This is a genomic window from Haloferax chudinovii, assembly GCF_042663345.1.
Classification (GTDB): domain Archaea; phylum Halobacteriota; class Halobacteria; order Halobacteriales; family Haloferacaceae; genus Haloferax; species Haloferax chudinovii.
Genome location: NZ_JBHTAB010000002.1, coordinates 54,216 through 164,428 on the forward strand (window position 1 = coordinate 54,216; position 110,213 = coordinate 164,428).

Here is a 110,213-nt window from a genome sequence, read left to right on the forward strand (position 1 = left end):
GGAAGCCGATGACGGATTTGTTCTCGAACAGCAGGCGCGTCGGGTCCGCCGCGGCCGCGTCGCCGGAGGCCGCGCCGTAGGTGACGAGTCGGCCGAAGTCGGCGAGGGCGTCCAGACTGCGCTCGAACGTCTCGCCGCCGACGCCGTCGAGGACGAGGTCGACGCCCGCGCCGTCGGTCTCGTCGGCGACGACCTCGCGGAAGTCCGCCTCGGTGTACTGGATGCCGTGGTCGAGTCCGAGGTCGGCCGCGAGGTCGAGTTTCTCCTCGGTGCTGGCCGTGCCGAACGTCTCGACGCCGGCGTGGGAGGCCAGTTGGACCGCCGCGGTGCCGACGCCGCCGGCGGCCGCCTGAATCAGCACGCGCTCGTCGTCGGCGAGGTCGCCCCACCCGTGGAGGCAGTTGTAGGCGGTGAGGAACTGGACGGGGAAGCCGGCGGCCTCGGCGAACGACATCGACTCGGGCACGTCGAACAGCGTCGGGGCCGGCGTGGTGACGTACTCGGCGTACGCCCCGCCGCCGGTCATGGCGACGACGCGCTCGCCGACCTCGCGGTCGACGCCCTCGCCCACCGCGTCGATGGTGCCGGCGGCCTCCATTCCCGGCGTGTACGGCGGTTCCGGACCGTCTCGGTAGGTCCCGCGCCGCTGCATGATGTCGGCGAAGTTGATGCCGGCGGCCTCGACGGCGATGCGGACCTCGCCCGGCCCCGGCTCCGGCGTCTCGGTCTCCCGCAGTTCGAGGGTGTCGGAACTCCCGTACTCGGTGACGGCGATAGATTTCACACCGGCCGTAGCCGCGGCGGCCTCAAAAGGGGAGAGAACGCGGAAGTTCGCGCGGGTTGCCGGTTCCGAGCGGTCTCGAATGGTCTGGGCGCGCTTACGCGAGCGCCAGCGGGATGCCGAACGTGACGACGAGGCCGACGACGAAGACGAGGAGTCCGGTCGTGACCTGACTCATCGAGAAGTCCTGCATCGGGGAGGTGACGCGCCCTTCTTGTTCGCCTTCGTGGTGGTCGTCGTGTCCGTGGTCGTGGTCGTTGCTCATACGCGGGGCGACGGGTTCGCGGTACAAAAACGCACCTAACCGTCGTCCGCGAGCCCCACGACTGCATCGCCGGCGCGGACGACGAATCGGCGGTCAGCCGCCGGGGAACGTCGCGCCGGACGGGTCAGGACCGGGCCAGATACAGCACGACGAGGAACGCGAGCGCGACCGCGAGCGGCAAGAACGGAATCGCGGCGTCGAGCGGGACCAAAAGCGCCACTATCGCGGCCATCACCACGAACTCGACGACCACGTGCAGGCTGAGGAGTTCGGCTGAATCGGGCATCGTTCGAACTGGGACCTGCGTCGGGATTCTCGCCGACGAGTCATCAAACCCTCCCCCTCTGCGCGAGGGGCCGAATCGGTGGGACTCTCGTCGCCGGGCGACTCGGCGAGGTGGTCGGACTTCGGCCACCACCTGCCGTAGTCGAAACGGTGAAACGGCTCTTTCGCCAACGATTCGGTAGCGAATGCTCACGAAGCGCATCATCCCCTGTATCGACGTCGACCTCGACGAGGACGGAAACCCCGCCGTCTACACCGGCGTCAACTTCGAGGACCTGAAGTACACGGGCGACCCGGTCGAGATGGCCAAACTGTACAACGAGGCGGGCGCGGACGAGTTCGTCTTCCTCGACATCACCGCCTCCGCCGAGGGGCGCGAGACGATGCTCGACACCGTCTCGAAGGTCGCAGACGAGGTGTTCATCCCGCTGACGGTCGGTGGCGGCATCCGCACCCGCGACGACATCAAAGAGACGCTCCGCGCCGGCGCGGACAAGGTCTCTATCAACACCGCGGCGCTCCAGAACCCCGACCTCATCGAGGAGGGCGCGCGCTCTTTCGGGAGCCAATGTATCGTCATCTCGGTGGACGCCCGCCGGCGCTACGACGAGGCGGGCGAGCACTACGCCGCGGTCGACGGCGAGTCCTGCTGGTTCGAGTGCACCGTCAAGGGCGGCCGCGAGGGAACCGGCGTCGACGTGGTCGAGTGGGCCCGCGAGGCCGAATCCCGCGGCGCGGGCGAGCTGTTCATCAACTCCATCGACGCCGACGGGACGAAAGACGGCTACGACATCCCGCTGACGAAGGCCGTCTGCGACAGCGTCTCGACGCCCGTCATCGCGTCGTCCGGCTGTGGCGGCCCCGAGGACATGTACGAGGTATTCACCGAGGCCGGCGCGGACGCCGGTCTCGCCGCCTCTATCTTCCACTTCGACGAGTACACGATTCGGGACGTCAAGGAGTACCTCGACGACCGCGACGTGCCGGTTCGACTGTAAGCCCAGCGCCTTCACAGCCGTTCTTCTCCGCCGCTCTGTCTCCCGCTTTTCGCGCCCCGTCGCCGAGCCGTCCGCCGGTCGTGCGTCCCCCGCGCAGTCGAAACCAATCTTAACCCGCCGGCACGCCGTATCTCCACCCGAGATGACAGACGACGCGTGGCTCGACGCCCTCCGCACGCACCGCGAACAGAAGGACCGCTATCTCGCCGCAGACCGCAACTCGCCGATTCCGCCGGACCAGCGGGAGTTCTTCGACGGTCTCGACTACTTCGACCCGGCCGCGGACCTCCGATTCGAACTCGAACTCCGCGCGTACGACGACCCGGAGCGCATCACCATCGGCACCTCGACCGACGGGGAGCGCGAGTACCTCGCGTGGGGTCACTTCGAGTTCGAGGTCGACGGCGAGTCGTGCGCGCTCGACGCCTACCGCGCCGACCCCGACGAGGACCGCCTGTGGGTGCCGTTCCGCGACGAGACGAACACCGAGGAGACGTACGGAGCGGGTCGCTACCTCGACCTCGAAGCCGCGGACCGGACCGACGACGGGCGGTGGGTGGTCGATTTCAACTACGCGTACAACCCGTTTTGCGCCTACTCGCCGCGCTACGAGTGCCCGCTCGTCCCGATGGAAAACTGGCTCGAAGTCCGCGTTGAGGCCGGCGAGAAGGACTACGAGGGACCGGCTGGCGCGGGCGAGTAACGGAGAAACGCGCCGCTCGCGGGCGCGCGGAAACGAGAAGAGAACCCGCAGATTACGCGTCGATACCGGCGCGGTAGGCGTCGGTGAAGTCGTCGGCGGTGCGCTGGACGCCGCGGGCGGCCTCCCCGAGCGCGTCGAGGGGGTCGACCCCGGGCTCCGTCTTGATAGAGAGGACGGGGTCCGTCTGTCCGCCGGACTGCTCGGGGTTCACGTCGTAGGTCGCCGCCGTGACGGTGTCGGTCTGGAGGAGTTCGCCCTTCAGGACGTTCATGAAGGTGTGGTCCTCGCCGCCGATTTCGATGCGGAGTTCCTCGTCGGTCTTGTCGATGACCCGCAGTTCCATGGCTCTCCGTTCCCTCCAGCGGCGTTTTAACGTTTCGTCTCGGGAACCGCGACCAGTTCGTCGAAATCGGGGTTCGCATCGAGGAGTTCGTATCGTCCCTCGTCGTCCGGGGCCGCGACGACGCCCTCGGCGACGAGGTGGTCGAGGTGGGCGAACGCCTCGCCGGGGCCGTGGAGGATGTGGATGCCCGAGAGGTCGCCGAACAGGTGCGCGCTCACGGTCCACGCGTCCGTGGGGCCGTGTTCGCCGAGGACGGAGACGACGCGCTCGGTGCGCTCGCGGTGGTGTTCGGCGATGACGCGCGCCCGCCCGGCGGGGTCGGAAATGGGGTCGCGGTGGCCGGGCCACGCTCGCTCGAAGTCGAGGGCCGCGAGGCGCGCGAGGCTGTCGAGATAGGTTTCGAGCGGGCGGTCGACCCGGAGGTCAGCGCCGCCGACGTTCGGAGTGTACTTCGGGAGGATGACGTCGCCGACGAACGCCTCGCGACCCGCCCCGCGCTCGCCGTCGAACGCGAGGGCGCTCAGTCCGGCGGCGTGGCCGGGGAGGTGGACGACTTCGAGTTCGCCGTCGCCGGCGGCGATGCGGTCGCCGTCCTCGACGGGCGTCACGTCGACGCGACCGCCGCGGAGTTCCTCGTGACCGTCGAGGTATTCGGTCACTTCGGCGCGCGGTTCGCCGGGGATGCGCCACTCGTCGAAGCGGCGCTCGCGAATCGAGCGCTCGGCCGCAATCGCGTCGGGGTCGCCCGCGACGATGCCCGCGTCGGCGGCGTGGACGTAGACCGGCGCGCCGCTTTCGGCCTGTAGTTCGGCCGCGAGTCCGGCGTGGTCGGCGTGCCAGTGGGTGAGGACGACGGCTTCGAGGTCGGCGATCTCGTGGCCGGCCGCCGCGAGTCCCTCGCGGAGGTCCCGCCGCACCGAGTCGGTTGCCACGCCGGCGTCGACGAGCGTCGGCCGGTCGCCGGGGAGGAAATAGGCGTTGTTCCGTCCCTCGAAGACGGTGTTCCCGAGCCGTATTCGTTCCATGCGACCACCTGGCCGTCGAGGTGCATGATTATTCCGACTCCACGGGCGGCGACGTCCCGCGAGGCGTCCGAGCGTCGCCCGGCAATCGGCGAGTCGGCGGCCCGAACGCCGTCCCGACGCCCGACACATTCAAAAGCCGGCCGCGCATCGAATCGCACGTCGAATGCCGGTGGACTTCTACAAACTCCTCGGGGTCGAACGCGACGCCGAGACGGCGGAGATAAAACAGGCCTTTCGTCAGCGGGCGCGGGAGTACCATCCCGACGTCAACGACGACGAGCGAGCGACCGCGCAGTTCACCGTCGTCCGGAAGGCCTACGAAGTCCTCACAGACGACGCCGAGCGCGCCGACTACGACCGGATGGGTCACGGCGCGTACGTCGAGAAACGCCTCGACGGCCTGACGAAGTTCAAGTACCCCGGAAAAGCCAGCGAGAACGCCGGGCGCGGCGAGTCTGACACCGGCGGTCGGTCGGCTTCGGGACGGTCGTCGGCCGAGCGGTCAGCTTCGGGACGGTCGTCGACCGGGCGGTCGGCCTCGTCGTCGTCCTCGTCTTCCCGGTCGTCCTCCCAGCGCGCGTCGTCCTCTCGGCGGTCGTCGTCCGCGTCGAGTTCGTCTCGGTCGAGTCGGTCGCGCGCCTCCGGGTCGTCGCGAACCGCGAGCGCATCGCAGTCGTCGGCCGCGGGCGGGTCGTCGCGCGGCCGCACCCGAACCTCGGAGTCCGGTCGCTCTGGTCGGACCGGGACGACCGGCCGGTTCGAACGCGGACGCGACGGTTCCGAGTCGTCGGCCGCGACCGCGTCCCCGTCGGGCGCGACGAACCCGCTTTGGTACGGCTGGAGCGTCTCGGTCGTCGCGCTGGTCGCGTATCTCGGCGGCTTCGCGTGGCACCTCGCGGGCGACGGCGCGGGGTTCGCGGCCGCGCTCGCGTCGCTCGACACCGCCGCGCCCGCCGCGGGACTCCTCGCGTCGTCGCCGCTGTCCCTGCCGTCTCTCGCGGCTCTGCAGGCCGCGGCGACGCCGGCGGTGCTCTCCCTCCCGGTCGCGGCGACGCTCCTCGCCGTCTCGCTCGCGGGAGTCATCTCCCGGTTCGGCCACGCGTGGACCACGTGGGTCTACGCGCTCGCGGCGGCCGTCCCGCTGGCGCTCGTGGCGGCCGGCGCGGTCGGCGTCGGGCGACCCGTCGCGGTCGACCTCCTCGGCTTCGTCGTCTGCCCGCTCCTCGGGGCCGGCGGCTTCGTCGTCGACGCCGGCTGGTACCTCTTCGCCTCGCGGTAGTCGCCGCGGCGCGGGACCGCCCTCGCCCACGATTTTTGTCGCTCGCGCCCGACGGACTGATATGACCATTCCGACCGCCTCGGTCCGGCGGTTCCGACTCCGCGGCGTGAACGCGTACCTCGTCTCCGACGGGTCGGAGACAGTGCTCGTCGACGCCGGGACGCCGTGGGACCGCGACCGACTGCTTCGGGGCCTCGCCCGCGTCAACCTCGACCCCGGCGCTATCGACCGGGTGCTCGTGACGCACTTCGACCTCGACCACGTCGGGACGCTCGCCTCGCTCAGCCTCCGCGACGACGTTCCGATTCATCTCGCCGAGCCCGACGCCTCGCATCTGACCGGCGCGTCGAAGCCGTCGCTCAGCTCGCTGAAAAGCGCCGCACAGCGCGCGCTCGCGTCGTTCGTCGAGCGACCGACGAACCCCGTGGAGGTCGTCCGCGACAGCGACGAACTCGGCGGTTTCGTCGCGTACCGGACGCCGGGACACACCCCCGGTCACACCGCGTTCGTCCACGAGGGCCACGGCGTCGCGTTCGTCGGCGACATGGTCCGCGAGTCGAACGGGCGTCTCGGGCTACTGCCGGGGTTCATCGCGACCGACGCCGCGGAGAACAGGCGGAGCGTCCGCGAGTTCGCGGCGCGGTGCCCGCCGGTCGACGTCGTCGCGGTGGGCCACGGCGAGCCGGTCACGGAGCACGGATACGGCGCGCTCAAGCGACTCGCGGATAAGCTCTAATCGGAGGCGGAGAGACGACGCGCTCGGAGCGTGGGTACGCGGTCACGTGACGGCGAGACACCGAGCTGTCGCTCGCGTCTGAGTTAAGAGCGGGGACCGCGGCCGAGCGCAGGTCCCCGGACTGACCAAGCCACTGTGAGGAGCACCAGTCTCACAGCTGCCTGACGCGCCCGGCGGAAGTGAATCGAACCACGCGCGTCAACACCACGTTGGACACTAGTTGTAAAAAGTCCTTTGTTATCGCCAATTAGAACCACGGCCTCCAGAACGACTGGATAAATATGCTCTTATGTGAGTCATTTAGCCCTACCAACTGTACATATGGTAACCTTCATGTTTGTTACTGGACGAACGAACGGCAGAATCGTGAAGAATCTATCGAATCCGCGGACGAGGGTCGAATACGGCCGAAAACAGGCTATCTGACCAGATACGGGTCGGCACCGGGCATGAAACGGCCGAGATCGGATTCGCGGCGGAAGTCGGTCGACTGCAGTTCTAGCAGGCCGGCGACGAGTTCGTCGTGGTCGCCGTCGTCCCACTCGGCGGGGTCCTTGATGGGTAACACGAGGAAGCCGCTCCCGCGGAGTTCCTCGCCGTGGAGCGTCTCCATGTCGACGTCGGTCTTCCAGCCGACGGACGTGTAGTTGTTCAGGACGTGCTTCGTCGCCACCGCGCCGACCGGCAGGAGGACGTGGGCGGCGATAGCGCGGAGCTCCGCGTCGAAAAACCGCTCCATGTCGGTGTAGTCGGCCGCCGACGGCGTCCCGTCCGGGACGCACATGTGGAGATACGAGAGGAACGTGCTGTTCACCGTCGGTTCGTCGCCCGTCTCGGCCAGCAACTCGCCGTCTTCGAGCGCCGGGAACAGCCGCTCGCCCGCCTCCCCCGAAAAGGGGATGCCGGTCTCGACGCCCCCGTGGACGCCGGGGTGGTCGCCGATGACGTGGAAGTCGGCGTTGGCGTCGCCGTAGCCGGGGACGTACCGGTCACACGACGGTCGCATGTCGAACGGGTTTCTCGTGCGGTCGGTTACGTTTCTCACGGTACTCTCTGTGGGAGCGGTCGGTAAAGAAGACGTGGTTCGGCCCGATATCGTACACGAACGAGCGTGAGGAACGTATCGAGAGAGAGCGTCGTCCGCGCCGTCGACTCGGCGAGCCCCCTCAGAGTTCGACGCCCGAAGGGATGAGGCTCTGGCTCCGCAGGAGCGTCCCGTCGCCGTCGTAGACGAGGAACGTCGATTTCTCGAAGGTCTCGAAGTGGTCCCCCTCGATGGCCACGTCGACGCGGTAGCGCCCCTCGTCGTCGCCCGCGACGCGCCCGTACTCGCGGGCCGCGCGGATGAAGTCCAGTACGTCCTCAGCCCGAGCGTTGAGTTCGAGGACGTAGTCGCCGGTCAGTCGGTCCGTCACGCTCACGACGCCGCGGGCGTCGTCGTCGTCGACGGAGTCTTGCAACCGAAAGGAGACGTCCAGTTCCTCCGCGGCGAGCACGTCGCCGCTGGTCGAGAGGAACCGAGACCGAAGCTCCTCGGCCGGGCCGTAGAAGTCGATAGATACTGTCGGTTGGCGGGGGTCGCCGTCGTCCTCGTACCAATCGACGTCGCGGACATCGAGTTCGAAGTAATCACGCCGCATTCCGTACCCTCTGTTGGACTGCGCGGCCTATTAACGTGACGCCACCCGAACCGTGGTTCCGGGGTCGAAACCGACCGAATGCGCCGATTCGACGCGGAAACGCCGCTGTCGTCGGGTCCGGCCGCCGCGCTCGGGACGCGTCGAGCGAACGCCGGCCGCCCCCGCGTCGGTCACAACGGTTATCCGCCGTCGCCGCGAGCGAACCGCGTATGGAACCCGTCAACCTCGACGAGAGCTTCGCGTCGTTCGACGAGACGTGGGCCCCGAGAATCGCCGCGGAGCTGAACGATTACGCGGTGAAGGTCGCGAAGCTCGACGGCGAGTTCGTCTGGCACGCTCACGACGAGACCGACGAGCTGTTTCTCGTCCGCGAGGGGCGGCTCCGAATCGAGTTCCGCGACCGCGACGACGCGGACCTCGGGCCGGGCGACCTGCTCGTGGTCCCCCGCGGCGTCGAACACCGCCCCGTGGCGCTCGAACCGACTGAGGTGCTCCTCGTCGAGCCGACCGAGACTCGAAACACCGGCGACGCCGCGGAGAGCGACCTGACCCACGACCCCGAACGACTCTCCTGAGGGGTCGACCGGTCCGGGGGTCGCCTGCGGCCGCGCCGCCTCGCCGACGTGCCCGCGCCGTCGGTAGTTTTTACCTATCAGACCGTGCGATTGTCCTATGGTCTGGGTCCGCTCCGAACACGCGGGTGCGCTGGCCGTCGTCTCGACGTGGCTCTGCGCGCTCCTCCCGTGGAACGTCACGTACACGCCGAGCGTCTCGGGCGTGAGCCTGCTTTTCGTCCGGTTCCCCTTCGCCGAGATTCAGTTCGCGTGGGGGCTCTCCAGCGGAGTCGCAATCAGAAGCCCGCTTTCCGCGCTGTCGCTCCAGTCGGGGCAGACCGTCGCCGTCGCCTACCAGACGTGGCTCGTCGGCGCGGCCGTCCTCGCGCTCGCGGTGCTGTTCTCGCTCGTCTACTACCTGCGCGACGAGCGGGTCGAGGCCGGCCCGGTCGACCCCGTTCGGGTCCTCGGGGGCCTCCTCGGCGTCGTCGGCGTCGTCTTCGCCGCGGCGACGTACCTCCTCGTGACGCGCGGACTCCCGGGCATTCCGCTCCCACTCGGTATCGTCATCTCGCTCGTCCTCGCCGGCGTCCTCTTGACCGTCGACCGGACCTGAGCCGAGGCCGCGAGTCGGTCGTTCTCCCCGAGTGACAGTCTCCCGCGCGGACCTTTTAAGTACTGACCCGCCATACGTCTCGAGCAACTGACCGGGTGACGATGCCACGAGATACGACCACTGAGACGAAGGCGATACGCGACTCGCCGGCCGACAGAGGAGTGTTGAGACTCCTCGCCGGCGGGGAGTTCGACGCCGCGACCGCCGAGGCTCGGCGGCTCCTGCGCCGGACCGCGGAGATGTTGCGGGGGTCTGACCTCGACGTGCACCCTCTTTCGCCCGACGACACGCCGCTCGGAACCTACGAGCTTCCCGAGCGCCACGAGGAGGTCGACCGCTACTGGGTCAACGCCCCCTTCGCCTACGTCGTCGTCACCTACGACACGGACGCGACCGCCCACCAGTACCACACCGTCGAGCCCGACCTCGACGCGTTCGAAGCGGCGCTACTCGAACGCGTCCGCACCGACATCCGCGACCCGCTTTTGTACCGCCCCGAGACGGACCCGCGGACCGAGGCGGCGCTCGTCGAGGAGCTCCAGTCGATTCTCGAACAGTACGGGCTGGAACTCGACATGAACACCTTCTACACGCTGTTGTACTACCTCCGGCGCGACTTCCACGGCTACGGCCCGCTGGACCCGCTGATGAAGGACCCGCACATCGAGGACATCTCGTGTGACGGCTACGACCTGCCGCTTTTCGTCTACCACGACGGCTACACCGACATCGCCACCAACGTCTCGTTCGAGGCCGAGGAACTCGACAACTACGTCATCCGACTCGCCCAGCGCTCGGGCCAGCACATCAGCGTCGGCGACCCCGTCCTCGGGACGACGCTCCCGAACGGCGCGCGCGCCGAGTTGGCCCTCGGCGAGGAGGTCACGCCGCGGGGGTCGGCGTTCACCATCCGCCTCTACGCCGAAGAGCCGTTCACGCCCATCGACCTCGTGCGCTACGGCACGTTCTCCATCGAGCAGATGGCCTACCTGTGGCTCTGTATCGAACACAACAAGAGTCTCATCTTCGCGGGCGGGACGGCCTCGGGCAAGACCACTTCGATGAACGCGGTGTCGATGTTCGTCCCGCCGCGGTCGAAGGTGCTGTCCATCGAGGACACCCGCGAACTCGCGCTCTACCACGACAACTGGCTGTCGTCTGTCACCCGCGAGCGACTCCACGAGGGGACCGACATCTCGATGTACGACCTGCTTCGCTCCGCGCTCCGGCACCGCCCCGAGTACATCATCGTCGGCGAGGTGCGCGGTGACGAGGCCGTGACGCTGTTTCAGGCGATGAACACCGGCCACACGACGTTCTCGACGATGCACGCCGACAGCGTCGAGACGGTCATCAACCGCCTCGAAAACGAGCCCATCAACGTCCCGCGTGCGATGGTGCAGTCGCTCGACCTGCTTTGCGTCCAGACGCTCACCCGCCACGGCGGCGAGCGCGTCCGCCGCTCGCAGACCATCGGCGAAATCGGCGACATCGACCAGCGGACCGGCGAACTCGACTACTCGTCGGCGTTCGCGTGGGAGCCCGAGACCGACACGTTCAGCCAGAACGACAGCTCGCTTCTCACCGAGATTCAGCGCGAGAACGGCTGGTCGCGGACCGAGCTCCGGCGCGAACTCCGGCGACGCGAGACGTTCCTCCGGTACCTCCTCGACAAGGGCGTCTCCGACTACCGGCGCTTTACCGCGCTCATCAACGAGTACTACGCGGACGCCGACGACGTGATGCGGCGCGTCGAGGCCGACGAGGACATCGTCGACGCCGGCCCGGAGGCCTGAGATGCCCGCCGCGCAGTCTCTGTTCCTGCTTCCCCTCGCCCTCGCCGTCCTCCTCGTTCTCCCGGTCGTGCTGTCGCCGGTAAGCCGCTCTGCCGACCTCCTCGTCTCGCGGGTCGCGCTCTCCGTCTTCGGGTTCTACGTCGCCAACGAGAACCCCCGGCGCAAGGGACAGCGAAACCAACTGCGGGCGGCGCACGTGAGCGTCACACACCGGGTGTACGCCTCGCGGACGCTCCTCATGGCAGGCGTCTCAGGCGTCGCCGGGAGCGTCTTCGGCGTCTATCTCGCCGCCGCGACGCTCGACACCCTCGCCGTTCAGTCCGAGACGATTCGAGCGGCCCTCCCCGCCCCGCTCGGCTTCCTCGGCGGCCTCACCAGCATTCAGGCGCTCCCCCTCCGCGACCTGTTTCTCGCGCTTCTACTTTCGAGCGCGACGCTCGGGACGCTCCTCGCGCTCGGCGTCTACTGGGGTCGGTGGTACGTCCTCACCGAGCGGGCGCGGACCCGCTCGTCGGAAATCGAGGCGACGCTCCCGCGGACGGTCGCGTTCGTCTTCGCGCTGTCGCGGTCGGGAATGCCGTTCCCGAAGGTGCTGGAGACGCTGGCCCGAAACGAGGCCATCTACGGTGAGGGGGCGCGCGAGGTCGGCATCGTCGTCCGCGACATGGACGCCTTCGGCACCGACGTACTCACGGCTCTCCAGTCGATGGCCACGCGGACGCCGAGTCCGGGCCTCGAAGAGTTCGCCGAGAACCTCGCGAGCGTCCTCGGGAGCGGCCGCAACCTCTCGTCGTTCCTCCAAGAGCAGTACGAGCGGTTTCAGGCGGAGGCGGAAGCCCAACAACAGCAGTACCTCGACCTGCTTTCGACGTTCGCGGAGGTGTACGTCACCGTCCTCGTCGCCGGCCCGTTGTTTTTCATCACCGTCCTCGTCGTCATCGGCCTCGTCCTCACGGACACGCTGGCGCTCATCCGCATCGTCGGCTACGTCGGCATCCCGCTGGCGAGTTTCGGGTTCGTCGTCTACATCGACAGCATCACCGAGTCGCTCCGGGGCGCGACGGTCGCGGACGACGGCGCGGATACCGCGAGCGACTCGGCTCACCGCACCGGCGCACCCGCTGGCGGCGGGGGGCCACCCGCAACTGACGGCGGCGAGACCGACGTCCGGGGCGACCCGTGGGGCGCGAACCGCGAGCGACTCGCCGCCTACGACCGCTTCCGTGCGGTTCGCGACTGGTTCGACCGCCCGCTCGATAGCCTCGGACGCAAGCCGCTCGCCGCGCTGGCGCTCACCGTCCCGCTGGGGTTGGTCTGGGTCGCGCTACGGACCACGCTCCCCGCGGACCCCACGATATTCGACGTCGCCGGCGCGGCGGACCAACACGTCGTCGAGGCCGCAATCGGCGCGCTCGCCGTCGTCGCGGCGTTCTACGAGGTTCGAAAGCGCCGGATTCGCACCATCGAGAAGAGCATGCCCGATTTCCTCGACCGCCTCGCCAGCGTCAACGAGGCCGGCCTGACGGTCGTCCAGAGTCTCCGCCGGGTGTCGGCGTCGGACCTCGGGCCGCTCGGCGACGAGGTCGAACGCGTCGTCCGCGACATCGACTGGGGGGCCGACGCCCAGACCGCGCTCCGGCGGATGGACCGCCGGACGGCGAGTCCGATGGTGTCGCGGTCGGTGACGCTCATCGCCAACGCGATGAGCGCCAGCGGCGACCTCGCGCCCGTGCTCCGCATCGCGGCCAACGAGGCCCAAGACAGCCGCCGCCTCGCCCGCGAGCGGAACCAAGAGATGGTCACCTACCTCCTCGTCATCTACATCTCGTTTTTCGTCTTCCTCGGTATCGTCGCCGCGCTGACGGTGTCGTTCATCCCCGCGGTCGAGCAGGCCAGCGCCGGTGCCGTCGGCTCCAGCGAGGTCGCGGGCGTCAGTTCGGGGACGTTCTCCGGGCTCCGGGACGTGAACACGGCCTCGTACACGCTGTTGTTCTTCCACGTCACGTCGATTCAGGGGCTTTGTTCGGGGCTCGTCGCCGGACAGCTCGGTGAGGGACAGGTCGCCGACGGCGTCAAGCACGCCGCCGTCCTGCTCGTCATCACCTACGTGACGTTCATGTTCATCTGACGCCGCGGCTCCCGCCGCCACCGGGGCGGAGACGCCCGCGGATGCGGTCGCCCGCGACCCGTACGGCCTTTGTCCCGCCACCCCGACCGACCGGCATGGACGGAGACGAACCCCGAGACGAGGTCCGCGAGACGTACGACCGCATCGCGTCGCACTTCGCGTCGACCCGCGAGTACCCGTGGCCCGAAGTCGAGTCGTTCGTCGCCGACGCGACCGAGTCGGGGCCGGCCGAACGCGCGCTCGACCTCGGCTGTGGAAACGGTCGGCACGTGGAACTGCTCTCCGCGCACGCCGAGGAAGTCGTCGGCCTCGATGTGAGCCGCGGCCTCCTCGACGAGGCGGTCGCGCGGGCGGCGGAACGCGGTTTCGACGCCGAGCTCGTGCAGGGCGACGCCTCGCGGCTCCCCTTCGCCGCCGACGCGTTCGACCTCGCGGTGTACGTGGCGACGATTCACCACCTTGCGCCGCGAGCGGCGCGCGTGGCCAGCCTGAACGAACTCGCGCGCGTGCTCGACGCCGACGGCCGCGCGGTCGTCAGCGCGTGGAGCACCGCCCACGACGCGTTCGACCGCGAGGCGGGGTTCGACACGACGGTCGACTGGACGCTCCCCGGCGGCGAGACGGTCCCCCGATTTTACCACATCTACGCGCCCGACGAGTTCGACGCCGACCTCGACGCGAGCGACCTCTCGGTGGTCGAATCGACGGTCTCAAGCGGGAACTGCTACGCCGTCGTCACCGGCCGCTGAGGGGTGCGGGCGGGTCCGGTCGCCGCGAACCGCGTCACTTGCTAACGCGGTTCGGGTGGATGCCGGCCGCGCACAGGTGATGTGGGCTTAAGAGCGCCGCGACGAATGCCCGTGTATGACCGAGACCGACGAACCACGGGAGTACGAGGTTGTCGTCGTGGGCGGCGGCCCCGCGGGACTGCAGACCGCGCTCTACACGACGCGACTGGGCCACGACACCGCGCTCGTGGACCGCGGCGGCGGCCGCGCGGCCATGATGCTCGACACGCACAACGTCATCGGCGTCACCGAGGACGTCTCCGGCAACGAGTTCCTCGAAACCGCGCGCGGGCAACTCGAAGACTACGGGACCGACATCCACCGCGACTTCGTGACCGACGCCGAGCGGTTGGACGACGGTCGGTTCCGCCTCGTCGGCAACGAGGGCGCGTTCGTCGCCGAGCGCGTCGTCCTCGGCGTCGGCTTCAACGACGAGCGACCCGACCCGCCGCTTCCCCGCACCGGCAAGGGCCTGCACTACTGCCTGCACTGCGACGCCTACATGTTCGTCGACGAGTCGGTGTACGTGATGGGCCACTCGGATTCCGCGGCCTACGTCGCCATGATTATGCTCAACTTCACCGACGAGGTGGACCTGCTACTTCGCGGCGACGAGCCGACGTGGTCCGACGAGACGGACGAACTCGTCCGCGCGCACCCCGTCGACATCGTCGAAGCGGAGATTTCGGGCATGGCGAAGCGGGACGACGGCTGGCTGGAGAGCTTCGAGTTCGAAGACGGCACCGTCCGCGAGTACAAAGGCGGCTTCGCCATGTACGGCTCGAACTACAACACGACGCTGTTCGAGGCGCTCGACGTGGACCTCGACGACGACGGGACGGTCCCCGTCGACGACCACGGCCGGACCAGCGTCGACGGCGTGTTCGCGGTCGGCGACATCACCCCCGGTCACAACCAGATTCCGGTGGCGATGGGCACGGGCGCGAAGGCCGGCATCGCCATCCACATGGAGCTCCGCGAGTTCCCCAAGAGCCTCGACGAGATTCGCGCCGAGGGCGCGGTGAGCGTCGACGACGTGCCCGGTATCTCGCCCGGCCTGCTCGACAAGGCAAAGCAGTTCAAGGAGTCGCACGCGGACGACTGAGACCGTAATTCGGCGAAATTCGGTGAGAACCGACGCGTACGAACACCCCTCTAAAGTTCTCTCGGCCAGTACGGTCTCCCACGATGAAACGTACTGGACTTGCGACTGTCCTGCTCGCGCTCATGGTCGTACTGGCCGGCTGCGCGGGCGGGGCCGGCACGATGACCGAGACGCAGACAGACGGGAGCGCCGACGCGACGACGACCGCGTCGTCCGACGGCGGCGACGCGGCCCGGACCGGGACCGTGAACTTCTACGTGAGCGACGAGCAGAACGCCATCGCTGACTTCGAACACCTCAACGTCACCATCGAGCGCGTGACGCTCGTCCGCGCGGACGGTGACGCGGAGGCCGAGGGCGAGGCTGAAGCCGACGCCGGCGACGCGGAAACTGAGACTGAAACCGACACGGAAACTGAGACTGAAACCGACACGGAAACTGAGACTGAAACCGACACGGAAACTGAGACTGAAACCGACGCCGACGCCGAGACGAACGCGAGCGTCGAGGTGGAAATCGAAGCCAACGCGACGGCGAACGCGACGAACGGGTCCGCCTCGACCAACGGGTCGGTCGACGCTGACGCCGATGCCGACGCCGACGCTGATGCCGACGCGAACATCGAATCGGCCGACGTGAACGACACCGACGCGGCCGAAGGCGAGTCGAGCGTCACCTACGAGGTCGACAACGCGACCGTCGACCTGACCGAACTGCAGGGCGAGAACGCAAGTCTCGTCGGCGAGTACGATGTGCCGGAAGGCAACTACACGAAGGTCTTCGTGCACGTGAGCGACGTGAACGGGACGCTGAAGACCGGCGAACAGGTCAACGTGAAGCTCCCGAGCAACAAGCTTCAGCTCACCACGGACTTCGAAGTCGGCAACGGCGAGTCCGTGGAGTTCGTCTTCGACATCACCGCGTTCAAAGCGGGCAACAGCGGGAAGTACATCCTCAAGCCCGTCGTGAGCGAGTCGGGGACGGACGTGCCGATTACGACGGTCGGCGCGGAGCAGAAGCCAGAGGCGGAAGCCGAAGCTGAGGCCGAGGCCGAGTTCGAGTTCGACGTGGTCGGGAGCGCCCCCGACAACCCCGGAGCGGGCGGCGAATCGACCTCCCTCGCCGCCTGACCGAAAAGGTAACATCCTTATTGGGGCGTCGAGAATGAGGAAATAGATACCACACGCGGGCACCGGTGTCTTGGACGAGTGAAACGAGTCCAAGGCTCGGTGCACGAGTGAGGGACGAACGAGTGCACCGGTGTTGAGACGGCCGAAGTCCGTCGATGCACGGTGCGAATGAAATGAGCACCGGTGGTCTAATGGTAAGACATTGGCCTTCCAAGCCAATTATCTGGGTTCGATTCCCAGCCGGTGCATCTTCTCCGGACCGCTATTCATCGAGCCTCGACTCCGGTGGCTCTCACCCCGTCGGAATCGGCGACTATCCTTAACTATCGTTCCGACCATATTCGTGTGAGGTGCATTACACATGAGTCTGCTCGACGGCCGCGTCGCGGTCGTCACCGGCGGTAGCTCGGGAATCGGACGGGGAATCGCGCTGGCCTACGCCGAGGAGGGCGCGGACGTGGTGGTCTGCGACATCCGCGAAGAGCCGAAGGAGGGCGGCGCGCCCACCCACGAGAAAATCGAGTCGGACACCGACTCGTCGGCGACGTACGTCGAACTCGACGTGACCGACCCGGCCGCGTTCGAGGCGGCGATGGACGCCGCCGAGGCGTTCGGCGGCGTGGACGTGATGGTGAACAACGCCGGCATCTGGCGGCCCGAGGAGTTCCTCGATGTCACCGAAGCCGAGTTCCAACAGATGATAGATATCAACCTGAAGGGCGTGTACTTCGGGGCGCAGGCGGCGGCAACGCGGATGGTCGAGTCCGGCGGGGGAAGCATCATCAACGTCTCCAGCGTCAACGGCATCTTCGGCAACGGCAACTACCCGTCGTACAGCGCGTCGAAGGGGGCCGTCCGGACGCTCTCGTACTCGCTCGCCCACGGGCTCGGCGAGGACGGCGTCCGGGTGAACGTGATTCACCCCGGCGCTATCAAGACGAAAATCGGCCCGGAAGGGGCCGAGGAGACGAGCGAGGAGCAGACGGCGCAGTTGAACGCGATGATTCCGCTCGGTCGGCAGGGCGAACCGGACGACGTGGCCGGCGTGGCGGTGTTCCTCGCCAGCGACCTCTCGAAGTACGTCACCGGCGAGTCCATCGTCGTCGACGGCGGCTGGACCAGTTGGCGGTGATGCGGGCGTACCATCGGGGTGGCCCGATGACGTCGGGGTGATGTCGGGTGACGGGCGACCGGTGCCGTCGACCACGACCTTCTCCTCGCCGCGGGTGTGAACACCCACAAGTCCCGAAACACGCGGACTGCGACGGATTCGACGCACCACCACGGACCGTCTGTCTTATCTTCCTCCCGAACGTAACCGGACGTAATGCTGGATTCCATTCCGCTGTTCCCCGGACTCCCGGGCGGCCCAGAACTCCTCATCGTCCTGCTCATCGTCGTCCTCCTGTTCGGCGCGAACAAACTCCCCCAACTGGCCCGGTCGTCGGGGCAGGCGATGGGCGAGTTCCGCCGCGGCCGCGAGGAAATCGAAGAGGAACTGGAGAAGGGCGCAGAGGCGGACGACGACGAGGACGAAGACGAGGACGAAGACGAGGCCGAGGCGGACGAAGTCGAAGCGACCGAGACGGAAGCCGAGAACAAACAGTAAGCGTCGGTCCGGGGACACAGCCCCCTTTGTACGTCTTTTCACGCCCGGCGAGTACCGACCGTCAGCGGCCGCTCACGCGGTAGGTGACGGCGCCAGAACGCGGTTTCGAGGGCTGGTGCGCGGGTTTACGACCGAGAGACCAGTTGGTCGGCGGGTGACTGAATGAGGTATGAATGGGTGGACAACGAGGTTGCCCGGCGTTCCGACGTGGGGAATCCCGGTTGCCTCCTCCACCCCGCGATCCCTCGAGCGACGCACGTCCGATGGTCCGCTGCTCGCTTCCGCGCCTGGCGGGGTACCGCCGATGAACCGCGCGAACCCTTCCCTGCGGAAGGGGTACGCGGAGCCGCTGTCCCCGAAGGACGAGGTTTCTACGTTGGCTTCCGGGGCCCGCGCCGGTCTGACCGGACGCGCCCGTGTTCGGTCCCCGCTGAAGACCTATTTCGCGGGTAGAGAGCAGGGCCTAACTGCCCGACCTAGTCCACTCCCTCATTGTCCACCGACTGTTAAGGGCCTTTCGACTCGGAGGCGGGAAAATCGGGGGACACCGTCGGGGTGGTTCGACGCGACGCGCCCGCGAGAAGTCGGCTTTCGTTCCGTCCGGTCGGCTTACAGCACGCCGCGGGCGTACCACGCGCCACCGACGAACGTGACGAACGCGGCGGCCACCACGGACCAGCGGTGGTAGGTGAGCCACGAGTACTGCTGGTCGAAGCTAAACAGGAGCGTCGGGTCGATGGAGAACGACCACAGCGCGGCGACGCCGAGCATCGAAAGCGAGAGCACGAAGGCGAGTCCGGCGGCCGTCGCCGGGTCGGTCCGCTCCTGTCTGCCCGAGAGGAAGACGACGGTTTCGAGGAGCGCGAGCATCCCGACGAACGAGATACCGACCGGGCCCGCGGCGTAGTAGGCGGCCACCTGTCCGTCCCCGGCCTCGACGGTGACGGCGGGAATCGCGATGGTGAGTGCGAGCAGCAGCGCGCCGACGATTCCGACCGTCGGCGCGAGGCGTTCGGCGTCCATGGCCGGTCGTTCGGGCGAGCGCCTGATAAACGGTTTGAGACGCGTCGGCGAGGGATTGCCCGGTTTTAAATCGCGGTGCGACGACGTGCGCGTATGGACCGCGTAGCGATTATCGGTGCATCGATGACCCAGTTCGGCCAGCGGGACGCGTGGATTCGCGAACTGCTCGCGGAGGCGGGGCAGGCCGCGCTCGCGGACGCCGACGTCTCGCCCGACGAAATCGAGCACCTCTACGTCTCGAACATGGCCAGCGGCGAGTTCGAGGGCCAGACGGGCGTGCCGAACGCCCTCGCCCACGACCTCGCGGCGATGCCCGCCTACACCGCCCGAATCGACCAGACCTCCTCGTCCGGCGGCGCGGGCGTCTACGCCGCGTGGCAGTCGGTCGCCTCCGGCGCGTCCGACATGACGATGCTCGTCGGCGGCGAGAAGATGACCCACCGCTCGACGGCCGAGGCGACGGACGTCATCGCCTCGCTGACCCACCCGGTGGAGTACAAACACGGCGTGACGCTCCCCTCCTTCGCGGGGCTGACCGCCCGCCTCTACCTCGACACCTACGACGCCCCCCGGGAGTCGCTCGGAAAGGTCGCCGTCAAGAACCACAAAAACGGCGTGGACAACCCCCACGCCCAGTTCCGCAAGGAGGTCGACCTCGACACCGTCCTCGACTCGCCGGTCGTCGCCGACCCGCTTCGCCTCTACGACTTCTGTCCCATCACCGACGGCTCGGCGGCGCTCGTCTTCTGCCCCGAGTCGGTCGCCCGCGAGTACACCGACGACTACGCCGTCATCTCCGGCATCGGCGGCGCGACGGACACACACGTCGTCCACGAGCGCGCCGACCCGACCACGATGGGCGGCGTCGTCAACTCCTCGGACATCGCCTACGAGATGGCCGACCTCGAACCCGACGACGTCGAGGTGGCCGAACTCCACGACATGTTCACTATCCTCGAGTTCCTCCAGTCGGAGGACCTCGGCTTCTTCGAGAAGGGCGAGGGCTGGAAGGCGGTCGACGAGGGCGTCACCGACCGCGACGGCGACCTCCCAATCAACACGTCCGGCGGCCTGAAGTCGAAGGGCCACCCCCTCGGCGCTTCGGGCGTCGCGCAGGTGTACGAGATTTACAAACAGCTCATCGGTGACGCAGGCGAGCGGCAGGTCGACGCCGACGTGGGCCTCGCGTGCAACGTCGGCGGCTTCGGCAACTGCGTGACCACGACCATCATGGAGTCCCGATAATGTCCGACGACGAACCCGCGATGGAGGCGTACCGCTACCCCGACGGGAGCATCACCTACCCCGGCCACCCGGTCGGCCCCGGCGGCGAGGAGCCGGTCGGCACGGTCGACCTCAGCGACTACACGGCGACGGTGCTGACGTGGACGAAATCGACGGCGACGCCGCCGGGCGTCCGACAGCCCAACACGCTCGCCATCGTCGAGTTCGACGTGGACGACGAGCCTGTCCGCGCAATCGGGCAGGTCACGGGAGCGGACGAAGTCGACATCGGCGACGAGGTCCGCCCGGTCTACTGCGAAGAACTCCGCGAGCCCGGTGCGGGCATCCGCGAGCCCGCGAGTCAAGAGTGGGACGGCTACCGCTTCGAACCGCTCTGAGCGGGCGAGTGTTGATATAACTACACCTCCTCTCTCGCGTATGAACCGCACCAGCGGCGTCTCCGTCGCGCGCGACGCGGCGGTCGCCACGGCGGTACTGGCCGGGCTGTACGGCCTCGGCTACGGCGTCCAGTTCCAACCGCTCCAACTGCCGACCTACCTGCTCATCGTCGGCTTCGACGCCATCGAAGCCGCAGTCGGCCCCGCGGGCGCGGGCTCCGACGTGCTGTTCGCCGCCTATCTCGTCGGCCTCGGCGTCGTCGCCGCGGGCGTGGCCCGAGTCGTCCGCGAGAGCTCGGAGGCGACCGACCTCGCGTGGTGGCGGCTCGGGGCGGCGTCGGCGGTGGCGCTCGTGGGCGTCATCTCCCTTCTGTTCGCGCTTTTCGTCCTCGTCAACGGCGTGCAGTTCACGCCCGTGCTCGTGGCCGGCGGGGCGGGGGTCGCGCTCCTCGCGCTTTCGGCGTGGGTCGGCGACGTGGTCCGCGTGGACGTGCGACTGGCGCGCTGAGTCGAAATCAAAACTCCGAGGGTATCGCTCTCAGCGGTCGCTCGGTTCGTCGCCCGCGTCCGCGTCGGCCCCGTCGTCTTCGTCCTCGCCTTTCACTTCGCGCTTGATCGACTCCAGTTCGGCGTCGACGTCGACGGTCGGCTCGTCACTCTCGTCGTCCCCGCCGTCCGGGCCGGCTTCCTCGGTCACGTCGATTCGGACCGGTCCCGTCCCGACCGGCTCTGGGTCGCGGGAGACCCGGTTCTCGTCGCCGGACCGCCGAGCGTCGTCGCGCCGTTGCCACTCGGATTCGAACGTGCGCTCGTCCTCGCGCCAGCGGCGCTCTCGGGTGGTTCGCTCGCGCTCGGCCTCGGTGATTCGGGCGTCGAGTTCGTCGGCCAGCGAGCGGGCGCGGTCCATCACGTCGCGCGCCTCGGGGTTCGTCGGCAGGTCGGCCTCCGAGAGCGCCGTTCTGAGTTCGTCGAGGGCGCGGTCGACGCCGGAGACGGCGCTCTTCGGGACGGTTCGCATTCGTGACTCCGTCTCGCTCCGCGCGTCTTCCATCGCGCGGCCGGGGTCGGAAAGCCGCATGAGGCGGCGTAGCAGTTCGAGAGAGGCGATAGTCGCTTCGAGGACGGCGATGACCGTCGGGATGGTGTACGACTCGGTGAACCGCAGAACCTCGCCGAACCTCGGCGGGCGCGGGGGCCGAAATCGGTCGTCGCCGGAGACACCCCGGTCGCGGTCGCGGCCCCGGTTGCGGCCCCGGTTGCGCTCCTCGCGGAGTTCCGCGCCGAGCTCGTCGAGCGTGTCCCCGAGTTCGTCGAGTACGTCGAGGATGTCGTCGTCGCGTCGTCGGTCGCTCATGCGCCACGATTGGGTCGCCGCGGGGATAAGCGTTCGAGGGAGTGGAGACTCAGTGCGGTTCGAGCGTCCCTCCCTTACCGACGCGGGACGGCGCGCTGATACTGCGACGGCCACTCCACGTCTGCGCCGAGCTCGTCTGCGGCGTGGAGCGCGAAGTACGGGTCGTAGAGATGCTCGCGGCCGACGATGGCGAGGTCGGACCGGCCGTTTCGAACGACCTCGTCGGCGTGGCGCGCGGTTCGGATGCCGCCGACCGCGCCGACCATCGCGTCGGTCTCCTCGCGGATGACCTCCGCGAAGGGGACCTGATAGCCGGGGCCGGTGTTCGGAATCCGCTGGTCGGGGTGGATGCCGCCGGCGCTCACGTCGACGAGGTCGACGCCGAGGTCGTCGAGGTCGGCCGCGAGGCGGACCGACTGCTCGATGTCCCACGACTCGCGGTCGTCCAGCCAGTCGGTCGCCGAGATGCGGACGAAGACGGGCTTGTCGTCGGGCCAGACCTCGCGGACCGCGTCCGTGACCTCGCGGACGAGCCGCGTCCGGTTCTCGAACGAGCCGCCGTACTCGTCGTCGCGGCGGTTCGTGACCGGCGAGAGGAACTCGTGGAGGAGATAGCCGTGGGCCGCGTGGACCTCGGCGATTTCGAAGCCGGCGTCGAGGGCGCGCTCGGCCGCGGCGCGGAAGTCGTCGACAACGCCCGCGATGCCGTCGGTCGACAGCTTTCGGGTCGGCGGGGCCTCGCCCTCGTAGGGCCACGGCGCGTCGCTCGGGGCGACGGTGGTCCACCCGCCGTCGTCGGGCGCGACCGGCTCGCCTCCCTCCCACGGCCGGGACGTGCTCGCCTTCCGGCCCGCGTGGGCGAGTTGGATGGCCGGCGTGCTTCCCATCGACGAGACGAACGAGGTTATCTGGCGGAGCTTCTCGACGTGGTCGTCCGACCAGATGCCGAGGTCGTTCGGCGTGATGCGCCCCTCGGGCGAGACGGCCGTCGCCTCGGACATCACGATGCCCGCGCCGCCGACGGCCCGACTGCCGAGGTGGACGAGATGCCAGTCGTCGGCGAACCCGTCGGTCGAGGAGTACTGGCACATCGGCGAGACCATGATTCGGTTTGGGACCTCCGTCTCGCGGAGCGAAAGCGGCGTGAAGAGCGTGTCCGTCATCGACCCCGATTGGGCGGGGGCGGGAAAACCCCCCTCGGTTCCGGTGATGCAGTCCGGTTTCGGCTCCTCGACTGCGACCCAGCGCCCGACCGCGCTCTCGCGACGGCGGCCACCGGTCGGTCCCGCCGGGAGACGCGGAGCGAAGGGAAACGCTCTTTTTACAGTCGAACGGAGTTTCGGCATATGAGTGACGGGGACGACGATACGACAGAACTCTCGCCCGAGAGCTTCGACGAGCGCCTGACCGAGGCCGAGGAGGCTCTCGACGCGGCCGAGACCGAAGCCGACCTCGACGAGGTCGAGGCCACGCTCGACGACATCGACGCCGACGTGGAGGCCGCGGACCTGCCCGAACCGGACGACGAAGACGAAGAAGACCCCGCTGAGGAGCTCGAATCGCGCCTGTCCGACCTGCGCGGCGACCTCGAATCCCAGCGCGGTCCCTACGCCGAAGACGCCGTCGAGACGCTCGACGAAGCCACGTCCACCATCACGGACACTCGGTGGACCGAGCAGGGCGAAGGCGAAATCGTCGCCGCGGTCGAGACGTTCGCCGACGAGTTCAACGGCGTGCTCGACGCGAGCGTCTCGGTCGACGGCGACGACGAGGACGCGCTCACCGCCGCCGTCGACGCCGCCGTCTCGGCCGTCGAAGCCGCCGCCCTCGACGCCGACGAGAACGCAGAAACCATCGCGGACCTCATCGAGGTCGCCGACGGCCTTGCGGACGGCCTCGACGACGCCCAGGAGTGGGACGACCTCGAAACGCGCGAGAAGCTCCAAGTGCAGGGCTTCTACGACGTGCTCGGCCACTACAAGGACTACCCGCCGGAGCTGTCGGCGCTGAAGGAACACGAGAAGCGCGGCAACGTCGAGATGATCGCGCTCGCCTTCGAGAGCTTCCAGTCCGACTTCATGCAGGAGTACTGCATCGAGGCGTTCACGCGGATGAACGACGACCGCGCCTACGAGACCATCGAGGGGCAGGCCAAGCGCCGCGACAAGGACGTCATCAAGGCCATCGGCAAGATGGCCGCCGAGGAGGGCGTGGAGATGCTCGTCGACTACGTCGACACCGACAGCGACCCCGCGCTCCAGAAGGTCGTGTTCAAGGCGCTCGGCGAAATCGGCTCCGAGGAGGCGACCCAGCCCGTCGCGAACAAGCTCGTCACCGAGAACGACAACGTCCGCTCGGCCGCCGCGCGCGCGCTCGGCCTCATCGGCGACACCCGCGCCGTCGAACCGCTGTCGGACGTCGTCGCCGACGACGACGTGGACTCCGTCCGCGCCAGCGCCGCGTGGGCGCTCCGGCAGATCGGCACGAAGGACGCGCTCGACGCGGCCGCCGGCTACGCAGACGACCGCTCGTTCCTCGTCCAACGCGAGTCCGAGCTCGCCGCCGAGTTCCTCGGCGACGACGTCGAGGCCGAAGCGACCGTCTGAGGCCGCACGACCGACGCGCCACCCCGGCGGTTCTGCGGTCCCCCGGTCGTTCTATTTCTCCCGCAGTCACCCGCGCTGAGTCCCCGGTCGCGAACGTTTTTGTAGGCGAACGGGCCCAGCGCGGGGTGTGTCCCGCTGGCCACTCACCGCCGCGTTCGCCGCCTCGCTCGTCGTCCTGCTCGCGGCCGCGGCCGTCGTCCCCGCGCCGATAGCGGCCGCGCCGGGGTCGGAGAACGCGACCGAATCGGCCACTCCCGACGACCCATCGGCATCGGGCGAACCGCGCATCGTCTCCGCGCTCCCCGATCCGGCGACGCCCGACGACCGCGGCGAGTTCGTCGCCGTCGCCGCGCCCGCGGGAACCGACCTCTCGCTGTCCGACGGGGAGCAGACCGTCTCGTTCGTCGCGCCGGGCGGCACGGTCGCCGTCGCCACCGACCCGTCCGCGGCGTCGAACCTGACCGCCCACCCCGTCGTCGGGTCCGGTCTCGACCTCGCGAACGGCGGCGAGACGGTCACGCTCCGCGTCGTCGGTGACGACGGCGAGCGCGGAAACGGCGTCGTCGCCGACCGCCTCAGCTACGACCGGAGCCGCGAGGGCGCGCTCCTCGAACGGCGAGACGGCGCGTGGTCGTGGTGGCCGCGGGCGCTCCCGCGGCGCAACGTCACGACCCACGGCCCCGCGAACGCGACCCTGTTCGTGCTCCCCGACTCGCCGGACCGCCCGATAACGACGCTCCGGTCGGCCGACGAGCGGATTCTGCTCGCCGGCTACGTCGTCTCCTCCGCGCGCGTCGCGGACGAACTCGTCGCCGCGCGCGAGCGCGGCGTGCGGGTCGAGGTACTGGTCGAGGACAGCCCGGTCGGCGGCTTCCCGCGACGGTCCGCGCGCGTCCTCGACCGCCTCGTCGACGCCGGCGTCTCGGTCCGCGTCGTCGGCGACCCCCACTCGTTTCACCACCCGAAGTACGCCGTCGTCGACGACGCGGCGCTCGTGATGACCGAAAACTGGAAGCCCGCGGGGACGGGCGGCCGAAAGAGCCGCGGCTGGGGCGTCGTCGTGCGCTCGCCGGGCGTCGCGGCCGACCTCGCGGCCACGTTCGAAGACGACGCCAGCCTCCCCGAGACCGCTCCGTGGGAGACGTACCGCGTCGGTCGGTCGTTCGTCCGCACCGAGTCGGCGAACGGCTCGTACCCCTCGCGCGTCGCGCCCGAATCGGTTCGCGTCGACCGCGTGTCCGTCCTCCGCGCGCCCGACAACGCGGAGTCCGCAGTTGTCTCTCGACTTGACGCCGCCGAGCGCCGAATCGACGTGCTACAGCCGACCGTCGAGGCCGACGGCCCGTTCGTCCGCGCGCTCAAGCGCGCCGCCGGCCGCGGCGTCCGCGTCCGACTCCTCCTCGGGAGCGCGTGGTACGACGAGGAGGAGAACCGCGCGCTCGCCGAGCGGCTGAACGAGTGGGCCGACAGAACCGGGAGTCCGCTCTCGGTTCGGCTCGCGCGACCCGGCGGACGGTACGGCGCGATTCACGCGAAGGGCGTCGTCGCCGACGATACCGCGCTCGTCGGCAGTCTCAACTGGAATCGGCACTCAGCCCGCGAGAACCGCGAAGTCGTCCTCGCGCTGTCGGACCCGGCCGCCGCGGCGTACTTCCGCGAGGCGTTCGCGGCGGACTGGCGGGCCAGCGGGCGCGGGAGCGAGTCGAACCCGGGACTCGTCGCCGCGGCCGCCCTCGCGGTCGTCGCCGGACTCGCGGCGCTCAGGCGACTGGAGTTCGAAAAATGAGCGGCCGCAGTCCGTGCGTCGAACGCCGGCTTACGCCGTCGTCGACAGCTCTTCGTCGATGTCGGCTTCGGCCATCTTCTCGACGAGGCTGTCGATGACCTCCTGACGCATGCCGCTGACGAACTTGATGGAGCCGACGACGAGGTGGCCGCCGCCGGAGACGCCGCCGCCGACGACCTCCTCGTTCAGTTCGGCGACCATCCGCGGGATGTCGAGGCGGACGCCGTCGGAGCGGAGGACGGCGAAGTCGGGCCCGTAGCCGATGGTGATGACCGGCTCGCCCGTCTCCTGGACCTTGCGGTCGTGGAGCTTGCCCGTGGTCTTGCCCGGCGCGGGGTAGGTAAAGCGGTGGGCCCACTTGTCGAGGTCGATGCGGTAGAGGTTGGCCCCGCTGTCGAGGCGCTCGTGTTCGAGGTGCGGCTCGGCCGCTTCGAGCTGGCGGTCGACGTCGCGCTCGGCGCGCGTCGAGAGGAACTCGACGAGTTCGCGGTGGCGCTTCTCGTCGTCACAGCCGACGTTGAGCACGTCGTTGACGATAGACGCGCCGTCGTTGTAGCGAAGCCAGTGGGCGGCGTAGTCGAGCGCCTCGCCCACGTCGAGGAGCTGTTCGCGGTCGTAGCCCTCGTCTTCGGCGAGCGCGATGTAGTTGTCCATGACCTCCGCCTTCGAGCGGTCAGACAGCCCGGCGACGGCGGGGACGTGACGCAGTTCGTCGGTCACGTCGGGGTGAATCATCCGCGCGAGTTCGACGCACATCATGCCGGTCGTGATGCGGTAGTCCTCGTCGTGGAGGTACGGGTTGACGTGCGCGTCGAGGAGGTGGTTGACCGCCTCCGGGTCGGGGTGGTGGTGGTCGACGACCGCGATGGGCACGTCGTAGTGCGCGAGGTTCTCGTAGGCAGGCACGTCCTCCTCGGTCGACCCGTTGTCGAGCATGAGCAGGAAGGGAAGCCGCTGGCCGTGGCGGGCGCGCCCTTCGAGCGCGAAGTTCAGGTCGCGGGTCACGTCCTCCATCTCGTAGAACGGGGCCTTGCTCGGGAGGCGCTTGAACAGGTGTCGCGGCGCGTCGGGGTCGTCGTGGGTCTCCGTGATAAGCCGTTCGAGGGCCAGTTGGACCGGGACGGACGCGCACATGCCGTCGCCGTCGGCGTGGTGGCGGACGCGAATCGGGCGGCCTTCGAGGACCGTCCGGCGGAGCAGGCGCGCCACGTCTTCGAGGTCGTCGCGGAGCTTCTCGAACGCCGCCCACTCCACGAGCGGCTCGACCGGCTCCGGCTCGGCGCGCTCGTCGAGCGCGGCGTCGATGCGCTGGCGGGCGTCGGCCGCGGTCTCGTCGTCGAGGACGGTGAGGCCGTCGACTTCGAGCTGGCGGGTGCCTTCGTGGTCTTCGACGGTGCCGGCCATGCGGACCACGTCGTCGAGGTCGACTTCGGGGAACGCGCGGACGCCGGCCTCTTCGAAGGCGGCGGCGGCGACGATGCCGGAGTCGTCGGCGATGCGGAAGACGGTCGGGCCGCCGGTCTGTTTGATCTGCGTGACGACGCCCTCGACGGTGACCGACTCGCCGACCGAGAGACTGGAGATAGGCGTGATGGTCGGCTCGTGGTCGACGGTCAGGGTGCGGTAGTCGTCCGGCGTGTCCTCGGCGAACGCGATGTCGCCGTTCTCGCGGACGGATTCGAGGCGGACGACCAGTCGGTCGCCGACCTCGTAGTCCGCCGAGAGGTTGGACTCGTGGATGAGACCGGAGACGGAGTCGGAGATGTCAACGAAGATGCCGTACTCCACGACGCCGTTGACGACGGCGTGGTAGTACGCGTCGGTCTCGACGTCGTCGGCGGTACAGTTCGGTGCGAGATCATAGACGATAGGTCGCGCGTCCGAATTCGGACGCGAGTCGTCGCCGGAATCCCCGGCGTGCTCGTCGCTCATAGTCCCGCTAGGTCAGGGGGTAGTGTTAAGCTTTACAAAAGCATCTCGCGTACGCGGCGGGTTCGCACGACTCGATTCGACTCGGTTCGGCCCGAAAATCACCTTCGCGGGCGGTCAGTAGCCGAGTTCCTCCAGCGCGTCTTCGACCGACGAGACGTACTCAGCCCCGAAGACGCGGACGTGTTCGAGGAGCGGGAACAGCGCGTAGACGGGCGACCGGTCCTCGAAGAAGCCGTCGGCGATGGGGCGGCGGTCGTCGTAGGTGTCGAAGAAGGTGTCGCCCGCGGCGTCGAACCAGTCGATGTAGGCCAGTTCGACTTCGGGGTGGCCGTAGTAACACGCCGGGTCGAGGAAGGCGACGACGCGGTCGTCGCGAACGCGGAGGTTCGCGCCCCACACGTCGCCGTGGACGAGCCGCGGGGCCGCCGGCGCGTCAAGGAGCGCGTCGAGGTCGGCGGCGACCGACTCGATTCGCTCGGCGGTCGCGGCCGGTAAGCCGGCGTCGAGCGCCGCGTCGGTCCACGGCAGGAGGCGCTGGTCGCGGAAGAACGCGACCCACGAGTCGGTCCACGGATTCGGCTGACGGTACGGTCCCGAGAGCGTGTCGTAGGGGAAGCCGAACGCCGGCGCGGTCGTCTCGTGGAGCGCGGCGAGGTGGGCGGCGAGGTCGCGCTCGGCGGCGGGCGTCAGGTCGGACGTGCCCGCGACGTAGTCGAGCACGAGCAGGTCGGCGTCGGCGTGGTGGACCGCGGGGACCGGAAGGCCGGCCGCGGCGAGCGAGTCGAGCATCGCCGCCTCCACATCGAGCGGCGTGTCGCCCACCTTTGCGACGACGGGGTCGCGCCCGTCGAAGTCGAGGCGGTAGACGCGCCCGACGTGTCCGCCGTCGAGTTCGGTCGTCGCGGTCGGTGGCGCGTCCGCCGAGAGCGCGCTCGTCACGCGCGCGACGAGGTCGGAATCGAGCGTCACACCCGAGGTCGGGCGAGCGCCGACCTCAGTATGGCGGTTCCGGTCCGGCGACCGACTCGGCGTTCCGGAACCCTTAGATGGAGCGCCCGCGGACGGTTCGGTATGCGACTCTTCCGGTCGCGGGAGGTCGTCGGCATCGCCGCCGACGCCCTCGACTTCGCGCTCGAAGCCTCTGCGGAGACGCATCCGAACGAGTACATGGGCCTCCTCCGCGGCGAGGAGGCCCGCCGGGTCGGCGTCGACCGCGACGGCTACGTCGTGACGGACGTGCTCATCATCCCGGGGACCGTCTCGGACCCCTACAGCGCGACCGTCAGAAACGACCTCGTGCCGAACGACTTCCGCGCCGTCGGGTCGATTCACTCGCACCCCAACGGCGTCCTCAGACCGAGTGACGCCGACCTCGACACCTTCGGGAGCGGCCGGGTCCACATCATCATCGGCGCGCCCTACGGCCCCGACGACTGGGAGGCGTTCGACCAGTCGGGCGAGATCCGCAACCTCGACGTGCTCGACGTCGACCTCCCCGACCCCGAATCGTTCTTCGACTTCACGCAGGACGACATCGACGCGGAGTTGGACCGATGAGGCGGGTCATCGCGCAGGGAACCTTCGACATCCTCCACCCCGGTCACGTCCACTACCTCTCGGACGCCGCGTCGCTCGGCGACGAACTCCACGTCATCATCGCCCGCGGCGAGAACGTGACGCACAAGCCGACGCCGATTCTCGACGACCGCCAGCGCCGCGACATGGTCGCCGCGCTCGACGTGGTCGACGAGGCGCATCTCGGCCACGCCGACGACATCTTCGTCCCCATCGAGGAAATCGACCCCGACGTCATCGTCCTCGGCTACGACCAACACCACGACGAGGCGGGAATCAAAGCCACCCTCGACGCCCGCGGCATCGACTGCGAGGTCACGCGCGCGACGCCGCGCGAGCAACGCCACGACGACGAACTGCTCTCGACGGGTCGCATCATCGACCGCATCGTCGAGCGGCGCTGTTGAGTTCTCGCCGCGGAAACCGACCCGAACTGCCGACCGATGTTCCGATGGCCGACCGCGACGAGCGCGAGCGTCGTCACTCGGCGGCGGGCGTCGAAAGAGAAGGGTGATGCGTTACTGCGTGGAGTTCGTCGCGGTGGCGTTCGAAGACGACGACTCGCTGTTGGCCGACTGTTGCTCGTCGAGCCAGTTCTGGTACTCGTCCTGCGAGACGACTTCGACGGTGAAGTACATCTGGGAGTGCGCGACACCGCAGTACTCGGTACAGTAGCCCTGGTAGGTGCCTTCCTCGTAGGCGACGGTCTTGATGGTGTTCGTCGAACCCGGCATCGCGTCCTGCTTGAGGCCGAGTTCGGGGACGTGGAATCCATGTATCACGTCCATTGAGGTGATCTGGAAGTAGACGGGGCGGTCCGCGGGGATGACGATCTCGTTGCCCGACGAGAAGTTACCCTCCTCGGGGTAGTACATGTTCCAGCCCCACTGGTACGCCTCCGCCGTGACGACGACCGGGTCGTCGTCCATGGCGATGTCGTTGCCCTGGTGCGTGACGTTCTCGTTGGCCAGCACGCCGTAGGAGGCGACGCCGACGAAAAGCAGGATAATCGCTGTCGCGATGGTCCACGTGATTTCGAGCCGGCGGTTCTCCTTGGTCGGCAGTGCGCGCTCGCTGTTGCGGAACTTGATGACGGTGTAGAGGAGGATGACCTCCACCAGCACGGTAATCGGGATAGCGACGTACAGCAACTCCCCGTTCAGCTGGTTGATGAGTTCCGACGTGGCAGACGCCTGCGCGGCGGCGGGGGTGGCAACGAGTGCCATCGCGACCGTCGCGAGCAGGGACGCGAGCGCGAAACGCGTCTTTCTCATGCTGAACGAGAGTTAGGAACAACCGCATAAATGCATACCGACTCTCGGCCCGTCGTTTATCAACCCCACCCCGCTATACCGCGGGGAGTGAGGCCCGAACGCGAGGCGGAAAAGCGCGGGTCCTAAATACGGGACGGCCCAACACCTTCGTAGGTGAATTTCGTGGCCACGAATCGCGATTCGAACACGTTCCACGGCCTGCTCGCGGCGACCGCGATGGGCGTCTATCTCCTGCTCATCGTCGGCGCGACGACCGCGCTCACGGACGCGACCGCCGCGTGTAGCGCATGGCCCGCGTGCGGCGACGGCTTTTCGCTCCCCGCGACGCTCGACGGCTGGGTCGCCCTCGGCCACCGCGTCGCGGCCGTCCTCGTCGGCCTCCTCACGGTCGCCACGCTCGTCTCGGCGTGGCGGACCGATACGTCGCGCCGCGTGAGAGCGACCGTCACCGCGTCGGCGCTGTTGTATCCCGCACAGGCTGGCATCGGCGCACTCGTCGCGACCGTCGGCGTCGGCCCCGCGCTCTCGACGCTCCACTTGGTCCTCGGGATGGTCATCTTCGGCGGCCTCGTCGCCGCCCTCGCGTGGACCCTCGAAGCGGCCACCGGCGACCCCGACGACGCGCCGGTCGGCACCCCGTCGATGAGCCCCCCCGCCGACGACGGCGAGCGACCGTCCGTCCCGACCGAGCCGGTCGCCCGCGCGAAGGCGACGGCCAACGCGTACTTCCGGCTCATGAAGCCGCGGCTGATGTGGCTTCTCTGTCTCGTCGCGTCGGCGGCGATGGCGCTCGCCGGCACCGTCTCGTCCGGCCTCACGCCCGAGGTCATCGCGGCGACCCTCGGCGGCGGCGTCCTCTCTATCGGCGCGTCCGGCACGTTCAATCACGTCCTCGAACGCGACGTGGACCGCCGGATGCAACGGACGAGCGACCGACCGCTCGCGGTCGACCTCGTCCCCGTCCGCAACGCGGTCGCGTTCGGCCTGCTCCTGACGGTCGCGTCGGTGGCGCTGTTCGCGTCGGTCAACTGGCTCGCGGCCGTCCTCGGCGTCGTCGCCATCGCCTTCTACAGCGTCGTCTACACGCTCATCCTGAAGCCCAACACGGTCCAAAACACCGTCATCGGCGGCGCGGCCGGCGCGCTCCCGGCGCTCATCGGCTGGGTCGCCGTCACCGGCGACGTCGGCCTCGGCGGCGTCGTCCTCGCCGTGGTCATCTTCCTGTGGACGCCCGCGCACTTCTACAACCTCGCGTTGGCCTACAAGGACGACTACGCCCGCGGCGGCTTCCCGATGATGCCCGTCGTCCGCGGCGAGACCGAGACGCGAAAGCACATCCTCTGGTGGCTCGGCGCGACGCTCGTCGCCGCCGCCGGCCTCGCGGTCATGGACGCCCTCGGGGTCGTCTACCTCGTGACGAGCATCCTCTTCGGCGGCGCGTTCCTCTACTTCGTCGTGCGCCTGCACTACGAGCGCGACGACACCGCCGCTTTCCGGGCGTTCCACGCCTCGAACGCCTACCTCGGGATGTTGCTCCTCGCCATCGTCGTCGACACGCTCGCCATCTGAGAACCGACTGCGACACCACCCAAACACATGGCAACCGCATCCGCACTTCCCCGCCCCTCGCGGGCCAGTCTGCTCCGCGCCGCCTTCGCCGTGAACACGACGCTGATTCTGGCGTTCGTCTACCTGCTTTTCACCGAGGCGAGCGTCGGCGCGCCGCGGTACGCCGTCTACGGCGTCGCGTGGGTCATCGTCGGCCTCTGGGTCCTGTTCGACACCGACATCGCGCCCGCCTCGGCCGCGACGAAGCGCAGGGCGGTCGCCGTCGCGGTCGGCTACTTCGCGCTCTTGGCGGTCGCCGGCGGTCTCGTCACCTCGCCCGTTCCCGGCGGCGCGAGCGGCGTCCGCGTCGCCTTCCTCCCGCCGGGGTGGGGGCCAGCGCTCGTCTACGGCGGCGACCTGTTCAACCTCGTCCTCATGCCGGCGCGCGTGGTCGGCTACGCGGCGCTCGCGTTCCTCGTCTACGACACGGTCGTCGAGGCGGCGGGCGCGGCCGTCTCCGGCGTCGTCGGCCTCTTTTCCTGCGTCTCGTGTTCGTGGCCCGTCCTCGCGTCGGTCGCCACGAGCGTCTTCGGCGGCGGAACCGCAGTCGCGGCGACCGTGACGACGCTCTCGTACGACCTCTCGACGCTGGTGTTCCTCGTCACCGTGGTCCTCCTCCGGTGGCGGCCCGGCTTCGGGAAGTAATCGCGGTTTGCTCCCGCGGGCGCGCTCGCCACCGGCCCCCTCGCTTTTACCCGCGCGCCGTGAACATCCGCCCATGACCCAGGTCGAAATCGAATACTGCGTCCCCTGCGGCTTCCTCGACCGCGCCGAACAGCTCCAGCACGCGCTCCTCGAACAGTTCGGCGAGCGACTCGACCGCGTGGCGCTCGTCACGGGCGACCACGGCGTCCTCACCGTCACCGTCGACGGCGAGCGCGTCTGGGACAAGTCGGAAGACGAGTTCGACCCGGACCTCGTGCTCCGGCGGGTCCGCCCGCACGTCGGCTGACCGGGGCGGGACGTGAAGTCACTCGAACACGCCCTCATCGGCGGGGTCGCCGGGACGGCCGCCGCGGTCGCGTTGGACCCGCCGGGGAGCCTGCCGGTTCTCGTCGCCGGCGCGGTGTTCGCGAGCGTCTTCGTCGACCTCGACCACTTCGTCATCGCCCGCGTCCAGCGCGGCGACTGGGCGAACCTGCGGCTCGCGGTGACGAACCCGCGGGTCGGCCTCCTCGACCAAGAGCGGGTGTTCGAGGAGTTCGACACCGAGTTCGACCGCAAGCGACTCCTGAGCCACCACCTCGTCGGCGGCGTCGCGGTCGGCACGCTCGCGCTCTGGGGACTCGGGTCGCTCGCGGCGTTCCTCGCGGTCGTGCTCTACGTCCACGTGGTCTGCGACTTCCTGCGAGACCTCGGCATCGCGTGAAAAAAGCCGGAATCGGAATCGTCCGGGTCGCCGGTCATCCGGGTCGCCGGTCGCCCGCGTCGCCGGTCATCCGGGTTGCTGGTCGCTCGCGTCGCCGGTCATCCGGGTTGCTGGTCGCTCGCGTCGCCGACGGCCGCTCAGTGGCCCCAGCGCTTGCCGTCTTCGTCGTAGCGGGCGTTCGTGATGCGCTCCCACTGGTCGGTCGAGATGTCCACGTCGGCCGCGCCGACGTTCTCGTCGAGTTGGTCGGTCGTCCGCGCACCGACGATGGGAACGACCGTCGCCTCGGGGTAGTCCATCAGCCAGCGGAGCGCGACCTGCGCGGGACTGGCGTCGACCTCGTCGGCGACGGCGCGAACCTCGTCGAGCACCTTCCAGCCGCGCTCGGAGACGTAGAACCGCTCGAACCGCTCGTCGAACGAGCCGCGCGCGCCGTCGGGCGCGACGTACTTCGAGGGGTCGTCGGGGTCGGCGCGCTCGTATTTCCCCGTGAGGAAGCCGCCCGCCAGCGGCGAGTACGGACAAATCGCGATGTCCTGGTCGCCGCAGACGTCGAGGTAGTCTTTCACGTCCTCGTAGTAGCCGGCGTGGAACAGCGGCTGGGTCACGTCGAAGCGGGCGTAGTCGTTGACGTCGGACTTCCACAGCGCCTTCGTGAGTTGCCACGACGCCATCGAGGACGCACCGAGGTAGTTGACCTTCCCCTCCTCGACGAGGCCGTTGAGCGCCCCGAGCGTCTCCTCGATGGGCGTCTCCTCGTCCCAGCGGTGGATGTAGTAGAGGTCGAGATAGTCGGTGTCGAGGCGGTCGAGCGTGCCCTCGATCTGGTTGCGGATGTGGGTCCGCGAGAGGCCGCGCCCGTTGGGGTTGTCCTCGTCGAACGGGAAGTACACCTTCGAGGCGAGCACGTAGTCCTCGCGGTCCCGCTCGGCCAGCCAGTTGCCGATGTACTCCTCGGAGGTCCCGTTCGGGTTCCCGTAGACGTTGGCGGTGTCGATGAAGTTCCCGCCGCGCTCCTCGAACGCGTCGAGGAGTTCGTGGGCCTCCTCCTCGTCGGTCTCCAGGACGCCACTGCTCTTCCGACCGAATCGCCACGTGCCGAAGCACAGTTCCGAGACGCGGGTGCCGGTCGACCCGAGTCGTCGATAGTCGAGGCTCATGGCCGAAGCCACGACTGCCGGCGACTAAAGGATGCGAGTAGCGGCGAGGGGTTCAGCTTTGTTCGTCGGCGTCGGTCGGTTCGGTCTGTCCCGGGGGCTTGCGACTCGCCCGCACGCTTTTGCGGCTTGCGCGCGACTGGTACGGCATGTTCAGAGTCGCAGGAATCGGCCTCGGAAGTCTCGGTATGCTGGAGTGCCGCCTCCTCAACGAACTGGACGGAGTGCGCGTCGTCGCCGGCGTCGACCCCGCCGACGAGGTGCGCGAGGGGTTCGGAGACGAGTTCGACGTGCCGACCTACGAGACGACCGAGGAACTGCTGGACGCCGAGTTCCTCGACGCGGTGACCATCGCCTCGCCGCACACGAAGCACTTCGACCAGGCGCTCGCGGCGCTCGACGCCGACCTCCACGTCCACCTCGAAAAGCCGATGGTGACGGACCTCGGCGGGGCGCGGGCGCTCATCGACCGCGCCGAGGAGCGCGGGCTCACCCTCGCAGTCGGCTACCAGCGCCACGTAGACCCGCGGTTCCACGAGCTTCGGCGCGTCATCGACAGCGGCCGCGTCGGCGACCCGCACATGGTGGTCTGCCACCTCGAACAGGAGTGGATTCGCTGGACGAAAGACGAGTGGCGCGGCGACCCGGCGCTGTCGGGCGGCGGCCAACTGTACGACTCGGGGTCGCACCTCCTCGACGCGATGCTCTGGGTGACGCGCTCGACGCCGGTGACGGTCGCCGCGGCGGTCGACCACCGCGGCCACGACGTGGACGTGAACTCGGCGCTCGCGGTCGTCCTCGACCGCGACGGCGACCGCCTCACCGCGAGCGTGGGCGTCTCCGGCGATGGACAGAGCGTCCCCGACCCGGGCGAGTCGCTCCGCGTCATCGGCACCGAGGGGATGGTCGCCTTCGACGGCGAGACCATCGAGGTGACGGAGGGCGGGACGACCTACACCGCCACGCCGCCGACGCCCGACTTCGAGGAGCTAACCCGGAAGAAGCTCCGGAACTTCGTGGACGCCGCGCGCGACGAGGCCGACCTCGCCATCCCGGCCGAGGACGCGCTCCGCGTGACCGCGCTGACCGAGGCGGCCTACGAGTCGGCGACGACGGGCAGGCGAGTCACCGTCGACGGCGACGCCTGACGCTCCGGCTTCGAGCGAGGCGCGGGGCGACGCTCACGCGCCGGTCACCCGGTTCAGCGCGCCCGACGACCCGGTGACAACCGGTCGGTCGCTGGTGCAGACGTACAGTTCGCCGTCGGGGGCGCGGCCGAACGCGAGGACGTTCGTCCCGCCGGCGTCGCGGTCCGCCACGGGAAGTTCCACGATATCCCACGGCCGCGATTCGCTCGGCCGGGCGGCGAACAGTCTGCCCTCGGACTGCCAGTCGGCGAAGACGTACGCGCCCGACAGCGCCGGAATCGCCTCACCGCGGTAGACGTGGCCGCCGATGACGGCCACCCCGGACGGGCCGTCACCGCTGTGGGGGTACTCCAGCACCGGGTCGATGAGCGGTGCGCCGTCGGGCGTCTCGGTCGGGCAGTCGCCCGCGCGGAAGCAGTGTGCGCCCTCGCGGACGTTCCAGCCGTAGTTGCCGCCGCGCGCCAAGCGGTTCACCTCCTCCCACGCGCCCTGTCCCACGTCGGCGACGTAACAGTCCTCGCCGTCAAACGAGAGCCGCCACGGGTTTCTGAACCCCCACGCGTACTGCTCGTCGAGGCCGTCGGAGCCGACGAGCGGGTTGTCCTCGGGGATTCCGTAGGGACGGTCGTCGTCGCCTGAGACCCCGCCGGTCGAGTCCACGTCGATTCGGACGACGCTCCCGAGGCGGTTCTCGGTCACGTCCTGCCCGTTGCCGCCCGCGACCGCGTCGTACCAGTCGTCGACGTGGCCGCGGCCCTCGTCGTTCGCGCCGCCGCCGTCGCCCGTGCCGATGTAGAGATAGCTGTCCGGCCCGAACGCGACGGCTCCCGCGTTGTGGTTCGGCTGGGGTTCGGGGAGTTCGAGCAGTGTCCGCTCGGAGTCGGCCGAGACGGTCGTCGCCCGGGGGTCGACCGTCAGTTCGCTCAGGACGAACGTGTGGCTGTAGTTGGCGGGCGTTCCCGACCGTCGCGGGGCGCTGTACCGGAGGTAGAGCCGCCCGTTATCGGCGAACTCGGGGTGGAAGGCGACCCCGAGGAAGCCGCGCTCGTCGTAGCCGTTGAGGTCGACGACGCGGTCGGTGATGTCGAGATACGGCTCGCTTCGCAGTCCCGAGTCGTCGTGGAGCCACGTCCGGCCGGGCTGGTCGACGACGAACCGTCGGCTCCCGCCGAACGCCTCGGGGATGGCCACGTCGACCGGCGAGGCGAAGCCGGACGCCACCGTCTCGTAGGCGACTTCGAGACCCGCGAGGGAGCCGCCGGGGCCGTCGCCCGCGGTCGTGGTCGCCCCGTCGGTCTCGCCGGTCGGCGCGTCGCTGTCGGTCGTTCCGCCAGCGCCGTCGTCGGTCGGGGCGCTCGCACAGCCCGCGAAGCCGCCGAGGAGGGTCGCGCCGGTCGCGGCGAGGAAGTCGCGTCGGGAACCGTTCATGTCAACGTAGTGTGGCGCGACCGGAGTAAGACTTACTGCGGTCGGGGCGGCTGGGCCTCCCCACCGCTCCCCACCGCCCTCGAAACTCGAACCGGGCGGCGATTCCGAATCCCTTACCACCCGATAGTGACGACGGGTACGACATGGACGAGGTACTCGCCGCCGACGGCCTCAGGAAGTCCTACGGCGACGTGGAGGCGCTCTCGGGCGTCTCCCTGTCGGTCGCCGAGGGGGAGGTCTTCGGCCTCATCGGTCCGAACGGCGCGGGGAAGACGACGCTGGTTCGCGCCCTCACGGGCACGACCGCGGTTGACTCGGGGTCGGCGGCCATCCTCGGGCGCGACCCGACCGAGGTAGACCGCCAGCGTCTCGGCGTCCTCCCGCAGGAGTTCCGGCCCGCGGGTCGGCTCTCCGCCCGCGAACTCGTGGCCTACTACGCGGGGCTCTACGACGACGCCCGCGACCCCGAGGCGGTGCTCGCCGAGGTCGGTCTCGCCGACGCCGCCGACACGTGGTACGAGAACCTCTCGGGCGGCCAACAGCGCCGCGCCTGTATCGCGCTGACGCTCGTCAACGACCCCGACGTGCTGTTCTTGGACGAACCGACCACCGGTATCGACCCCGCGGGTCGGCGGTCGCTGTGGGGGCTCGTCGAGGGCCTCGCCGCCGGCGGGACGACGGTGTTTCTCACCAGCCATTCCATGGCGGAGATAGAGCGCCTCGCCGACCGCGTGGGCCTGCTCAACGCGGGCGAACTCGTCACGGTCGGCCGGCCGGACGACCTCGTTTCCGAGTACGGCGGCGAGAGCCGTCTCGTCGTCCGGACCGACAGCGACGCCGACGCGGCCCTCGAATCGGTGTCGCTCCCGGCCGCGCTCGACGCGACGGTGTCGGGAGACGGCATCACCGTCCACGGCGTCGGCCCGCGCGACATCGGCGACGTGGTCGCCGCCTTCGACGACGCGGGCGTCGTCTACGAGTCGCTCGTCTGGAAACAGCCCGGGCTCGAAGAGGTTTACCTCTCTCTGACCGGCGAGCAGTTCGAGGCGGCCCGCCCCGCCGCGGCCGCCGCGGTCGGGGGTGACAGATGAGCGTCGTCGCCCGCGTCCGCTCGGAGTTCGTCGCCTCGTGGCACGCGTTCCTCCGGCGGCGGACGGCGGTCTTCTTCACGTTCTTCTTCCCCGCCATCATCGTCGTCATCTTCGGGGCGCTCGTGCAGACCCAGCCGACCGGCGGCGGCCTGTTCGCCGAGCCGAGGGAGTACTACATCGCCGGCTACCTCGCGGTCGTCGTGCTTTTCACCCCGCTGTCTCGCGTCGGAAGCACCATCGCCCGCCACCGCGAGGGAAGCCGCTTCGAGAAGCTGGCGACGACGCCGCTGTCGCGCGCCGAGTGGCTCCTCGCGCACTCGCTCGTCAACGTCGTCGTCATCGGCCTCGCGGCGCTGTTGCTCCTCGCGCTGTCGGCGCTCGTGACGGGCGCGTCGATTCCGCTGACGCCCGCGACGCTCGCTATCGTCCCCTTCGTCGCGCTCGGCGTGACGCTCTTTTGCGGCCTCGGGGCCGTCATCGGGAGCGTCGCCGACTCGCAGGACGGCGTCATCGCCGCGAGCAACGCCATCGCGCTCCCCCTGCTGTTCCTCTCGGAGACGTTCGTGACGCCCGATCTGCTCCCGGCGTGGTTCGTCCCGGCGCTGAACCTCTCGCCGCTCACGTACTTCGCCCGGGGCGTCCGGGCGCTCACGTACGGCGGCGGCGACTGGCTCACGAACCTCGCGGTGCTCGCGGCGCTCGCAGTCGCCTTTTTCGCGGCGGGGACGGTGGCGATTCCGCGAACCGACTGAGAGGCGCACACCGCCCGCCTGCGGTGCGCGGGCGAGTCGTCGCCCCCGACGCGCAAACTCAAGCCTTAACCCGCGGCCGACCCCACGTGGTGGCATGGTCGAAACTGAGACGTACACCATCGAGGGACCGAACGGAGACACCGAAGCGCTGGAACTCCCCGCGGGCCTCGTCGACATCTTCTCGGAGCAGGGCGAAGACCCGACCGACGTCGTCGCCGACGTCGTCGTGCAGGCGTTCGCACAGCAGGCGCACGTCGTCGCTCACCACAGCGAGGGCGGCGCGCCGGCCGACATCGCCGAAATCAACGAGGCGATGGAAGAGCTGTTCGAGGACCGCTTCGGCGTCCCGCTCTCGGACGCGCTCGGCCACTCGCACTGAGTCGGGGTCGCGGTCGCTGTTTTCTCTGCCGTTCCGAGTCGAAGGCGAGAGCCCCGCGTCTGAGTCGTGAGTCGTTGCGGCGGGTCCACCGCGCTCAGATGAACGCCAGCGGAACCATGACGGCGAAGCCGGCGACGAGCCCGGCGAGCAGTTCGACCCGGCCGCCGCGCGGGAGGCGCTCGCCGAGTTCGAGCGCCTCGGGGATGAACTCCGTGAGGACGAGAAAGACCATCGCGCCCGCGGCGAAGCCGAAGCCGAACGGGAGGAACTCCCGGGCGATGCGGACGAAGTAGAAGGCGATGACCGCGCCGATGGGCTGGGGCAGACTGGAGAAGATGGCCCACCAGACGAGCTTCCAGTTCGAGACCTCCATCGACCGGAGCGGGATGGAGATGGCCAGCCCTTCGGGGACGTTGTGAATCGAGATGGCAATCGTCATGAACACGGCGAGTAGCGGGACGACGAAGCCGAACAGTTGGATACCGCCGTCGAGGCCGAGGTCGGCGAAGGAGACGCCGACGGCGACGCCCTCGGGGAAGCTGTGGACGGTGAGGATGCCGAGAATCAAAAGCAGTTTGCGGAAGTCGGCCTCCTCGTACTGCTTCGGGTTGACGTCTGCGCCCTCGATGACGCGGTGGGCGACGAGGACGAGCGCGACGCCCGCGAGCATCCCGATACCGAGTTGGAGCGGCGTCCCGTTGGCGAGCCCCTCGGAGACGAGGCCGAACAGCGACGCCGACACCATGATGCCCGAGGCGATACCCCACAGCGCCACGTTCCAGCGGTCGCTCACGTCCGAGACGAAGAAGAACGGAATCGCGCCGAGACCGGTCGCGATGGCCGTGACGAGCCCGGCGAGAAAGACGAACGTGAGAGCGGCAAACTGGTCCATACCGACCGTAGCCACTCGGTGCCGATAAGTATTATCATATCCCAGATATTTTTGGCTTACCTAAAACTTTGAATGTCGGGTAGAAGGCTTCAAGTGGTTTAGACAGGCCAAAAAGTACGATTCGGTATTAAAATAACTATTCTGATATATCGGCACGAGCGGCGGCTCGGCGGGGGTAGTCAGTGAAGAAAGGCGTCGGTGCCGCGGTGCGCTCGCATCGGGCGCACTGGACGCACCGGGCGGAGCGTGCTCAGTCGTCGGCCGCCGACGCGCCCTCGGGGGTGTCGGTGTCGCCGCCCACCGGGGAGACGGGGGTGGCCGCGACGGAGCGGGCCGAACCCATCCAACGCTCGACGTTGGCCGAGACGTAGTCGCGCGCGCCGAAGGCGACCGCGCCGCCGACGCCGATGGCGAGGGCCGCGGCGATGCCCCACGCGAACGCCTGCGCGATGGTGAACAGGATAGCCACGTCGATGCCCATCGTGCTCAGGCCGATGACGACGGCGGTGAAGTAGAGGAACATCCGGGTGCCGACCGCGAACGCGCTCGTGTACGGCGTCTCGGTCGCCGCGCGGGTCCGAGTGATGGCGTCACCGATGAAGTCGGCGACGACGAACCCGAGGACGATGACGAGCAGGCCGGCCACGAACGACGGCGCGTACGACGCCGCGGTCGAGACCCACTGAGAGAACAGGTCGACCGCGAGGACGTCGGCCGCCGCGAGGACGGCGATGGCGTAGACGAACCACTTGCCGAGCGTCCCGAACGCGCCCGAGACGGCCTTTTCAGTCCCACCGAGAATCTTCCCGACGGGCGTCGCCAACACCGCCTTGTCGACCTCGACGCGGTCGGCGAGTCGCGTGATGAGACGGGCCGTGATACTCCCGATGAACCAGCCGACGATGAGGATTAACAGCGCGCCCACGAGCCGCGGAACGAACGCGAGCACGGCGTTGGTCAACTCTGCGATGGACTCGGTCAACGTGACTTGTAACGGGTACATTGTTGCGGGTGGGACATCGCGCTCCTGACAGTTAGTTAATAATGTGGGAACCGCTACTGAAATTATCCCGTAATCGGTACCCTCAGAGTTCGCCGATACTCGGCGAAAACGGACGAACAGCCGGTTTTCGCGGTGGATTTCTGAATGCTCGTCCGACCGACTCGCGGGCGAGACCGTCTCGGATTCGGGCGCGTCGGCCGCGGTTTAATCCCTGCTTGATTCGTCCCCGCGGTCGCGGGAATCGGCGCGCTCGTCGGCGAGGCGGCCGAGCTGTGTCGCGATTTCCTCCACGGCGACGACGAGTCTTGCGGCGTACCAGAGCACGACGGCGATGACGACGAGGAACACCCACGCGAGAATCTGCTGGGCGATGAGAAGCGCGTAGGCGAGCGTCAGCGCGAGGAAGACCGCGACGGCGACTTTCGCGCCGGCAGTTCGGTGGAAGGGCGTGTCGTCGGTGGGTGTCGACATAGCCCGTGATTTTCGGGGGCCGAAGTTATGCGTTTGGCCGCTCCGGGTCGGCGACACCGCTCCGACTGACGAGCGTCACTGGCCCAATTCTGTGGTCTAACTCGCGAACCATCCCGATTAATTGCACTACTGTATCGTGCCACCAAAGGCCGTGAGACGGCCCACACCACCGAGTTTATCAGTCAATGACGGGAAGCAACAGGTAATGGGAGAGCTATCCGAATTGTTCGCGCCGAACCGAATCGCGGTGGTCGGTGCGACCGAGCGCGAAGGAGCAATCGGGCGGGCAATCATGGACAACCTCATCGACGAGTTCGACGGTGAGGTCGTTCCGGTCAACCCCAAGTACGACGAACTGTTCGGCCTGCAGTGCTACGGCGACGTCGGCGAGACGGACGCCGACCTCGCGGTCATCGTCGTTCCCCCGAAGGTCGTCCTGCCGGCGATGAAGTCCGCCGGGGAAGCGGGCATCGAGAACGTGGTCGTCATCACCGCCGGCTTCGGCGAGACGGGTAGCGAGGGAGCCGCCCGCGAGCAGGAGCTCCGCGATATCGCCGAGGAGTACGACCTCAACGTCGTCGGCCCGAACAGTCTGGGCATCATGAACACGGACGTGGGCATGAACGCGACGTTCGGCCCCGACATGGCCCTCGACGGCAACATGTCCTTCATGAGCCAGTCGGGCGCGTTCATCACGGCCGTCATCGACTGGGCCAACGACGAGGACATCGGCTTCAAGGACATCGTCTCGCTGGGTAACAAGGCCGTCCTCGACGAGGCCGACTTCATCGAGACGTGGAACGACGACCCCGACACCGAGGTCATCATCGGCTACCTCGAAGGCATCTCGGCGGGCCGCGAGTTCATCGACTCCGCCCGCGACGTGACGAAGGACACGCCCATCGTCCTCGTCAAGTCCGGCAAGACCGACGCCGGCGCGCAGGCCGCCTCCTCGCACACCGGAACCATCGCCGGCTCCGACGCCGCCTACGAGGCCGGTCTCGAACAGGCGGGCGTCATCCGCGCGGAGTCCGTCCAGCACCTGTTCGACACCGCCCGCGTGCTGGGCGACCAGCCGCTCCCCGAGAACAAGGACGTGGCCGTCATCACGAACGCCGGCGGCCCCGGCGTCATGACGACCGACGCCATCGGCGAGTCGGAACTGAAGATGGCCGACTTCACCGACGAGACGCTCGAAGCCTTCACCGAGTCGCTCCCCGCCGAGGGGAACATCTACAACCCGGTCGACATCGTCGGCGACGCCGACAACGCCCGGTTCAAGGAGGCCCTCGACGTGGCGCTCGCCGACGACAACGTCGGCATGGCGCTCGTGTTGACCTGCCCGACGGCCGTCCTCGACTACAACCAGCTCGCCGCCGACACCGTCGAGCTACAGGAGAAACACGACAAGCCCATCGCCGCCTGTTTCATGGGCGGCGAGCGTGTCGACGCCGCGTCCGACGTGATGAAAGACGCCGGCATTCCGAACTACTTCGACCCCTCGCGCGCCGTCGACGGGCTCGAAGCGCTCTCGAAGTACGCCGACATCCGCCAGCGCGAGTACGACGCGCCCACCGAGTACGACGTGGACCGCGAGCGCGCCCGTGACATCCTCGAAACCGTCAAAGACCGCGACGAGACCCGACTCGGCGTCGAGGCGATGGAACTGCTCGACGCCTACGGTATCGAGACGCCGGCCGGCGACATCGTCGACGACCCCGCCGACGCGCTGGAAGTCGCCGAACGCATCGACGGGGACGTCGTGATGAAAATCGTCAGCCCGGACATCCTCCACAAGTCCGACATCGGCGGCGTCAAAGTCGGCGTCGGAAACGAGGACGTCTACGACGCCTACGAGGACCTCATCACCCGCGCGAAGAACTACCAGCCCGACGCCAACATCCTCGGCGTGCAGGTCCAAGAGATGGTGAATCTCGACGACGGCGTCGAGACCATCGTCGGCATGAACCGCGACCCGCAGTTCGGCCCGCTCATGATGTTCGGCCTCGGCGGCATCTTCGTGGAAATCCTCGAAGACACGACGTTCCGCGTCGCGCCCGTCTCCGAGACCGAAGCCGAGGACATGACGAAGGAGATCGACGCCGCGCCGATGCTCCGCGGTGCCCGCGGGAACGACCCGGTCGACATCGGTGGCATCACGGAGACCATCCAGCGGCTCTCCCAGCTCGTCACCGACTTCCCGGCCATCCTCGAACTCGACATCAATCCGCTTGTCACCCTGCCGGACGGCGTGAAGGCCGTCGACGTTCGACTCACCGTCGACCCGGACGAACTTTAAACACTTCACCACCCTACCATTCAACAATGAACACGGTACTCGTCACCTCGACCGGAGAAAGCACCGGGAAGACCGCAATCACGCTCGCACTCGGCGTCCTCGCCAAGGAGCGCGGACTGGACGTTGGCTACATGAAGCCCAAGGGCACCCGCCTGCAGTCCAGCACCGGCAAGACGCTCGACGAGGACCCGATGCTCGCCCGCGAACTGCTCGACATCGACGCGGAGATGCACCAGCTCGAACCCGTCGTCTACTCCCCGACGTTCATCCAGGGCGCGGTCCGCGGCAAGGAGAACGCCGAGGAACTCTCGGAGGTCATCGCCCACCACTTCGAGGACATCTCGGCCGGTAAGGACCTGATGCTCGTCGAGGGCGGCGGCTCCTACCGCACCGGCGGCATCGTCGACCTCACCGACGGCGACGTGGCGGACCTCCTCGACGCCGAGGTCGTCCTCGTCGCCGACTACCAGCACCCGAGCGACCTCGACGACGTGGTCGCGGCGGTCGAAGACATCGGCCCCGACCGCCTCGCCGGCGTCGTGTTCAACCGCGTGAGCGACGCCGCCTACGACGAACTCGAAACCGAGGTCGCGCCGTTCCTCGAAGCCCGCGGCGTCCCCGTCCTCGGCGTCGTCCCGACCGAGAAGGACCTCGCGGGCGTCACCGTCGAGGAGCTCGCGAACGAACTCGGCGCGGACCTCGCCACCGACGCGCCGACCGACGCCTTCGTCGAGCGCTTCCTCGTCGGCGCGATGGGCGGCGACGCGGCGCTCCGCTACTTCCGCCGTACCAAGAACGCCGCGGTCATCACCGGCGGCGACCGCGCGAACATCCAGCGCGCCGCGCTCGAAGCCCCCGGCGTCAAGTGCATCATCCTCACCGGCGGCCACCGACCCGTCGGAGCCGTCATCGGCAAGGCCGAAGAGAAGGGCGTCCCGGTGCTCCTCGTCAACGGCGACACGCTCTCGGTGACCGACCGCGCCGAGGACATCGTCAGCACGGGTCGCACCCGCGACGAGCGCACGGTCAACCGGATGCGCGACCTGCTGTACGAACACGCCGACATCGACGCCCTCATCGGGGACATCGAACCGTCCGACGGCGGTGCGGCTGACGACGGGTCGGCCGACGCCGACGGCGAGTAACGACCGGCGCACCCGCTCGGATTTGCCGCCGCGTTCGGCGACACCGACCGCTTTTTCCGACTCAGACCCCGTTCTGGCCACCCTCGCGCCCGTCGAGGTAGTCGTTGACGAGTGACGGTGCACCGACGCCGACCGCGAGTAACGCGAAAAACGAGAGAGCGAACTCGCCGGTGGCGACCTCGACGAGGTACGCGACGGGGAGGGCGGCGAGGACGAACCCGGTGACGACGAGCGTCTGTCGAGAGACCATGCGCCCACCACGGTCATCAGCGAATTAACAGTTTTCGGTCAACAGCGCCAGCCGCGGTCGGTGTCGTTCAGGAGTTCCGCGCCGTTTTCGGTGACGACGACGAGGTCCTCGATTCGGACGCCGAACTCGTCGGGGAGATAGACGCCCGGTTCGACGCTGAAGACGTTCCCGACTTCGAGTTCGCGGTCGCTCCCGGCGACGATGTACGGCTCTTCGTGCACGTCGAGGCCGACGCCGTGGCCGGTCCGGTGGATGAAGCGGTCGCCGTAGCCCGCCTCCTCGATGACCTCGCGGGCCGCGCGGTCGACGTCGCCGGCGGCGACGCCCGGTTCGACGGTCTCGACGGCGGCGGTCCGGGCCGCTTGGACGACCCCGTGGACCTCGGCGAACGCCGCGGGGGGCTCGCCGGCGAAGACCACGGTCCGCGTCTGGTCGCTCGGGTAGTGGTCGACGACGGTGCCGAAGTCGAGGACGACCGGGTCGCCCGACTCGATGACGCGCTCGCCGTGGCTATGGTGCGGCATCGCCCCGTTCGGGCCGGAGCCGACGAGCGGACCGAAGGGAATCCCCTCGCCGCCCTCGTCGGCGAGGAGGCGCTCGATTTCCGCGGCGAGTTCGTTCTCGGTCATGCCGACGACGTCCGCGCCCATGTCGCGGACGCGCTCGACCGCGCGGTCGACGGTCCCCCCGGCGCGACGGAGCGCGTCGAGTTCGGCGTCGTCCTTCCGCGCGCGGAGCGGGGCGACCACTTCGCTGGCGAGGCCGAAATCGGCGGCGGGGAGCGCCGCCCGGAGGTCCTGCGAGAAGCGCGCCCACATCGTGTCGTCGACGAGGACGCGCCCGCCCGCGAGGTCGAGGTCCGAGACCACGTCGGCGAGAGCCTCACGTGGGTCGTCGTCGTCGCTCCACGTGCGCACGTCGGCGAGCCACGACTCCGCGCGGACCTGCGTCTCGTAGAGGTCGGGGACGAGAAACACCGGGTCGCCCTCGCGGGGGACGAAACAGAGCAGATGGCGTTCGGCGGGTTCCTCGTCGAACCCAGAGAGGTACAGCAGGTTTCGGCTGGGAAACAGCACGGTTGCGTCGGCGTCCGCGTCGGCCAGTCGCTCCTGACACGCGCGGGCCCGTCGTTCGAAGGGCGTCATGCGAGTGGATACGGGCGGCGAGGGAAAAGCGTGGGCGGTCCGCGGGAGCGCGTCGGGGCGCGAACCGTCCGGTTGGCCCAGACGAGGGCGGCCTACGCTCCGAGGTCCAGCGGGTCGTAGAGCTGGCCGGTGATGGACTCGAAGGCGTCGGAGGCGGTCACGAGGCCGACAACGGAGTCGCTTTCGGGGTCGCGGACCATGGCGAGCTCCTGATTTTCCTCCTGAAACCGGTCGATGAGGTCGCTGACCGAGAGGTCCGAGGGGACCGAAAGCGGGGGCGCGGCGATGTCGTCGAGGCGGCGGTCGCCCGACTGGAGGCGGTCGATGTTCGAGAGCACCGTCGGCGCGTAGACGACGCCACGCACGTCGTCGAGCGACTCGCCGACGAGCGGGAACCGCGAGTGCTGGGGGTTCGTCCGGACGCGTTCGAGGTTATCGTCCGTGGGCGCGTCGGCCGAGAGCGCGACGACGTGGTCCGCGGGGACCATCACGTCGCGGACGGGTAACTCCCCGATTCGGAGCGCGTTGAGCACCTCCTCGCGGCGGTCCTTCGGAAGCGAGCCCTGCGAGAGGACGTCCCCCATCTGGCTTCGGACCTCGCCGCGACTGAGTCGGGTGCCCTCGCCCGCGGAGCCGTCGCCGTCCTCGTCGTCGAGTTCGGCCTCCTGCCACGACCGGGTTATCTCCACGCCGCCGAGCGACAGCAGGCGCTTTGCCAGCCAGTCGGCGACGACGATGACCGGGTACATCAGCCTCGTCCACCCGTAGAGGACGGGCGCGGTGTATTTCGCCACCGCGCGGGAGCGCTCGACGCCGAGGTACGTCGGCACCTGCTCGCCGAGGACGACGTGCGAGAGGTTGATGACGACGAGCGCCAGTCCGACCGACAGCGACGTGTGGGAACCCGCCGCCCCGCCGCCGCCGAGGACCGCGTCGAAGGTGGCCGCGACCGCCGGTTCGGCGACGACGCCGAGGCCGACACTCGCGATGGTAATCCCGACCTGACAGCCCGAGAGATACACCTCGAGTCGCTCTGTCATCTCCCACGCGAGTTCGAGACCGCGGGAGCCCTCGAAGGCGGACTCCTCGAACTGCGGGACGCGCGTCATCGCGAACTCGGAGACGACGAAGAAGGCGTTCGCGAGCAACAACACGAGGCCGCCGCCGAGACGAAGCGCGGTTTCGACACCTACCATGTGAGCCGAGCGTTCGAACCGGACTCCCCTGAGCGTGTCGGCTCGGGACGGCGGTGTACCCTCCTCGTGGGCGATGCACTCCGGGCGACAGAGTCCGAGCGGTCCGAAGCGCTCCAGAGCGGCCCGAAGCGACCGAGTGCGAGAAACACCTTAACTCTCGAACAGCTTTATTTCGCGCGGCGTCGCATTGTCACTCATGAGTTGGAAAGCAATCGACGCCCTCGACGACGCTCGTGACGCCACGGCGTCGCTCCTCCTCCCGTTCGACGCGGGTCGATGGGCGCGCCTCGCACTTATCGCCGTCTTCGTCGGCGGCCTCGGCGGCGGTGGCGGCACCGGTGGCAACACCGGAACGACCGTGAGCAACGGAGGCGGGTCGACGGATATCCCGGTCGACTCGCTCCCCGGGTTCGTGACGCCCGAGAACGTCTTCGCCGCGGTCATCGCGCTCCTGGCGGTCGGCATCGTCCTCGGCCTCCTCTGGTCGTTCGTCGGCTCCGTGATGCAGTTCGTCCTCGTCGACGCCGTCGTCACGAAAGACGTGCGCATCCGCAAGCCGTTCCGCGAGCGCTTCTGGCTCGGCGTTAGACTGTTCGCGTTCCAAACCGGGCTGTTCATCGCCGTGCTCGCGGTCATCGGACTCCCGGTCGCGGCGGTGGTCTTCGGCTCCGTCGCGGTCACGCCCGGGATTGCCCTCCTCGCCATCCCGCTGGTGCTTCTCGCCATCGCGCTCCTGTTCGCGGTCGCGGTCGTCATGCAGTTGACGACCGACTTCGTCGTCCCGACGATGATAGCCGAAGACCGCGCGCTCCTGTCGTCGTGGGGCCGAGTCGTTCCGGTGTTCCGCGCCGAACTCTCCGAGTTCGGGCTGTACGTCATCGTCCGGTTCATCCTCGGCATCCTCGCGAGCATCGCTATCGGCATCGCGGCCCTTCTGGCCATCGTCGTCGTCGCCATCCCCTTCGCCATCGTCGGCGGCGCGGCGTTCCTCGCGCTCAACGCCGCGAACGTCGCGCTGTTCTCGACGGTCGGACTGGTCGTCTTCGGCGCGCTCGGGGCCCTGTTCGTCCTCGCGGCCATCGCCGTCGGCGCGGTCGTCCAGATGCCCGTCGTGACGTACTTCCGATACTACTCGCTGTTCTTGCTCGGGAGCGCCGACGACTCGCTCGACCTCGTCTCGCAGTTCCGGTCCGACGACGACACGTCGGCCCCGGAGGGCCCGACGCCCGCCTGAGCACCTGCGCACCGCCGACACGCTCACCCCGGCTCGCGCTCCAGTCTCGGGGGGTCGCCCGCCGCGCTCCGGAACGCCCGTCGCGCTCCGTTTGTCGCGTCGCCGACGTGCCTGTCTCGGGTGATAAGCGGTGATTAATTAATACGTTAACAATCCTATGCTTCGCTATGTCCTTCGAATGGGTCTCGTACTTCACGTGCGAGGAGTGCGGCCTAGAGCGCCCGTCGCCGGAGGTCCCGTACGACCGCCTCGGGTACGCGGTCTGTCCGAACTGCGGCGCGGAGACGCGTCCGGCCGCCCCGACGACGACCGACGCATCGACGCTGGCGGATGGGTAGACACTTCGGCCTTCGCCGTCATCGCCCGGTATGAGTTGGACTGAGGTCCGCCGAGACGACCGCATCGTGGAGTGGGAACGAAGCGACGGCCACGCGACTATTCGGCTCCGACGCGGGCCGAACGCGTGGCACGTCAGGGTCGACCGACTCTATCAGTCCGCCGAGGGCCGCGGCTACGAGGGCGAGCGCTTCGAATCGGAGCCAGAGGCCCGCGACGCCGTCGACGCGTGGAAAGCCGAGTACGACGTGGAGAACTGAGCTACTGTAGTCGGCGCGTCGTCTCGACCAGCGGGTGTCGGGCGTAGTCGACGATGTCGATGTCCGAAATGGAGTTCAAACCCTCCTTTTCTGCGGTCCGTTGCATCCCGAGCTCGATGGGGTCGTCGACGACGATGACGTAGGCGTCCATCTCCTCGATGCCGATGCGGTCGGCCGCGAGGACGCGGTGGTGACCGTCCGCGAGGAGCAACGTCCCGTTGTTGTCGATGACGACGAGCGGCTCCGCGAGGCCGCGTTCGAGTTCGTACCGGCGGCCGTCGAGTTCGTCGGCGTAGACGCGCGCCTGCGTGGGAATGAGGTCCGAAAGCGCGACGGTCCGGCGCTCTTGGTGGACCGTGATGCCGTGAATCTGTTCGAGCGTCCGCATGAGTTTGCCCACCTTCTCGGGCGTCGCGCGCTCGATTTGGCTTCGGATGACGTCGGTGTTCGAAATGATGCCGACGAGGTTGCCCGCGTCGTCGACGACCGGGAGCTTCTGGATGCCCGACCGGAGGATGACGCGGGCGGCGTCGTTGACGTCCATCTCGGGGTGGGCGACGACGAGGTCCGTCGCCATCACCGTCTCGATGCTCGCGTCGTCGTCCGCCAAGAGGATGTCTCGGGCCGTGACGAACCCCTCGGCCTTGCGGCCGTCGCAGACGGGAAACCCGTTGTGGCCGTCGCTTTCCGCGATGCGTTGGGCGACGTCCGCGACCGTGTCGGTCGGAGAGACGGTCTGGACCTCGCGCGTCATGTACTCCTTGACGGTCGCTTTAGTACTCATCTCCCACCTGATAGGGCCACCGTCGGCAAAAACGTGTGGGCGCTTACTCATCGAGCGGGTACTCGAAGGCGACATCAGTATCCAGACTCGGCGTCGGCGTCGCGTGCTCCAGCGTCTCGAACATCCGCCCGGCGACGATGTCCGTGACGATAGTCGCGAGCGACTCCCGAGAGTCGTCGCCCACGTCGTCGAGAATGCCTAACGGAATCTGTGCGCCCGCCATGTCGGCGTGGCCGCCGGCGCTCCCGATGGTGCCGAGGGCGTCTCGAAACGCCTCGCCGAGGTCGACCCGCGCCCCGCGGGCGCGACCGGAGACGTAGACCGTCCCGTCTATCAGGCCGTAGACGACCGTCACCTCGATGCCCTCCATCCCGAGGAGGTGGTCGGCGGCCTGCGCGAGGGCGTCCCGCTCGCGGATGTCGCCGACGTTCGTCGTGAGAACGTTGCCCCGAACGTCGCGGTTCGAGATGGCGCGGGCGAGCGTCTCCATCGTCTCCGAGGTCAGACTCGGCGTCTCGACCCGTTGGAGCAGGGCCATGTCGACGTGGGGGATGAGGAAGGCGGCGGCCTCGAAGTCGGCCGTCGAGACCTCTCGCGTGAAGTCGTTGGTGTCGACCTGAATCCCGAACAACAGCGCCGTCGCGACCGTCGTGTCGGGGACGATGCCGAGCCGGTCGAGGTACTCCGCGAGGAGCGTGCTCGTCGCGCCGACGCCGCGTCTGAGGTCCACGTACGCCGCCTCGACCGGCGCGCGCGGCGGGTGGTGGTCGATGACGATGTCGATTGTCGTCTCCGGCGGGAGGCGGTCGTTGACGCCCGGTCGAGAGTGATCGACGAGCGCGAAGCCGGCGTACTCGTCGTCCGCGGGCACCTCGTCGAGGACGTGGAGGTCCAACTCGAGGAGGTTGACGAGCGCGCGGTTCTCCTGATGGGAGATGTCGCCGAAGTAACACGCGTCGGCGCCGACGCCTGCGCGTTCGGCGATGGCTTGCAACGCCAGCGCCGCGGCGATGGCGTCGGGGTCCGGGTTGTCGTGCATCACGACCGCGAGTCTGCCGTCGACGTTCCGGAGCACCCGCATCAAGCGGTTCAACCGCTCCGTGTGCGACGTGCCGACGGCGTCGAGGATGCGGTCTGTGACGACTCTCCGCGGGTCGATGACCTCGTTGGCGAGGGCGTAGACCTCGTCGCGGACCGACGGATCGGCGTCGTCGCCGAGGTAGACGACCAGCGGCGCGTCCGGGCAGTGTTCGCTGGCCGCGCGCGCCGCGTCGAGGTTCGACCGTGGAGACTGTCCGCCGACGACGACGAGGTCGACCCCGTCGGGATAGGTCGACGGGTCGGCGGGATCGCCCTCTCTCGCGTCGATGCCGTCCGAGCGGAGGTCCTCGGCGCGCCCCTTCCGGTCGGTGACGACCGTCACCGTCCCGCCGCGGCCGGCGAGTTGCTCGACGAGGTCCCCACCGAGTGACCCACAGCCGAGAACCAGGCGACGTACCATACACGGACGGTCGAACTCCGGCCGCAAAACCCTACCGTCCTCCAATCCGGCGATGATATTATGTCATGGCATACCATGACACATATACGATGGAACTCGAGACGCAACTGCTCCCCGAGTCGCGAGCCGAGTCGTTCGTCCGAACCTGTCGACCCGTCGTCGGCGACGACCTCAGGAGTGTGACGTACTTCACCCACGACCGCTGTGAGCAGATATACCTCCGGAGCGACCTCGAAGCCGACGCTGACCTCACCGGGTTCGTCGAACACGAGACCGACGGGTTTCAGGCGCGGACCGCCTATCGAGGCTCCGAACTCGGCGACTACCGCTACACCGTCCGCACGTTCGACCACGGCTACCTGACGCGGGTGACCGACGACGACAAAGGCGTGTTCGTCACGACCGACGGCCTGACACTCAGGCGCTCCGAGGAGTTGGCGTCGGCGCTCGGCGAGTTACTGCGCGGATAAAAGGAAGGAATCGAACCGCGAATCGCCGAAACGCTCAGAAGAGCGCCGCGGCGACGGTCTGTGCCGTCTCGATGACGGGCTGAGAGCCGGGCAGGAGCAGGACCGTCCCGACCGCGGCGAAGACGATTGCCACGTACAGCCCGACCGGCTGACTGCCGATTTCGAGGTCTGCCGACGGCTCCTCGATCCACATCGCTTTCACGACGCGGCTGTAGTAGAACAGCGACAGCGCGCTGTTGACCGCGCCGACCGCGGCGAGCCACCAGAAGCCGGACTCGATGGCCGAGAAGAACAGCGCGTACTTCGAGAAGAAGCCACCGAACGGCGGCAGGCCCGCGAGCGAGAACATGAAGACGGTCATCGCCGCCGCGGCGATGGGTGCCTTCGACGCGATGCCGTTGTAGTCCTCGAACGTGCGGCCGAGGCCCCACTTTTCGACCATGGCGATGAACAGGAACGCGCCCGTGTTCATGAAGCCGTAGACGAACAGGTGCGCCATGCTCGCGCCGAGCACGTCGCCGTTCGCGGCACCGCCGTTGACGGTGATGGCCGCGAGACCGATGAGCGCGTAGCCGGCGTGTCCGATAGAGGAGTACGCCAGCATGCGCTTTACGTTCTGTTGGGTCGCCGCCGCGAAGTTACCGAGCGTCATCGTGACGACGGCGAGCAGTGCGAACAACAGCGACCAGTCGACGCTCCCGCCGCCGATCGACGAGACGGTTCCGAGGGGGAACGCGACCGTGAAGACGCGGAAGGCGACGGCGAAGCCGGCCGCCTTCGACGCCGACGAGAGGAACGCGCTCACGGGAGCGGGCGCGCCCTCGTAGGCCTCCGGCGCCCAGAAGTGGAACGGGACGGAGGCGGTCTTGAACGCGAAGCCGCCAGCGATCATCAGCACGCCGAGGCCGAGGACGCCGACGAGTTCGGTGCCCTCTGCGAGCGACGCGGCGATTTCCGGGAGCACCAGCGAGCCGGTGACGGCGAACACGAGGCTGATACCGAACGCGAACACCGCCGACGACAGCGCGCCGATGAGGAAGTACTTCAGACCCGCCTCGATGCTCCCGCGGTCCCCCTTGAGGAACGCGACGAGCGCGTACGAGGGCAGGGACGCCAGCTCGAGGCTGACGAAGACGGTCGCCAGCGAGTTCGACATCGCCATGAGCGTCATGCCGGTCGCGGCGAACAGCACGAGGGCGTAGAACTCGCCTTGGTACTGCTGGTCCGCGAGGTAGTCGTAGGAGGCGACCGAAACCATCGCGGCGACGCTGGTGAAGATGAGCGTGAAGAACAGGCTCATCCCGTCGACGACGAGCGCGTCGCCGTACAGCGTAATCGCGCCGCCGGTGGACTCCATGCCGGTTCCGCCGATGAGGAACCAGCCGGCGATGCCGCCCGCGGCGAGCGCGCCGAGCGTCGCCGTACCGGCCAAGAGGCCGTTGTTCGTGGAGTCCGGGTCGATGGTGTCGATGAGCAGCAGCGCAAGCCCCGTCAGCGCGAGCACGATGGCGGGAGCCGTCGCGACCCACTCAGGAGTCGATTGGAGCGGCGTCATCTAGAACGCACCTCCCAGTTCGAGAATCGGGGTAACCGCGTCTTGAATCATCGTGAAGAAGATGTCCGGAGAGACACCGAGCACGATGGTGAGAAGCAACAGCACCGCGAGCGGTGCGACGTCGTGGAACGGTGCCTCCGTGATGTCGTAGTCGCCGTCGAACCGGAAGGGTCCGAACAGCGTCCGCTGCATCGCGAACAGCAGGTAGCCGGCGACGATGACGATACCGAACATCGCGGCACCGGTGAAAAGCGGCATGGCCTCCATCACCGTGGACTCGAACGCGCCCTTGAAGATGAAGAACTCGGCCGCGAAGCCGGCCATGAGCGGTAGACCCATGTAGCCGAACGCGCCGGCGACGAAGATGCCCGCCGTGACGGGCATCCGGTCGGCGATGCCGGACATGTCCGACACCATGCGCGTGTGGGTCGTGTTGTAGATGACGCCGACGGCCATGAACATCAGACCGGAGATGAGGCCGTGGGCGACCATCTGGAAGGTCGCACCGCCGACGCCGTAGGTGGTGTAGGCGATGAGACCGAGGATGACGTACCCCATCGACGAGACGGAGGAGTACGCGACGATGCGCTTGAGGTCCTGCTGTGCCAGCGCGAGAAGCGCGCCGTAGATGACGCTCGCGACGGCGAGCAGGGCGATGGGGAGCGCGAAGGCGCGCGCCGTCTCCGGCAGCATCGTGAAGTTGAACCGGAGCAGGGCGTAGGTACCCATCTTCAGGAGGACCCCAGCCAGCATGACCGACACCGGCGTGGGGGCCTCGACGTGTGCGTCCGGAAGCCACGTGTGAAGCGGGGCGACCGGGACCTTGACCGCGAACCCGAAGAACATCGCGACGAACGCGACCGACGCGAGTGCGCCGGCCGACAGTCCCGCGAAGCTCCCGAGTTGACCGGCCTGCAACGCCTGTGCGATTTCTGGCAGGCGGAGCGACGTGATGGAGTCGCCGAGGCCGAACACGAGCGAGATGAACCCGATGAACATCACGAGCGACGCGATGTTCGTGTAGACGAAGAACTTGATCGCCGCGTACTTGCGGCGGGGACCGCCCCAGACGCCGATGAGGAAGTACATCGGGAGCAGGACGGCCTCCCAGAAGATGAACCAGACGAAGAAGTCGAGCGCCGTGAAGACGCCGAGCAGGTTCGCCTCCATCAGGAGCATCAGCCCGAAGAACTGGGACTGACGTTCCGAGATGGGCGTCCACGCGCTGACGATAGCCAGCGTGGTGAGGATGGTCGTGAGGACGACCAACGGCATGCTGATGCCGTCGACGCCGACCATCCAGTGGATGTCGTACTGGCCGAGCTGCAGCCAGACGACGTCTGTCTCGAACGCGATGTTCCCGCCGAGAAGGGCGTTCCCGCTCGCGTCGTACTGTTGCCACATGTAGAGGCTCCCGACGACGGGAGCCAGACTCAGCGCGAAGGCCGCCTTGCCGGCGTACCGGTCCGGCAGGACGAAGGTGACCAGCGCGGCGAGGAACGTGACTGCGATGAGCGCTTCGATTATCATGCGAACCAACCTCCGAGCAGACCCAGACCGAGAAGGAGCGCGGTCAGACCGAGCGTGAGGAGCGCCGCGTAGTTGCTCACCACACCGGTCTGGACGCGCTTGACGCGGTTCCCAGCGAACAGACTCACGCTGGAGATGCCGTTGACGACGCCGTCGACGATGCCCTGGTCGAACTTATCGAGGGCACGCGAGATGGGCTGAACGACGCCGGTCGCGATCCAGACCTGGTACTCGTCTTGGTAGTAGTTGTTGTACAGGACGGTCTTGATGCTCCCGAGCTTGTCCGTGTGTTCGACGGGCTCGGGGACGTTGTACAGGCGGTAGGCGAGCCCAGCGCCCGCGAGGGCGAGGGCGAGCGAGACCAGTCCGGGGGCGATAGAGCCGATGCCGGCCGGGTGGAGCCCCGCACCGACGCCGCTTTCGAGCACTTCGAGGTAGTGGTGCGCGGTCAGCGACGAAATGCCGCCGTCGAGCCAGTCGTGGAGGAACGTGAGGTGAATCCCCGTGAGGTCCTCCACCGGGGCCATGTTGACGAGGCCGGTGACGGCCGCGAGCACGCCGAGGACGGCCAGCGGGAACTTGACGTTCCAGCCGAAGCCGTGCGGGTCGCGCGCGGTCTCGCTACGCGGTTCGCCGTGGAACGTGAGAAACACCATCCGGAAGGTGTAGAACCCGGTGAAGAACACGGCGATGAGCCCCATCGCGTACGCGAGGAGGAAGACGGTTCCGAGGCCGCCCTCGGTTCCGAGGCCGTGGTTGAGCGCCTCGTAGAGAATCTCGTCTTTCGACCAGAAGCCGGCGAACGGAACGATGCCGGCGAGGGCGAGCGAGCCCGAGAGGAACGCGTAGTACGTCACGGGCATCTTCTCTTTGAGGCCGCCCATGTCCCACATGTTCTCGTTGTGGTGCATCGCGATGATGACCGCACCGGCACCGAGGAACAGAAGCGCCTTGAAGAAGGCGTGGGTGAGCAGGTGGAACGTCGAGGCGACGTAGCCGCCGACGCCGAGCCCGAGCATCATGTAACCGTACTGGCTGATGGTCGAGTACGCGAGCACCTGCTTGATCTCTTTCTTGACGACGCCCATCGTCGCGGCGAAGAGGGCCGTGAAGCCGCCCACGAGCGCGATGATACCGAGTGTCGTCGGGGTCAGCGCGTAGAAGCCGTACATCCGGGCGACGAGGTAGACACCGGCGGCAACCATGGTCGCCGCGTGAATGAGCGCGGAGACGGGGGTCGGGCCTTCCATCGCGTCCGGAAGCCACGTGTGCAGGGGGAACTGCGCGGACTTGCCGACGACGCCCCCGAGAACGAGGAGGCCGAGGACAGTGAACCACGCCTGTTCGCCCATGCCGAAGAACGTGTTGACCGCGTGCTCGCCGTGGAGCGCCTCCTCGGCGAGGACCGGGAACGCCTCGGGACCGGCGAACGCCGCCGAACCGAACGTCGCGAACACCGCGACGACGCCGATGAGGAAGAAGTAGTCACCGAAGCGGGTGACGAGGAACGCCTTCTTCGCGGCGCTCGGCGGGCCCTCCTGGCGGAACCAGAAGCCGATGAGCAGGTAGGAACACAGCCCCACCAGCTCGAAGAACATGAACGCCATGAGGAGGTTGCTGGACACGACGAACGCCAGCATCGACGCGGTGAACAGGCCGAGTCCGGCGTAGTAGCGCGGGAGGCCCGTTTCGCCCTCGTCGTTCATGTAGCCGAGGCTGAAGACGTGGACGAGGACGGCGACGAGCGTCACGATGACGAGCATCATCGACGAAAGCGGGTCGATGAGCAGGCCGAAGTCGAGCGAGACCGCGTCGCCGGCACCGGTCGCCCACGTGTAGATGTGTTGGTTGTAGGTCTGTCCGCCGCTGACGGCGAAGAACGTCGCGATGGACAGGACGAACGAGCCCGCCGTCGCGCCGATGCCCGCCAGCGCGCCTCCCTTCGGCATGTACCGTCCCGCCCCGAGCGCGATCAGGAACGAGAGGAACGGGAGGAGGACGATGGCCGGAGCGAAGTCTAAGATACCTGCCATAATATTACCACCTCATCGTGGTCGCGTTGGTCACGTCCACGCCGTCGAAGTTGCGGTACAGTACGAGGATGATGCCGATACCGACCGCCACCTCGGCGGCGGCGAGCGCCATCGTGAACAGCCCGAACGTCTGGCCCGTCACGTTGCCCCAGTAGTAGGAGAACGCGACGAGGTTGATGTTCGCGGCGTTCAGCATCAGTTCGACCGACATCAGGAACAACAGCGCGTTCCGACGGGTCAAGAGGCCGAAGATGCCGATGCAGAACACGGCGGCCGACAGAACGAGGTAATACTGCGCGGGGACCATCAGTTGTCACCCTCCTCGTCGTCGAACAGCGTCTGCTTGAGTTCCCGACCGCCGTCGGTCAGGATGGTCCGCATCTGCCCCGTGGTGTCCTCGCGGCGAGCGAGGAGCACCGCGCCGGCGAGCGCGGCGACGAGCACGAGGTCGATGATTTCGAACGCGACCAGCATGCTCTCGCCGTCGACGCTTCCGAACCCGAGGTTGAACATCGAATAGCCGATGCTCGCGGTGATGTTTGCTCCCTCTGCGAACCCCTGTGGGTCCGGGAACGACGCACCGAGGAACACGACCGCCATCACGACGAACAGCGCGACGGCAGCGAGTCCGGGCACGAGGTGCGAACCGAGTTTCAGCTGTGGCTTCGTGGTCATGTACTACTCACCTCCGGATTGATACGCGTCAGCATCACGGCGAACGTGATGAGAATCAGAACCCCGCCGACGTAGACGAGGACCTGCATGGCGGCGAGGAACTCCGCCTGCAACATCACGTAATGCACCGCGACGCTCAAGAGCGCGCCCCCGAGCAGGAGTGCGGAATGCCAGATGTCCTGCACGAGGACGACGCCCAGGCTGCAGCCCACGGTGATGAGGGCGAACAGCGCGAACGCGATGGTTTCATAAACCATTGTGTGTGTCTCCTTGAGATATCCCTTTGAACATTTCGAGAACGTCCTCAGCGTCCGGTAGCGGACGCGGGCTGACGGGACTCGAACGATTCACTCGCCGTCATGTTACTGGTAGTCGACCTCTCCTTCGCCCTCGCCGACCCACGCGTTGCGGTCGGGGTTGCGGGAGTTGAGCGGGTCGATATCCTTGTACCACGGGACGTTCTTGAGCTGTTCTTTGTTGTAGACGAAGTCGTTTTTCGTGTCCGCCGTGAACTCGAAGTTCTGCGTGAGCAGGATGGCGTCGACGGGACAGACCTCCTCGCACAGCCGGCAGTAGATACACTGGCCGATGTGGAGGTTGTACTGCTCGCCGTTGCGCTTGTCGTCCTGAACGATCTGAATCGTGTCGTTCGGACAGACGTTCTCACACTGGCGACACCAGATACACCGCTCTTGGCTGAACTTGTGGACGCCGCGGAAACGCGGGCTCACTTCGGGCGCGGTCTCGGGGTACTCGACCGTGAACGTCTGCCCGTCGAGCGCGTGCTTCAGCGTCACTGCCATGCCTTTCAGGATTCCGATCATGTAATCACCCCCACGATGATGGCCGTGAGAACCAGGTTGGCGAAGGAGAGCACGAGCATCCCCTTCCAACCGATTTCGAGGAACTGATCGACGCGAAGGCGCGGAACCGCGGAGCGCGCCCACTGGGTGAACAGGAAGAACGCCCAGATTTTGATGGTGAACCAGACGAACCCGGGCAGGACCGGACCCGCCGGACCGCCGAGGAACAGGGTCGCCGCGATAGCGCCGCCGAGGAAGATGTGAATGAACTCACCGAGGTAGATGAGCACGAAGTAAACCGAGGAGTACTCGGTCTGGTACCCGGCGACGATTTCGGTCGGCGCTTCGGGGATGTCGAACGGGTTGCGGCCGACCTCCGCGAGGTTCGCGATGACGAACAGCGCGAACGCGAAGGGGTTGACGAACGCGAACCACGTCGGAATCGTCACGCCCGCGACCGAAAGCAGTGGTTCGGCCTGCACAGCGACGATTTCGCTCATGCGGAGCGTTCCGGCGAAGATAACGACCGAGGCCGCCGTGATGACGAGCGGAATCTCGTAGGCGATGTTCGCCGCGACGGCGCGGAGCGCGCCGATAAGCGAGAACTTGTTGTTCGATGCGTAGCCGGTCATGACGATGCCCAGCGAGGCGATAGACGCCGCGGCGAAGGCGAACGCGAGGCCGGTCTCGGGGTCGGCGAGCTGGATGCCGTTCCCCATCGGGATGACGGCGAACCCGAGCAGTGCGGAAAAGGGGATGACCATCGGCGCGAGGTCCCACGCGGGACGGTCGACGCCCTCGGGAACGATGAGTTCCTTCGACAGCAGTCGGACCGCGTCCGTGACGATGGTCAGGAGACCGAACGGACCGATTCGGTTGACCGCGATGCGGTCACCGAAAGCGGCCGTAATCTTCCGCTTGGCCCACGGTCCGGCGAACGCCGTCATGATGAGCATGATGTTGGCGACGAGGAACGCGCCAACGAGTCCGCCGACGACGTCACCGAGGACGCCTTCGAGACCGAGGAGGCCGCTGACCGTGTCCGGAAGAACTGCCTGCAAACTCATTACCGGTCCACCTCTCCGAGGACGATGTCGAGACTGCCGAGCGAGGCAATCATGTCCGGGATGTACTCACCCTCGGACATCTCGGGGAGCGTCTGTAGGTTCGAGAAACACGGGCTTCGAATCTTGAACCGGGCCGGCTTGTCGGTGCCGTCGGCGCGGATGTAGATGCCGAGTTCGCCCTTCGCGCCTTCGACGGCGCGGTAGATTTCCGTGTCCTCGTCCGGCTTGAGGGTGCGCGGAACGTTGGCCTGGATGTTCCGCTCGTCTTCGGGCCAGTCTTCGAGCAGGTCGACACACTGCTGGATGATTTTGGCCGACTCCTCGACCTCGCGCATACGCACGAGCAGGCGCGAGAAGTTGTCACAGCCGTCTTCGACGACGACGTCCCAGTCGAGTTCGTCGTAGTAGCCGTAGGAGTCGTCGCGGCGGAGGTCGTAGTCGATGCCGGAGCCGCGGGCGACCGGCCCGGTCGCGCCGTAGCTCTTTGCGACTTCCGGCGGCAGGACGCCCGTTCCGACCGTGCGGGCCTGCAGAATCTCGTTCGAGGTGATCATGTCGTGGTACTCCTCGAGCGCCTGCGGAAGCCCGTCGAGGAAGTCACGAACCTTCTCGAAGAACTCCTCTCGGGGTTCCGGGAGGTCCCAGACGACCCCGCCGAGCCGGAAGTAGTTGAACATCATGCGCTGACCGGTGAGGTCTTCGAGGATGTTCTGGACGATTTCGCGGTCCCGCATGGCGTACATGAAGATGGCCGTGAAGTCGCCGTACACGTCCAGTGCGAACGTGCCGAGCGCGATCATGTGCGACGCGATGCGGCACAGTTCCGCGCCCATCGTCCGGATAATCTGGGCGTACTCGGGGACGTCGATGTCCGCGAGGTCCTCCGCGGTGCGGGCGTACGCCCACTCGTTCAGGAGACCGGCCGAGATGTAGTCCCAGCGGTCGGGGTACGGCATGATCTGGTGCCGGTAGGTCCCCTGCTGGCACATCTGCTCCTCGCAGCGGTGGAGGTAGCCGATGTCGGCGTTGAGGTCGACGACCTGCTCACCGTCGACGACGGTCTCGACGTGTAGCACGCCGTGGGTCGCCGGGTGGTGGGGACCGATGTTGATGTACATCGTGTTGTTGTCCCCCGCGGCGCGGTGGTCCTCCTCCAGCGGGTTGGCGTGTTCGCGGAGCGTCGCTATCTGCGGGCGGTCCTGATCGTAGTCCAGCCCGAGCGGGTGGCCTTGCCACGTCTCGGGCAGGAGGATGCGACGCAGGTCCGGGTGGTCTTCGTACTGGATGCCGACGAGGTCGTACGCCTCCCGCTCGTGCCAGTCGGCCGTCCGGAACACCGGCTCGGCGGACTGACTGACCGGGTTGTCCTTCGACGTGGGCACGACGACCGAGACCTCGTCGGTCCGGTCGTCGAACTTCGTCAGGTGGTAGATGGACTCGTAGCGGTCCTCGTACTCCTGTGCGGTCACACACGAGAGGTGGTCGAAACCGGCCTCGTCGCGGAGCTTGAACAGCGCGTCTTGGACCTCGTCGGGTCGGATGACGAGGCCGGGCGCGTTCAGGTGCTCTTCGCGGCCGACGACGAGGTCGCCGAGCAGGTCGGCGAGCTCATCGCCGCGGCTGACGCCCGATTCGAGTTCCGCGGGCTCGTCGGACTGTTGTTCTTCGAGACTCATGGCGAATCAGCCCAGTTGTACCGCATGACGAGGTCGTCTTCGTCGATCTGCGCGGCGAGTTTGTCGACGATTTCGTCGGATTCGAGGTCGCCGAACTGCTCGAGTTCGTACGGTTTGACCGTCACCGGGCTCGACTCGCCGTTCGCGATGCGCTCTTGGAGCTTCGCGATACCGTAGATGAGCGCCTCCGGGCGCGGCGGACAGCCGGGGATGTGGATGTCCACCGGGATGACCTCTTCTGCGCCCTTGATGACGTTGTAACCCTCCTGGAACGGGCCGCCGGAAATCGTACACGACCCCATGCCGACGACGAACTTCGGTTCGGGCATCTGGTCGTAGACGCGCTTCATGCGCGGGGCGAACTTCGAAACAATCGTCCCCGGCACGATAATCACGTCGGCCTGTCGCGGCGACGCGCGCGGCACACCCGCCGCGAACCGGTCCAAGTCGTGCTTGATCGCGTAGGTGTGCATCATCTCGATGCTGCAGCAGGCGATACCGAACTGCAGCATGAACATCGAGGAGCCGCGGACCCAGTTCATGAAGTTGTCGAACTTCGTGAGGATGAACGGTGACGAGCCGAACGCCTCCCGAAGCTTCGAGTTGAACCGGTCGTCAGCCCCCGCCATGCGGGCGTCGCGGGTCTCGGTCTGTACCTGTGTATCGTCCGTGACGAATGGCTTCTGTTCGCTACTCATGCATCTTGCCTCTCTGTCTTACGACGACTGGCCTGCGGGCTTTTGACCCACTTGACCGCGCCGTTGCGCCACGCCCAGACGAGGCCGACGACGAGGACACCGATGAAAGCGAGCATCGGCGTCAGAATCGTCGCCAGCGACGCGCCCTGTTCGAGGGCCGAGCGGTAAATGACCGTCCAGGGGAAGATTAGGACGGTCTCGATGTCGAACACGAGGAACAGCAGCGCGACCATGTAGTACTGAATGTTAAACTGGACGCGCGCCGTGCCTGTCGGCACCTCACCACTCTCGTACGTGGCACTCTTTCCTTGTTCCGGTACGCTTGGGCGAAGCAGCGCCGACACCGCCATCATCGCGAGCGGTATGCCGACACCGACCAACCCCATCGCACCGATTGCAATCCAATCACTCATGCCGTGTCTCCCTGACGTGCGGCGGTTAGAAGCGCTCCCCTATAAACATTGATTTGTGTGTTTCGGGCGCGAGAGCGCTTCTATTTGGAAAATACGCGAGAGACGCCCGGAACCCCGTGCGGGCGGGGTTTCGACGCCGGTCGCGACCCCCGCTGACGAAAAACGACCGGGTGACGACCGACGGCGAGACGCGCCCCGCTACCGCGACTCGCGGAAGCCGGCGACGCCGAGGTCGTGGAGCGCGGCCGAGGTCTCGGCCACGTCGGAAACGAGCGCTTCGTGGTACTCGACGAGTCGGTCTTCGAGTTCGGGGTGGCCGCGGGAGAGCGCCTGTACCGCCGACAGCGCCGCGTTGAACGACTTGCCGGCGTCGACCGCAACGATGGGAGCGCCCGTCGGCATCCCGATGACCGAGTCGACCGACTTCTCTTGGACGGGGACGCCGACGACCGGAATCGGGTACGCGATGGAGGCGGTCATGTTCGGCAGGTCCGCGGACTTGCCGCCCGCGCCGGCGATGATGACCTCGACGCCGCGGTCGCGCGCGGTGTCGCCGTAGGCGTACATCAGGTCCGGCGTCCGGTGTGCGGAGACGACGTACGTCTCGTAGGAAAAGCGCTCCTCGGGCGGCGCGTCGAAGTCGGTTTGCTCGCCGAACCCGAGGGTGTCCAGCGCCTCGTGCGCGCCGGACATCACGTCGAGGTCGGAGTCAGACCCCATGATGATACCCACGTCGGGCGTCGTCTCGGGGTCGCGGTCGGCGTCGGCCTGTGCGTGCAGTTCGTCGATGAGGTCCCGTTCTGTCGTCATAGGTCCGGTAGTGTCGTGGTCGGTCGTCGGTCAGTCGAAGTGCAGTCCGTCGCGAAGCTCGCGTGCGCGTGAGAGAAGCGACCCGAGGGCGGCGTCGTCGCCGCCGACGGCGGTGAGGTGGCCCATCTTGCGGAGCGGCCGAACCTCGTCTTTGCCGTACCAGTGCAGTGAGACGCCGGATTCCGAGAGGGCGTCGTCGAGGCCGCCGAGTCGCGCGGGTCGAGGCTCGTCGACCGTGCCGAGGACGTTCGCCATCACGGTGGGCGACCGGCGGGTCGTCGCGCCGAGGGGCCACCCGAGGACGGCGCGAACGTGCTGTTCGAACTGCGAGGAGAGCGCGCCCTCGATGGTCCAGTGGCCGGAGTTGTGCGGGCGCGGGGCGACCTCGTTGACGAGCACGTCGCCCGCGGCGGTCTCGAACAGTTCGATGCCGAAGACGCCGCGGCCGGGCAGGTGCGAGAGCACCTCGCGGGCGACGCGGTCGGCCTCCTCGCGCACCTCGTCGGTCGTCCGCGCCGGGACGACGGTCTCGCGGAGAATCTCCTCCTCGTGGACGTTCTCGCCCACGGGGAACGTCCGAATCTCGTCTGCGCCGCGGACGCCGATGACCGACAGTTCGCGCTCGAAGTCGACGAACGCCTCGGCCATCGCCGGGCCGCCGACCTCCTCGATTGCGGCCTCGGCGTCCTCGGGGTCGGTGACTGGGACGTTCCCGCGGCCGTCGTAGCCGCCGGTCCGGGCTTTCAGCATGACCGAGCCGAACTCGGCGAGCGCGTCGCGGAGGTCGGCCGCGTCGTCGACGCGGTGGAACGGCGGAATCGGGATGCCCGCCTCGCCGAAGGTGTCCTTCTGGACCAGTTTGTCCTCGATGGTCCGGAGCGCGTCGGGCGAGGGGTGGACCGCGATTTCCTCCTCGGCGGCCAGCTCGTCGAGCAGGTCGGGGTCGGCGAGTTCGATTTCGAACGTCAGCGCGTCGGCCCGCGCGGCGAGTTCCGCCATCGCCTCGGGGTCGTCGAAATCGCCGACGATTTGGTCGGCGACGGCCGACGCCGGGCAGTCGGGTGTCGGGTCGAGCACGACGATATCGACGCCGAGCGGTGCGGCGGCCTCGCCGAGCATGCGCCCGAGCTGGCCCCCACCGACGACGCCGAGCGTGGGTCCGGGTACGGTGACGGTCACAGTCGCGGATTCAGTACGTCGGTGCATAAACGTTGCCACATTCGGCGTCTAGATGTGCACAAGTGTGGATATTGAGAGGCAGAGCCAACGCCGAACGCGCCGGGCGCTCGCGGCGCTCACCCCCGTCGAACGCGAGGAAAATCGGAGCGGTCGAACGTCCCGACCGGCGTCAGCCCCGCGTCTCGTTCGCGGCGTCGAGGGCGTCCTCGTCGATGAACACGACCACGTCCTCGCTCCAGAGCTTGAAGGCGTGTTGGCGCGCGACGTAGCCGTCGAGTTCGGGTTCGAGTTCGGCGCGGTCCCACTCGTAGGCGACGACGACCGGCGGCGCGTCAGCGGTCGCCTCGGAGACGTTCGCGTCCGGCGCGCTACTGGTGCGCTCGACGTCCGCGCCCTCGAAGTACCACGGGAGCGGGAGGCGACTGTGCCACGACGGCCCGCCGAGGGGGTCCGACTCGTTTGCGACGTAGAAGTGGGTCTCGTCGCCGTCCGGCGGACGTGTGCCGTACAGGAGCACGTCGGTTCCGTCGTTGGCGGCCGACACGCGCGCCACGTCGTCGAGGGTGGCCCTGAGGTCGTTTTCGGGTTGAGCCCACTGGAGCACCTCGCTGTCGTCGTCGGTCGAGGCGTTCCAGTAGTCGACGTTCGCGGCCGCGACGCCGCCGACCGAGGCGACGAGGACGAGCGCCGCGAGGCCGACGCCGACCGCGTCTCTGCTATCGAGCGCCCGCACGCCGGAGCGGAAGACGAACGCCGCGCCGACCGCGGCGGGGACCGCGAGCGGGACGACCGCGTGGACGACGACCCACGGCGCCTGGATGTCGGTCGCCAGCGGGTAGCCGAAGATGCTCACGACGCCCCAGTAGGTCGCGAAGGCGACGAGCCACCGGATTCGACCGGCGACGACGCCGTAGCGGTCCACGACGACGCCGACGAGCGCGAAGACGATGAGCACCGGCGCGCCGTAGGCGAACGTTTCGAGGAAGTCCTTCAGATACGGGAGGTACTCGTGAGACTGGTGGCTCCCGCCGAGCCAACTGCCGACCATCTCGGAGGCCGCGCCGACGGTCCCGGCTTCGAGCACCGGGAGCATCGGGGCGGAGCCGCCGAGCGCGTTCCAGACGTCGGGCCGCGGCGCGTAGAAGAAGACGAAGACGACGAGGAACGCGAGCAGGCCGCCGAGGACGCCCGCGACGTATCGAACCGCGCCGTAGCCGAGACTGCCGGCTCCGCGGGCGCGGAGGCGCTCTCGAGCGCTCGCCGGCAGTTCCGAAAAGAGGATGTCGCGGGCGGACTCGCCGGCCGAGGTGCGGGCGAGCAGTCGGTGGTCGAAGACGAGGAACGCCGCCCCGAGGAAGCAGGCGAGGTAGACGACGTAGTTCTCTTTCGTCGCCGACCCGGTCGCGAAGGAGACGCCCGCGGGGATGAGGTAGGCGAGGCGACCGGTGTCGTACGCGCGGACGACGAACCCGAGGGCGACGACCGAGAAGGCGGCCACGAGCACGTCGTTGCGCATGAACCGCGAGTAGTAGACCAAAAGCGGGTTCGCCGCGAGGAAGAGCGCGAGCGCGACCATCTCGTCGCGGCGGAGGTGCTCGCGGAACAGCCAGACCGAAAGCGGAAGCAGGCCGCCGACGACGGCGACCGGGAGCCGAGCCGTGAAGTCAGCCACCGGCAGGACCGCAAAGAGGTGGTCGTTGACGACGGGGAGAAACGGGCCGTGGATGATGGGGCGGTAGGAGAACTCGCCGGTCTCGTGATAGCGCAGAATCCAGTAGCCGACGCGGCCTTCGTCCCAGTGGAAGATGCGACCACCGAGGTCGACGAGGCGGACGAGGAGGGCGAGGACCGCCACGCCGAGAATCGCCAGGAGGGCACGGGACCGAGCGACCGCCTCGGCCCCACTGTCAGTACTCATGCCCACCCATCGCGACGCCGACAATACAACTTTTGTGCTTGGTCGTCGCCGGGGCCAAATTCGGTCGGTGTCGGTAGTTCTTTTATCCGAGACGGGAAGGGTCGGCCATGGTCTCTCTCGGACTCGTCGTGGCCCGATTCAACTCGTCGGTCACGGAGCAGATGGAGGAAGCGGCCCGCGACGCGGCCGCCGAGCGCGACGCGGCGGTCGTCGAAACGATTCAGGTCCCCGGCGCGTACGACTCGCCGCTGGCGGCCGACCGACTCGCCCGCCGCGACGACGTCGACGCCGTCGCGGTCGTCGGCGCAATCGTCACCGGCGACACCGACCACGACCGCGTCATCGCCGACGCGACCGCGAAGTCGCTGACGGAGGTTTCGTTGGACCGCGACACGCCGGTCTGCTTCGGCGTCTCCGGCCCCGGCATGAGCGGCGCTGAGGCGCGCGAACGCGTCAGCAAAGGTGCGGAAGCGGTTTACGCCGCGACCGATATGGTGGAGGCGTTGGCATGAACTTCGATTTCAGCGACCGAGTCGGCCGCGTCGAACCGAGCGCGACGCTCGCCATCTCGAACCTCGCGAGCGAACTGGAAGCGCAGGGCGAAGACGTGGTCGACCTCTCGGTCGGCGCGCCGGACTTCCCGACCCCGGACAACATCACGCAGGCGGCGAAGGACGCGCTCGACGCGGGACACACGAGCTACACCTCGTCGAACGGGATTCCGGAACTCAAGGACGCAATCGCGGCGAAGCTCCGCGGGAACGGCGTCGACGCCGAGGCCGACGAGATCATCGTCACGCCCGGCGGCAAGCAGGCGCTGTTCGAGACGTTCCAGACGCTCGTCGACGACGGCGACGAGGTCGTTCTCCTCGACCCGGCGTGGGTCTCCTACGAGGCGATGGTCAAGCTCGCCGGGGGCACCCTCAGCCGCGTCGACCTCGCACAGCACGACTTCAAGCTCGAACCCGCGCTCGACGAACTCGGCGAGACCGTCTCCGACGAGACGAAGCTCCTCGTCGTCAACTCCCCGTCGAACCCGACCGGCGGCGTGTTCTCCGACGCGGCGCTCGAAGGCGTCCGCGACCTCGCAGTCGAACACGACTTCGCCGTCATCTCCGACGAAATCTACGAGCGCATCGTCTACGACGGCTTCGAGCACACCTCGCTCGGCTCCCTCGACGGGATGGAAGACCGCACCATCACCATCAACGGCTTCTCGAAGGCGTTCTCGATGACGGGCTGGCGGCTCGGCTACCTCCACGCCCCGTCGGACCTCATCGCGCAGGCCGGCAAGCTCCACTCCCATTCGGTCTCCTGCGCCGTGAACTTCGTCCAGCACGCCGGCGTCGAGGCGCTCTCGGAGCGCACCGACGACGCCGTCGAGGAGATGCGACAGGCGTTCGAGGACCGCCGCGACATGCTCGTGGACCTCTTGGCCGAACACGACGTTGACGTGGCCGTCCCGAAGGGCGCGTTCTACATGATGCTCCCCGTCGACGACAGTGCGGTGCAAGGCACCGCAGAAAACGCGAGCGACGAGCAGTCGCGAGCAGACGACCAGGCGTGGTGCGAGGGCGCGATTCAGGACGCGAAGGTCGCGACCGTCCCCGGGAGCGCCTTCAACGCGCCGGGCTACGCCCGCATCTCCTACGCCGCGAGCGAAGAGCGCCTCCGCGAGGCCGTCGAGCGCCTCGCCGAGCACGACTACATCTGAACCGCCCGCGGCGACCCGGTTTTTGCGGCGACGTCTCGAACAGCGTCCGAATCGTGACTCGTGACTGAACAGTGTGCTAGCGGCGAACGTGATTTTTGTTGTCGTATCTTTGATTAGATTTATGTTCGTGACTGCCCATGTAGTACCCATACATACCGTGTTCCGGGTGGGTTTTCCGCGGATTAACCGCGTATGTATACTACAAACAACTCATGAAACTAAACCAACTATTCGCAGACGATGACGCGGTGTCGCCGGTCATCGGCGTCATCCTCATGGTCGCGATTACCGTTATCCTCGCGGCCGTCATCGGGACGTTCGTGCTGGGACTGGGTGAACAGACGGCGACCGCTCCGCAGGCGAGTTTCAGTTTCGACTACGAGAACAACTCAGCGGATGCGGCCAGCGGAGATGGTGTGCAGGGTGACGTACTCAGGATAACTCACGAGAGCGGGTCGCAAATTGCGGCCGAGCGGCTCTCTGTGTCGGTTACTGGTGCACAAGACGGTGCAGGAGGCAGTGAAAATCTTGCAACCGACGAACCAGACATCCCAGACCCGATGAATGCGGGGAAGACAATCGAACTCAACGACACCTCATTTGGTCTGGGCATCAGTAATGATGCCCCTGCTGAAGACGTCAACCTCGCGAGTTCGACCGTTCGCGTCGTCTGGACCGACGAATCGGGTTCGAGTTCCGCGACCCTCCAGCGGTGGTCCGGTCCCGCGGCGTAACTAGCTCCAGACCGACTCCGCGATAATCGGCCACCACGCGGCCGGAGACGACCTCGTTTTTTACCACCACACCGCTCCGAGAGTCCCTACTGTCGCACCGTGTCCACCGGCAGTCACTGGCCGCCTGTCACGCCGGTTTCTCGCCGCCCGAACGCCGACCCGACCGGTGGCCGATGAACCTCCATCGGCGAAGATACTTATGTGAGTCCGCCGCCACCACTGTCACAGATGCGCGTGCGCGACCTCCCGCTGTCGGCGGCCCTCGTCTCCCACTACGAGTCGAACGGTATCGAGGAGTTGTATCCGCCGCAGGCCGCCGCCGTCGACGCCGGCGTCGCGGCGGGCGGCCGCGTCGTCGCCGCCATTCCGACCGCCAGCGGCAAGACGTTCATCGCCGAACTCGCCATGCTCACCGCCGACGGGCCGGCGCTGTACATCGTCCCGCTTCGCGCGCTCGCCCGCGAGAAGTACGAGACGTTCGACCAACTCCCCGGCGTGAGCGTCGGTATCTCCACCGGCGACTTCGACGCGGCCGAGGATGAACTCGGCGACCACGACATCGTCGTCGCCACGAGCGAGAAAGTCGACTCCGCGATTCGAAACGGCGCGCCGTGGGTCGACCGCCTCGCCTGCGTCGTCGTCGACGAGGTTCACCTCCTCGGCGCGCCGGGCCGCGGGCCGACGCTCGAAGTGACGCTTTCGACGCTCCAGCGGCGCGTCCCCGACCTCCAGCTCGTCGCCCTCTCGGCGACCGTGGACAACCCCGAGGCCATCGCCGACTGGCTCGACGCGGAACTCGTCGAGAGCACGTGGCGGCCCGTTTCGCTCCGAACCGGCGTCTACGCCGACGAGAGCGTCGAGTTCGACGACTGCACCGACCTCGACGTGGTCGTCCCCCCGACCGGCCCGAACGACGACGAGGCCACCGAGGCGACCGTTGCGCTGGTCGAAGACGCGGTCGAGACCGGCGGGCAGTGCCTCGCGTTCGTCCGGTCGCGCCGCGAGGCCGAGGCGCTGGCCGACCGCCTCGCCGACGAAGACCTCTCGCCCGCGCCCGCCCTCGGAGACGAACTCGACGAACTCGGGGGCACCGCGACCGGCCGTCAGCTCTCGGAGTGCGCCCGAACCGGCGTCGGTTTCCACCACGCCGGGTTGCGGAGCGCCCACCGGGTCGCCGTCGAGAACGCGTTTCGTGACCGCCGGCTGGCGGTCATCTGCGCGACGCCGACGCTCGCCGCCGGGGTGAACGTCCCCGCCCGCCGAGTCGTCATCCGCGACCAGAAGCGCTACACCGGCGACGCGATGGAATGGATTCCCGTCCTCGACGTGCACCAGATGTGCGGCCGCGCCGGTCGCCCGCACCTCGACCCGTTCGGCGAGGCGGTCCTCGTCGGCGACGCGGACGCGAAAGCCGAGCTGTTCGACCGCTACGTCACCGCCGACGCGGAGGCCGTGGACTCGCAGTTCGCCGACCCCGAGGCGCTCCGGACGCACGTCCTCTCGGTCGTCGCCTCCGGGTTCGCCGACAGTCTCGACGGCGTCGCCGACGTGTTTTCGGCGACCTACTACGCCCACCAGCACCCGGACGTCGACCTCGCGGAACTCGTCGCCGACGTGGTCTCGGAGCTCGAAGCGATGGAACTCCTCGACGCGTCGGCGGGGTCGCTATCGGCGACGACGCTGGGCGCGCAGACCTCCAGACAGTACGTCTCGCCGACGACCGGGGCGCGCATCGTCTCGGGCATCCGAACCATCGAGACGATGGCCGACGAGCGCGTCACCGCCCGGACCGCCCTCGAAGTCGTCTGCGACACGCCCGACATGCACGACACCTACCTCGGCAACCGCGAGCGGGCGCAGATGTACCAGTACGCCCGGAGCCACGCCGCGGAGTTCACCACCGCGATGCACGACGCCGACCCCTTCGAGGAGTGGCTGACGGCGGTCAAGACCGCCCGCATCCTCCACGAGTGGACCGAGGGGTCGGACATCGAGGAACTCGTCGGGCGCTACCGAATCGGGCCGGGCGACGTGGAGTCTCGCGTCGAGCGCGCCGAATGGTTGCTGGGCGCGGCGGACGCCCTCTGTGCCGCCCTCGACGCGGACGTACCCGAGTTCCGCGAGGTTCGGGCGCTGGTGTCGCCCTGACGCGGGGACCGAACCCTCATACCGTACCGAGTCCCCGCGACGCGTCGAACCGTGTGGCTTCGCGTCGCGGGGCCAAAGTCGCTTCGGGATGCCGTTTTAAGCTTCGCGGGAGCGTAGCCGAGGCTATGGGTATCACGTACGAAGACTTCCTCGACCTCGACTACGAGCCGACAGACGATGACCTCGTCTGCACCTTCCGCATCGACCCCGCGACGGGGATGTCGACGGAGGCGGCGGCGAGTCGCGTGGCCTCTGAGTCCTCCAACGGGACGTGGGCGGCCCTCCAGACCGGCGCTGACTTCACCGACATGGGCGCGACGGCGTTCGACATCGACGGCGACCTGGTTCGGGTCGCCTACCCCGCCGGGCTGTTCGAACCCGGCAACATGCCGCAGGTGCTGTCGTGCATCGCCGGCAACATCATGGGGATGAAGGCGGTCGACACGATTCGGCTCCTCGACTGCGAGTGGCCCGAGGAAATCGTCTCGACGTACCCCGGCCCGCTGTACGGGTCGTCCGTCCGCGAGGAGATATTCGGCGTCACCGACCGCCCCATCACGGCGACGGTCCCCAAGCCGAAAGTCGGCCTCTCGACGGCGGCGCACGCGCAGGTCGGCTACGACGCGTGGGTCGGCGGCGTCGACCTCCTGAAGGACGACGAGAACCTGACCGACCAGGCGTTCAACCCCTTTTCGGACCGCCTGACGGAGTCGCTGTCGCTCCGCGACGACGCCGAGGACGAGACCGGCGAGACGAAGTCCTACCTCATCAACGTCACCGCCGACACCCGGACGATGCTCGACCGGGTGGACGAAGTGGCCGCGCAGGGCGGCGAGTACGTCATGGTCGACATCATCACCGCGGGTTGGGCGGGCCTCCAGACCGTCCGCGAGCGCACCGAGAAACACGGCCTCGCCATCCACGCCCACCGCGCGATGCACGCCGCCTTCGACCGCCTGCCGGCCCACGGCGTCTCGATGCGGGTGCTCGCGCAGGTGAGTCGCCTCTGCGGCGTCGACCAGCTCCACACCGGCACCGCCGGGCTCGGCAAGCTCGCCAACGAGGACACCGTCGGCATCAACGACTGGCTCGCGGGCGACCTCTACGGGACGGCCGACGTGTTGCCGGTCGCCTCGGGTGGCCTCCATCCCGGCCTGCTCCCCGACCTGCTCGACGCCACGGGGACGAACGTCTGCGTCCAACTCGGCGGCGGCATCCACGGCCACCCCGACGGCACCCGCGCGGGAGCGGTCGCGCTCCGGTCGGCCATCGACGCCTACGTCGAGGGGAGGTCCATCACCGAGGCCGCCGAGGAGACGCCCGAGCTCGCGGTCGCCCTCGATAAGTGGGGAACCGAGACGCCGCGGTAGGCCCCGGAAGGTCAGTTCGGGGCCACCCGCCGTCGTACTCATTGTTAGTTCGTGACAATGGTTCGAAATGTGTTGGGTGATTACTGCAATATCGAGTGAGAAATTGGCCCGCTACTCTGTGGTTTCGAAGCGGTTTGACGTTCGAATATCGGAGATAATAATTGGCGAGTGAGTTTTATACGGTTGTTTTCGCAGAGCTACAGTCAGAGTAATTCGGCTACGACCGGCTGTTCGGGACGCATTGGGGGACGCCGGGGATTCGCCGATATCACCCACATCATGAAGATACGAACGAAACTTATCGCGCTCTGTCTCGCCATCTCGCTGATTCCCGTGTCAGTCGTCGGCGTCGCGGGCGTCGGAGGAATGGATAGTATTGGAACTTATGCTCAAGGACAGAGCGAGGCGACGCTCGAATCACAGATTACCGGCGACCTGAACCACACCGTCGCCGCCCGGCAAGAGGAGATACAGAACCTCCTCGATGCCCGCCGAATCGACGCCCTCGCGCTGGCGGACTCGGCACCCGTGCAGAACTACGAGGCCGCCCGGGACGGGGAGATGGAACTCGTCCAAGAACAGAGCCGAGCGCAGTTGGGCTACATGGCGCTCCAGATGCGCGCCACCGTCGAGACCACGAAGCAGTCCGTCCTCGCGAACCAGTACGGCGGACAGGACTGGGACGAACTCACACCGACGGAGCAACAGCAGGTGAAAGACCGCGTCGAGGCTCGAATCGCCGGAACCGCCGGAGACGGCGTCCAACAGAGCGGGACGCTTTCGGACGCGTTCTACCCCGGCTACGTCGGCTCGACCGGCTACGCGTTCATCCTGAACAGCGACCTCGACTTCGTCGTCCACCACGGCCTCGAAGACGGGGTCAACGCCGTCGACGACACCGAGATAGCGGCGTTCAATCAGGTGCCCGTCGAAATCGAGTCGAACGCCGCCGTCCGCAACGGCGAGGACTGGGGCATCGTCGAGTACGAGTGGGAAGACACCACCCAGGCGGGCAACCCCGTCGAAGAGAAGTTCGTCGCGTACGCCTACCACGAGGACTTCGACTGGGTGCTCGCGCCGAGCGTCTACTACTACGAGTTGCAGACGGCCGCCGTCGGCGACGCCCGCGACCAGATTAACGACTCGTTCCGGAGCTACCTCGACACCCGCGCCGTGACCATCGACGGCGAGGAGCACCCCGCCTACGACGAGATTCTGTTCACCGACGAGAACGGACAGGGCATCGTCCGAGCGACCCGGACCGACGACGGCATCGCCACCGAGTCGGTGGCCGACACCTCGTTCGCGGACGAGGCGTGGTTCGAGGGCGCGGCCGGGCTTCAGGACGGCGAAATCCAGGTCAGCGAGGTCACGACCGTCGGCGGCGACGCCGCCGTCTACGTCACCGCGCCGGTGTACCGCGGGGGAGAGCTCGCGGGCACCATCACGCTCCAGTTCAACTTCGACCTCCTCAACACGCTCATCGACGACATCCAGGTCGGTGAGAGCGGCCACCTGACCATCGTGAGCGAACGCGGTGGCCTCTTGACCGACTCGCGAGAGTCGCTCGGCTCCGTCGAGTCCGAAATCGCGGGGAACGTGACCGCGATTGTCGGCCAGAGCGGGCTGACCACCCACGAGACGACCGGCGACGGCGGCGACGAGGCTCGCTACTTCGTCGGCTACGCGCCGCTCCACTTCGGGAACGGACAGTACGAACTCGTCGCTACCGTCCCCGAGTCCGACGTGACGGCCCCGGTCGAACAGCTCGGGCAGGCGATGAACGACCGGGCGGACACCGCTCGGAACATCATGCTCCTGTTACTCGTCGGCATCATCGCGGTCGTCGTCGGCGTCGGCTACGTGGCCGCGCGGTATTTCTCGGAGCCGATAGAGGCGCTTCGTGACCGCGCGCAGTCGCTCGCCCGCGGGCGGTTCGACGACGACGCGGACATCGACGCCAACGACGACGAGCTCGGCGAACTCGTCGAGGCGTTCGACGACATGCAGGAGAACCTCCAACGGCAGGTCTCGGCGCTTCGAACCGCCGGGACAGAACTCGGCGACGGCAACCTCGACCAGAGCCTTCGGACCGACCTCCCCGGCGAGTTCGGCGCCATCATGACCGACCTCGACACCGGGATTCAGAAGCTCCAAGACGGCTTCGTCGAGGTGCAGTCCGTCGCCGACGAGTTCGCGGCGGTGAGCAACGAGACGGTGTCGAGCGCGAAGGAAATCGAGTCCGCGAGTCAGGAGACCGCGCGGTCGGTCGAGGAAATCGCCCACGGCGCGGAACAGCAGACCGACCGGCTCCAGACGGTCGCAAACGAGATGAACGACCTCTCGGCGACCATCGAGGAGGTCGCCGCCTCCGCCGACGGCGTCGTCCAGTCCGCGAATCAGGCCGTGTCGCTCACCGACGAGGGGCGCGAGCACGCCGCGGAAGCGACCGAGGAGATAGCGACCATCGAGACCGAGGCCGACGAGGCGGTCGAGCGGGTCGAGGCCCTCGGCGAGCAGGTCGGCGAAATCAACGAAATCGTCCAGCTCATCAACGACATCGCCGAACAGACGGACCTACTCGCGCTCAACGCCTCCATCGAGGCCGCCCGCGCGGGCGAGGCCGGCGAGGGCTTCGCCGTCGTCGCCAACGAAATCAAGGCGCTCGCCAAGGAGGCCAGTCAGGCCACCGACGAGGTGGAAGCCCAAATCGACGAGGTGCGCGACCGCACCGACGACACGGTCGACGACATGCAGTCCATGCAGGAGAGCGTCGAGAGCGGCTCGGAGACAATCGGCGACGCCATCGAGATGTTCGACCACATCTCCGGGGCGATTCGGGAGGCGGAACACGGCGTCGAAGAGATTTCGCAGGCGACCGAGAACCAGGCCGTCTCGACCGAGGAGGTCGTCTCGATGGTCGACGACGTGTCGAGCGTGAGCGAGGAGACCACCTCGGAGACGGCGACGGTCTCCGCGGCGACCGAAGAGCAGACCGCCGCGATAAACGAGGTCACGCGGAACATCCAGCAGGTGTCGGAGTCCGCGCAGTCGCTCACGGACCTCGTCGGCCGGTTCGACGTCGGGCAGGGCGAACGCGGCGGCGGAGCCGACGCCGCGTCGGGCGAGACGAGTCCCGCCGCGTCGTCCCAGTCGGGACCACGGGCCGTCGCCGACGGCTCGGATGAGGGGACCGGCTCCGTCCCGTCGGCGGACGACTGAGTCACCGACCGCGATGCGACCCCGTCGGCCCGCGCCGACTACCGGTCTACTTCTCCCATTATCGTGTCGAGACTCCCGAGCGCCGCGATGAGGTCCGGGATGTACTCGCCTTCGGCCATCTCGGGGAGCGCCTGAAGGTTCGAAAACGAGGGGCCGCGAATCTTGAACCGCGCCGGGGTGTCGGTGCCGTCGGCGCGGATGTAGATACCCAACTCCCCTTTCGCGGCCTCGACGGCGCGGTAGACCTCGGTGTCGTCGTCCGGTTTGATGGTGCGCGGGACGTTCGACTGGATGGTCCGCTCGTCGTCGGGCCAGCCGTCGAGCAGGTCGACACACTGGGCGACGATGTTGGCCGACTCCTCGACCTCGCGGAGGCGGACGAGCAGGCGCGCGAAGTTGTCGCAGTCGTCCTCGACGGCGACCGCCCAGTCGAGTTCGTCGTAGTAGCCGTAGGGGTCGTCGCGGCGGAGGTCGTAATCGATGCCGGAGCCGCGGGCGACCGGCCCCGTCGCGCCGTAGTCCTTCGCCACCTCGGGCGGGAGGATGCCGGTGTCGACCGTGCGGGCCTGCAGAATTTCGTTCGCCGTCAGGAGGTCGCGGTACTCCCGAAGTTTCTCGGGGAGGCCGTCGAGGAAGTCACGAACCTTCTCGAAGAACGCCTCGCGGGGTTCGGGGAGGTCCCAGACGACCCCGCCGAGTCGGAAGTAGTTGAACATCAACCGCTGGCCCGTGAGGTCTTCGAGGATGTTCTGGACGAGTTCGCGGTCGCGGAGCGCGTACTGAAACGTCGCCGTGAAGTCGCCGATGACGTCGAGGGCGTACGCGCCGACCGCGAGCATGTGCGAGAGGATGCGGCTCAGTTCGGCCGCCAGCGTCCGGAGCACCTGTGCGTACTCGGGCACGTCGATGTCCGCCAGCGCCTCGGCGGTGCGAGCGTAGGCCCACTCGTTCAGGAGGCCGCCGCCGCCCCAGTCCCAGCGGTCGGGGTACGGCATAATCTGGTGTCGGTAGGTGCCCCGCTGGCACATCTGCTCTTCGCACCGGTGGATGTAGCCGATGTCGGGCTCCACGTCCGCGACCTGCTCGCCGTCCAGCGCGACCTGCAGGTGCATCACGCCGTGGGTCGCCGGGTGGTGCGGCCCGATGTTGAGGAGCATCGTGTTCGTGTCCGCGCGGCCGTCTTCGGCGAGCGGGTTCGCGTTCTCGTCGTACCGGACGACTTGGGGGCGCGTCTGGTCGTAGTCCAATCCGAGCGGGTGGCCCTGCCACGTCTCGGGCAGGAGGATACGGCGCAGGTCCGGGTGGTCGTCGTACCGGATGCCGACGAGGTCGTACGCCTCCCGCTCGTGCCACTCGGCCGTCCGAAACACCGGCGCGGCAGACTCGCTCACCGGGTCCGAGCGGGGCGTCGGGACGACGACGCTCGCCTCTCGGGTCGGGTCGTCGTACGACTTCAGGTGATAGACGGATTCGTAGCGGTCCTCGTACTCCTGTGCGGTCACACACGACAGGTGGTCGAGACCGAGGTCGTCGCGGAGGGCCGAAAGCGACGACTGCACCGCGTCGGGGCGAATCTGCACCGCGGGCGCGTGGACGTGCTCCTCGGTGGCGAGGGCGGCGTCGCCCAGCGCCCGCCGGAGCGCGTCGGCGTCGAGGGGACCGGCGGCGTCGTCGGCGAGCGCGGCGGGGTCGTCGTCGGACTCAGGGGGCTGTCTGGGGCGTTCGAGTGACATGGCGGCTGATACCCGTTCGTTCGTCCGGCCGGCGGTTCGGCGTTCTGCCTCACGAGTGCGGCCAGTTTTTATGTCGCGGTCGAATCAACCCGCTGGCATGAAATCCGTCAGGCTTCGCTTCGCGCCCGACGACGAGCAGATGCACCCGATGCACGAGTTCGTCGTCGACCACGAGGCGTTCGAGCGGACCGAGCTCCACCACTGGAACCCGACGGTGACAGACAGGAACACCATCGTCTTCGAGGTGTTCGGCTCCGCCATCGAGGCCTACGAGGCGGCGCTCGCGGAGACAGAGCGCATCCAGTCGTACGAGGTTTCACAGCTCCCCGGCGACTCGTTTTTCATCGTGGTGAACGAGCGGCTCGACGCGGCGGGCGCGAGACAGACGGCGGCCGTCACCCGGGGCGACCTCATCGTCGTCCCGCCGGTCGTCTTCGATGGTGACGGCACGGTGTCGGTGACGCTCGTCGGCACCGACGACGCCCTCCAGTCGGCGGTCGAGGAGATGCCCGAGGGCCGCGGCCTCGAACTCGTGCGGGTGCGGGAGTACACGGGACCGGGGAGCGTTTCGGCCGGGTCGCTGTCGCCCCGCCAGCGCGAGGCCGTCGAGGCCGCGGTCGACTGCGGCTACTACCGCGAGCCGCGGACCGGGTCGGTCGCCGACGTGGCCGCCCGGCTCGACTGCTCGACGAGCACCGCGGCGGAACACCTGCGAAAAGCGGAGATGAAAGTCATGGGCGACCTCGTCGTCGGGCCGTGACTGCGGGTCGGCCCGCGACGACGGTTTGGGGCCGGCTTAGGGTTCGGCCCGCGACGACGGCTCCGCCCACGGTTCCGAGGTGCCCTCGCCGAACAGCTCCCGCATCAGGATGACGATGCTCTCGGGCGGGAACTGCCCGCGCTCGGTGACGATGGCGTCGACGTAGCGCGGCGGCGTCACGTCGAACGCGGGGTTCTTCACGGTCGGGTTGCCGAGCTCCGCGAGCGTCTCGTCGTCGACGACCTCGGCGGTGTCGCGCATCTCGATGTCGACGGTGTGGCCGGTCATCGTCCCCGGGTGGAGCTTGAGCGTCTGGGCGGCGACCATGATGGGCGTCCCCCGGTCGCGGGCGTTGACCGCGAGGCCGCTCGTCCCGATTTTGTTGACGACGCTCCCGTCGGCCGCGACGGCGTCCGCGCCGACGAGCACGTGGTCCACGTCGTTGAGGTAGCGGCGGGCCGCCGAGTCGACGATGAGCGTGACGGGCACGCCAAGTTCGTCGAGTCGCTTCGCGGTGATGTGTCCCTGATTTCGCGGCCGCGTCTCCTTGACGACGGCCTCGACGTGCTTTCCCTGCTCGACCGCCGCTTCGACGCACGCCAGCGCGTCCGTCGAGTGGCAGTGGGTCATGATGGTGTCGCCGTCGCGGAGGCGGTTCGCGCCGATCTCGCCGAGGTCGGCTTGGGCCCGTTCGAGGCGGGCGCAGAACTCGTCGGCCGACTCGACGACGTTCTGGCGGAGTCCCTCGACGGTCGTACTCGACATGCCGCGGAGGACGTACCGGAGGGCGTTGGGGAGGCTCACGGCGGTCGGCCGCGTCTCGTAGAGCGCCCTCGCGGCCGCGCGAAGTTCGGCCCGGAACGCCTCGGCGTCGGCGGCGTCGCTCTCCGTGGCCTGCGTCCGGAGCGCCCGCGCGGCCGCGTCGGCGATGGTCGCCGCGCCGCGAATCTCCATCGTGTCGATTTCCGTCGCGGTGCGCCGGACCTCGGGGGGTACGCGGTCGTCCATGCGCGAACTACGGGCGTCGAATGGAAAAAGGTCGCCGCGGCGACGGCGGTCAGACTCGGTCCACGAGCGGCTCGTCGGGATGTCGCACCCGGACGGTCTCGACGCGCTCGGTGAGCGCCTTCGCGTCGGCGAGTTTGTCTTCGGACTCGGCGTGGACGGTAAACAGCGTCTCGCCGCTGGCGGCCATCTCGCCGACGCGGCGGTGGAGTTCGAGGCCCGCGCCGGGGTCTCTCGGCGCGCCGGCCCGGCGGGCGACCTCGTTGACGAGGCGGTTGTCGACGTGCGTGACCACGCCGTCACGGTCGGCGCGGACCGAAACGGTGTGCCGACCCGGCGAGAGGTCGGCCGCCTCCACGTCGGGGTCGCCGTTCTGCGCGGCGAGTATCTCGCGGAAGGTCTCTTCGGCCCGCCCGGAGTCGAGGATGTCGGCGGCGTCGGCGTCGACGCCGACGGACTCGAACAGGAGGTCGGCGAGGCGAATCGCCTTCATCCGCAGGTCGTTCGGGCCGCCGCCGGCGAGCGTGGCGAGGACCTCGCGGGCTTCGAGCACGGGACCGACGCCGCGGCCGACCGGCGCGGCCCCGTTCGTGATGGCGCACTCGATGGCCATCCCGAGGTGGTCGCCGACGCGGTTGAAGTCCTCTGCGAGTTCGCGCGCCTCGGCGAGGCTCTCGACTTTCGCGCCCTCGCCGTAGGGGATGTCGACGACGACGTTGGTCGAGCCGGCGCTCTTTTTCTTCGAGAGGACGGAGGCGATGAGCTGTCCTTTGGGGTCGATAGAAAGCGGCGTCTCGGCGCGGATGATGCGGTCGTCGACCGGCGAGAGGTTCACCGCGCCGCCCCAGACGAGACAGCCGCCGGTCTTCCCGACGATGTCGCGTATCTCCGGGACGGAGAACCCCACGTCGCAGAGGACCTCCATCGTGTCGGCGGTGCCCGCCGCGGAGGTGACGGCTCGCGAGGAGGTCTTCGGAATCTTCAGCCCCGCCGCGGCGACGATAGGGACGAGAACCGGCGTGACGCGGTTGCCCGCGACGCCCCCGATGGAGTGCTTGTCGGCGATGACCGGCTCCTCCCATACGATGGTCTCGCCGATGTCCGCCATCGACTCCGTGAGGTGCATCGTCTCCTCCATGGAGAGCCCGTTCGTGTAGGTCGCGGAGACGTACGCGCCGAGTTCCACGTCGGCGAGGCGCTCCTCGTAGATATCGCGGACGAGCTGGGAGAGTTCGTCCGCGTCGAGTTCAATGTCGTCGAGTTTCTTGCGGATGTAGTACACCGAGTCGGGTTGCGGCGCGACCGACACCTCGACTGCGCCTTCGAGGTGGCCGAGGCGGCGCGTCACGCCGAGAGTACCCTCGGAGACGAGTTCGTCCGTCAGCTCGACGATGCCGATGGTCGTCCGCCCGCCCCGACGCAGTTGGACGCGTTCGAGGGCGTGAACCCCGAGTTCGGCCGCGTCGCTCTCGTTCAGGAGGACCGTCGGCGACCGGGTGCCGATGTCGATGGGTTCGGCGAGGAGCTCCATACCCGAGGGTCGGACGAGCACGTCAATAAATCGACCCCGAGTGTCGGGGAGGGAGAACGACTACGCGAGGGTGGATTCGACGAGGCTCTGCAGGTCGTCGTAGCCGCGGACGCCGACGAGCTGTTCGACCGCCTCGCCGCCGGCGAAAAGCACCATCGTCGGGACGCCCCGGACCTGGTACTGGGCGGCGAGCTCCTGATTCGCGTCCACGTCGACCTTGGCGACCGCGGCGTCGGTGTTCTCCGCGAGCTTCTTCACGGTCGGTTCGAGTATCTTGCACGGACCACACCAGTCCGCGTAGAAGTCGACGAGCACCACGTCGTACGAGGCGACGGCGTCTTCCAGCTCGGACGCGCCGTCGACGTGGATGGGTTCTGCCGGACCAGACGCGGCTTCTTTCGCCGTACTCCCGCCGTCACCGCGGAGATTGGATTCGAGTTGGTCGCGTTTCTGCTTCCGGATGTCGGTCAGTTCGTCGTCGGACATACCTACCAATACCGGCCGCGACCTAATAACGGTTTTGCACTATTCGAGCAATAATATCTGTACTCTCCGAGTCGTGATAACGGTGGCACAGAGAGGGGCGACGCTGTGGCTCACGGCGAGAATCCGGCGGGGAAACAGCGGAAAAACGGCCGGAAAACGGCGGGAAAACGGCGGGGGAACGAGGAAAAACGGCGGGGAAGAAACGTGGCGGGCACGACCGCGGTCGGGATTTCGAAAGCGACTCCGAGGGTCAAGGCGGGTCGGAGAGCGCGGTCACTCGACGTACAGCGAGTAGGTGATGACCGCAAAGCCGACGAGCGTCAGCACCGAGTCGATGAGCAGTCCGGTGGCGAGGTCGACGTTGAGAATCACGTCGAGCGCGCCGCCGAGCATCGCGCCGAGCGTGACGGTCCCGAACCCGAGCGCGAGTGCGCGGAGCGACGCCGCCCCGGTGTTCCGGTACGCCTTGTAGCTGAAGTAGGTGATGAGCCCGCCGAGGACGAGGATACCCGTTTTGACGACGATAATCATCGTCGCTATCGTCGGCGAGGCGCTGAGGTGCCCCATCAGGTCTCCCTCCGGACCCGCGACCAGATGTCCGCGAGGCGTTCGTCGGGCGTCTGCTCGGGGCGGCCGACCGCGACGTCGAAGTCGCGGTCCTCGTCGAGGGCGATTCGCACCTCGTCGAAGGCGACCTCGTAGGTCGTCGCGTGGTGGCCGTCGGCGCGAATCTGGGTCCCCTCGGCGAGGAGCGCCGCGTCGGTGAGCAGGTCCAGCTTCCTGTACGTCGTCGAAAGCGGGATGTCACACGTGTCTGAGATTTCGCTTGCCGTCATGGGTTCTTCGAGTCCTCTGATGATGGCTCGTGCGTCCGCGTCGTCGAGCGCGTCGAGCACCGCCGTCAGTTCGGCCGACTCCATCGCGGACCGGTCGCGCGCCATTATCCAGATTCACCGACGAGAGCCTTATTAACCCACCGGGTCGGGCTCGTCGCCGTCCGGCGTCTCGGAGCCTGTGTCGTACGCGCCCTCCATCCTGAGGGTTCCCGCGCGGGCCAACACCGCGGGTGTCCGACAGACGCCCGGCGCGCCCGTCGCCTGCGGCACCGCGCAGTTGTTGCAGTTCTCGCAGACGGCCCGCGTGTCGGGCGAAACGTCCTCGCCGAGCAGTCGCGCCGGGAGTTCCGGTTCGGCGTAGAACGGCCGGGCCATCCCGACGGCGTCGCAGGCGTCGCCGAGCAGTCGGTTGATGTCGCCGCGCTCGCGGATACCGCCCTCGCAGAGCACGGGCACCGAGACGGCGTCGCGGACGCGGCGGCACAGGTCGGCGTTCCACGCCGGGTCGAAGTCGTACCACGCGGCCTCGATTCGGTTGCCGAGTTCGACGAGTCGCGCCCGGAGCGGGCCGCCGAACGCCGCGGCGTAGCCGTCGCGGTAGCGGTCGTCGCGCCACGCACGGGCCGGGAACGACCCGCGGACGATGCTCGCGTCCCAGAACACCGACCCCGAGACGGGGACGAGCGCGTCGTAGCCGGCGTCGTCGAGACGGCGACAGATATCGACCGCGTCGGCCTCGGTCAGGCGTCGGCGGATACCGGGCGGCGCGGCCGTCTCGGCCGGGACTTTCGTCATGAGCGGCACGTCGCCCGCCCGCGACCGGACCTCGTCGGCGACGACTTCCAGAAATCGGACGCCGTCGCCGAACTCGTCGTCTCGACGGTTGTAGAACGGCGAGAGGAACTGGTGGACGACGCCCATGTTCGCGCCGGCGACGTGGACCACGTCGTAGCCGGCGTCGACGGCCATCGCCGCGGAGCGCCCGAAATCGGCCGCGAGGTCGTACACCTCCTCGGTCGTCATGACGCGGGCGTCGTAGTCGAGAAAGTCGAGGGCGTCGAGCAGTCTGAGGAGCCGCGGCGGCCGGGAGACGGCGAACTGTCGCAGGTCGGGGTGGTCGCGCCGGTACTCGGCGTGCCACGTCTCCATGCTCCGCAGACCGCCGTACTCCAACTGGACCGCGACGGCCGCGCCGCGGTCGTGGAGTCGCTCCGTCACCGCCGACAGCGACGCCGCGAACTCGGGGTCCGCGATGCGGGTCATCCCCGGCGCGGCACAGCCGCCCGTCTCGCGGACGATGGTCGCACCCTGACAGATGAGGCCCGCGCCGGCCCGCGCGGCGGGTTCGAGTTCGGCCGCGAGGCGCTCGGGCGCGTCGGGTCCGGTGCCCGCGCATTCGAGGACCGGCGCGCGGTAAAGCCTGTTTCGGAGCGTGAGCCCGCCGATATCGAGCGGGTCGTCGAGCCGAGGAGTCGCCATGAGAGGAACGTGGCGCGCGAGCGACGTAAATCGACGCGGCGGTCGGTCGCCACCGGTCAACCTTCTTACCCGTCGGCTCCGATGACCGTCTCATGGACCCCGAACCGTTCAGGTACGACTCGGAGGTGCCGCCGGGCGAGGTGCGACACCTCAGATACGAAATCAGCGAGACGTACCTCGGCGACCCCGTCGAGATACCCGTCACCGTCATCAACGGCGAACAGGGCGGGCCGTCGGTCTTCATGACCGCGGCGCTCCACGGCGACGAACTCAACGGCGTGAAGGTGATGCAGGAGGTCGCGAGCCGGTACAACCCCGCGGACATCCACGGTACTATCGTCTGTATCCACGTGGCGAACGTCCCCGGCTACCTCGCCCAACAGCGCTACATCCCCATCTACGACCTCGACCTGAACCGGTCGTTCCCCGGCCGCGACGGCGCGAACACGGCAGAGCGCATGGCGAACCAAATCTACCGCCGGTTCGTCGAGCCCTGCGACCTCGGCATCGACTTCCACACCTCGACGCGCAACCGGACGACGATGTACCACGTCCGCGCCGACATGAACCGCCCCGAGGTCGCCCGCCTCGCGCGGTCGTTCGGCGCGAACCTCATCCTCTCGGGCGAGGCCGAGGCGAGTTCGCTCCGCACCGTCGCCACCAACGACGGGATTCCGACCATCACCGTCGAGATGGGCCGGGCCCACCGCTTCCAGCCGGCGATGGTCGACCGCGCGCTCGACGGCGTCGAGAGCGTCCTCGCCGAGTACGGCGTCCTCCCCGCGGAGGCGGTCAACTGGCCGGGCTGGACGCGCGTCATCGACTCCGCGACGGACAAGACGTGGCTCCGCGCCGACGTGGGCGGCCTCGTCGAGATGCAGTACGGCGACGTGCCGCTGGTCCACGAGGGCGACACCATCTGCACCATCTCGGACCACTTCAAGACGAGAGAAAAGCGCGTCTCGGCCCCCTTTACCGGCCTCGTCGCCGGCGTCCTCCAGAACCCGGTCGCCGCGCCCGGCCATCCGCTGTGTCACCTCGTCAGCGTCGACGACGCGACGCTCCGAGAGATAGAGCGCGAAATCGAGGCCGGCGAGTTCACCGAGCGCCCGTGGAGTTAGGCGACGCGAGGCGAATCAAACGCGCTCGTGTCGCCTCCGCCCCGCTCGCCATCTCACTCTCACTCGGTCAGTCGTCCGCGCCGACCTGCTCGTGGGTGTGGTGGAAAAACCGGACGTACGGCCGCCCGTCGCGTTCGACGGGCTCGAAGCAGACGCGCCGGTAGCGCTCGTTGTCGAGGAGATTGACGAGCAGGCCGCGGTCGTGAAGCGAGACCGAGTCGGCGGGCGTCGAACAGACGGGACACACCTCCGAGTCGGCGTCTCGGTCGGCGGCTCCGCTGGCGTCCCGGTCGGCGTCGGCGTCGCCCGCCGACGAGACCGAGTCGGTCGCCTCACCCACGTCGCGCGCTACCACGGTCAGGCCTCCACGTCAGGCCAGCCGGTCCATGTCCTCGTCGTCGAGGTCGATGTGCGAGGCCGCCACGTTGTCGCGGAGGTGCGAGACGCTGGACGTGCCGGGGATGGGGAGCATCACGTCCGAGCGGTGCAGGAGCCACGCGAGGGCAATCTGTTGGGGCGTCGCGTCGTGTTTCGCCGCGATGGCGGAGACGGCGTCGGCCCGGTCGCCGAGGTCGCCCGCGCCCAGCGGGTACCACGGAATGAAGCCGATACCGTACTCCTCGCAGGCATCGAGACTCGCCTCGAACTCGCGGTCGCCGATGTTGAAGCGGTTCTGGACCGTGGCGATGTCGACGATATCGCGCGCCTCGTCGAGCTGTTCGACCGAGACGTTCGAGAGGCCGACGTGCCGAATGAGTCCCTCGTCTTTCATCTCGGCGAGCGCGTGGACCGAGTCCTCGAAGGGGACGTTCGGGTCCGGGCGGTGGTACTGATAGAGGTCGATGGTGTCCACGCGGAGGCGGTCGAGGCTCCCGAGGACGGCGTTCCGGAGGTAGTCGGGGTCGCCGTTCGGTTTCCAGTCGCCCTCGGTGTTGCGGAGCAGACCGCCCTTCGTGGCGACCACGAGGTCGTCCGGGTAGGGCGCGAGCGCCTCGCCGATGAGGCGCTCGGAGACGGCGGGGCCGTAGGAGTCCGCCGTGTCGATGAGGTCGACGCCGTGAGTGAGCGACTCGTGGAGGACCTTCTCCGCGTTCTCCACGTCGTCCGGCTCGCCGATGATGTCGTCGCCGGTGATGCGCATCGCGCCGTAGCCGAGTCGATGAACCGTGAGGTCGCCGCCGATATCGAACGTGCCGCTGGCGTTTTCGAGTCCCATGGGTGACAGTTCGCCGCCAGACACCTGTGCGTTTCGTTGGGGGAAATCGACCACAGGGCACAGTCCCGGCGACCGCCGAAACCCACACCCGTCGGCGGTCCTAACGGTCGCTATGGACCTGTTGTCGATGCGCTGGCGGCACACCCTGTTCGCCCACTGGCCGGTCGACCCCGAACTCGTGGAGCCGCGACTCCCCGACCAACTCACGGTGGCGACCCGCGACGGGCGGGCGTGGCTCGGCGTCGTCTCGTTCGACATGACGGATATCCGCCCGCGCGGGTCGCCCGTCGGATTGGGGTTCCCCGAGGTGAACCTCCGGACCTACGTCGAACCCGCCGACGGCGGCCCCCGCGGCGTCTACTTCTTCACGCTCGACGCCGCGGACCGCCTCGGCGTGACGATGGCCCGACTGGGCTACCGGCTCCCGTACCACTACGCGAACATCTCGGTCGAGGAGCGAGACGGCGCGGTCGACTACGAGAGCTACCGGCCCGCGACGGCCGAGACGCCGGACGCGCGGTTCGAGGCGACCTACCGGCCGACCGGCGAGGTCCGAACCGCCGAACCCGGCTCGCTCGACGCGTTCCTCGTCGAGAACTACCGCTTCTACACGGACGACTGGCCCGTCGTCATCGGCGACATCGACCACGACCCGTGGCCGATACAGGACGTCGAGGCGGAGATTCGCGCGAACACGATGTTCGAGGCCTGCGGCTTCGACCACCCCGGCGGCGACCCGGTTCTCCACTACGCGGCCGCCCTCGACGTGACGGCGAAGCCGCCCGCGACGCTTCGCTGACGTCGTTCGCCCCGGGAGACATCGCTCACGCGTCGCGTTCGCGTGCGGCCGGGCCGCCTCCCTCGCCCGGGCGAAGGTGAAACCTTCAAGCATCGCTGAACTAACCCGACGGACATGGCACTCATCGACACCGTGATGGCAACGCTTCACCTCGTCGTCGGCGGTCTCTGGACGGGGAGCGTCCTCTTTTTCGCGCTCGCCGTGTTACCGACCGCCCGCGCCGGGAACATCCGCGCCGCCGCGTTCGAATCGGTCGTCTCTCGGCTGACGATGTGGTCCCGCGGGGCCTCGCTCGTGATGTTCGCGACCGGCGGCCACCTCGCCGGCACGCGCTACACCGCCGATAGCCTGCTTGGCTCCGGCCGCGGCCACCTCGTCCTCGGAATGCTCGCGCTCTGGTTCGTCCTGACCGGTCTCGTGGAAATCGGCCGGGGGCGAGCGAAAGACGGCCTCGCCGAAAAGAAAGTCCGCACGCCGGCCGAGAAGGCCGCGCCGTTCTACCTCGGTGCCGCGCTCGTCGCCGTCTTGCTCCTCGTCGACGCCGGCCTGCTCCTCAACTGACGCCGGCACCGACTCCCGAGGGCTCCGTAGAGTATCCATACCTATATTCAAAAATATATATTCTGTACGATATGTTTATCAGCTCGGTCCTGGTGAGTCCACGTGTATGCACGGGGACGAGACGCGCGCCACCGAGTCGCCGCTTCGAATCGAGCTGTGTCCCGACACCGGGCGGATACGCGTCCACCGGGAGACCGCGCTGGGGACGTTCACACGGACCATCGACCGATGAGTCCGGACGCCCCGCCGACCCTCGGAACGTCGCCGGTCGGGAACGCGGCCGAGCGCGGTCCCGGTCCGGTGCTCGCGCGCCTCGGCCGGCCGGTCTCGGAGACGCCGACCCGGCTCGCGGTCGTCGCCGACCCGCACGTCACGCCGACGGGCTCCGGCACGTGGAAAGCCTACCACCGGAGCGAGACGCGGCTTCGGACCGCCGTCTCGACCATCGCCGACCTCGACGTCGACGCGACGGTCCTCCTCGGCGACCTGACCCGCGACGGCCGCCCCGAGGAGTACGACGTGGTCGACGAACTCCTCCGCGACCTGCCGGGACCGCGGGTCGCGGTTCCCGGCAACCACGACGTGCCGAAGCGCTGGGACGACTACGACGCCCCGACGCCGGCCGAGTTCGCGGCGCGCTACGCCGACGACGCCCTCCCGTTCGTCCGCCGGGTCGGCGGCGTCGATATCATCGGGCTCGACTCCGCCAGCGGCGGCCCTGACCTCCCCCTCACGAACACCCACGAGGGGGCCGTTCCCGGCTCCCAACTCCGCTGGCTCGACGCCGTCCTCGCTGACGCGGCGACCCCGGTCGTCGTCCTCCACCACAACGTCTTCCACCCCCGCCGCCACACCGGGCAGTTCCCCGACGCCGACTTCTACCAGCTCCGCAACGCCGACGAGCTGGCCGCGGTGCTCGCGCGTCACGACGTGCCGCTCGTGCTCTCCGGGCACATCCACTGGCCCGCGACGGCGGTGCGAGCCGGCGTCCGCGAACTCATCGCCCCGGCGACCTGCTCGTTCCCGCAGTCGTTCATCCTCGTCGACGTCGACCGCCGCGGGACGACGGTTCGACTCGTCCCGCTCGCGGGACCGAAGGGGATGGCCGAGGCGTACACCCTCGCCGCCAGCGGGGCCGCCCACGGGCAGGGCATCGCCGCGCACGCCGACCGCGGGCATCTGTCGGCGCTCCCGCTGGTCGACGAGCGGACGCCGCCGAGGCGGGTCGTCGGCTCGGACGTTCCGGGGGCGGTTCGATGGCGGTGAGTCTCGACCGCCTCGCCGACGCCCGCGAGGCACTCCGCGCCGAGCGTCGCCGCTGTGTGGACGAACGCGAGGCGTTCCGGGCGTTCCGCCGCGAGGTCGCCGCGTCGCAGGCGACGGCGTCGGCTCCGAACCGGACGCCCGCCACCGCGACGCTCGTTGGCCAGCGGGGCCAGCGGGGCGGAACCGACGCCGCGCTCTCCGGACTGCGCCGGAGCTACGAGCGGACCGTGATGTCGGTCCCGCACTACGACGAGGAGTACGGCGACTCCTTCGAAGAGAGCCTCACCGCCGAGTTCGGCCCGGACGTGGCGACCGCGTTCCGGTCGGCGAGCGTCCTCTCGCCGCCGCTCCGGCGCACGGTCGCGGCGGCGGCCGCGTCGTCGCTGGACGAGCGCGAGAAGTTCATCGAAGTCGTCGACGAGGAGGCCGAGTCGGTGGCGTCGATGCGCGACGAGACCGAAGCCCTCCTCGGGCGACTCGGCGACCTCGACCGAACGCCGCTGTCCGAACGCGACTTCGACGCGCTGTTGGCGCTCTACGAAGAGCTTTCGTCGCTCCGCGAGCGCCTCGAAGAACTCGTCGCGGCGCGACAGGAGACGATTTCACACCACCGGCGGGCGCTCTCCGCGCTGGTGCCGGACGTGACGGAGTTCTTCTACGCCGACCTGTCGGTCCAGTACCCGGTGCTCGCGACGCTCGCGGAGGTCGGCGCGACGCTCGACACCGCGACCCGCCGGGTCGAGCGCCGACTCGCCGCGACACCGTAAGCCGATTCGGCCCGGCCACAGTTATTTACCCGTTCGAGGAGACGCCGGAGTATACGATGTTCACGCGCTCGGAGGGATTCCCGTGAATCGCCTCCACCCCCGTATCCGTCTTCTCTGGGTCGCCCGAGCGGTCGTGTTCGCGCTCGTCGCCGGCGGCGTGGCGACCGCGGTGACGCTGTTCGCGCCCGTCTCGATACCCGCGTTCGTCCCCGTCGCGGTCGGCGTCGTCTTCCTCGTCGTCGGCGTCGCCTTCGCGCTCCTCCGGTATCGGGCGTGGGGCTACGAGGTCCGCGACGACTCGCTGTACCTCCAGCGCGGCGTCCTCACGAAGGTCACTACCGTGGTCCCGTTCGTCCGGGTCCAGCACGTCGACTCGACCCGCGGTCCGCTCGAACGGCTCGTCGGCCTCGCGTCGACCGTCGTCTACACCGCCGGCTCCCGCGGCGCGGACGTGTCGGTCCCGGGACTGACCCCTGAAGGTGCAGAGGACCTCCAAGACCGACTGAAGCGCCTCGCAATCGCGTCCGAGGGCGACGACGCGGTATGACCCGGCTGTCGCCGCTCTCGGTGCCCTACCGGGCGGTCCAGCGGAGCGCCAGCATCGTGTTCGCGCTCGCGTTCTTCGCGTTCACCGGCGGGACCGCCTTCGGCGGCGTCCTCGGCGGCCTCGGCGGCGTCGCGCTCGTCGGCGTCGCGGTGCTCGGCATCGCCGGCTACGAGCTCGCCTACTTCCGCCGGTTCGAGTACGAACTCACGCCGGACACGCTGGATATCCGGTCGGGCGTGTTCTCCCGGCGCAACCGCGAGATTCCCTACCGGCGCATCCAGAACGTCGACATCTCTCGCAACGTCGCCCAGCGGCTGGTCGGCATCGCCGCCGTGAACCTCGAAACCGCGGGCGGCGGCGAGACCGAGGGCAGTCTCCGCTTCGTCAGCTACGAGGAGGCCCGCCGCATCCAGTCGGAGGTCGCCCGCCTGAAACGCGGCGACACAGACGGCGACGCATCCGACCCCGAACAGGAACTGCTGTTCGAACTGACACCGCGGGAACTCGCCATCGTCGGCGCGCTGTCGTTCGACCTCCGACTCCCCGGACTCGTCTTCGTGTTCGGCTCCACCGTCTTTCCCGTCGTCGCGTCGTACGTGGACGTGCCACTCCCCGCCGGGAGCGCCGCGGCCGCGGGCGTCGGCATCGTCGCGCTGGTCCTCCTCGTCGCGCTCGTCTCGTGGGCCGCCGGATTCGCCTCCGCGGTGGTGAACTACTACGGCTTCCGGCTGACCCGCGTCGGCGACGAACTCCAGTACGAACGCGGCCTCCTCCAGCGCTACAACGGGTCGATTCCGCTCGACAAGCTCCAGACGCTCACCGTCGAGGACAACCCCCTGAAGCGCCGGTTCGGCTACGCGACGCTCCTCGTGGAGACGGCGGGCTACGCGCCCGGTTCGGACGGGACAAACGGGTCGGGCGGCGGCGGCCGCGGCTCCGAGGCCGCTATCCCGCTGGCAACCCGCGACCGCGTGCTCGGCCTCGTCGCCGACCTCGAAGGCGTCGAGATGCCGACGTTCGAGGGGCCGCCGACGCGCATCCGCCGGCGCTACGCCGTCCGGTACTCGCTGGTCCTCGGGGCGGCGACGCTCGCGCTCTACGGCGCGAACCGGTTCCTCCCGCAGGAGATTCCGTGGTTCGTCCCGCTGGCGCTCGTCCCGGTGGCCGTCGTCGCCGGCGCGCTCCAGTGGCGGCACCGCGGCTACGCGCTCACCGACGACCACTTCGTCACCCGAAACGGGTTCTGGAAGCGCGAGACGCGGTTCGTCCCCTACTACCGGGTGCAGACGGCCATCGAGCGCCGGACGATTTTCCAGCGCCGCTGGCGCGTCTCGACGGTCACGGCCGACACCGCGGGGAGCATCTCCCTCGTCGGCGGCGACGCGACCGCCGTCGACATCGAAGTCGCCGACGCGGCGGAGCTTCGGGAGACGCTGAACGACCGCCTCCGCGAGGCGCTTTCCGCGCGACGCGAGGCGCGACAGCGGTCCCGACAGGCCGCCCTCGGCATCCGCGCCGCGGAGCCGGACCGCGATGCCGACGAGCCGGATTCGGACTCGGACTCTGACACCGGGGCCGACGTGAGCGAGACGCCCGAGTTCGTCGAGGAGGCCGAGCCGACGACCACGGAAACCGAAGGCGAAGGTGAGGCCGAAGGAGAGGTCGAAACCGAAACCGAAACCGAAGGTGAGGCCGAAGGAGAGGTCGAAACCGAAACCGAAGGCGAAGGTGAGGCCGAAGGAGAGGTCGAAACCGAAACCGAAGGCGAAGGTGAGGCCGAAGGAGAGGTCGAAACCGAAACCGAAGGCGAGGGCGAGGAGACGGAAGTCGAACAGGAGGCCGACGACCCCTTCATCTGGGGCGCGTCGGCCGAGTCCGGAGACGACGAATCGGATGATGACAGCCGCTAGCCGGAGCCGACCGACGGCGGTGAACACCGCGACGAGCGGGGAGCTATATCGACGCGCGGGTGCAACGTAATCCAATGACGCGAACAGGACTGGAATCGCTCTTGGCCGGAAACGCGCGACACGTCGAGAGCCTCGCCGCCGACCACTTCGAGGGCGTGCGCGAGGCGCAGTCGCCCGCGGTCGTCTCGGTGAGCTGTTCGGACTCCCGGGTCCCCGCCGACGCGGTCTGGAGCGCCGACGGGGCCGGCGAGCTGTTCACGTCGGTCAACGTCGGCAATCAGGTGTGGACCGAGGTCGACGGGCGACTCGTCGTCAACGACGCCGTCGGCTACGCGGTGTCGGCGCTCAAGTCGACGGACGTCGTCGTCCTCGGCCACACGGGCTGTGGGGCGGTGACGGCCGCCTACGAGACGGTCACCGACGGGAACGTCGGGGACCTGCCCGCGGCGGTCGAAGCCGCCGTCTCGCGGCTCGTCCCGCTCGTCGAGGAGGCCCGCGAACTCGGCGTGTTCGCGTCGAACACGCCGGGCGGCGAAGCGGTCAACCGACTCGTCGAGTACGCGGTCGTCCGACAGGTGGAGTACCTCACCGAGAGCGACGAGATACCCGAAGCGACCGACTGCTGGGGCTTCGTCTACGACTTCCAGCGCGTCTACGGCGACGACGACGGCGCGGCCTACCTCGTCGCGGCCAACGACGAGTCTGACCCCGAGGCGCTCGCGGACGTGGTTCCGGAGGGGTTTGAGGGGTGTGTGCAGTCGATTCGGTAGAAGGGATTGGTGGTCGGTGCGAGCGGGGCGTTTGCTCTGTTGAAAAGTGTTGATTCTGCGATGGGTTGCGTGCTGGATGGAGGAGATATATCTCGCAGACGTGCCCCTCGAGTCCAGCGGAGCGTTCGCCGGGGCACGCCCCGCTTGCTGTCGTGCGAAGACTCATCGCGAGTGTATTTTCATGACTTTCACTAGCTACACTCTTATCGATGGGAACCGTACGTTCATTCGACGATGTCGATAGACCGGGAGACCTTCGAGAACACGAGCGAGGAGGAACTCACGGAGCTGTCTGTCCCGGACCAAGTCCTCGGATTCCTCGTCGCTCACGACGACCGGGCGTTTCAGGCCCGTGAGATTGCAACACAGACTGACCTCGACGAGGGTGCGGTAAGCACTGCGCTGACGCGGTTGAAGCAACGCGAACTCGTCGAACACAAGGCGACCTACTGGGCTGTCACGACTGACGAGGACCGACTGCACTCGTACAGCGGATACGAGCGAGCGACAGCACTCTTCAACGAGCGATTGGGAACCGAGAACAAAGGCGAGTGGCAGGAACACGCCCCGGACGAAGCCCACCCGAGTCTGAGGGACGACGAGTGACGGACGAAGGGAACGCCCCGACGTACGAACCCGGAGATGTCGTCTACGGCGACGACCCGTTTAACGGGGAAGAAGCGGCGCGACCGTGGCTCGTCATCTCGAACCACGAGGGGCAACCGTTCCATGGCGACCAGTACATCGCGTTGACGTTGACGACAAAGACGTGGCACGAGGAATTCCTCGACATACCCGAGGCGAGTTGGTCTCGTGGTGGAACCCCCGACGATAGCCGCATCGTCCCTTGGGGCGTCCAGTCGCTCGGGAGCGGAGATATCGACTACTGGCAGGGGACGCTAACCGACGGACTTGTCGAGGACGCAGTTCAATCGTTGATTGGCTATCTCGAATAGAAAAATCTGGTAGTCGCCGGGAGACGTGCTGAATGCACGGTGTGCACAATTCCGACAACACACCACCAGAACATCGAAAAGAACCGGATAGTTTTCGGCCTCGATTCCGGGGGACTCCCCTTCTCCCTCAGTCGTCCCGAGCGTCGTCGATGACGCTCGAGAACTCGCGGGCCGTCTCGGTGATTGCCTCGAAGTCGCCGTTTTCGATTGCCTCGTCGTCCATGAGCGCGCCGCCCGCGCCGACGACGAGCGCGCCGGCCTCGATGTAGTCCGCGGCGTTGTCGAGGCCGACGCCGCCGGTCGGCATCATCGGAATCTGCGGGAGCGGTCCCTTCATGCTCTTGAGGTGGCCGGGACCGAGCGAGGAGGCGGGGAACACCTTCACGAGGTCCGCGCCCGCCGAGTACGCGTCGGTCGCCTCGGTCGGCGTCATGATACCCGGCGCGACGAGCGTTCCGTAGCGGTTGCAGGTCTCGACGACGCCCTCGTCGAAGTTCGGCCCGACGACGAACTCCGCGCCGGCCTGGATGGCCGCGTTGGCGGTCGGCGCGTCGAGGACGGTGCCCGCTCCGACGATGGCCTCGCGGTCCGAGAAGGACGCCGACACCTCGCGGATGAGGTCCATCGCGTCGGGGTTGTCGGCCGTGATTTCGTAGGCGGTGACGCCGCCCTCGTGGAGCGCGTCGGCCACGTCGATGACGGTGTCCGCGTCCGCGCCGCGCATCACCGCGACGACGCCGCTGTCGGCGAGTCGTTGCATGTCCTCGTGTACGTCGAGTGCGACCATCGTTGTCTCGTCGTTTACTACAGATCGTATTAAATTGGGGGCCTCGCGGCATCGCTTCGGTCGTGGCCTGCGGCCGCCGCTCCCGACCAAGGCCGCCGCTCTCGACCGGGCCGCCGCGGACGACAGTCGTGTTCGCTGTCACCACGCGACATGCTCAAATCCGCTGGGCACTAACCCGAGGTAAGCGACCCCCGAGCGGTATGTGCCGCCCCGTCGCACCACCATGCCAACGCATCCCGATTTCGAAGCGCTGTACCGCGACGTCATCCCCTCGGTCGTCTCCGTCTACGTCGGCGGCCGCCGCCGACCCGGCGGAGCGGGGAGCGCCTTCGTCTACGACGACCGACATCTCGTCACCAACGAACACGTCTCGCGGCTCGCCGACGCCGAAGACGCCGGCCGGGTCGAACTCCGGTTCGCAGACGGGTCGTGGCGCGTCGGCGAGGTCGTCGGTGCCGACGCCTACACCGACCTCGCCGTCGTCGCCGTCGACGACCTGCCCGAAGACGCCGCGGCGCTCCCGCTCGCGGCCGACAACCCCGCGCCGGGGCGGTGGGTCGCCGCGCTCGGCAACCCGCTCGGCCTCGACGGCTCCATCTCCGCGGGCATCGTCTCCGGGGCGAATCGGTCGCTTCCCACCTCGAACGGCTTCGCCATCCCGGACGTGGTCCAGACGGATGCCCCCATCAACCCCGGCAACTCGGGGGGACCGCTCGTCGGCTTCGTCCCCGGGGAATCTGACACCGACGGCGACGACGATGCCGGCCCCACCTACGAGGTCGTCGGTGTCAACCGCGCCAAGCAGGGCGACAACATCGGCTTCGCCGTCTCGCCGGTCATCGCCAACCGCATCCTCCCGGCGCTCGTCGCCGACGGCCGCTACCGCCACTCGTACCTCCGGGCGCGCACCCTCGACGTGACGCCGACCGTCGCCGAAGCGAACGACCTCGACGCGCCTCACGGCGTCCTCGTCGTCGACGCCGCGGGTTCCGACGGAGACGAGGGCTTCCTCCACGGCTGTCGCGGGACGGCCGACTACCGCGGCGCTTCGGTCCCCGTCGGCGGGGACGTGCTCGTCGCCATCGAGGGAAACCCGGTCCGCACCCACGAGGAACTGATGCGCTATCTCATCACCGAGACGCGCCCCGGCGAACCCGTCGCCGTCGGTATCGTCCGCGAGGGCGACCCGCTGACGCTCGTCGTCGAACTCGACGAGCGCCCCGCCGTCGACCGCGACGACCGGACCGGCCGCGGCGGCGGCAGTCGCATCCCCGTGGAGTAAGCGGACCGCGGCCGTACGAGAGAATAATCTTTTGACAGTTCTGCGCGAACTACGACTGTGTCTCCGACACCGTCACCCCTGACCGACGGCGGTTCGAACGTCGTTCCGCCGGACAAGTCGCTGTTCGCCGAAATCGCCCCGTTTCGGCTGGCGGTCGGCGTCGTCTTCTGTGCCTTCGCCGTTGGCGCGGTCGCCTTCGGCTGGCTCCCGCCGATGAGCGCCGACGTGGTCGGCATCGCGCTCCTCTGTGTGGTCTTCCTCGCCGGCGGCTTCGTCCCCTTCAACGGAACCCTCGCGTTCTACGTCGCACAGGCCGCGGCGTTCCTCGTCTGGGGCGCGCTCCGGTTGGCGGTCGACGGCTTCGACGTGATTCCGCTCCTGTTGGGCGCGGCTGGAGCCATCGGCCTCGCGGTCTACGGCCGGCGAGCGCTCCGCGACGGACTCAGAGCGCTGGTCTAAGTCTGGTCGACCGACTCCGGCCCGAACAAGTGAGTCTGCGCTCACTCTCTGACGGTCAACACGGGGACCTCGGCGAGCCTGACGATTCGTTCGGTCGTGCTCCCGAGAATCGCGTGTTCGAGGCCGGTCCGGCCGTGGGTCGCCATCCCCACGAGGTCCGCGTCGGTCTCGGCGACTGCGTCGAATCTCTCGGTACGGGACGCCGATGCGGATGTCGGTCTCGCAGTCGACGCCCGCGTCACCGGCGAGCAACGCAATCTCCTCTACGGCCATCTCGGCGGGTCGGAAAACGGAGCATGGAGGTCAGCGGAGCCGCGGTGCGGTCGGTATCGAACGCCTCAGACGCGGGTGCGGGGCTTGGGTGCGACCCGGCGGACGCTCGCGGCGGCCGCGACGAGCAGGCCGCCGAAGAGGACGGACACGAGGAGTTCCGGTGCGACGGTCAGGCCGCCGACGCCGCCGAACGTCGTAAACAGCGCGTAGCCCGCGATAGCCGTGAGAGCGATGCCGATGACGACCGCGAGGCCGATGCCGGCCTTCATCAAGTCGAGGTTGCTCATGGTCGCTTAGACGTAGGCGAGACGACCGAATATAAACAGAGACTGCTTCCCAGCGACCGGGAAACTGCCCGGGCGTCTCCCCCGCTATCGCGGGGGTTTTATGTCGATACGCGGGTCGGCGCGTGACGGTACTGCGGCGATGACGCGAACATCAGGTGTCGAAACTGCGAGTCGGGTCGTCGGCTGTCGGCTGTCAGTTACGCCGCCGCCTCCGACCCCTCGCCGTAGAGCCCGTACAGCACGAACAGCAGGGCGAGAAAGAGGAACTCGACGACCGCCACGGCGATGAGCGGGAGCTCCACGTCGAAGAAGCCCGCGACCGTGCGGAGTTCGATGGCGATGGGGACGCTGAACGCGATGAGGATGAGCGCCCGCGCCTTCGTGAGCCTCACGCGACCACCCCCCAGAGGGTGTTGAACGCGCTCGTGACCGTCGTGGCCACGAGGTCGAAGCCGGCCGAGACGGTCGCCGGGACGGGGAGCCCGCCGCCGAACAGCCCGCCGCCGTTCTGGATGATGCCGGCCAGCGGAAGCGTGTACGCGAGCACGACGAGCACCGCCGCGATACCGGTCCACATCGCGAGGTTGTCGAGGACGCGCGGGCTTCCCTCCGGCCCCGAAAGCGGCTCGGGGAGGTGTGAATCGACCGGCCGGTCGGACTCCTCGCCGAGCGAGGTCAGGAGGATGTTGAACAGGAACAGCACCACGGACAGGAACAGGAGCGTCCCGCCGAGGGCAATCTGCACCCGAAGCTCGAAGATGCTCCCGATGGGCGTCAGGAAGTCGAAGTTCTGGTACTGCGGTTCGGCGGTGCGCCGCGGGATGCCGGCGAGGCCGGCACGGTGCATCGCGTTCGACATGAACACCATGCCGATGAACCACATGATGACCTGCAGGAGGCCGATGGGCCGGCTGTAGAGCTTCGTGCCCGTGACCTGCGGGACGAGCCAGTACGACCCGGCCATCATCGTCAGCGCGACGGCCGTGCCGACGGTGAGGTGGAAGTGTCCCGGCACCCACAGCGTGTTGTGGATGAGGTAGTTGATGTTCATCCCGGCGTTGATCATGCCGGAGAAGCCGCCGGCGGCGAACATCGCGCCGGCGAGCGCCATGCCGGTGAACGCGGGGTCGCGCCACGGGAGCGCGCCGAGCCAGCGGAGGTAGCCCTCACCGCCGCGCTGGCGCGCGCCGTGTTCGACGCTGGCGACGACCGTGAAGGCCGTGAGTAACGACGGGAGGAGCAGGAACATCGTGTTCGTCATGGCGATGAACTTGAAGCCCTCCGCGATGCCCGGGTCGAGGTACTGGTGGTGAATCCCGACCGGGGTCGAAAGCAGGAGGAACAACACGAACACCACGCGTGCGAGCGGGTCGCTGAACAGCCGCCCGCCCGCGAGCTTGGGAAGCACGGTGTACCAAAGCAGGTACGCCGGCATCAGCCAGAAGTAGACGATGGGGTGGCCGAAGTACCAAAAGAGCGTCCGCGTCAGAAGCGGGTTGACGCTCTCGATGAGGCCGAGCGACCACGGGATGAGGAAGAACACCACCGAGACGGCGACGCCGAGAGTGGAGACGTACCACATAATCATGGTCGTGAGGACCATGAACGTCTGGAGCGGGATGCGCTCGTCCTCGTGGTTCTGCCGCCACGCGCGGTACGAGAGGAACCAGTCCGCGCCGGCGAGCCACGTGCCGACGATGAACATCGCGAGGCCGATATAGAATATCGGGTGCGCCTGCAACGGCGCGTAGAACGTGAACAGCACGTCCGCGCTCATGCCGAGGTTCGGGACGAAGCCACCGAGGATGGCGACCGTGGCCAGAATCGTGCCCGTCGTCATCAGGCCGACCCACGCCCACGAAAAGAGCGCGTTTTCGGCGGGGCGGTCGAGGCTTCTGGCGACCGCCCAGTGGAACACCCCACAGAGGAAGAAGATGGTGAAGACGATGGCGAGAAGCACGCCGTGACCCGTCAGCACCGTGTAGTAGTCCGCCGAGTCGATGACGCGGAGGACGTTCGTCCGGTGGAGCGCCTGAATGAGGCCGAAGAAGGCGCCGATGCCGAGCGAGACGAACGCGATGAGGAAACTCGCCTTGACGATGGCCGCCTCGTCGGGGAACTTATCGACGAACTCGCCGCCGCCGCCGGATGCGGTCGCCATCAGTTCTCAGCCTCCCCGTCCGCCTGTTGCTGTTCGTACCAGCTGTCGAATTCTCCTTGTTCCATAACCACAATCTGCCCTTCCATCACGTGGTGGCCAGAGCCACAGTACTCGTTGCACAGCATCCCGTACTCGCCCGGCTCGCCGAACTCGACGGTGAACTCCGAGACCTGCCCGGGAATCGCCATCGTGTTCGCGTTCGTGCCGACGATTTCGAAGCCGTGGATGACGTCGGCGGCGGTCACGTGGAACGTGACCGTGCTGTCGGCGGGAACGCGGAGCGGCTGGGTCGTGCCCGGTTCGAAGACGAACTGTCGCGCGACCACGTACACGTCGTAGCTGTTCTCTCCGCTCCGCTCGATGCCGGGGTCGCCGAACTTCGGATGCTGGTCGAGCGTCGCCGGGTCGACCGTTCCGCCTTTGTCGTCTATCATGTCGATGCCCGCGCCGGCGGCCCCGTAGGTAATCGTCCCGATGAACCCGACGATGAGGACGAGCGCCAGCGCCAACCAGAGTTTCTCGTAGGCGTGTATCTCCATCTATCCCACCACCGTGAGACCCCGTCCGAGGAACTCGACGAAGTACATGAACACCCACATGCCGATGAGAATCGCCATGTAGATGAGCACGAGCACGAGCGTCCCGACCGGGTCGAAGTCGTCGTGTTCGAGTTCGCGAACGATGCCGTCGTCGGCCGTCCCGACGATAGAGTCCACGGGAGGGTCTGCCTGCCCGGAATCACTTTGGGAATCCGCGTTTGCTGGCACGCCTCCGTCGGTGGAAGTGCGCGCGGCAGAGGACGCGGCTCCCTCTGCTGTCGAATCAACGGCCATACCCGGTCATGAGGAATAACGGGCCTTTAACGCAACACCCCATTCCAACGCGGTGGGAATGGGCGAAATCAGAAACACCGTGGTCGCGAATGGACCGGTATGGAACTCACGCCTCGACGCGCCGGAACCGTCGCACTGCTCGCGCTCCTGCCCGCGGTCATCTTCGGCGTGACGAAAAACCCCCTCGCGGGCGTCGTCACGGCCGTCAACGTGCTTCTCATCTCCACCGTCATCTACCTCCTCATGAGTCCGACCGAGGGCGGACACGGCCACGACGGCGACGCCGACGCGGAGACCGACGCCGAACACGCCGCGTGAGATGGACGGAGGCATCTCGCTCGGACTGCCGGCCGCGACCCCCGAAGCGGTCGCGTTCCTCATCGTCGGTCTCTTCGGCGGGGCGCACTGCCTCGGGATGTGCGGGCCGCTCGTCAGCGTCTACGCCGACCGCCTCGCCGACCGCGAGGGCGTCGACAGCCGGTCGCTCACGCTCCGACAGGTCCGCCAACACGCCCTGTTCAACGTCGGCCGGGCGCTGAGCTACGCCGCCATCGGTGCCGCCTTCGCCCTCGTCGGCGGCCTGTTTTTCGACGCGTTCGACTCGGTGACCGCCGTCGGGAGCGGCGTCCGCGCGACGACCGGCCTGCTCGTCGGGGCCGCCATCATCCTCACCGGCGTCGGCTATCTCGTCGGCCAGTCGAGCGCTATCGACCGGTTCACCCCCACCGCGGTCACGCGCCTGTTCGGCCGCGTCAGCGGGTGGGCGACCGCCCGCGTCGATAGGCTCGTCGGCGGCCCGCGAATCCTCGGCCTCGGCGCGATTCACGGCCTCCTCCCGTGTCCCATCATCTACCCGGCGTACCTCTACGCCTTCTCGACGGGCGAACCGCTCCGGGCCGCCGCCTTACTCGGCCTGCTCGGTCTCGGGACGATTCCGACGCTGTTCCTCTACGGGACGCTCCTCGGTCGCGTCTCGGCGCGGCGGCGGGCGACGCTCCACCGGGCGCTCGGCGCGGCGTTCCTCGTCCTCGGCTACATCCCGCTGTCCCACGGGCTGATGCTTCTGGGCGTGTCGGTCCCGCACCTTCACGTGCCCTTCTACCAACCGTTGTGACGATGTCGACGACGACGCGGTCCCGCGGGTCGGCCGGCGGCGAGAGCGACGCCGACGCCGAGGGCTGTGACCTCTGTGGACTCCCGACGCCGACGCCGCCGGTCACCGGGGACGCGGGAGACGGCGAGTTCTGCTGTCGCGGCTGTCTCGAAATCACCCGCGCGCTCGGCGACGCCGCGAGCGCCGACCCCGAGACGGTCGAGCGCGAACTCGCGGGCGAGGCCGACGAGGTGCCCGACGACGCCGAACGGACCTATATGGCCGTCGACGGGATGCACTGCGCCACCTGCGAGGCGTTCGTCTCCGGGACCGCGCGGACCTGCGAGGGCGTCTACGCCGCGGAAGCCAGCTACGCCAACGATATGGTCAGGGTCACCTACGACCCGGAGACCGCCGACTTAGACGGGCTGTCGGGGACGCTCGCGCGCTACGGCTACGGCACGCGCGACCCCGAGGAACGCGAGGCGGCCGAGCGGTCCGACAATCAGGTCGCGCGGTTCGTCATCGGCGGCGGCGTCTTCGGCATGATGGTGATGCTGTGGTACGTCCTGTTTCTGTACCCGACTTACGTCGGCTTCCAACCGGTCGTCGAACTCGGCGTCTTCGACGGCATCTACATCCTCGGCAACATCTGGGTGATGACCTCCATCGTCCTGTTCTACACCGGCTTTCCCATCCTTCGGGGGGCGCTCGTCAGCCTCCGCGCCGGCCAGCCGAACATGGACCTGCTCGTCTCGCTGGCGGCGACGAGCGCCTACGTCTACTCGACGGCGGCCGTCCTCGTCGGCGAGACCCACGTCTACTTCGACGTGACCGTCGCCATCATCCTCGTCGTCACGCTCGGCAACTACTACGAGGACCGAATCAAGCGGAAGGCCGCCGGGATGCTTTCTGACCTCGCGGCCTCCCGCGTCTCGGAGGCCCGCCGGAGAGTCGCCGACGACGCTGACGGCACCGGCGACGGCGGCGTCGAGATGGTCGCGCTCGACGCGCTCGAACCGGGCGACCTCGTGGAGGTTCGGCCGGGAGAGCGCGTCCCGGTCGACGGCACCGTCCGCGAGGGGACCGCCGCGGTCGACGAGGCGCTCGTCACCGGCGAGTCGATGCCGCGGACGAAGCGCCCCGGCGACGACGTGCTCGGCGGGACCGTCGTCACCGACCGCCCGCTCGTCGTCGCGGTCGGCGAGGACGCGACGAGCACGCTCGACCGGCTGGTCGAACTGCTCTGGGACATCCAGAGCGCCCGCTCGGGCGTCCAGCGCCTCGCCGACAAACTGGCGACCATCTTCGTCCCGACGGTGCTCGTCCTCGCCGCCGTCGCCTTCGGCTGGACGCTGGTCAGCGGCGGCGCGCCGACCGACGCGCTCCTCGTGGGACTCACGGTCCTCATCGTCTCGTGTCCCTGCGCGCTCGGCCTCGCCACGCCCTTGGCGGTCGCCTCGGGCATCAAGGAGGCCGCGAGTCGGGGTATCGTCGTCGCCTCCGAGGCCGTCTTCGAGGCCGTCCCCGACGTGGACGTGGTCGTCTTCGACAAGACCGGGACGCTCACCGACGGCGATATGGCAGTCCTCCGGGTCGTCGGCGACGGCGAGAACAGAGGCGGCGGCGAGGGGCGTGAGGCAGGCGACGACGGGTCCGCCGCGCTCGCCGCCGCCGCCGCGCTGGAACGGTTTTCGGCGCACCCGCTCGCGACCGCCGTCGTGGAGGCGGCCGAAGACCGAACCGAGGCGGCGGACGCGACCGCGGCGGTTCCCGACGTTTCGGCCGACGACGTGACCATCCACGACCGCGGCGTCTCCGGCCAAGTCGACGGCGAGCGCGGGCGCGTCATCGTCGGCCATCCCTCGCTCCTCCGCGACGAGGGCGTGACGCTCTCTCCGGCCCACGAGGCCGCCGTCGAGGCCGCCCGCGACGAGGGCGCGGTGCCGGTCGTCGTCGGGTGGGCCGGACGCTCTCGGGCGGTGCTCGTCGTCGGCGACGAACCGCGGGCCGCGTGGGACGACGTGGTCGCGGCCGTCGCCGACGGCGGCCGCCGCGAGGTCGTGGTCCTCACGGGCGACTCCGAACGCGCCGCGCGGCGGTTCCGCGACCACCCGGGCGTGACAGACGTGTTCGCGGGCGTCCCGCCGGAGGCGAAAGCCGAGACGGTCGAGCGCCTCCGCGCCCGGGGCACCGTGGCGATGGTCGGCGACGGGAGCAACGACGCGCCCGCCCTCGCCGCCGCCGACATCGGCATCGCGCTCGGCACGGGGACGGACATCGCGGGCGACGCCGCCGACGCGGTGCTCGTCGGCCGCGACATCGACGCGATTCCCGAGGTGTTCTCGCTTTCCGCCGGGGTGAACCGCCGCATCCGCGGCAACCTCGCGTGGGCGTTCGGCTACAACGCGGTCGCCATCCCGCTGGCCGCCCTCGGCGTGCTCAACCCGCTTTTCGCCGCCGTCGCCATGGGTACGTCGAGCCTGCTCGTCGTCGCCAACTCGGCGCGGTCGCTCGATTGAGCCGCCGGCTCCCGAGCGCCGAGAGAGCGACACGGGCGGCCAGTCGGTCAGCTCCCCACGACGGTCGCCGAAAACGGACCAATCAAGTCGCTCGGCCTCGTCGAGAACGATAATGACAGATGACCCCTTCTCGCTCGCCGTTCCGGAGGGGTGGACCGTCGAGACCGACGTGGACACCGACGAGGCGAGCGCCAAGACCGTCTACGAGTCGCCCGACTCGGACCGGCGCGTCACAATCACCGAGTTCGCGCGCGGGCTGACGCTCTACTGGTGGGTCGACATCTTCGCCTTCGCCGACGGTGAGTGGCACCGCCGCGAGGTGGGTCTCGGCGACTCCTACCGCGACGCCGACGCCGTGAGCGACGCCGCACAGGACGCCCTCGACCGACTCGCGTCGTCGGGCGAGCGAATCGAATCGATAGCCGACGACTGATTTATCACGGTCGCTACACGAGCGACAGACATGTACCTCGTCGCCTACGACGGCTCTCGGCTGGCGAACGCCGCGCTCGATAGAGCCGCGCAGTTCGCGTCGGCCACCGACCGCGACGTGCTCGCGGTCGCCGTCGTCCCCGACGACCCCGCCTACGCCGTGGATGCGGGGTGGGTCCCGTCGCGGGAGGCCTTCGACCAGCAGGCGGTCGTCGGAGAGCTCCACGAGACCGCGGTCGACATCGCGCCGTCGGCGTCGTTTCAGGCGGTGACGGTCGGGCGGGACCCCGCGCCGGGGAACATCGTCGCGGAGCTCAGGACGGCCGCGTCCGAGACGGACGCGAGCGTCATCTTCGTCGGGAGCGAGAACGCGGGTCGCGTCGTCGTCCCGCTCGTCAGCGTCGGCGGGCACGTCGCGAGCGACGACGCCCACGACGTGCACATCGTCCGCAACGCGCCCCCGGAGATTCACAGGCGGTTTCCGAAGTCGCACTTCTATCTCCCCTGAGCTTCGTCCCGAGGCCCGCGACCCACCCTCGGCGCACCACCGTTTCATGTGTCGCGGCCGCGAACGTCACGTATGCGAGATATCAGATTCGTCTACACCGTCGGCACCGACCCCGAAACGGTCGCCGAACGCCTGTCGAGCGCCTCGTCGGGCGTGCTGTCGCTGGCCGACGGCGGCCGCTCGTATGCGATTCCCGCGCACGTCAGCTACGACCCCGACGGCGGCCGACTCCTGTTTCGCCTGACCGACGACGGCGGAAGCGAGAAGCTCGCGTTCATCGAGGAGACCGAGGAGGCGACGTTCGTCTGCTACGAGGACGAGGGCAAAGACTCGTGGAGCGTCATGGCCCGCGGGCCGATTCGCGTCCTCCCGGACGACGAGCGCCCCGACGCGGCGACCATCAACGAACTGTTCGGCGGCGTCCGCGTGTTCGACGAGGAGGTCGACGACCTCGAGTTCCACCTCGTGGAGCTCGAACTCGACGAGCTGACGGGCCGCGAGACCGCCAGATAGTCGCCTCGCGGGCGTCGTCCTCGCGGGAAATCAGTAGAACCCGACGACCGGCTCGTCGGCGGCGAGGGCGGTCGCTACCACGCGGTCGACGCGGGGATGCTCGCCGAGCCACCGCGCGATTTCTCCGGCCGTCTCGGCCAGTCGGTCGTCGTCGACCATGTTGAGGACCGGGACGACCCGCGCCGTCTCGGGGACGTCTTTCAGCCCGCCCCGGTCGTTCGACAGGACGGTCGCCACGTCCCACTCGGATATCGCGTCGCCGACGGCCGTCCCCGACACGTCGGAGACGAGTTCGGGTCGGTGAACGCGCTCGTCGGAGAGCGGCTCGCCGACGACCCGGACACTCGCGACGGGGCAGACGAGGTCGGCCGTGTCGGGGAGTTGCGGTTCGTCCTCGCCGGGCGCTTTCAGCCAGCGCGAGCGCGCGCCGTCGGCCTTGACGAGCACCACGTCGTCGGTGGCGCGGGCGATTCGGTCGACCGTCGCCGGGTCGTAGCCGCGGTAGCGGTCGGGACGCTCGCGCTCCGGCACGACGCCGAGCGGGCGAGTCACCGTCTCGGCGACGGCGGTTTCGGGGGTATCGGTGACGACGACTTCGGCCACCTCGTCGTCGAAGACGGGGATGCGGACGGTGCTCGTGAGCACGCCGTCGAGGTCGCGGGCGAGTCGGTAGAGAAGCGACTTCTTGCCACCCGCGCCGACGGCGCAGACGAGGTCGTCGGGTCCGATGCCGAGGGCGTCGGCGAGCGTCGGCGGCGAGGCAGACGACGCGGACGACTCGTCAGTCATCGCCCGCCGCCTCCGGTTCGACCGTCACGCGGACGGCGCTGTGTTTGTACTCGGGAATCTTCGCCACCGGGTCGAGCGCGTCGCCGGTCAGCCGGTTCACGAGCGGGTCGGCGTAGTGGAACGTGGCGAAGACGGTCCCGCGGCGAATGGCGGGCGTCACCTCGGCCGCGACTGTGACCGCCCCGCGGTCGTTTTCGACGCGGACGGTCGCGCCGTCGTCGATGCCGCGGGCGGCGGCGTCGTCGGGGTGAATCTGCAGGCTGTCCTCGCCGCGCATCCGCATCAGCACGCCCGAGCGGCGGGTGAGCGCGCCGCTGTTGAAGTGCTGGAGGACGCGCCCCGTCGTGAGCACGAGTTCGTCGTCGGCAACGGGGTCGACCGGGTCGACGTGTTCGACCACCCGGAACGGAGCGGTCTTCGACCCCGATGCGAACGCCTCGGCGTGGAGGATTGCGGTCCCCTCGACCGCGCCCTCGGGGAACGGCCAGCGCTGGCTCCCCGTGCCGATGCCGTCGTACGACATCCCGGCGTAGATGGGCGTCACCCGCCGGAGCTCGTCGAAGACGCCCTCGGGGGTCGCGGGCGCGTCGAGGCCGGCCACGCGGGCGGCGAACTCCCGGAGGATATCGAGGTCGGCGCAGGCGTCGCCCGGCGGCGCGACGTTCCGGTTCATCCGAATGACCTGTCGGTCGGTGTTCGTCACCGTCCCCGACTTCTCGGCCCAGACGCTCCCCGGAAGCACCACGTCGGCGAATTCGACCGTCTCGGTCGGGAACACGTCGTGGACGACACAGAAGTCGAGCGATTTGAACGCCTCGCGGACGCGGTTCGCGTTCGGCTCGGTCACGGCGGGGTTCTCGCCGAAGACGTAGGCCGCCCGGACCTCGTCGCCGAAGCGGTGGGTCGCTTCGACCTCCGTGAGCCCCGGCAGGGCGGGGGGTTCGAATCCCCACACGTCAGAAACGGCGGCGCGGGCGTCGTCGTCGGTGACGGGCCGATACCCCGGCAGGACGTTCGGGAGCGCGCCCACGTCGCCCGCGCCCTGCACGTTGTTCTGCCCGCGGAGCGGGTTGACGCCGGTGCCCGCCTTCCCGACGTTGCCGGTCAGCAGTGGGAGGTTGATGAGCGCCTGCACGTTGTCGGTGCCGCAGTGGTGCTGGCTCATCCCCATCCCGGTGAAGGTGGCCGCGCGGCCGGCCTCGCCGTAGGCCCTCGCGGCGGCGCGGAGGTCGGCGGGGTCGACGCCCGCGCGCTCGGCCTCCGCGTCGACGTCGAGCTCGGAGAGGGACTCGCCGAGCGCCTCGAACCCCGTGGTACGCTCGGCGACGAACGCCTCGTCGACCAACCCCTCCTCGACGATGACGGCGGCCATGGCGTTGAGAAGCGGGATATCGAACCCCGGCTCGACCGGGAGGTGGATGTCGGCCGCCTTCGTCGTCTGGTTCTCGCGGGGGTCGACGTGAATCATCGTCGTCCCGGACTTCAGCGCCGGAAGCAGGTACGACCGGAAGATGACCGGGTGCTGTTCGGCGGGGTTCGCGCCGGTCACGAGGAACACGTCGGCCTCCCCGAGGTCCGAAAGCGAGTTCGTCATCGCCCCCGCGCCGAAGCGGTCGCCCATCGCCGCCACCGTCGAGGCGTGACAGAGCCGCGCGCAGTTGTCGATGTTGTTCGTCCCGAGCGCCCGCGCCGCCTTCTGAAGCAGGTAGTTCTCCTCGTTCGTGCAGTTCGACGACGCGAAGAAAAAGACCGAGTCGGGGCCGTGGTCGGCGACGGCGCGCGAGAACTCGCGTTCGATGCGGTCGAACGCCTCGTCCCACGTCGCCTCGACGAGCCGTCCGTTCACTCGCACCAGCGGGGTGGTCAGGCGCTCGTCGTGCTCGACGACGTCCCACGCCGCGGCCCCCTTCGGACAGAGCTCACCTCGTTTGTTGACCGGGCCGTTCCACCCCGCGGCGCTCCCGCGGTCGGCGTCGTAGCGGATGCCACAGCCGACGCCGCAGTACGGACAGACGCTCTCGCTCGATGTCGCCACCCGTTTAGACACGCTGACACACCACACACATGGTCGAACGTGTGACCCGAACGATATTCATCGTACCGCCGACTGCGGCGGGGTGACAATCGCCGGTGGACATACGTCGGTTCGTGTCGTTCAGTCGAACCGTGCACGAGCAGGCAACCGGGCATCGAGAGGCCGAGGAAGCGAGCGGACGCGAGGGCGTCCCGTGGCACGCGCTCGAACGCGAGGCGGCGCTGGAGCGACTCGGGTCGAGCCGCGACGGGCTCGACCCCGACGACGCGGCCCGCCGACTCGACGAGGAGGGGCCGAACGAGCTCGCCGACGAGGAGGGCGTCTCGCCGCTTTCGCTCCTCGTCTCGCAGTTCACCGGCCCGCTCATCCTCCTGCTTTTCGTCGCCGCCGGCCTCTCGCTCGCCGTCGGCCTCCTGCCCGGCCGCGAACCGGGCTACACCGACGCGGCGCTCATCCTGCTCATCCTCTTCGGAAACGGCCTGTTCGGCTTCGTGCAGGACTACCGCGCCGAGCAGGCGCTCGCGGCGCTTCGGGAGATGGCGACGCCGGACGCGACGGTCCGCCGCGGGGGGTCGATTCGGGCGGTCCCCGCGACCGAGGTCGTGCCGGGCGACGTGGTCGTCCTCGAAGCGGGCGACGCCGTCCCCGCCGACGCCCGCGTCCTCACCGCGGCCGACTGCCGCGCCGACGAGTCGACGCTGACCGGCGAGAGCGTCCCGGTCGACAAGGCGGACGAACCGGTCGAAGCCGACACGGCGCTGGCCGACCGCGGGAGCGTCCTCCACGCCGGAACCACCGTGGTCAGGGGGCGCGCGGAGGCCGTCGTCGTCGCCACCGCGATGGACACCGAACTCGGGGCCATCGCCGACCAGCTCGGACAGGCCCACCAGCGCGAGACGCCGTTCGAAATCGAGGTCGACCGCCTCGGCCGTCGCATCGGCGTCGGCATCGTCGCGCTCATCCTGCTCATCGCGGCGGTCCAGCTGTTCCTCACCGCGACCGACCCGGTGGTCGTCCTCCTCGTCGCCGTCACGCTCGCCGTCGCGGCCGTCCCCGAGGGGCTCCCGGCTGTCGTCACTCTCACCCTCGCGCTCGGGTCGCGGACGCTCATGGAGCGCAACGCACTCGTCCGCAACCTCGCGGTCGTCGAGAGCCTCGGCGCGGTCGACTACATCGTCACCGACAAGACGGGGACGCTGACCGAAAACCGCATGACAGTCACCCGCGCGTGGCTCCCGGACGACCGGACGGTCGAACTGGGCGGCGGGTCGGCGTCGGCCGTCGCCGCGTCCGAAAACGGCGGCCCATCGGCCGCGGCCGAACACGGCGACGCGTCGGCCGTGTCCGCACCGGAGACCGCCTCGGACCCGGACCCGGGACTCACGGCGCTCCTCTCCTGCGGTGCCCGCTGTAACGACACCAAAGAACTCGACGGCGGCGACCACCGCGGGGACCCCACCGAAGTCGCGCTCGTGAGCGCCGCCGCCGACGCGGGCCTCGACGGCTCGCGCGACCCCGACGACAGGCTCCGCGAGGTCCCCTTCACCTCCGAGCGAAAGCGGATGTCGGTCGTGGTGGACGACTTCGACGCGCCCGGCGACGGCCCCGTCGCGCTCGTGAAGGGCGCGCCCGAGGAGATTGTCGCGCGATGCGACCGCGTCCTCGTCGACGGCGGAATCGAGCCGTTCACCGACGAGCGCCGCGAGCGCGTCGAAGCGACCGTGACCGCCTTCGCCGACGACGCGCTCCGCGTGCTCGGGTTCGCCTACGCGCCCGGCGCGGACCCCGACGCCGACGACGAGACGCTCGAATCGGGACTCGTCTTCCTCGGATTGCAGGGCATGACCGACCCGGCGCGCGAGGGCGTCGCCGAGGCGGTCGCCGACTGCCTCGACGCCGGCGTGCGGGTGACGATGGCGACCGGCGACACCCCGCGGACGGCCCGCGCCATCGCCCGCGAGGTCGGCATCGACGCCGACTCAGTCGTCACGGGAACCGAGGTGGCCGCGATGGACGACGAGGAACTCGGCCGGGTCGTCGAGGAGACCAACGTGTTCGCCCGCGTCGCGCCCGAGCACAA

The 110,213-nt window shown here is 68.4% G+C and carries 115 protein-coding genes, 1 tRNA gene, 1 other RNA gene and 2 pseudogenes (2 of these 119 cut by a window edge); 63 read left to right on the top strand and 56 right to left on the bottom strand.

Features of this window, described 5'->3' with window-relative positions; all coding sequences use genetic code 11:
* From ACFQI8_RS04455 to ACFQI8_RS04465, 3 genes are all read right to left on the bottom strand, one after another.
* Positions 1–784, bottom strand: partial view of a quinone oxidoreductase family protein gene (locus tag ACFQI8_RS04455; protein ID WP_390243052.1) — the 5' portion only. It extends 188 nt beyond the left edge of the window; the window shows 784 of its 972 coding nt (coding positions 1–784); its start codon is at positions 782–784; the stop codon falls past the left edge of the window.
* A 94-nt stretch (positions 785–878) separates the two neighbouring features.
* Positions 879–1,046 (bottom strand): DUF7550 family protein, encoded by a 168-nt coding sequence (locus ACFQI8_RS04460; protein ID WP_390243053.1) that lies wholly within the window; start codon positions 1,044–1,046, stop codon positions 879–881.
* A 124-nt stretch (positions 1,047–1,170) separates the two neighbouring features.
* The gene (locus ACFQI8_RS04465; RefSeq protein ID WP_390243054.1) at positions 1,171–1,332 is read right to left on the bottom strand and encodes a hypothetical protein; all 162 of its coding nucleotides are present in this window, start codon (positions 1,330–1,332) and stop codon (positions 1,171–1,173) included.
* A gap of 184 nt (positions 1,333–1,516) precedes the next feature.
* Here ACFQI8_RS04465 and hisF point away from each other — a divergent pair, with 184 nt between their 5' ends.
* Together hisF and ACFQI8_RS04475 are read left to right on the top strand one after the other, a co-directional pair.
* Positions 1,517–2,329, top strand: a complete 813-nt coding sequence (hisF, locus tag ACFQI8_RS04470; protein WP_390243055.1) for an imidazole glycerol phosphate synthase subunit HisF — start codon at positions 1,517–1,519, stop codon at positions 2,327–2,329.
* Positions 2,330–2,471: 142 nt separating this feature from the next.
* A complete protein-coding gene (locus ACFQI8_RS04475; RefSeq protein WP_390243056.1) occupies positions 2,472–3,032 on the top strand; it encodes a DUF1684 domain-containing protein in 561 nt (186 codons plus the stop codon).
* A gap of 52 nt (positions 3,033–3,084) precedes the next feature.
* On the opposite strand, the gene ACFQI8_RS04480 is transcribed toward ACFQI8_RS04475, so the two are convergent.
* The gene (locus ACFQI8_RS04480; RefSeq protein ID WP_390243057.1) at positions 3,085–3,375 is read right to left on the bottom strand and encodes a DNA-directed RNA polymerase subunit L; all 291 of its coding nucleotides are present in this window, start codon (positions 3,373–3,375) and stop codon (positions 3,085–3,087) included.
* Between the two features lie 26 nt (positions 3,376–3,401).
* On the bottom strand, positions 3,402–4,400 hold the full coding sequence (locus ACFQI8_RS04485; RefSeq protein ID WP_390243058.1) for an MBL fold metallo-hydrolase: 999 nt from the start codon (positions 4,398–4,400) through the stop codon (positions 3,402–3,404).
* Positions 4,401–4,563: 163 nt separating this feature from the next.
* On the opposite strand from ACFQI8_RS04485, the gene ACFQI8_RS04490 reads away from it, so the two are divergent.
* Both ACFQI8_RS04490 and ACFQI8_RS04495 read left to right on the top strand, forming a co-directional pair.
* The gene (locus ACFQI8_RS04490) at positions 4,564–5,679 is read left to right on the top strand and encodes a J domain-containing protein (RefSeq protein ID WP_390243059.1); all 1,116 of its coding nucleotides are present in this window, start codon (positions 4,564–4,566) and stop codon (positions 5,677–5,679) included.
* A 61-nt stretch (positions 5,680–5,740) separates the two neighbouring features.
* Positions 5,741–6,415, top strand: coding sequence for an MBL fold metallo-hydrolase (locus tag ACFQI8_RS04495; protein WP_390243060.1), 675 nt, complete (start codon positions 5,741–5,743; stop codon positions 6,413–6,415).
* Between the two features lie 418 nt (positions 6,416–6,833).
* Here ACFQI8_RS04495 and ACFQI8_RS04500 read toward each other — a convergent pair whose 3' ends face one another.
* On the bottom strand, positions 6,834–7,460 hold the full coding sequence (locus tag ACFQI8_RS04500) for a uracil-DNA glycosylase family protein (protein WP_390243061.1): 627 nt from the start codon (positions 7,458–7,460) through the stop codon (positions 6,834–6,836).
* 121 nt (positions 7,461–7,581) lie between these two features.
* The gene (locus ACFQI8_RS04505; RefSeq protein ID WP_390243062.1) at positions 7,582–8,055 is read right to left on the bottom strand and encodes a DUF5793 family protein; all 474 of its coding nucleotides are present in this window, start codon (positions 8,053–8,055) and stop codon (positions 7,582–7,584) included.
* Positions 8,056–8,264: 209 nt separating this feature from the next.
* Here ACFQI8_RS04505 and ACFQI8_RS04510 point away from each other — a divergent pair, with 209 nt between their 5' ends.
* The 10 genes from ACFQI8_RS04510 (at position 8,265) to tatA (ending at position 17,781) form a co-directional block, all read left to right on the top strand.
* Positions 8,265–8,630, top strand: coding sequence for a cupin domain-containing protein (locus tag ACFQI8_RS04510; protein WP_390243063.1), 366 nt, complete (start codon positions 8,265–8,267; stop codon positions 8,628–8,630).
* Positions 8,631–8,727: 97 nt separating this feature from the next.
* Positions 8,728–9,225: a DUF7549 family protein gene (locus ACFQI8_RS04515; protein WP_390243064.1), complete on the top strand. Its 498-nt coding sequence runs from the start codon at positions 8,728–8,730 to the stop codon at positions 9,223–9,225.
* Between the two features lie 101 nt (positions 9,226–9,326).
* Positions 9,327–11,021: a type II/IV secretion system ATPase subunit gene (locus ACFQI8_RS04520; RefSeq protein WP_390243065.1), complete on the top strand. Its 1,695-nt coding sequence runs from the start codon at positions 9,327–9,329 to the stop codon at positions 11,019–11,021.
* Between the two features lies 1 nt (position 11,022).
* On the top strand, positions 11,023–13,149 hold the full coding sequence (locus tag ACFQI8_RS04525; RefSeq protein WP_390243066.1) for a type II secretion system F family protein: 2,127 nt from the start codon (positions 11,023–11,025) through the stop codon (positions 13,147–13,149).
* Positions 13,150–13,244: 95 nt separating this feature from the next.
* Positions 13,245–13,898 carry a class I SAM-dependent methyltransferase gene (locus ACFQI8_RS04530; RefSeq protein WP_390243067.1) on the top strand — a complete coding sequence of 218 codons (654 nt, stop codon included), beginning with the start codon at positions 13,245–13,247 and terminating at the stop codon, positions 13,896–13,898.
* 115 nt (positions 13,899–14,013) lie between these two features.
* The gene (locus ACFQI8_RS04535; protein WP_390243068.1) at positions 14,014–15,042 is read left to right on the top strand and encodes an NAD(P)/FAD-dependent oxidoreductase; all 1,029 of its coding nucleotides are present in this window, start codon (positions 14,014–14,016) and stop codon (positions 15,040–15,042) included.
* Positions 15,043–15,125: 83 nt separating this feature from the next.
* Positions 15,126–16,172: a DUF4382 domain-containing protein gene (locus ACFQI8_RS04540; protein WP_390243069.1), complete on the top strand. Its 1,047-nt coding sequence runs from the start codon at positions 15,126–15,128 to the stop codon at positions 16,170–16,172.
* A gap of 177 nt (positions 16,173–16,349) precedes the next feature.
* A tRNA-Gly gene (locus tag ACFQI8_RS04545) sits at positions 16,350–16,420 on the top strand.
* A gap of 113 nt (positions 16,421–16,533) precedes the next feature.
* Complete coding sequence (locus ACFQI8_RS04550; RefSeq protein WP_390243070.1) at positions 16,534–17,304, top strand: SDR family oxidoreductase; 771 nt, start codon at positions 16,534–16,536, stop codon at positions 17,302–17,304.
* A 195-nt stretch (positions 17,305–17,499) separates the two neighbouring features.
* Positions 17,500–17,781, top strand: a complete 282-nt coding sequence (gene tatA, locus ACFQI8_RS04555; protein WP_390243071.1) for a twin-arginine translocase TatA/TatE family subunit — start codon at positions 17,500–17,502, stop codon at positions 17,779–17,781.
* A 175-nt stretch (positions 17,782–17,956) separates the two neighbouring features.
* Here tatA and ffs read toward each other — a convergent pair.
* An RNA gene (gene ffs / locus ACFQI8_RS04560) (signal recognition particle sRNA) lies at positions 17,957–18,268 on the bottom strand.
* A gap of 122 nt (positions 18,269–18,390) precedes the next feature.
* Positions 18,391–18,804, bottom strand: a complete 414-nt coding sequence (locus tag ACFQI8_RS04565; RefSeq protein ID WP_390243072.1) for a DUF7548 family protein — start codon at positions 18,802–18,804, stop codon at positions 18,391–18,393.
* A gap of 93 nt (positions 18,805–18,897) precedes the next feature.
* Between ACFQI8_RS04565 and ACFQI8_RS04570 the strand changes: the two genes are divergently transcribed.
* From ACFQI8_RS04570 to ACFQI8_RS04580, 3 genes are read left to right on the top strand one after another with little or no spacing between them, the layout of a single operon-like run.
* Entirely contained in the window at positions 18,898–20,049 is a 1,152-nt protein-coding gene (locus ACFQI8_RS04570; protein WP_390243073.1) for a thiolase family protein, read from the top strand.
* Positions 20,049–20,426, top strand: coding sequence for an OB-fold domain-containing protein (locus tag ACFQI8_RS04575; protein ID WP_390243074.1), 378 nt, complete (start codon positions 20,049–20,051; stop codon positions 20,424–20,426). The genes ACFQI8_RS04570 and ACFQI8_RS04575 overlap by 1 nt, the downstream gene beginning before the upstream one ends.
* Positions 20,427–20,466: 40 nt before the next feature.
* The gene (locus ACFQI8_RS04580) at positions 20,467–20,934 is read left to right on the top strand and encodes a hypothetical protein (protein ID WP_390243075.1); all 468 of its coding nucleotides are present in this window, start codon (positions 20,467–20,469) and stop codon (positions 20,932–20,934) included.
* A 30-nt stretch (positions 20,935–20,964) separates the two neighbouring features.
* Here the strand turns inward: ACFQI8_RS04580 and ACFQI8_RS04585 are convergent, their stop codons facing one another.
* Together ACFQI8_RS04585 and ACFQI8_RS04590 are read right to left on the bottom strand one after the other, a co-directional pair.
* Positions 20,965–21,780: a DUF7547 family protein gene (locus ACFQI8_RS04585; RefSeq protein WP_390243076.1), complete on the bottom strand. Its 816-nt coding sequence runs from the start codon at positions 21,778–21,780 to the stop codon at positions 20,965–20,967.
* Positions 21,781–21,854: 74 nt separating this feature from the next.
* Complete coding sequence (locus ACFQI8_RS04590; protein ID WP_390243077.1) at positions 21,855–22,943, bottom strand: NADH:flavin oxidoreductase/NADH oxidase; 1,089 nt, start codon at positions 22,941–22,943, stop codon at positions 21,855–21,857.
* 183 nt (positions 22,944–23,126) lie between these two features.
* On the opposite strand from ACFQI8_RS04590, the gene ACFQI8_RS04595 reads away from it, so the two are divergent.
* Both ACFQI8_RS04595 and ACFQI8_RS04600 read left to right on the top strand, forming a co-directional pair.
* Complete coding sequence (locus ACFQI8_RS04595) at positions 23,127–24,386, top strand: HEAT repeat domain-containing protein (protein ID WP_390243078.1); 1,260 nt, start codon at positions 23,127–23,129, stop codon at positions 24,384–24,386.
* Between the two features lie 127 nt (positions 24,387–24,513).
* The gene (locus ACFQI8_RS04600) at positions 24,514–26,172 is read left to right on the top strand and encodes a phospholipase D-like domain-containing protein (protein ID WP_390243079.1); all 1,659 of its coding nucleotides are present in this window, start codon (positions 24,514–24,516) and stop codon (positions 26,170–26,172) included.
* Positions 26,173–26,202: 30 nt separating this feature from the next.
* Here ACFQI8_RS04600 and recJ3 read toward each other — a convergent pair whose 3' ends face one another.
* Together recJ3 and ACFQI8_RS04610 are read right to left on the bottom strand one after the other, a co-directional pair.
* Positions 26,203–28,104, bottom strand: a complete 1,902-nt coding sequence (recJ3, locus tag ACFQI8_RS04605; protein ID WP_390243080.1) for an exonuclease RecJ3 — start codon at positions 28,102–28,104, stop codon at positions 26,203–26,205.
* A gap of 114 nt (positions 28,105–28,218) precedes the next feature.
* On the bottom strand, positions 28,219–29,073 hold the full coding sequence (locus ACFQI8_RS04610) for a fructosamine kinase family protein (RefSeq protein WP_390243081.1): 855 nt from the start codon (positions 29,071–29,073) through the stop codon (positions 28,219–28,221).
* Between the two features lie 102 nt (positions 29,074–29,175).
* Here ACFQI8_RS04610 and ACFQI8_RS04615 point away from each other — a divergent pair, with 102 nt between their 5' ends.
* Entirely contained in the window at positions 29,176–29,661 is a 486-nt protein-coding gene (locus ACFQI8_RS04615; RefSeq protein WP_390243082.1) for a Mov34/MPN/PAD-1 family protein, read from the top strand.
* Positions 29,658–30,086 (top strand): FAD synthase family protein, encoded by a 429-nt coding sequence (locus tag ACFQI8_RS04620; protein ID WP_390243083.1) that lies wholly within the window; start codon positions 29,658–29,660, stop codon positions 30,084–30,086. The genes ACFQI8_RS04615 and ACFQI8_RS04620 overlap by 4 nt, the downstream gene beginning before the upstream one ends.
* 111 nt (positions 30,087–30,197) lie before the next feature.
* On the opposite strand, the gene coxB is transcribed toward ACFQI8_RS04620, so the two are convergent.
* A complete protein-coding gene (coxB, locus tag ACFQI8_RS04625; RefSeq protein ID WP_390243084.1) occupies positions 30,198–30,953 on the bottom strand; it encodes a cytochrome c oxidase subunit II in 756 nt (251 codons plus the stop codon).
* 162 nt (positions 30,954–31,115) lie between these two features.
* Here coxB and ACFQI8_RS04630 point away from each other — a divergent pair, with 162 nt between their 5' ends.
* The 4 genes from ACFQI8_RS04630 (at position 31,116) to ACFQI8_RS04645 (ending at position 33,930) form a co-directional block, all read left to right on the top strand.
* Complete coding sequence (locus tag ACFQI8_RS04630) at positions 31,116–32,522, top strand: heme o synthase (protein WP_390243085.1); 1,407 nt, start codon at positions 31,116–31,118, stop codon at positions 32,520–32,522.
* Between the two features lie 27 nt (positions 32,523–32,549).
* Positions 32,550–33,206, top strand: a complete 657-nt coding sequence (locus tag ACFQI8_RS04635; RefSeq protein WP_390243086.1) for a DUF7546 family protein — start codon at positions 32,550–32,552, stop codon at positions 33,204–33,206.
* Positions 33,207–33,279: 73 nt separating this feature from the next.
* Positions 33,280–33,513, top strand: a complete 234-nt coding sequence (locus ACFQI8_RS04640; protein ID WP_390243087.1) for an Rdx family protein — start codon at positions 33,280–33,282, stop codon at positions 33,511–33,513.
* Positions 33,514–33,525: 12 nt separating this feature from the next.
* A complete protein-coding gene (locus ACFQI8_RS04645) occupies positions 33,526–33,930 on the top strand; it encodes a metal-dependent hydrolase (protein WP_390243088.1) in 405 nt (134 codons plus the stop codon).
* Between the two features lie 137 nt (positions 33,931–34,067).
* Here the strand turns inward: ACFQI8_RS04645 and ACFQI8_RS04650 are convergent, their stop codons facing one another.
* Positions 34,068–35,090, bottom strand: a complete 1,023-nt coding sequence (locus ACFQI8_RS04650; protein ID WP_390243089.1) for an aldo/keto reductase — start codon at positions 35,088–35,090, stop codon at positions 34,068–34,070.
* A 146-nt stretch (positions 35,091–35,236) separates the two neighbouring features.
* On the opposite strand from ACFQI8_RS04650, the gene ACFQI8_RS04655 reads away from it, so the two are divergent.
* On the top strand, positions 35,237–36,235 hold the full coding sequence (locus tag ACFQI8_RS04655; protein ID WP_390243090.1) for a Gfo/Idh/MocA family protein: 999 nt from the start codon (positions 35,237–35,239) through the stop codon (positions 36,233–36,235).
* Between the two features lie 33 nt (positions 36,236–36,268).
* Here ACFQI8_RS04655 and ACFQI8_RS04660 read toward each other — a convergent pair whose 3' ends face one another.
* Positions 36,269–37,663 carry a PQQ-dependent sugar dehydrogenase gene (locus ACFQI8_RS04660; RefSeq protein ID WP_390243091.1) on the bottom strand — a complete coding sequence of 465 codons (1,395 nt, stop codon included), beginning with the start codon at positions 37,661–37,663 and terminating at the stop codon, positions 36,269–36,271.
* A gap of 143 nt (positions 37,664–37,806) precedes the next feature.
* Here ACFQI8_RS04660 and ACFQI8_RS04665 point away from each other — a divergent pair, with 143 nt between their 5' ends.
* From ACFQI8_RS04665 to ACFQI8_RS04675, 3 genes are all read left to right on the top strand, one after another.
* Positions 37,807–38,754: an ABC transporter ATP-binding protein gene (locus tag ACFQI8_RS04665; RefSeq protein ID WP_390243092.1), complete on the top strand. Its 948-nt coding sequence runs from the start codon at positions 37,807–37,809 to the stop codon at positions 38,752–38,754.
* Entirely contained in the window at positions 38,751–39,506 is a 756-nt protein-coding gene (locus ACFQI8_RS04670; protein ID WP_390243093.1) for an ABC transporter permease, read from the top strand. Before ACFQI8_RS04665 ends, ACFQI8_RS04670 begins: the two co-directional genes overlap by 4 nt.
* Positions 39,507–39,600: 94 nt before the next feature.
* Positions 39,601–39,885, top strand: coding sequence for a DUF7545 family protein (locus ACFQI8_RS04675; protein ID WP_390243094.1), 285 nt, complete (start codon positions 39,601–39,603; stop codon positions 39,883–39,885).
* Between the two features lie 94 nt (positions 39,886–39,979).
* On the opposite strand, the gene ACFQI8_RS04680 is transcribed toward ACFQI8_RS04675, so the two are convergent.
* The 3 genes from ACFQI8_RS04680 to ACFQI8_RS04690 all read right to left on the bottom strand — a co-directional run bounded on the left by ACFQI8_RS04680 (position 39,980) and on the right by ACFQI8_RS04690 (position 42,251).
* Positions 39,980–40,777, bottom strand: coding sequence for a ZIP family metal transporter (locus ACFQI8_RS04680; RefSeq protein ID WP_390243095.1), 798 nt, complete (start codon positions 40,775–40,777; stop codon positions 39,980–39,982).
* A gap of 250 nt (positions 40,778–41,027) precedes the next feature.
* Positions 41,028–41,780, bottom strand: coding sequence for a mechanosensitive ion channel family protein (locus ACFQI8_RS04685; protein ID WP_390243096.1), 753 nt, complete (start codon positions 41,778–41,780; stop codon positions 41,028–41,030).
* 204 nt (positions 41,781–41,984) lie between these two features.
* The gene (locus tag ACFQI8_RS04690) at positions 41,985–42,251 is read right to left on the bottom strand and encodes a DUF8066 domain-containing protein (protein ID WP_390243097.1); all 267 of its coding nucleotides are present in this window, start codon (positions 42,249–42,251) and stop codon (positions 41,985–41,987) included.
* A 205-nt stretch (positions 42,252–42,456) separates the two neighbouring features.
* Here ACFQI8_RS04690 and ACFQI8_RS04695 point away from each other — a divergent pair, with 205 nt between their 5' ends.
* Entirely contained in the window at positions 42,457–44,550 is a 2,094-nt protein-coding gene (locus ACFQI8_RS04695) for an acetate--CoA ligase family protein (protein WP_390243098.1), read from the top strand.
* Positions 44,551–44,576: 26 nt separating this feature from the next.
* Positions 44,577–45,695, top strand: a complete 1,119-nt coding sequence (locus ACFQI8_RS04700; RefSeq protein ID WP_390243099.1) for a phosphotransacetylase family protein — start codon at positions 44,577–44,579, stop codon at positions 45,693–45,695.
* Between the two features lie 61 nt (positions 45,696–45,756).
* On the opposite strand, the gene ACFQI8_RS04705 is transcribed toward ACFQI8_RS04700, so the two are convergent.
* The 3 genes from ACFQI8_RS04705 to ACFQI8_RS04715 all read right to left on the bottom strand — a co-directional run bounded on the left by ACFQI8_RS04705 (position 45,757) and on the right by ACFQI8_RS04715 (position 48,286).
* Positions 45,757–45,945 (bottom strand): hypothetical protein, encoded by a 189-nt coding sequence (locus ACFQI8_RS04705; protein WP_390243100.1) that lies wholly within the window; start codon positions 45,943–45,945, stop codon positions 45,757–45,759.
* Positions 45,946–45,983: 38 nt separating this feature from the next.
* The gene (locus ACFQI8_RS04710; RefSeq protein ID WP_390243101.1) at positions 45,984–47,090 is read right to left on the bottom strand and encodes a M24 family metallopeptidase; all 1,107 of its coding nucleotides are present in this window, start codon (positions 47,088–47,090) and stop codon (positions 45,984–45,986) included.
* Between the two features lie 92 nt (positions 47,091–47,182).
* Entirely contained in the window at positions 47,183–48,286 is a 1,104-nt protein-coding gene (locus ACFQI8_RS04715) for a CNNM domain-containing protein (RefSeq protein ID WP_390243102.1), read from the bottom strand.
* Positions 48,287–48,482: 196 nt separating this feature from the next.
* On the opposite strand from ACFQI8_RS04715, the gene ACFQI8_RS04720 reads away from it, so the two are divergent.
* From ACFQI8_RS04720 to ACFQI8_RS04730, 3 genes are all read left to right on the top strand, one after another.
* Positions 48,483–49,520: a DUF7544 domain-containing protein gene (locus tag ACFQI8_RS04720; protein WP_390243103.1), complete on the top strand. Its 1,038-nt coding sequence runs from the start codon at positions 48,483–48,485 to the stop codon at positions 49,518–49,520.
* Between the two features lie 167 nt (positions 49,521–49,687).
* A complete protein-coding gene (locus ACFQI8_RS04725; protein ID WP_390243104.1) occupies positions 49,688–49,858 on the top strand; it encodes a hypothetical protein in 171 nt (56 codons plus the stop codon).
* A 30-nt stretch (positions 49,859–49,888) separates the two neighbouring features.
* Positions 49,889–50,116, top strand: a complete 228-nt coding sequence (locus ACFQI8_RS04730) for a DUF7543 family protein (protein WP_390243105.1) — start codon at positions 49,889–49,891, stop codon at positions 50,114–50,116.
* Between the two features lies 1 nt (position 50,117).
* Here ACFQI8_RS04730 and ACFQI8_RS04735 read toward each other — a convergent pair whose 3' ends face one another.
* Together ACFQI8_RS04735 and ACFQI8_RS04740 are read right to left on the bottom strand one after the other, a co-directional pair.
* On the bottom strand, positions 50,118–50,900 hold the full coding sequence (locus tag ACFQI8_RS04735; RefSeq protein WP_390243106.1) for a CBS domain-containing protein: 783 nt from the start codon (positions 50,898–50,900) through the stop codon (positions 50,118–50,120).
* A 43-nt stretch (positions 50,901–50,943) separates the two neighbouring features.
* The gene (locus ACFQI8_RS04740) at positions 50,944–52,401 is read right to left on the bottom strand and encodes a DHHA1 domain-containing protein (RefSeq protein ID WP_390243107.1); all 1,458 of its coding nucleotides are present in this window, start codon (positions 52,399–52,401) and stop codon (positions 50,944–50,946) included.
* An 89-nt stretch (positions 52,402–52,490) separates the two neighbouring features.
* Between ACFQI8_RS04740 and ACFQI8_RS04745 the strand changes: the two genes are divergently transcribed.
* Entirely contained in the window at positions 52,491–52,871 is a 381-nt protein-coding gene (locus ACFQI8_RS04745) for a DUF7522 family protein (protein WP_390243108.1), read from the top strand.
* Positions 52,872–52,905: 34 nt separating this feature from the next.
* Here ACFQI8_RS04745 and ACFQI8_RS04750 read toward each other — a convergent pair whose 3' ends face one another.
* The 14 genes from ACFQI8_RS04750 to ACFQI8_RS04815 form a co-directional block, all read right to left on the bottom strand.
* Positions 52,906–54,426: an NADH-quinone oxidoreductase subunit N gene (locus tag ACFQI8_RS04750; protein ID WP_390243109.1), complete on the bottom strand. Its 1,521-nt coding sequence runs from the start codon at positions 54,424–54,426 to the stop codon at positions 52,906–52,908.
* Entirely contained in the window at positions 54,427–55,956 is a 1,530-nt protein-coding gene (locus ACFQI8_RS04755) for a complex I subunit 4 family protein (RefSeq protein WP_390243111.1), read from the bottom strand.
* Complete coding sequence (nuoL, locus tag ACFQI8_RS04760; protein ID WP_390243113.1) at positions 55,953–57,989, bottom strand: NADH-quinone oxidoreductase subunit L; 2,037 nt, start codon at positions 57,987–57,989, stop codon at positions 55,953–55,955. Before nuoL ends, ACFQI8_RS04755 begins: the two co-directional genes overlap by 4 nt.
* A 4-nt stretch (positions 57,990–57,993) precedes the next feature.
* Positions 57,994–58,296, bottom strand: a complete 303-nt coding sequence (gene nuoK, locus ACFQI8_RS04765; protein ID WP_004043958.1) for an NADH-quinone oxidoreductase subunit NuoK — start codon at positions 58,294–58,296, stop codon at positions 57,994–57,996.
* Positions 58,296–58,664 carry a proton-conducting membrane transporter gene (locus tag ACFQI8_RS04770; RefSeq protein ID WP_390243115.1) on the bottom strand — a complete coding sequence of 123 codons (369 nt, stop codon included), beginning with the start codon at positions 58,662–58,664 and terminating at the stop codon, positions 58,296–58,298. The genes nuoK and ACFQI8_RS04770 overlap by 1 nt, the downstream gene beginning before the upstream one ends.
* Positions 58,661–58,921, bottom strand: coding sequence for an NADH-quinone oxidoreductase subunit J (locus tag ACFQI8_RS04775; protein WP_390243117.1), 261 nt, complete (start codon positions 58,919–58,921; stop codon positions 58,661–58,663). The genes ACFQI8_RS04770 and ACFQI8_RS04775 overlap by 4 nt, the downstream gene beginning before the upstream one ends.
* Before the next feature lie 105 nt (positions 58,922–59,026).
* Complete coding sequence (locus tag ACFQI8_RS04780; protein ID WP_004971033.1) at positions 59,027–59,488, bottom strand: NuoI/complex I 23 kDa subunit family protein; 462 nt, start codon at positions 59,486–59,488, stop codon at positions 59,027–59,029.
* Entirely contained in the window at positions 59,485–60,534 is a 1,050-nt protein-coding gene (locus ACFQI8_RS04785) for a complex I subunit 1/NuoH family protein (RefSeq protein ID WP_390243119.1), read from the bottom strand. Before ACFQI8_RS04785 ends, ACFQI8_RS04780 begins: the two co-directional genes overlap by 4 nt.
* Positions 60,534–62,210 (bottom strand): NADH-quinone oxidoreductase subunit D, encoded by a 1,677-nt coding sequence (locus tag ACFQI8_RS04790; RefSeq protein WP_390243121.1) that lies wholly within the window; start codon positions 62,208–62,210, stop codon positions 60,534–60,536. Before ACFQI8_RS04790 ends, ACFQI8_RS04785 begins: the two co-directional genes overlap by 1 nt.
* Positions 62,207–62,908 (bottom strand): NADH-quinone oxidoreductase subunit B, encoded by a 702-nt coding sequence (locus tag ACFQI8_RS04795; protein ID WP_390243122.1) that lies wholly within the window; start codon positions 62,906–62,908, stop codon positions 62,207–62,209. The genes ACFQI8_RS04790 and ACFQI8_RS04795 overlap by 4 nt, the downstream gene beginning before the upstream one ends.
* Positions 62,905–63,321, bottom strand: coding sequence for an NADH-quinone oxidoreductase subunit A (locus ACFQI8_RS04800; protein ID WP_390243124.1), 417 nt, complete (start codon positions 63,319–63,321; stop codon positions 62,905–62,907). The genes ACFQI8_RS04795 and ACFQI8_RS04800 overlap by 4 nt, the downstream gene beginning before the upstream one ends.
* 198 nt (positions 63,322–63,519) lie before the next feature.
* Positions 63,520–64,131, bottom strand: coding sequence for a 5-(carboxyamino)imidazole ribonucleotide mutase (gene purE, locus ACFQI8_RS04805; protein ID WP_390243126.1), 612 nt, complete (start codon positions 64,129–64,131; stop codon positions 63,520–63,522).
* Positions 64,132–64,161: 30 nt separating this feature from the next.
* Complete coding sequence (locus ACFQI8_RS04810; RefSeq protein ID WP_390243128.1) at positions 64,162–65,310, bottom strand: 5-(carboxyamino)imidazole ribonucleotide synthase; 1,149 nt, start codon at positions 65,308–65,310, stop codon at positions 64,162–64,164.
* Positions 65,311–65,479: 169 nt separating this feature from the next.
* Positions 65,480–67,228: a flippase activity-associated protein Agl23 gene (locus tag ACFQI8_RS04815; RefSeq protein ID WP_390243130.1), complete on the bottom strand. Its 1,749-nt coding sequence runs from the start codon at positions 67,226–67,228 to the stop codon at positions 65,480–65,482.
* Positions 67,229–67,335: 107 nt separating this feature from the next.
* Here ACFQI8_RS04815 and ribH point away from each other — a divergent pair, with 107 nt between their 5' ends.
* The 7 genes and pseudogenes from ribH to ACFQI8_RS19465 all read left to right on the top strand — a co-directional run bounded on the left by ribH (position 67,336) and on the right by ACFQI8_RS19465 (position 76,416).
* Entirely contained in the window at positions 67,336–67,740 is a 405-nt protein-coding gene (ribH, locus tag ACFQI8_RS04820) for a 6,7-dimethyl-8-ribityllumazine synthase (protein ID WP_390243131.1), read from the top strand.
* Entirely contained in the window at positions 67,737–68,942 is a 1,206-nt protein-coding gene (locus ACFQI8_RS04825; RefSeq protein WP_390243132.1) for a pyridoxal phosphate-dependent aminotransferase, read from the top strand. Before ribH ends, ACFQI8_RS04825 begins: the two co-directional genes overlap by 4 nt.
* Positions 68,943–69,154: 212 nt before the next feature.
* A complete protein-coding gene (locus ACFQI8_RS04830; RefSeq protein ID WP_390243134.1) occupies positions 69,155–69,676 on the top strand; it encodes a type IV pilin domain-containing protein in 522 nt (173 codons plus the stop codon).
* A 228-nt stretch (positions 69,677–69,904) separates the two neighbouring features.
* The gene (locus ACFQI8_RS04835) at positions 69,905–71,824 is read left to right on the top strand and encodes a DEAD/DEAH box helicase (RefSeq protein WP_390243135.1); all 1,920 of its coding nucleotides are present in this window, start codon (positions 69,905–69,907) and stop codon (positions 71,822–71,824) included.
* 125 nt (positions 71,825–71,949) lie between these two features.
* Positions 71,950–73,194, top strand: coding sequence for a type III ribulose-bisphosphate carboxylase (rbcL, locus tag ACFQI8_RS04840; protein WP_390243136.1), 1,245 nt, complete (start codon positions 71,950–71,952; stop codon positions 73,192–73,194).
* A 615-nt stretch (positions 73,195–73,809) separates the two neighbouring features.
* Positions 73,810–75,204, top strand: a pseudogene (locus tag ACFQI8_RS19460) (HAMP domain-containing protein); the annotation flags it as partial.
* A 111-nt stretch (positions 75,205–75,315) separates the two neighbouring features.
* Entirely contained in the window at positions 75,316–76,416 is a 1,101-nt protein-coding gene (locus ACFQI8_RS19465; RefSeq protein WP_465261705.1) for a methyl-accepting chemotaxis protein, read from the top strand.
* 38 nt (positions 76,417–76,454) lie between these two features.
* Here the strand turns inward: ACFQI8_RS19465 and ACFQI8_RS04850 are convergent, their stop codons facing one another.
* Positions 76,455–78,149 carry an NADH-quinone oxidoreductase subunit D gene (locus ACFQI8_RS04850; protein ID WP_390243138.1) on the bottom strand — a complete coding sequence of 565 codons (1,695 nt, stop codon included), beginning with the start codon at positions 78,147–78,149 and terminating at the stop codon, positions 76,455–76,457.
* Between the two features lie 97 nt (positions 78,150–78,246).
* Here ACFQI8_RS04850 and ACFQI8_RS04855 point away from each other — a divergent pair, with 97 nt between their 5' ends.
* Positions 78,247–78,909 (top strand): helix-turn-helix domain-containing protein, encoded by a 663-nt coding sequence (locus ACFQI8_RS04855; RefSeq protein ID WP_390243139.1) that lies wholly within the window; start codon positions 78,247–78,249, stop codon positions 78,907–78,909.
* A gap of 36 nt (positions 78,910–78,945) precedes the next feature.
* Here the strand turns inward: ACFQI8_RS04855 and ACFQI8_RS04860 are convergent, their stop codons facing one another.
* From ACFQI8_RS04860 to ACFQI8_RS04885, 6 genes are all read right to left on the bottom strand, one after another.
* Complete coding sequence (locus ACFQI8_RS04860) at positions 78,946–79,917, bottom strand: ribose 1,5-bisphosphate isomerase (RefSeq protein WP_390243140.1); 972 nt, start codon at positions 79,915–79,917, stop codon at positions 78,946–78,948.
* Positions 79,918–79,966: 49 nt separating this feature from the next.
* Positions 79,967–81,445, bottom strand: a complete 1,479-nt coding sequence (locus tag ACFQI8_RS04865) for an AMP phosphorylase (protein WP_390243141.1) — start codon at positions 81,443–81,445, stop codon at positions 79,967–79,969.
* 60 nt (positions 81,446–81,505) lie between these two features.
* Positions 81,506–81,931 (bottom strand): thioredoxin, encoded by a 426-nt coding sequence (gene trxA / locus ACFQI8_RS04870; RefSeq protein WP_390243142.1) that lies wholly within the window; start codon positions 81,929–81,931, stop codon positions 81,506–81,508.
* A 273-nt stretch (positions 81,932–82,204) separates the two neighbouring features.
* A complete protein-coding gene (locus ACFQI8_RS04875; RefSeq protein ID WP_390243143.1) occupies positions 82,205–82,498 on the bottom strand; it encodes a DUF7521 family protein in 294 nt (97 codons plus the stop codon).
* Entirely contained in the window at positions 82,498–82,872 is a 375-nt protein-coding gene (locus ACFQI8_RS04880) for a helix-turn-helix domain-containing protein (RefSeq protein ID WP_390243144.1), read from the bottom strand. The genes ACFQI8_RS04875 and ACFQI8_RS04880 overlap by 1 nt, the downstream gene beginning before the upstream one ends.
* Before the next feature lie 27 nt (positions 82,873–82,899).
* A complete protein-coding gene (locus tag ACFQI8_RS04885; protein ID WP_390243145.1) occupies positions 82,900–84,246 on the bottom strand; it encodes an oxidoreductase in 1,347 nt (448 codons plus the stop codon).
* A 92-nt stretch (positions 84,247–84,338) separates the two neighbouring features.
* Between ACFQI8_RS04885 and ACFQI8_RS04890 the strand changes: the two genes are divergently transcribed.
* Complete coding sequence (locus ACFQI8_RS04890; RefSeq protein WP_390243146.1) at positions 84,339–85,367, top strand: succinylglutamate desuccinylase/aspartoacylase family protein; 1,029 nt, start codon at positions 84,339–84,341, stop codon at positions 85,365–85,367.
* A gap of 67 nt (positions 85,368–85,434) precedes the next feature.
* On the opposite strand, the gene ACFQI8_RS04895 is transcribed toward ACFQI8_RS04890, so the two are convergent.
* The gene (locus ACFQI8_RS04895) at positions 85,435–85,722 is read right to left on the bottom strand and encodes a hypothetical protein (protein ID WP_390243148.1); all 288 of its coding nucleotides are present in this window, start codon (positions 85,720–85,722) and stop codon (positions 85,435–85,437) included.
* Between the two features lie 15 nt (positions 85,723–85,737).
* On the bottom strand, positions 85,738–86,583 hold the full coding sequence (locus ACFQI8_RS04900; RefSeq protein ID WP_390243149.1) for an aldo/keto reductase: 846 nt from the start codon (positions 86,581–86,583) through the stop codon (positions 85,738–85,740).
* 112 nt (positions 86,584–86,695) lie between these two features.
* Here ACFQI8_RS04900 and ACFQI8_RS04905 point away from each other — a divergent pair, with 112 nt between their 5' ends.
* From ACFQI8_RS04905 to ACFQI8_RS04950, 10 genes are all read left to right on the top strand, one after another.
* Positions 86,696–87,382: a YqjF family protein gene (locus ACFQI8_RS04905; RefSeq protein WP_390243150.1), complete on the top strand. Its 687-nt coding sequence runs from the start codon at positions 86,696–86,698 to the stop codon at positions 87,380–87,382.
* A gap of 114 nt (positions 87,383–87,496) precedes the next feature.
* Positions 87,497–87,943, top strand: a complete 447-nt coding sequence (locus ACFQI8_RS04910; protein ID WP_390243151.1) for a transporter — start codon at positions 87,497–87,499, stop codon at positions 87,941–87,943.
* Positions 87,944–88,049: 106 nt separating this feature from the next.
* Entirely contained in the window at positions 88,050–88,175 is a 126-nt protein-coding gene (locus ACFQI8_RS04915; protein ID WP_004043988.1) for a hypothetical protein, read from the top strand.
* Positions 88,172–89,209, top strand: coding sequence for a metallophosphoesterase family protein (locus ACFQI8_RS04920; protein WP_390243152.1), 1,038 nt, complete (start codon positions 88,172–88,174; stop codon positions 89,207–89,209). Before ACFQI8_RS04915 ends, ACFQI8_RS04920 begins: the two co-directional genes overlap by 4 nt.
* The gene (locus ACFQI8_RS04925) at positions 89,200–89,976 is read left to right on the top strand and encodes a DUF7260 family protein (RefSeq protein ID WP_390243153.1); all 777 of its coding nucleotides are present in this window, start codon (positions 89,200–89,202) and stop codon (positions 89,974–89,976) included. The genes ACFQI8_RS04920 and ACFQI8_RS04925 overlap by 10 nt, the downstream gene beginning before the upstream one ends.
* A gap of 82 nt (positions 89,977–90,058) precedes the next feature.
* Positions 90,059–90,523: a PH domain-containing protein gene (locus tag ACFQI8_RS04930; RefSeq protein WP_390243154.1), complete on the top strand. Its 465-nt coding sequence runs from the start codon at positions 90,059–90,061 to the stop codon at positions 90,521–90,523.
* Positions 90,520–92,433 carry a PH domain-containing protein gene (locus tag ACFQI8_RS04935; protein WP_390243155.1) on the top strand — a complete coding sequence of 638 codons (1,914 nt, stop codon included), beginning with the start codon at positions 90,520–90,522 and terminating at the stop codon, positions 92,431–92,433. Before ACFQI8_RS04930 ends, ACFQI8_RS04935 begins: the two co-directional genes overlap by 4 nt.
* Positions 92,434–92,507: 74 nt before the next feature.
* Entirely contained in the window at positions 92,508–93,203 is a 696-nt protein-coding gene (locus tag ACFQI8_RS04940; RefSeq protein WP_390243156.1) for a carbonic anhydrase, read from the top strand.
* Positions 93,204–93,437: 234 nt separating this feature from the next.
* Positions 93,438–93,809 carry a MarR family transcriptional regulator gene (locus ACFQI8_RS04945; protein WP_390243157.1) on the top strand — a complete coding sequence of 124 codons (372 nt, stop codon included), beginning with the start codon at positions 93,438–93,440 and terminating at the stop codon, positions 93,807–93,809.
* Complete coding sequence (locus ACFQI8_RS04950) at positions 93,806–94,159, top strand: type II toxin-antitoxin system PemK/MazF family toxin (protein WP_390243158.1); 354 nt, start codon at positions 93,806–93,808, stop codon at positions 94,157–94,159. The genes ACFQI8_RS04945 and ACFQI8_RS04950 overlap by 4 nt, the downstream gene beginning before the upstream one ends.
* Positions 94,160–94,286: 127 nt before the next feature.
* On the opposite strand, the gene ACFQI8_RS04955 is transcribed toward ACFQI8_RS04950, so the two are convergent.
* Positions 94,287–94,946: a bifunctional 4-hydroxy-2-oxoglutarate aldolase/2-dehydro-3-deoxy-phosphogluconate aldolase gene (locus ACFQI8_RS04955; RefSeq protein ID WP_390243159.1), complete on the bottom strand. Its 660-nt coding sequence runs from the start codon at positions 94,944–94,946 to the stop codon at positions 94,287–94,289.
* A 223-nt stretch (positions 94,947–95,169) separates the two neighbouring features.
* On the opposite strand from ACFQI8_RS04955, the gene ACFQI8_RS04960 reads away from it, so the two are divergent.
* Both ACFQI8_RS04960 and ACFQI8_RS04965 read left to right on the top strand, forming a co-directional pair.
* Entirely contained in the window at positions 95,170–96,228 is a 1,059-nt protein-coding gene (locus ACFQI8_RS04960) for a S1C family serine protease (RefSeq protein WP_390243160.1), read from the top strand.
* A 57-nt stretch (positions 96,229–96,285) separates the two neighbouring features.
* A complete protein-coding gene (locus ACFQI8_RS04965; RefSeq protein ID WP_390243161.1) occupies positions 96,286–96,687 on the top strand; it encodes a hypothetical protein in 402 nt (133 codons plus the stop codon).
* 41 nt (positions 96,688–96,728) lie between these two features.
* Here ACFQI8_RS04965 and ACFQI8_RS04970 read toward each other — a convergent pair.
* The 6 genes and pseudogenes from ACFQI8_RS04970 to ACFQI8_RS04995 all read right to left on the bottom strand — a co-directional run.
* A pseudogene (locus tag ACFQI8_RS04970) lies at positions 96,729–96,966 on the bottom strand (universal stress protein); the annotation flags it as partial.
* A gap of 59 nt (positions 96,967–97,025) precedes the next feature.
* Positions 97,026–97,247 (bottom strand): hypothetical protein, encoded by a 222-nt coding sequence (locus tag ACFQI8_RS04975; protein ID WP_390243162.1) that lies wholly within the window; start codon positions 97,245–97,247, stop codon positions 97,026–97,028.
* Between the two features lie 197 nt (positions 97,248–97,444).
* Positions 97,445–97,639, bottom strand: a complete 195-nt coding sequence (locus ACFQI8_RS04980; RefSeq protein WP_390243163.1) for a CbaC protein — start codon at positions 97,637–97,639, stop codon at positions 97,445–97,447.
* Positions 97,636–99,408, bottom strand: coding sequence for a b(o/a)3-type cytochrome-c oxidase subunit 1 (locus tag ACFQI8_RS04985; RefSeq protein ID WP_390243164.1), 1,773 nt, complete (start codon positions 99,406–99,408; stop codon positions 97,636–97,638). The genes ACFQI8_RS04980 and ACFQI8_RS04985 overlap by 4 nt, the downstream gene beginning before the upstream one ends.
* Positions 99,408–99,947: a cytochrome c oxidase subunit II gene (locus tag ACFQI8_RS04990; RefSeq protein WP_390243165.1), complete on the bottom strand. Its 540-nt coding sequence runs from the start codon at positions 99,945–99,947 to the stop codon at positions 99,408–99,410. Before ACFQI8_RS04990 ends, ACFQI8_RS04985 begins: the two co-directional genes overlap by 1 nt.
* Positions 99,948–100,175, bottom strand: a complete 228-nt coding sequence (locus ACFQI8_RS04995) for a hypothetical protein (RefSeq protein ID WP_390243166.1) — start codon at positions 100,173–100,175, stop codon at positions 99,948–99,950.
* A 165-nt stretch (positions 100,176–100,340) separates the two neighbouring features.
* On the opposite strand from ACFQI8_RS04995, the gene ACFQI8_RS05000 reads away from it, so the two are divergent.
* The 6 genes from ACFQI8_RS05000 to ACFQI8_RS05025 all read left to right on the top strand — a co-directional run bounded on the left by ACFQI8_RS05000 (position 100,341) and on the right by ACFQI8_RS05025 (position 105,309).
* Complete coding sequence (locus ACFQI8_RS05000) at positions 100,341–100,559, top strand: hypothetical protein (RefSeq protein WP_390243167.1); 219 nt, start codon at positions 100,341–100,343, stop codon at positions 100,557–100,559.
* A 1-nt stretch (position 100,560) separates the two neighbouring features.
* Positions 100,561–101,355 (top strand): sulfite exporter TauE/SafE family protein, encoded by a 795-nt coding sequence (locus ACFQI8_RS05005; RefSeq protein WP_390243168.1) that lies wholly within the window; start codon positions 100,561–100,563, stop codon positions 101,353–101,355.
* A gap of 2 nt (positions 101,356–101,357) precedes the next feature.
* Positions 101,358–103,856, top strand: coding sequence for a heavy metal translocating P-type ATPase (locus ACFQI8_RS05010; protein WP_390243169.1), 2,499 nt, complete (start codon positions 101,358–101,360; stop codon positions 103,854–103,856).
* Between the two features lie 112 nt (positions 103,857–103,968).
* Entirely contained in the window at positions 103,969–104,289 is a 321-nt protein-coding gene (locus tag ACFQI8_RS05015) for a hypothetical protein (RefSeq protein WP_390243170.1), read from the top strand.
* 30 nt (positions 104,290–104,319) lie between these two features.
* Positions 104,320–104,796: a universal stress protein gene (locus ACFQI8_RS05020; RefSeq protein WP_390243171.1), complete on the top strand. Its 477-nt coding sequence runs from the start codon at positions 104,320–104,322 to the stop codon at positions 104,794–104,796.
* 72 nt (positions 104,797–104,868) lie between these two features.
* Complete coding sequence (locus ACFQI8_RS05025) at positions 104,869–105,309, top strand: pyridoxamine 5'-phosphate oxidase family protein (RefSeq protein ID WP_390243172.1); 441 nt, start codon at positions 104,869–104,871, stop codon at positions 105,307–105,309.
* Between the two features lie 30 nt (positions 105,310–105,339).
* Here ACFQI8_RS05025 and yqeC read toward each other — a convergent pair whose 3' ends face one another.
* Together yqeC and fdhF are read right to left on the bottom strand one after the other, a co-directional pair.
* A complete protein-coding gene (yqeC, locus tag ACFQI8_RS05030) occupies positions 105,340–106,098 on the bottom strand; it encodes a selenium cofactor biosynthesis protein YqeC (protein ID WP_390243173.1) in 759 nt (252 codons plus the stop codon).
* Complete coding sequence (gene fdhF, locus ACFQI8_RS05035; RefSeq protein ID WP_390243174.1) at positions 106,091–108,133, bottom strand: formate dehydrogenase subunit alpha; 2,043 nt, start codon at positions 108,131–108,133, stop codon at positions 106,091–106,093. Before fdhF ends, yqeC begins: the two co-directional genes overlap by 8 nt.
* 95 nt (positions 108,134–108,228) lie before the next feature.
* Here fdhF and ACFQI8_RS05040 point away from each other — a divergent pair, with 95 nt between their 5' ends.
* Positions 108,229–110,213 carry the 5' portion of a cation-translocating P-type ATPase gene (locus ACFQI8_RS05040; protein WP_390243175.1) on the top strand. The gene runs 862 nt beyond the window's last position, so 1,985 of the gene's 2,847 nt are visible here — the first part of the coding sequence; the start codon lies at positions 108,229–108,231; its stop codon lies beyond the right edge, outside the window.

Bases quoted from the DNA above. Each gene is read 5' to 3' on its own strand.
- ACFQI8_RS04460 (WP_390243053.1), bottom strand. From the start codon at position 1,046: ATGAGCAACGACCACGACCACGGACACGACGACCACCACGAAGGCGAA.
- ACFQI8_RS04465 (WP_390243054.1), bottom strand. From the start codon at position 1,332: ATGCCCGATTCAGCCGAACTCCTCAGCCTGCACGTGGTCGTCGAGTTC.
- hisF (WP_390243055.1), top strand. From the start codon at position 1,517: ATGCTCACGAAGCGCATCATCCCCTGTATCGACGTCGACCTCGACGAG.
- ACFQI8_RS04475 (WP_390243056.1), top strand. From the start codon at position 2,472: ATGACAGACGACGCGTGGCTCGACGCCCTCCGCACGCACCGCGAACAG.
- ACFQI8_RS04480 (WP_390243057.1), bottom strand. From the start codon at position 3,375: ATGGAACTGCGGGTCATCGACAAGACCGACGAGGAACTCCGCATCGAA.
- ACFQI8_RS04485 (WP_390243058.1), bottom strand. From the start codon at position 4,400: ATGGAACGAATACGGCTCGGGAACACCGTCTTCGAGGGACGGAACAAC.
- ACFQI8_RS04490 (WP_390243059.1), top strand. From the start codon at position 4,564: ATGCCGGTGGACTTCTACAAACTCCTCGGGGTCGAACGCGACGCCGAG.
- ACFQI8_RS04495 (WP_390243060.1), top strand. From the start codon at position 5,741: ATGACCATTCCGACCGCCTCGGTCCGGCGGTTCCGACTCCGCGGCGTG.
- ACFQI8_RS04505 (WP_390243062.1), bottom strand. From the start codon at position 8,055: ATGCGGCGTGATTACTTCGAACTCGATGTCCGCGACGTCGATTGGTAC.
- ACFQI8_RS04510 (WP_390243063.1), top strand. From the start codon at position 8,265: ATGGAACCCGTCAACCTCGACGAGAGCTTCGCGTCGTTCGACGAGACG.
- ACFQI8_RS04515 (WP_390243064.1), top strand. From the start codon at position 8,728: ATGGTCTGGGTCCGCTCCGAACACGCGGGTGCGCTGGCCGTCGTCTCG.
- ACFQI8_RS04520 (WP_390243065.1), top strand. From the start codon at position 9,327: ATGCCACGAGATACGACCACTGAGACGAAGGCGATACGCGACTCGCCG.
- ACFQI8_RS04525 (WP_390243066.1), top strand. From the start codon at position 11,023: ATGCCCGCCGCGCAGTCTCTGTTCCTGCTTCCCCTCGCCCTCGCCGTC.
- ACFQI8_RS04530 (WP_390243067.1), top strand. From the start codon at position 13,245: ATGGACGGAGACGAACCCCGAGACGAGGTCCGCGAGACGTACGACCGC.
- ACFQI8_RS04535 (WP_390243068.1), top strand. From the start codon at position 14,014: ATGACCGAGACCGACGAACCACGGGAGTACGAGGTTGTCGTCGTGGGC.
- ACFQI8_RS04540 (WP_390243069.1), top strand. From the start codon at position 15,126: ATGAAACGTACTGGACTTGCGACTGTCCTGCTCGCGCTCATGGTCGTA.
- ACFQI8_RS04550 (WP_390243070.1), top strand. From the start codon at position 16,534: ATGAGTCTGCTCGACGGCCGCGTCGCGGTCGTCACCGGCGGTAGCTCG.
- tatA (WP_390243071.1), top strand. From the start codon at position 17,500: ATGCTGGATTCCATTCCGCTGTTCCCCGGACTCCCGGGCGGCCCAGAA.
- ACFQI8_RS04565 (WP_390243072.1), bottom strand. From the start codon at position 18,804: ATGGACGCCGAACGCCTCGCGCCGACGGTCGGAATCGTCGGCGCGCTG.
- ACFQI8_RS04570 (WP_390243073.1), top strand. From the start codon at position 18,898: ATGGACCGCGTAGCGATTATCGGTGCATCGATGACCCAGTTCGGCCAG.
- ACFQI8_RS04575 (WP_390243074.1), top strand. From the start codon at position 20,049: ATGTCCGACGACGAACCCGCGATGGAGGCGTACCGCTACCCCGACGGG.
- ACFQI8_RS04580 (WP_390243075.1), top strand. From the start codon at position 20,467: ATGAACCGCACCAGCGGCGTCTCCGTCGCGCGCGACGCGGCGGTCGCC.
- ACFQI8_RS04585 (WP_390243076.1), bottom strand. From the start codon at position 21,780: ATGAGCGACCGACGACGCGACGACGACATCCTCGACGTACTCGACGAA.
- ACFQI8_RS04590 (WP_390243077.1), bottom strand. From the start codon at position 22,943: ATGACGGACACGCTCTTCACGCCGCTTTCGCTCCGCGAGACGGAGGTC.
- ACFQI8_RS04595 (WP_390243078.1), top strand. From the start codon at position 23,127: ATGAGTGACGGGGACGACGATACGACAGAACTCTCGCCCGAGAGCTTC.
- recJ3 (WP_390243080.1), bottom strand. From the start codon at position 28,104: ATGAGCGACGAGCACGCCGGGGATTCCGGCGACGACTCGCGTCCGAAT.
- ACFQI8_RS04615 (WP_390243082.1), top strand. From the start codon at position 29,176: ATGCGACTCTTCCGGTCGCGGGAGGTCGTCGGCATCGCCGCCGACGCC.
- ACFQI8_RS04620 (WP_390243083.1), top strand. From the start codon at position 29,658: ATGAGGCGGGTCATCGCGCAGGGAACCTTCGACATCCTCCACCCCGGT.
- coxB (WP_390243084.1), bottom strand. From the start codon at position 30,953: ATGAGAAAGACGCGTTTCGCGCTCGCGTCCCTGCTCGCGACGGTCGCG.
- ACFQI8_RS04635 (WP_390243086.1), top strand. From the start codon at position 32,550: ATGGCAACCGCATCCGCACTTCCCCGCCCCTCGCGGGCCAGTCTGCTC.
- ACFQI8_RS04640 (WP_390243087.1), top strand. From the start codon at position 33,280: ATGACCCAGGTCGAAATCGAATACTGCGTCCCCTGCGGCTTCCTCGAC.
- ACFQI8_RS04650 (WP_390243089.1), bottom strand. From the start codon at position 35,090: ATGAGCCTCGACTATCGACGACTCGGGTCGACCGGCACCCGCGTCTCG.
- ACFQI8_RS04655 (WP_390243090.1), top strand. From the start codon at position 35,237: ATGTTCAGAGTCGCAGGAATCGGCCTCGGAAGTCTCGGTATGCTGGAG.
- ACFQI8_RS04660 (WP_390243091.1), bottom strand. From the start codon at position 37,663: ATGAACGGTTCCCGACGCGACTTCCTCGCCGCGACCGGCGCGACCCTC.
- ACFQI8_RS04665 (WP_390243092.1), top strand. From the start codon at position 37,807: ATGGACGAGGTACTCGCCGCCGACGGCCTCAGGAAGTCCTACGGCGAC.
- ACFQI8_RS04670 (WP_390243093.1), top strand. From the start codon at position 38,751: ATGAGCGTCGTCGCCCGCGTCCGCTCGGAGTTCGTCGCCTCGTGGCAC.
- ACFQI8_RS04675 (WP_390243094.1), top strand. From the start codon at position 39,601: ATGGTCGAAACTGAGACGTACACCATCGAGGGACCGAACGGAGACACC.
- ACFQI8_RS04680 (WP_390243095.1), bottom strand. From the start codon at position 40,777: ATGGACCAGTTTGCCGCTCTCACGTTCGTCTTTCTCGCCGGGCTCGTC.
- ACFQI8_RS04685 (WP_390243096.1), bottom strand. From the start codon at position 41,780: ATGTACCCGTTACAAGTCACGTTGACCGAGTCCATCGCAGAGTTGACC.
- ACFQI8_RS04690 (WP_390243097.1), bottom strand. From the start codon at position 42,251: ATGTCGACACCCACCGACGACACGCCCTTCCACCGAACTGCCGGCGCG.
- ACFQI8_RS04695 (WP_390243098.1), top strand. From the start codon at position 42,457: ATGGGAGAGCTATCCGAATTGTTCGCGCCGAACCGAATCGCGGTGGTC.
- ACFQI8_RS04700 (WP_390243099.1), top strand. From the start codon at position 44,577: ATGAACACGGTACTCGTCACCTCGACCGGAGAAAGCACCGGGAAGACC.
- ACFQI8_RS04705 (WP_390243100.1), bottom strand. From the start codon at position 45,945: ATGGTCTCTCGACAGACGCTCGTCGTCACCGGGTTCGTCCTCGCCGCC.
- ACFQI8_RS04710 (WP_390243101.1), bottom strand. From the start codon at position 47,090: ATGACGCCCTTCGAACGACGGGCCCGCGCGTGTCAGGAGCGACTGGCC.
- ACFQI8_RS04715 (WP_390243102.1), bottom strand. From the start codon at position 48,286: ATGGTAGGTGTCGAAACCGCGCTTCGTCTCGGCGGCGGCCTCGTGTTG.
- ACFQI8_RS04720 (WP_390243103.1), top strand. From the start codon at position 48,483: ATGAGTTGGAAAGCAATCGACGCCCTCGACGACGCTCGTGACGCCACG.
- ACFQI8_RS04725 (WP_390243104.1), top strand. From the start codon at position 49,688: ATGTCCTTCGAATGGGTCTCGTACTTCACGTGCGAGGAGTGCGGCCTA.
- ACFQI8_RS04730 (WP_390243105.1), top strand. From the start codon at position 49,889: ATGAGTTGGACTGAGGTCCGCCGAGACGACCGCATCGTGGAGTGGGAA.
- ACFQI8_RS04735 (WP_390243106.1), bottom strand. From the start codon at position 50,900: ATGAGTACTAAAGCGACCGTCAAGGAGTACATGACGCGCGAGGTCCAG.
- ACFQI8_RS04740 (WP_390243107.1), bottom strand. From the start codon at position 52,401: ATGGTACGTCGCCTGGTTCTCGGCTGTGGGTCACTCGGTGGGGACCTC.
- ACFQI8_RS04745 (WP_390243108.1), top strand. From the start codon at position 52,491: ATGGAACTCGAGACGCAACTGCTCCCCGAGTCGCGAGCCGAGTCGTTC.
- ACFQI8_RS04750 (WP_390243109.1), bottom strand. From the start codon at position 54,426: ATGACGCCGCTCCAATCGACTCCTGAGTGGGTCGCGACGGCTCCCGCC.
- ACFQI8_RS04755 (WP_390243111.1), bottom strand. From the start codon at position 55,956: ATGATAATCGAAGCGCTCATCGCAGTCACGTTCCTCGCCGCGCTGGTC.
- nuoL (WP_390243113.1), bottom strand. From the start codon at position 57,989: ATGGCAGGTATCTTAGACTTCGCTCCGGCCATCGTCCTCCTCCCGTTC.
- nuoK (WP_004043958.1), bottom strand. From the start codon at position 58,296: ATGGTCCCCGCGCAGTATTACCTCGTTCTGTCGGCCGCCGTGTTCTGC.
- ACFQI8_RS04770 (WP_390243115.1), bottom strand. From the start codon at position 58,664: ATGACCACGAAGCCACAGCTGAAACTCGGTTCGCACCTCGTGCCCGGA.
- ACFQI8_RS04775 (WP_390243117.1), bottom strand. From the start codon at position 58,921: ATGGTTTATGAAACCATCGCGTTCGCGCTGTTCGCCCTCATCACCGTG.
- ACFQI8_RS04780 (WP_004971033.1), bottom strand. From the start codon at position 59,488: ATGATCGGAATCCTGAAAGGCATGGCAGTGACGCTGAAGCACGCGCTC.
- ACFQI8_RS04785 (WP_390243119.1), bottom strand. From the start codon at position 60,534: ATGAGTTTGCAGGCAGTTCTTCCGGACACGGTCAGCGGCCTCCTCGGT.
- ACFQI8_RS04790 (WP_390243121.1), bottom strand. From the start codon at position 62,210: ATGAGTCTCGAAGAACAACAGTCCGACGAGCCCGCGGAACTCGAATCG.
- ACFQI8_RS04795 (WP_390243122.1), bottom strand. From the start codon at position 62,908: ATGAGTAGCGAACAGAAGCCATTCGTCACGGACGATACACAGGTACAG.
- ACFQI8_RS04800 (WP_390243124.1), bottom strand. From the start codon at position 63,321: ATGAGTGATTGGATTGCAATCGGTGCGATGGGGTTGGTCGGTGTCGGC.
- purE (WP_390243126.1), bottom strand. From the start codon at position 64,131: ATGACGACAGAACGGGACCTCATCGACGAACTGCACGCACAGGCCGAC.
- ACFQI8_RS04815 (WP_390243130.1), bottom strand. From the start codon at position 67,228: ATGAGTACTGACAGTGGGGCCGAGGCGGTCGCTCGGTCCCGTGCCCTC.
- ribH (WP_390243131.1), top strand. From the start codon at position 67,336: ATGGTCTCTCTCGGACTCGTCGTGGCCCGATTCAACTCGTCGGTCACG.
- ACFQI8_RS04825 (WP_390243132.1), top strand. From the start codon at position 67,737: ATGAACTTCGATTTCAGCGACCGAGTCGGCCGCGTCGAACCGAGCGCG.
- ACFQI8_RS04830 (WP_390243134.1), top strand. From the start codon at position 69,155: ATGAAACTAAACCAACTATTCGCAGACGATGACGCGGTGTCGCCGGTC.
- ACFQI8_RS04835 (WP_390243135.1), top strand. From the start codon at position 69,905: ATGCGCGTGCGCGACCTCCCGCTGTCGGCGGCCCTCGTCTCCCACTAC.
- rbcL (WP_390243136.1), top strand. From the start codon at position 71,950: ATGGGTATCACGTACGAAGACTTCCTCGACCTCGACTACGAGCCGACA.
- ACFQI8_RS19465 (WP_465261705.1), top strand. From the start codon at position 75,316: ATGACCGACCTCGACACCGGGATTCAGAAGCTCCAAGACGGCTTCGTC.
- ACFQI8_RS04850 (WP_390243138.1), bottom strand. From the start codon at position 78,149: ATGTCACTCGAACGCCCCAGACAGCCCCCTGAGTCCGACGACGACCCC.
- ACFQI8_RS04855 (WP_390243139.1), top strand. From the start codon at position 78,247: ATGAAATCCGTCAGGCTTCGCTTCGCGCCCGACGACGAGCAGATGCAC.
- ACFQI8_RS04860 (WP_390243140.1), bottom strand. From the start codon at position 79,917: ATGGACGACCGCGTACCCCCCGAGGTCCGGCGCACCGCGACGGAAATC.
- ACFQI8_RS04865 (WP_390243141.1), bottom strand. From the start codon at position 81,445: ATGGAGCTCCTCGCCGAACCCATCGACATCGGCACCCGGTCGCCGACG.
- trxA (WP_390243142.1), bottom strand. From the start codon at position 81,931: ATGTCCGACGACGAACTGACCGACATCCGGAAGCAGAAACGCGACCAA.
- ACFQI8_RS04875 (WP_390243143.1), bottom strand. From the start codon at position 82,498: ATGGGGCACCTCAGCGCCTCGCCGACGATAGCGACGATGATTATCGTC.
- ACFQI8_RS04880 (WP_390243144.1), bottom strand. From the start codon at position 82,872: ATGGCGCGCGACCGGTCCGCGATGGAGTCGGCCGAACTGACGGCGGTG.
- ACFQI8_RS04885 (WP_390243145.1), bottom strand. From the start codon at position 84,246: ATGGCGACTCCTCGGCTCGACGACCCGCTCGATATCGGCGGGCTCACG.
- ACFQI8_RS04890 (WP_390243146.1), top strand. From the start codon at position 84,339: ATGGACCCCGAACCGTTCAGGTACGACTCGGAGGTGCCGCCGGGCGAG.
- ACFQI8_RS04900 (WP_390243149.1), bottom strand. From the start codon at position 86,583: ATGGGACTCGAAAACGCCAGCGGCACGTTCGATATCGGCGGCGACCTC.
- ACFQI8_RS04905 (WP_390243150.1), top strand. From the start codon at position 86,696: ATGGACCTGTTGTCGATGCGCTGGCGGCACACCCTGTTCGCCCACTGG.
- ACFQI8_RS04910 (WP_390243151.1), top strand. From the start codon at position 87,497: ATGGCACTCATCGACACCGTGATGGCAACGCTTCACCTCGTCGTCGGC.
- ACFQI8_RS04915 (WP_004043988.1), top strand. From the start codon at position 88,050: ATGCACGGGGACGAGACGCGCGCCACCGAGTCGCCGCTTCGAATCGAG.
- ACFQI8_RS04920 (WP_390243152.1), top strand. From the start codon at position 88,172: ATGAGTCCGGACGCCCCGCCGACCCTCGGAACGTCGCCGGTCGGGAAC.
- ACFQI8_RS04925 (WP_390243153.1), top strand. From the start codon at position 89,200: ATGGCGGTGAGTCTCGACCGCCTCGCCGACGCCCGCGAGGCACTCCGC.
- ACFQI8_RS04935 (WP_390243155.1), top strand. From the start codon at position 90,520: ATGACCCGGCTGTCGCCGCTCTCGGTGCCCTACCGGGCGGTCCAGCGG.
- ACFQI8_RS04940 (WP_390243156.1), top strand. From the start codon at position 92,508: ATGACGCGAACAGGACTGGAATCGCTCTTGGCCGGAAACGCGCGACAC.
- ACFQI8_RS04945 (WP_390243157.1), top strand. From the start codon at position 93,438: ATGTCGATAGACCGGGAGACCTTCGAGAACACGAGCGAGGAGGAACTC.
- ACFQI8_RS04955 (WP_390243159.1), bottom strand. From the start codon at position 94,946: ATGGTCGCACTCGACGTACACGAGGACATGCAACGACTCGCCGACAGC.
- ACFQI8_RS04960 (WP_390243160.1), top strand. From the start codon at position 95,170: ATGCCAACGCATCCCGATTTCGAAGCGCTGTACCGCGACGTCATCCCC.
- ACFQI8_RS04975 (WP_390243162.1), bottom strand. From the start codon at position 97,247: ATGAGCAACCTCGACTTGATGAAGGCCGGCATCGGCCTCGCGGTCGTC.
- ACFQI8_RS04985 (WP_390243164.1), bottom strand. From the start codon at position 99,408: ATGGCGACCGCATCCGGCGGCGGCGGCGAGTTCGTCGATAAGTTCCCC.
- ACFQI8_RS04990 (WP_390243165.1), bottom strand. From the start codon at position 99,947: ATGGAGATACACGCCTACGAGAAACTCTGGTTGGCGCTGGCGCTCGTC.
- ACFQI8_RS05000 (WP_390243167.1), top strand. From the start codon at position 100,341: ATGGAACTCACGCCTCGACGCGCCGGAACCGTCGCACTGCTCGCGCTC.
- ACFQI8_RS05005 (WP_390243168.1), top strand. From the start codon at position 100,561: ATGGACGGAGGCATCTCGCTCGGACTGCCGGCCGCGACCCCCGAAGCG.
- ACFQI8_RS05010 (WP_390243169.1), top strand. From the start codon at position 101,358: ATGTCGACGACGACGCGGTCCCGCGGGTCGGCCGGCGGCGAGAGCGAC.
- ACFQI8_RS05015 (WP_390243170.1), top strand. From the start codon at position 103,969: ATGACAGATGACCCCTTCTCGCTCGCCGTTCCGGAGGGGTGGACCGTC.
- ACFQI8_RS05020 (WP_390243171.1), top strand. From the start codon at position 104,320: ATGTACCTCGTCGCCTACGACGGCTCTCGGCTGGCGAACGCCGCGCTC.
- ACFQI8_RS05025 (WP_390243172.1), top strand. From the start codon at position 104,869: ATGCGAGATATCAGATTCGTCTACACCGTCGGCACCGACCCCGAAACG.
- yqeC (WP_390243173.1), bottom strand. From the start codon at position 106,098: ATGACTGACGAGTCGTCCGCGTCGTCTGCCTCGCCGCCGACGCTCGCC.